Annotated in this window: 117 protein-coding genes, 1 tRNA gene and 1 pseudogene (1 of these 119 only partly in view); 62 read left to right on the top strand and 57 right to left on the bottom strand. The window is 65.3% G+C overall.

Annotated elements, in window-relative coordinates; translation table 11 throughout:
- From ettA to V6B15_RS08250, 3 genes are all read left to right on the top strand, one after another.
- Positions 1 to 1,569, top strand: partial view of an energy-dependent translational throttle protein EttA gene (gene ettA, locus V6B15_RS08240; RefSeq protein WP_253517153.1) — the 3' portion only. 111 nt of this gene lie to the left of the window's left edge; the window shows 1,569 of its 1,680 coding nt (coding positions 112-1,680); the start codon falls outside the window, past its left edge; the stop codon is at positions 1,567 to 1,569.
- Positions 1,570 to 1,620: 51 nt separating this feature from the next.
- Positions 1,621 to 3,432 (top strand): sensor domain-containing diguanylate cyclase, encoded by a 1,812-nt coding sequence (locus tag V6B15_RS08245; RefSeq protein WP_334200755.1) that lies wholly within the window; start codon positions 1,621 to 1,623, stop codon positions 3,430 to 3,432.
- 182 nt (positions 3,433 to 3,614) lie between these two features.
- A complete protein-coding gene (locus V6B15_RS08250) occupies positions 3,615 to 4,052 on the top strand; it encodes an FKBP-type peptidyl-prolyl cis-trans isomerase (protein ID WP_253517168.1) in 438 nt (145 codons plus the stop codon).
- Between the two features lie 114 nt (positions 4,053 to 4,166).
- Here V6B15_RS08250 and V6B15_RS08255 read toward each other — a convergent pair whose 3' ends face one another.
- Entirely contained in the window at positions 4,167 to 4,739 is a 573-nt protein-coding gene (locus tag V6B15_RS08255; RefSeq protein ID WP_334200756.1) for a pyridoxamine 5'-phosphate oxidase family protein, read from the bottom strand.
- A 188-nt stretch (positions 4,740 to 4,927) separates the two neighbouring features.
- On the opposite strand from V6B15_RS08255, the gene V6B15_RS08260 reads away from it, so the two are divergent.
- Entirely contained in the window at positions 4,928 to 5,887 is a 960-nt protein-coding gene (locus tag V6B15_RS08260) for an RcnB family protein (RefSeq protein WP_334200757.1), read from the top strand.
- A gap of 88 nt (positions 5,888 to 5,975) precedes the next feature.
- Here the strand turns inward: V6B15_RS08260 and V6B15_RS08265 are convergent, their stop codons facing one another.
- The gene (locus V6B15_RS08265) at positions 5,976 to 6,530 is read right to left on the bottom strand and encodes a cytochrome b (protein ID WP_334200758.1); all 555 of its coding nucleotides are present in this window, start codon (positions 6,528 to 6,530) and stop codon (positions 5,976 to 5,978) included.
- A gap of 99 nt (positions 6,531 to 6,629) precedes the next feature.
- Between V6B15_RS08265 and V6B15_RS08270 the strand changes: the two genes are divergently transcribed.
- Positions 6,630 to 7,298 (top strand): prolyl hydroxylase family protein, encoded by a 669-nt coding sequence (locus V6B15_RS08270; protein WP_334200759.1) that lies wholly within the window; start codon positions 6,630 to 6,632, stop codon positions 7,296 to 7,298.
- A 6-nt stretch (positions 7,299 to 7,304) separates the two neighbouring features.
- Here V6B15_RS08270 and V6B15_RS08275 read toward each other — a convergent pair whose 3' ends face one another.
- The 3 genes from V6B15_RS08275 to V6B15_RS08285 all read right to left on the bottom strand — a co-directional run bounded on the left by V6B15_RS08275 (position 7,305) and on the right by V6B15_RS08285 (position 11,493).
- Complete coding sequence (locus tag V6B15_RS08275) at positions 7,305 to 8,426, bottom strand: PAS domain-containing protein (RefSeq protein WP_334200760.1); 1,122 nt, start codon at positions 8,424 to 8,426, stop codon at positions 7,305 to 7,307.
- A gap of 118 nt (positions 8,427 to 8,544) precedes the next feature.
- Entirely contained in the window at positions 8,545 to 10,185 is a 1,641-nt protein-coding gene (locus tag V6B15_RS08280) for a lysine--tRNA ligase (protein ID WP_334200761.1), read from the bottom strand.
- A gap of 360 nt (positions 10,186 to 10,545) precedes the next feature.
- Complete coding sequence (locus V6B15_RS08285; RefSeq protein WP_334200762.1) at positions 10,546 to 11,493, bottom strand: hypothetical protein; 948 nt, start codon at positions 11,491 to 11,493, stop codon at positions 10,546 to 10,548.
- 184 nt (positions 11,494 to 11,677) lie between these two features.
- On the opposite strand from V6B15_RS08285, the gene V6B15_RS08290 reads away from it, so the two are divergent.
- Positions 11,678 to 14,431: an ATP-dependent DNA helicase gene (locus V6B15_RS08290; RefSeq protein WP_334200763.1), complete on the top strand. Its 2,754-nt coding sequence runs from the start codon at positions 11,678 to 11,680 to the stop codon at positions 14,429 to 14,431.
- A gap of 10 nt (positions 14,432 to 14,441) precedes the next feature.
- Positions 14,442 to 14,969, top strand: coding sequence for a SixA phosphatase family protein (locus tag V6B15_RS08295; RefSeq protein WP_334200764.1), 528 nt, complete (start codon positions 14,442 to 14,444; stop codon positions 14,967 to 14,969).
- A 55-nt stretch (positions 14,970 to 15,024) separates the two neighbouring features.
- Here V6B15_RS08295 and V6B15_RS08300 read toward each other — a convergent pair whose 3' ends face one another.
- The 3 genes from V6B15_RS08300 to soxR form a co-directional block, all read right to left on the bottom strand.
- Positions 15,025 to 15,243 carry a helix-turn-helix transcriptional regulator gene (locus V6B15_RS08300; RefSeq protein WP_334200765.1) on the bottom strand — a complete coding sequence of 73 codons (219 nt, stop codon included), beginning with the start codon at positions 15,241 to 15,243 and terminating at the stop codon, positions 15,025 to 15,027.
- A 3-nt stretch (positions 15,244 to 15,246) separates the two neighbouring features.
- Complete coding sequence (locus V6B15_RS08305; RefSeq protein ID WP_334200766.1) at positions 15,247 to 15,645, bottom strand: hypothetical protein; 399 nt, start codon at positions 15,643 to 15,645, stop codon at positions 15,247 to 15,249.
- Positions 15,646 to 15,839: 194 nt separating this feature from the next.
- Positions 15,840 to 16,277 carry a redox-sensitive transcriptional activator SoxR gene (soxR, locus tag V6B15_RS08310; RefSeq protein ID WP_253517200.1) on the bottom strand — a complete coding sequence of 146 codons (438 nt, stop codon included), beginning with the start codon at positions 16,275 to 16,277 and terminating at the stop codon, positions 15,840 to 15,842.
- A 122-nt stretch (positions 16,278 to 16,399) separates the two neighbouring features.
- Between soxR and V6B15_RS08315 the strand changes: the two genes are divergently transcribed.
- A complete protein-coding gene (locus tag V6B15_RS08315; RefSeq protein WP_334200767.1) occupies positions 16,400 to 16,771 on the top strand; it encodes a VOC family protein in 372 nt (123 codons plus the stop codon).
- Positions 16,772 to 16,788: 17 nt separating this feature from the next.
- Here the strand turns inward: V6B15_RS08315 and V6B15_RS08320 are convergent, their stop codons facing one another.
- The 3 genes from V6B15_RS08320 to ubiA all read right to left on the bottom strand — a co-directional run bounded on the left by V6B15_RS08320 (position 16,789) and on the right by ubiA (position 18,552).
- The gene (locus tag V6B15_RS08320; RefSeq protein ID WP_320180540.1) at positions 16,789 to 17,112 is read right to left on the bottom strand and encodes an ArsR/SmtB family transcription factor; all 324 of its coding nucleotides are present in this window, start codon (positions 17,110 to 17,112) and stop codon (positions 16,789 to 16,791) included.
- A 79-nt stretch (positions 17,113 to 17,191) separates the two neighbouring features.
- The gene (locus V6B15_RS08325; protein ID WP_334201344.1) at positions 17,192 to 17,644 is read right to left on the bottom strand and encodes a tRNA (cytidine(34)-2'-O)-methyltransferase; all 453 of its coding nucleotides are present in this window, start codon (positions 17,642 to 17,644) and stop codon (positions 17,192 to 17,194) included.
- Between the two features lie 5 nt (positions 17,645 to 17,649).
- Positions 17,650 to 18,552, bottom strand: coding sequence for a 4-hydroxybenzoate octaprenyltransferase (ubiA, locus tag V6B15_RS08330; protein WP_334200768.1), 903 nt, complete (start codon positions 18,550 to 18,552; stop codon positions 17,650 to 17,652).
- Between the two features lie 118 nt (positions 18,553 to 18,670).
- Here ubiA and V6B15_RS08335 point away from each other — a divergent pair, with 118 nt between their 5' ends.
- The 3 genes from V6B15_RS08335 to V6B15_RS08345 are packed head-to-tail and all read left to right on the top strand — an operon-like array spanning position 18,671 to position 21,161.
- Positions 18,671 to 19,426: a 16S rRNA (uracil(1498)-N(3))-methyltransferase gene (locus V6B15_RS08335; RefSeq protein ID WP_334201345.1), complete on the top strand. Its 756-nt coding sequence runs from the start codon at positions 18,671 to 18,673 to the stop codon at positions 19,424 to 19,426.
- Between the two features lie 42 nt (positions 19,427 to 19,468).
- On the top strand, positions 19,469 to 20,839 hold the full coding sequence (locus V6B15_RS08340) for a glutamate--cysteine ligase (protein ID WP_334200769.1): 1,371 nt from the start codon (positions 19,469 to 19,471) through the stop codon (positions 20,837 to 20,839).
- Positions 20,840 to 20,858: 19 nt separating this feature from the next.
- Positions 20,859 to 21,161, top strand: a complete 303-nt coding sequence (locus tag V6B15_RS08345) for a putative quinol monooxygenase (protein WP_334200770.1) — start codon at positions 20,859 to 20,861, stop codon at positions 21,159 to 21,161.
- Here the strand turns inward: V6B15_RS08345 and V6B15_RS08350 are convergent, their stop codons facing one another.
- The 5 genes from V6B15_RS08350 to V6B15_RS08370 form a co-directional block, all read right to left on the bottom strand.
- Positions 21,162 to 22,517: a methyltransferase family protein gene (locus V6B15_RS08350; protein ID WP_334200771.1), complete on the bottom strand. Its 1,356-nt coding sequence runs from the start codon at positions 22,515 to 22,517 to the stop codon at positions 21,162 to 21,164.
- 55 nt (positions 22,518 to 22,572) lie between these two features.
- The gene (locus tag V6B15_RS08355; protein ID WP_334200772.1) at positions 22,573 to 23,916 is read right to left on the bottom strand and encodes an outer membrane protein assembly factor BamB family protein; all 1,344 of its coding nucleotides are present in this window, start codon (positions 23,914 to 23,916) and stop codon (positions 22,573 to 22,575) included.
- A gap of 40 nt (positions 23,917 to 23,956) precedes the next feature.
- Positions 23,957 to 24,757 carry a tetratricopeptide repeat protein gene (locus tag V6B15_RS08360; protein ID WP_334200773.1) on the bottom strand — a complete coding sequence of 267 codons (801 nt, stop codon included), beginning with the start codon at positions 24,755 to 24,757 and terminating at the stop codon, positions 23,957 to 23,959.
- Positions 24,758 to 24,874: 117 nt separating this feature from the next.
- Positions 24,875 to 26,020: a glycosyltransferase family 4 protein gene (locus V6B15_RS08365; RefSeq protein WP_334200774.1), complete on the bottom strand. Its 1,146-nt coding sequence runs from the start codon at positions 26,018 to 26,020 to the stop codon at positions 24,875 to 24,877.
- The gene (locus V6B15_RS08370) at positions 26,017 to 26,883 is read right to left on the bottom strand and encodes an alpha/beta fold hydrolase (protein WP_334200775.1); all 867 of its coding nucleotides are present in this window, start codon (positions 26,881 to 26,883) and stop codon (positions 26,017 to 26,019) included. Before V6B15_RS08370 ends, V6B15_RS08365 begins: the two co-directional genes overlap by 4 nt.
- Before the next feature lie 75 nt (positions 26,884 to 26,958).
- On the opposite strand from V6B15_RS08370, the gene V6B15_RS08375 reads away from it, so the two are divergent.
- The gene (locus tag V6B15_RS08375) at positions 26,959 to 28,398 is read left to right on the top strand and encodes a protein adenylyltransferase SelO family protein (RefSeq protein ID WP_334200776.1); all 1,440 of its coding nucleotides are present in this window, start codon (positions 26,959 to 26,961) and stop codon (positions 28,396 to 28,398) included.
- A complete protein-coding gene (gene astD, locus V6B15_RS08380) occupies positions 28,399 to 29,880 on the top strand; it encodes a succinylglutamate-semialdehyde dehydrogenase (RefSeq protein ID WP_442969021.1) in 1,482 nt (493 codons plus the stop codon).
- 8 nt (positions 29,881 to 29,888) lie between these two features.
- Here astD and V6B15_RS08385 read toward each other — a convergent pair whose 3' ends face one another.
- Both V6B15_RS08385 and V6B15_RS08390 read right to left on the bottom strand, forming a co-directional pair.
- Positions 29,889 to 30,599, bottom strand: a complete 711-nt coding sequence (locus tag V6B15_RS08385; protein WP_320180548.1) for a hypothetical protein — start codon at positions 30,597 to 30,599, stop codon at positions 29,889 to 29,891.
- 218 nt (positions 30,600 to 30,817) lie between these two features.
- A complete protein-coding gene (locus V6B15_RS08390; RefSeq protein WP_334200777.1) occupies positions 30,818 to 31,285 on the bottom strand; it encodes a glycine zipper 2TM domain-containing protein in 468 nt (155 codons plus the stop codon).
- A 183-nt stretch (positions 31,286 to 31,468) separates the two neighbouring features.
- On the opposite strand from V6B15_RS08390, the gene rarD reads away from it, so the two are divergent.
- Positions 31,469 to 32,383: an EamA family transporter RarD gene (rarD, locus tag V6B15_RS08395; RefSeq protein WP_334200778.1), complete on the top strand. Its 915-nt coding sequence runs from the start codon at positions 31,469 to 31,471 to the stop codon at positions 32,381 to 32,383.
- An 11-nt stretch (positions 32,384 to 32,394) separates the two neighbouring features.
- Here the strand turns inward: rarD and pyrC are convergent, their stop codons facing one another.
- A complete protein-coding gene (pyrC, locus tag V6B15_RS08400; protein ID WP_334200779.1) occupies positions 32,395 to 33,432 on the bottom strand; it encodes a dihydroorotase in 1,038 nt (345 codons plus the stop codon).
- A 38-nt stretch (positions 33,433 to 33,470) separates the two neighbouring features.
- Here pyrC and ygfZ point away from each other — a divergent pair, with 38 nt between their 5' ends.
- A complete protein-coding gene (ygfZ, locus tag V6B15_RS08405) occupies positions 33,471 to 34,232 on the top strand; it encodes a CAF17-like 4Fe-4S cluster assembly/insertion protein YgfZ (protein WP_334200780.1) in 762 nt (253 codons plus the stop codon).
- Here ygfZ and V6B15_RS08410 read toward each other — a convergent pair.
- Complete coding sequence (locus V6B15_RS08410) at positions 34,195 to 34,794, bottom strand: TetR family transcriptional regulator (RefSeq protein WP_253517285.1); 600 nt, start codon at positions 34,792 to 34,794, stop codon at positions 34,195 to 34,197. The two genes, ygfZ and V6B15_RS08410, sit on opposite strands and share 38 nt — an antisense overlap.
- 117 nt (positions 34,795 to 34,911) lie before the next feature.
- Here V6B15_RS08410 and V6B15_RS08415 point away from each other — a divergent pair, with 117 nt between their 5' ends.
- Positions 34,912 to 35,790 carry a metal-dependent hydrolase gene (locus V6B15_RS08415; RefSeq protein ID WP_334200781.1) on the top strand — a complete coding sequence of 293 codons (879 nt, stop codon included), beginning with the start codon at positions 34,912 to 34,914 and terminating at the stop codon, positions 35,788 to 35,790.
- 57 nt (positions 35,791 to 35,847) lie between these two features.
- Here V6B15_RS08415 and V6B15_RS08420 read toward each other — a convergent pair whose 3' ends face one another.
- The 3 genes from V6B15_RS08420 to rplU all read right to left on the bottom strand — a co-directional run bounded on the left by V6B15_RS08420 (position 35,848) and on the right by rplU (position 37,338).
- Positions 35,848 to 36,390 (bottom strand): GNAT family N-acetyltransferase, encoded by a 543-nt coding sequence (locus V6B15_RS08420; protein WP_334200782.1) that lies wholly within the window; start codon positions 36,388 to 36,390, stop codon positions 35,848 to 35,850.
- Positions 36,391 to 36,597: 207 nt separating this feature from the next.
- Positions 36,598 to 36,867 carry a 50S ribosomal protein L27 gene (gene rpmA / locus V6B15_RS08425; RefSeq protein ID WP_334200783.1) on the bottom strand — a complete coding sequence of 90 codons (270 nt, stop codon included), beginning with the start codon at positions 36,865 to 36,867 and terminating at the stop codon, positions 36,598 to 36,600.
- A 12-nt stretch (positions 36,868 to 36,879) separates the two neighbouring features.
- On the bottom strand, positions 36,880 to 37,338 hold the full coding sequence (gene rplU, locus V6B15_RS08430) for a 50S ribosomal protein L21 (RefSeq protein ID WP_253517296.1): 459 nt from the start codon (positions 37,336 to 37,338) through the stop codon (positions 36,880 to 36,882).
- 176 nt (positions 37,339 to 37,514) lie between these two features.
- On the opposite strand from rplU, the gene V6B15_RS08435 reads away from it, so the two are divergent.
- Complete coding sequence (locus V6B15_RS08435) at positions 37,515 to 38,045, top strand: hypothetical protein (protein WP_334200784.1); 531 nt, start codon at positions 37,515 to 37,517, stop codon at positions 38,043 to 38,045.
- Between the two features lie 65 nt (positions 38,046 to 38,110).
- On the opposite strand, the gene V6B15_RS08440 is transcribed toward V6B15_RS08435, so the two are convergent.
- From V6B15_RS08440 to V6B15_RS08475, 8 genes are all read right to left on the bottom strand, one after another.
- Positions 38,111 to 38,533: a hypothetical protein gene (locus V6B15_RS08440; RefSeq protein WP_334200785.1), complete on the bottom strand. Its 423-nt coding sequence runs from the start codon at positions 38,531 to 38,533 to the stop codon at positions 38,111 to 38,113.
- A 74-nt stretch (positions 38,534 to 38,607) separates the two neighbouring features.
- A complete protein-coding gene (locus tag V6B15_RS08445) occupies positions 38,608 to 39,075 on the bottom strand; it encodes a molybdenum cofactor biosynthesis protein MoaE (protein WP_334200786.1) in 468 nt (155 codons plus the stop codon).
- Entirely contained in the window at positions 39,068 to 39,310 is a 243-nt protein-coding gene (locus tag V6B15_RS08450; protein ID WP_334200787.1) for a MoaD/ThiS family protein, read from the bottom strand. The genes V6B15_RS08445 and V6B15_RS08450 overlap by 8 nt, the downstream gene beginning before the upstream one ends.
- 3 nt (positions 39,311 to 39,313) lie before the next feature.
- Positions 39,314 to 39,613, bottom strand: a complete 300-nt coding sequence (locus V6B15_RS08455; protein WP_334200788.1) for a Rossmann fold domain-containing protein — start codon at positions 39,611 to 39,613, stop codon at positions 39,314 to 39,316.
- The gene (locus V6B15_RS08460) at positions 39,610 to 39,984 is read right to left on the bottom strand and encodes a dihydroneopterin aldolase (protein WP_334200789.1); all 375 of its coding nucleotides are present in this window, start codon (positions 39,982 to 39,984) and stop codon (positions 39,610 to 39,612) included. The genes V6B15_RS08455 and V6B15_RS08460 overlap by 4 nt, the downstream gene beginning before the upstream one ends.
- A gap of 10 nt (positions 39,985 to 39,994) precedes the next feature.
- Positions 39,995 to 40,885 (bottom strand): RsmD family RNA methyltransferase, encoded by an 891-nt coding sequence (locus V6B15_RS08465; protein WP_334200790.1) that lies wholly within the window; start codon positions 40,883 to 40,885, stop codon positions 39,995 to 39,997.
- Positions 40,885 to 42,276, bottom strand: a complete 1,392-nt coding sequence (thrC, locus tag V6B15_RS08470) for a threonine synthase (RefSeq protein WP_334200791.1) — start codon at positions 42,274 to 42,276, stop codon at positions 40,885 to 40,887. The genes V6B15_RS08465 and thrC overlap by 1 nt, the downstream gene beginning before the upstream one ends.
- A gap of 45 nt (positions 42,277 to 42,321) precedes the next feature.
- Positions 42,322 to 42,684 carry an ArsR/SmtB family transcription factor gene (locus V6B15_RS08475; RefSeq protein ID WP_334200792.1) on the bottom strand — a complete coding sequence of 121 codons (363 nt, stop codon included), beginning with the start codon at positions 42,682 to 42,684 and terminating at the stop codon, positions 42,322 to 42,324.
- A 47-nt stretch (positions 42,685 to 42,731) separates the two neighbouring features.
- On the opposite strand from V6B15_RS08475, the gene V6B15_RS08480 reads away from it, so the two are divergent.
- Entirely contained in the window at positions 42,732 to 43,211 is a 480-nt protein-coding gene (locus V6B15_RS08480; protein ID WP_334200793.1) for an SRPBCC family protein, read from the top strand.
- Position 43,212: 1 nt separating this feature from the next.
- Here the strand turns inward: V6B15_RS08480 and V6B15_RS08485 are convergent, their stop codons facing one another.
- The 7 genes from V6B15_RS08485 to coxB form a co-directional block, all read right to left on the bottom strand.
- A complete protein-coding gene (locus V6B15_RS08485; protein WP_334200794.1) occupies positions 43,213 to 43,785 on the bottom strand; it encodes an SURF1 family cytochrome oxidase biogenesis protein in 573 nt (190 codons plus the stop codon).
- Between the two features lie 139 nt (positions 43,786 to 43,924).
- The gene (locus tag V6B15_RS08490) at positions 43,925 to 44,746 is read right to left on the bottom strand and encodes a cytochrome c oxidase subunit 3 (protein WP_253517325.1); all 822 of its coding nucleotides are present in this window, start codon (positions 44,744 to 44,746) and stop codon (positions 43,925 to 43,927) included.
- A 66-nt stretch (positions 44,747 to 44,812) separates the two neighbouring features.
- Positions 44,813 to 45,385, bottom strand: a complete 573-nt coding sequence (locus V6B15_RS08495; RefSeq protein ID WP_334200795.1) for a cytochrome c oxidase assembly protein — start codon at positions 45,383 to 45,385, stop codon at positions 44,813 to 44,815.
- Positions 45,386 to 45,509: 124 nt separating this feature from the next.
- Positions 45,510 to 46,427, bottom strand: coding sequence for a heme o synthase (locus tag V6B15_RS08500; protein WP_334200796.1), 918 nt, complete (start codon positions 46,425 to 46,427; stop codon positions 45,510 to 45,512).
- Between the two features lie 23 nt (positions 46,428 to 46,450).
- A complete protein-coding gene (locus V6B15_RS08505) occupies positions 46,451 to 47,410 on the bottom strand; it encodes an alpha/beta fold hydrolase (RefSeq protein WP_334200797.1) in 960 nt (319 codons plus the stop codon).
- 90 nt (positions 47,411 to 47,500) lie between these two features.
- Positions 47,501 to 49,216 carry a cytochrome c oxidase subunit I gene (gene ctaD / locus V6B15_RS08510; protein WP_253517332.1) on the bottom strand — a complete coding sequence of 572 codons (1,716 nt, stop codon included), beginning with the start codon at positions 49,214 to 49,216 and terminating at the stop codon, positions 47,501 to 47,503.
- 30 nt (positions 49,217 to 49,246) lie between these two features.
- The gene (gene coxB / locus V6B15_RS08515) at positions 49,247 to 50,287 is read right to left on the bottom strand and encodes a cytochrome c oxidase subunit II (protein ID WP_334200798.1); all 1,041 of its coding nucleotides are present in this window, start codon (positions 50,285 to 50,287) and stop codon (positions 49,247 to 49,249) included.
- A 212-nt stretch (positions 50,288 to 50,499) separates the two neighbouring features.
- Here coxB and pyrE point away from each other — a divergent pair, with 212 nt between their 5' ends.
- The 9 genes from pyrE to V6B15_RS08560 are packed head-to-tail and all read left to right on the top strand — an operon-like array spanning position 50,500 to position 56,341.
- Positions 50,500 to 51,081, top strand: coding sequence for an orotate phosphoribosyltransferase (gene pyrE, locus V6B15_RS08520; protein ID WP_320180570.1), 582 nt, complete (start codon positions 50,500 to 50,502; stop codon positions 51,079 to 51,081).
- Positions 51,078 to 51,818, top strand: coding sequence for a pyridoxine 5'-phosphate synthase (locus V6B15_RS08525; RefSeq protein WP_334200799.1), 741 nt, complete (start codon positions 51,078 to 51,080; stop codon positions 51,816 to 51,818). The genes pyrE and V6B15_RS08525 overlap by 4 nt, the downstream gene beginning before the upstream one ends.
- Positions 51,819 to 52,067, top strand: a complete 249-nt coding sequence (locus tag V6B15_RS08530; RefSeq protein ID WP_334200800.1) for a hypothetical protein — start codon at positions 51,819 to 51,821, stop codon at positions 52,065 to 52,067.
- Positions 52,064 to 52,465 (top strand): holo-ACP synthase, encoded by a 402-nt coding sequence (acpS, locus tag V6B15_RS08535; protein ID WP_253517345.1) that lies wholly within the window; start codon positions 52,064 to 52,066, stop codon positions 52,463 to 52,465. Before V6B15_RS08530 ends, acpS begins: the two co-directional genes overlap by 4 nt.
- Entirely contained in the window at positions 52,462 to 53,340 is an 879-nt protein-coding gene (gene lepB, locus V6B15_RS08540; protein ID WP_334200801.1) for a signal peptidase I, read from the top strand. The genes acpS and lepB overlap by 4 nt, the downstream gene beginning before the upstream one ends.
- Before the next feature lie 23 nt (positions 53,341 to 53,363).
- The gene (locus tag V6B15_RS08545) at positions 53,364 to 54,476 is read left to right on the top strand and encodes an AI-2E family transporter (protein ID WP_334200802.1); all 1,113 of its coding nucleotides are present in this window, start codon (positions 53,364 to 53,366) and stop codon (positions 54,474 to 54,476) included.
- On the top strand, positions 54,466 to 55,704 hold the full coding sequence (locus V6B15_RS08550; protein ID WP_334200803.1) for a DUF3089 domain-containing protein: 1,239 nt from the start codon (positions 54,466 to 54,468) through the stop codon (positions 55,702 to 55,704). The genes V6B15_RS08545 and V6B15_RS08550 overlap by 11 nt, the downstream gene beginning before the upstream one ends.
- Complete coding sequence (ruvX, locus tag V6B15_RS08555; RefSeq protein ID WP_334200804.1) at positions 55,680 to 56,168, top strand: Holliday junction resolvase RuvX; 489 nt, start codon at positions 55,680 to 55,682, stop codon at positions 56,166 to 56,168. Before V6B15_RS08550 ends, ruvX begins: the two co-directional genes overlap by 25 nt.
- Positions 56,168 to 56,341: a hypothetical protein gene (locus V6B15_RS08560; protein ID WP_334200805.1), complete on the top strand. Its 174-nt coding sequence runs from the start codon at positions 56,168 to 56,170 to the stop codon at positions 56,339 to 56,341. The genes ruvX and V6B15_RS08560 overlap by 1 nt, the downstream gene beginning before the upstream one ends.
- Here V6B15_RS08560 and V6B15_RS08565 read toward each other — a convergent pair.
- The 3 genes from V6B15_RS08565 to V6B15_RS08575 are packed head-to-tail and all read right to left on the bottom strand — an operon-like array spanning position 56,332 to position 58,355.
- Entirely contained in the window at positions 56,332 to 57,228 is an 897-nt protein-coding gene (locus V6B15_RS08565; protein ID WP_334200806.1) for a transposase, read from the bottom strand. The genes V6B15_RS08560 and V6B15_RS08565 overlap by 10 nt on opposite strands.
- Complete coding sequence (locus tag V6B15_RS08570; protein ID WP_334200807.1) at positions 57,216 to 58,187, bottom strand: hypothetical protein; 972 nt, start codon at positions 58,185 to 58,187, stop codon at positions 57,216 to 57,218. The genes V6B15_RS08565 and V6B15_RS08570 overlap by 13 nt, the downstream gene beginning before the upstream one ends.
- A 15-nt stretch (positions 58,188 to 58,202) precedes the next feature.
- On the bottom strand, positions 58,203 to 58,355 hold the full coding sequence (locus V6B15_RS08575) for a hypothetical protein (protein ID WP_253517366.1): 153 nt from the start codon (positions 58,353 to 58,355) through the stop codon (positions 58,203 to 58,205).
- Positions 58,356 to 58,487: 132 nt separating this feature from the next.
- On the opposite strand from V6B15_RS08575, the gene V6B15_RS08580 reads away from it, so the two are divergent.
- Positions 58,488 to 58,934 (top strand): PaaI family thioesterase, encoded by a 447-nt coding sequence (locus V6B15_RS08580; protein ID WP_263606401.1) that lies wholly within the window; start codon positions 58,488 to 58,490, stop codon positions 58,932 to 58,934.
- A 1-nt stretch (position 58,935) separates the two neighbouring features.
- Positions 58,936 to 59,349: a PaaI family thioesterase gene (locus V6B15_RS08585; protein ID WP_334200808.1), complete on the top strand. Its 414-nt coding sequence runs from the start codon at positions 58,936 to 58,938 to the stop codon at positions 59,347 to 59,349.
- Here the strand turns inward: V6B15_RS08585 and V6B15_RS08590 are convergent.
- Together V6B15_RS08590 and cobS are read right to left on the bottom strand one after the other, a co-directional pair.
- Entirely contained in the window at positions 59,346 to 61,544 is a 2,199-nt protein-coding gene (locus V6B15_RS08590; protein ID WP_334200809.1) for a transglycosylase domain-containing protein, read from the bottom strand. The genes V6B15_RS08585 and V6B15_RS08590 overlap by 4 nt on opposite strands.
- 49 nt (positions 61,545 to 61,593) lie before the next feature.
- The gene (cobS, locus tag V6B15_RS08595) at positions 61,594 to 62,586 is read right to left on the bottom strand and encodes a cobaltochelatase subunit CobS (RefSeq protein WP_253517388.1); all 993 of its coding nucleotides are present in this window, start codon (positions 62,584 to 62,586) and stop codon (positions 61,594 to 61,596) included.
- A 107-nt stretch (positions 62,587 to 62,693) separates the two neighbouring features.
- On the opposite strand from cobS, the gene V6B15_RS08600 reads away from it, so the two are divergent.
- Positions 62,694 to 63,539: an oxygenase MpaB family protein gene (locus V6B15_RS08600; RefSeq protein ID WP_334200810.1), complete on the top strand. Its 846-nt coding sequence runs from the start codon at positions 62,694 to 62,696 to the stop codon at positions 63,537 to 63,539.
- Here V6B15_RS08600 and V6B15_RS08605 read toward each other — a convergent pair.
- Positions 63,536 to 64,150, bottom strand: coding sequence for a winged helix-turn-helix transcriptional regulator (locus tag V6B15_RS08605; protein ID WP_334200811.1), 615 nt, complete (start codon positions 64,148 to 64,150; stop codon positions 63,536 to 63,538). The genes V6B15_RS08600 and V6B15_RS08605 overlap by 4 nt on opposite strands.
- 141 nt (positions 64,151 to 64,291) lie before the next feature.
- Here V6B15_RS08605 and V6B15_RS08610 point away from each other — a divergent pair, with 141 nt between their 5' ends.
- From V6B15_RS08610 to V6B15_RS08635, 6 genes are read left to right on the top strand one after another with little or no spacing between them, the layout of a single operon-like run.
- Positions 64,292 to 64,723 (top strand): VOC family protein, encoded by a 432-nt coding sequence (locus V6B15_RS08610; protein ID WP_334200812.1) that lies wholly within the window; start codon positions 64,292 to 64,294, stop codon positions 64,721 to 64,723.
- Positions 64,724 to 64,746: 23 nt separating this feature from the next.
- Positions 64,747 to 65,118, top strand: a complete 372-nt coding sequence (locus tag V6B15_RS08615) for a DUF1428 domain-containing protein (protein WP_334200813.1) — start codon at positions 64,747 to 64,749, stop codon at positions 65,116 to 65,118.
- A 2-nt stretch (positions 65,119 to 65,120) separates the two neighbouring features.
- Positions 65,121 to 65,891: a VOC family protein gene (locus V6B15_RS08620; protein ID WP_334200814.1), complete on the top strand. Its 771-nt coding sequence runs from the start codon at positions 65,121 to 65,123 to the stop codon at positions 65,889 to 65,891.
- Between the two features lie 13 nt (positions 65,892 to 65,904).
- Complete coding sequence (locus V6B15_RS08625) at positions 65,905 to 66,549, top strand: glutathione S-transferase family protein (protein ID WP_334200815.1); 645 nt, start codon at positions 65,905 to 65,907, stop codon at positions 66,547 to 66,549.
- Entirely contained in the window at positions 66,542 to 67,030 is a 489-nt protein-coding gene (locus tag V6B15_RS08630) for a VOC family protein (protein WP_334200816.1), read from the top strand. Before V6B15_RS08625 ends, V6B15_RS08630 begins: the two co-directional genes overlap by 8 nt.
- A 1-nt stretch (position 67,031) precedes the next feature.
- Positions 67,032 to 67,706: a dihydrofolate reductase family protein gene (locus tag V6B15_RS08635; RefSeq protein ID WP_334200817.1), complete on the top strand. Its 675-nt coding sequence runs from the start codon at positions 67,032 to 67,034 to the stop codon at positions 67,704 to 67,706.
- A 5-nt stretch (positions 67,707 to 67,711) separates the two neighbouring features.
- Here V6B15_RS08635 and V6B15_RS08640 read toward each other — a convergent pair whose 3' ends face one another.
- Entirely contained in the window at positions 67,712 to 68,305 is a 594-nt protein-coding gene (locus V6B15_RS08640) for a J domain-containing protein (protein WP_334200818.1), read from the bottom strand.
- A 60-nt stretch (positions 68,306 to 68,365) separates the two neighbouring features.
- Here V6B15_RS08640 and V6B15_RS08645 point away from each other — a divergent pair, with 60 nt between their 5' ends.
- Genes V6B15_RS08645 through V6B15_RS08660 form a run of 4 tightly spaced genes read left to right on the top strand, consistent with a single transcriptional unit; the run spans position 68,366 to position 71,275 of the window.
- A complete protein-coding gene (locus tag V6B15_RS08645) occupies positions 68,366 to 68,638 on the top strand; it encodes a BolA family protein (protein ID WP_253517439.1) in 273 nt (90 codons plus the stop codon).
- A gap of 13 nt (positions 68,639 to 68,651) precedes the next feature.
- A complete protein-coding gene (locus V6B15_RS08650) occupies positions 68,652 to 69,542 on the top strand; it encodes a pirin family protein (RefSeq protein ID WP_334200819.1) in 891 nt (296 codons plus the stop codon).
- A 12-nt stretch (positions 69,543 to 69,554) separates the two neighbouring features.
- Positions 69,555 to 70,370, top strand: a complete 816-nt coding sequence (locus V6B15_RS08655) for an SDR family NAD(P)-dependent oxidoreductase (RefSeq protein WP_334201346.1) — start codon at positions 69,555 to 69,557, stop codon at positions 70,368 to 70,370.
- 2 nt (positions 70,371 to 70,372) lie between these two features.
- On the top strand, positions 70,373 to 71,275 hold the full coding sequence (locus V6B15_RS08660) for an alpha/beta fold hydrolase (RefSeq protein ID WP_334200820.1): 903 nt from the start codon (positions 70,373 to 70,375) through the stop codon (positions 71,273 to 71,275).
- Here V6B15_RS08660 and V6B15_RS08665 read toward each other — a convergent pair whose 3' ends face one another.
- A complete protein-coding gene (locus tag V6B15_RS08665) occupies positions 71,276 to 72,367 on the bottom strand; it encodes a DUF2332 domain-containing protein (RefSeq protein ID WP_334200821.1) in 1,092 nt (363 codons plus the stop codon). It abuts the gene before it with no gap.
- A gap of 36 nt (positions 72,368 to 72,403) precedes the next feature.
- Here V6B15_RS08665 and hisG point away from each other — a divergent pair, with 36 nt between their 5' ends.
- From hisG to V6B15_RS08715, 10 genes are all read left to right on the top strand, one after another.
- A complete protein-coding gene (gene hisG, locus V6B15_RS08670; RefSeq protein ID WP_334200822.1) occupies positions 72,404 to 73,060 on the top strand; it encodes an ATP phosphoribosyltransferase in 657 nt (218 codons plus the stop codon).
- Complete coding sequence (gene hisD / locus V6B15_RS08675; protein ID WP_334200823.1) at positions 73,060 to 74,349, top strand: histidinol dehydrogenase; 1,290 nt, start codon at positions 73,060 to 73,062, stop codon at positions 74,347 to 74,349. Before hisG ends, hisD begins: the two co-directional genes overlap by 1 nt.
- Entirely contained in the window at positions 74,346 to 74,798 is a 453-nt protein-coding gene (gene nusB, locus V6B15_RS08680; RefSeq protein WP_334200824.1) for a transcription antitermination factor NusB, read from the top strand. Before hisD ends, nusB begins: the two co-directional genes overlap by 4 nt.
- A gap of 32 nt (positions 74,799 to 74,830) precedes the next feature.
- Complete coding sequence (gene thiL, locus V6B15_RS08685; protein WP_334201347.1) at positions 74,831 to 75,655, top strand: thiamine-phosphate kinase; 825 nt, start codon at positions 74,831 to 74,833, stop codon at positions 75,653 to 75,655.
- A gap of 152 nt (positions 75,656 to 75,807) precedes the next feature.
- Positions 75,808 to 77,964 (top strand): sodium-translocating pyrophosphatase, encoded by a 2,157-nt coding sequence (locus V6B15_RS08690; protein ID WP_334200825.1) that lies wholly within the window; start codon positions 75,808 to 75,810, stop codon positions 77,962 to 77,964.
- A 136-nt stretch (positions 77,965 to 78,100) separates the two neighbouring features.
- Positions 78,101 to 79,276 carry a GNAT family N-acetyltransferase gene (locus V6B15_RS08695; RefSeq protein ID WP_334200826.1) on the top strand — a complete coding sequence of 392 codons (1,176 nt, stop codon included), beginning with the start codon at positions 78,101 to 78,103 and terminating at the stop codon, positions 79,274 to 79,276.
- Entirely contained in the window at positions 79,273 to 80,151 is an 879-nt protein-coding gene (locus V6B15_RS08700; RefSeq protein WP_442969012.1) for a cupin-like domain-containing protein, read from the top strand. Before V6B15_RS08695 ends, V6B15_RS08700 begins: the two co-directional genes overlap by 4 nt.
- 16 nt (positions 80,152 to 80,167) lie before the next feature.
- Positions 80,168 to 81,196, top strand: coding sequence for a GNAT family N-acetyltransferase (locus tag V6B15_RS08705; protein ID WP_334200827.1), 1,029 nt, complete (start codon positions 80,168 to 80,170; stop codon positions 81,194 to 81,196).
- A complete protein-coding gene (locus tag V6B15_RS08710) occupies positions 81,193 to 82,218 on the top strand; it encodes a hypothetical protein (protein WP_334200828.1) in 1,026 nt (341 codons plus the stop codon). Before V6B15_RS08705 ends, V6B15_RS08710 begins: the two co-directional genes overlap by 4 nt.
- A gap of 32 nt (positions 82,219 to 82,250) precedes the next feature.
- Positions 82,251 to 83,180: an acyl-CoA thioesterase gene (locus tag V6B15_RS08715; protein WP_253517475.1), complete on the top strand. Its 930-nt coding sequence runs from the start codon at positions 82,251 to 82,253 to the stop codon at positions 83,178 to 83,180.
- Between the two features lie 5 nt (positions 83,181 to 83,185).
- Here the strand turns inward: V6B15_RS08715 and V6B15_RS08720 are convergent, their stop codons facing one another.
- Together V6B15_RS08720 and V6B15_RS08725 are read right to left on the bottom strand one after the other, a co-directional pair.
- Positions 83,186 to 84,208: a phytase gene (locus V6B15_RS08720; protein ID WP_334200829.1), complete on the bottom strand. Its 1,023-nt coding sequence runs from the start codon at positions 84,206 to 84,208 to the stop codon at positions 83,186 to 83,188.
- On the bottom strand, positions 84,208 to 87,039 hold the full coding sequence (locus tag V6B15_RS08725; RefSeq protein ID WP_334200830.1) for a TonB-dependent receptor: 2,832 nt from the start codon (positions 87,037 to 87,039) through the stop codon (positions 84,208 to 84,210). The genes V6B15_RS08720 and V6B15_RS08725 overlap by 1 nt, the downstream gene beginning before the upstream one ends.
- A gap of 19 nt (positions 87,040 to 87,058) precedes the next feature.
- Between V6B15_RS08725 and V6B15_RS08730 the strand changes: the two genes are divergently transcribed.
- Both V6B15_RS08730 and V6B15_RS08735 read left to right on the top strand, forming a co-directional pair.
- Positions 87,059 to 87,190 carry a hypothetical protein gene (locus V6B15_RS08730; RefSeq protein WP_334200831.1) on the top strand — a complete coding sequence of 44 codons (132 nt, stop codon included), beginning with the start codon at positions 87,059 to 87,061 and terminating at the stop codon, positions 87,188 to 87,190.
- 176 nt (positions 87,191 to 87,366) lie between these two features.
- The gene (locus V6B15_RS08735) at positions 87,367 to 89,217 is read left to right on the top strand and encodes a DEAD/DEAH box helicase (protein WP_334200832.1); all 1,851 of its coding nucleotides are present in this window, start codon (positions 87,367 to 87,369) and stop codon (positions 89,215 to 89,217) included.
- A gap of 19 nt (positions 89,218 to 89,236) precedes the next feature.
- Here the strand turns inward: V6B15_RS08735 and V6B15_RS08740 are convergent, their stop codons facing one another.
- The 4 genes and pseudogenes from V6B15_RS08740 to uvrC form a co-directional block, all read right to left on the bottom strand.
- Positions 89,237 to 90,055, bottom strand: a complete 819-nt coding sequence (locus tag V6B15_RS08740; RefSeq protein ID WP_334200833.1) for a universal stress protein — start codon at positions 90,053 to 90,055, stop codon at positions 89,237 to 89,239.
- A 155-nt stretch (positions 90,056 to 90,210) separates the two neighbouring features.
- Positions 90,211 to 90,702: a hypothetical protein gene (locus V6B15_RS08745; protein WP_334200834.1), complete on the bottom strand. Its 492-nt coding sequence runs from the start codon at positions 90,700 to 90,702 to the stop codon at positions 90,211 to 90,213.
- Positions 90,703 to 90,900: 198 nt separating this feature from the next.
- Positions 90,901 to 91,173: pseudogene (locus tag V6B15_RS08750) on the bottom strand (GIY-YIG nuclease family protein); the annotation flags it as partial.
- Positions 91,174 to 91,562: 389 nt separating this feature from the next.
- Positions 91,563 to 93,527, bottom strand: a complete 1,965-nt coding sequence (gene uvrC, locus V6B15_RS08755) for an excinuclease ABC subunit UvrC (RefSeq protein ID WP_334200835.1) — start codon at positions 93,525 to 93,527, stop codon at positions 91,563 to 91,565.
- Positions 93,528 to 93,591: 64 nt separating this feature from the next.
- On the opposite strand from uvrC, the gene V6B15_RS08760 reads away from it, so the two are divergent.
- From V6B15_RS08760 to V6B15_RS08770, 3 genes are all read left to right on the top strand, one after another.
- Positions 93,592 to 94,875, top strand: coding sequence for an APC family permease (locus V6B15_RS08760; protein ID WP_334200836.1), 1,284 nt, complete (start codon positions 93,592 to 93,594; stop codon positions 94,873 to 94,875).
- 273 nt (positions 94,876 to 95,148) lie between these two features.
- On the top strand, positions 95,149 to 96,579 hold the full coding sequence (locus tag V6B15_RS08765) for a peroxidase family protein (RefSeq protein ID WP_334200837.1): 1,431 nt from the start codon (positions 95,149 to 95,151) through the stop codon (positions 96,577 to 96,579).
- Between the two features lie 39 nt (positions 96,580 to 96,618).
- Positions 96,619 to 97,791, top strand: coding sequence for an NAD(P)/FAD-dependent oxidoreductase (locus V6B15_RS08770; protein ID WP_334200838.1), 1,173 nt, complete (start codon positions 96,619 to 96,621; stop codon positions 97,789 to 97,791).
- Positions 97,792 to 97,812: 21 nt separating this feature from the next.
- Here the strand turns inward: V6B15_RS08770 and V6B15_RS08775 are convergent, their stop codons facing one another.
- Entirely contained in the window at positions 97,813 to 100,554 is a 2,742-nt protein-coding gene (locus tag V6B15_RS08775) for a hypothetical protein (RefSeq protein WP_334200839.1), read from the bottom strand.
- Between the two features lie 225 nt (positions 100,555 to 100,779).
- Here V6B15_RS08775 and infA point away from each other — a divergent pair, with 225 nt between their 5' ends.
- From infA to V6B15_RS08805, 6 genes are all read left to right on the top strand, one after another.
- The gene (gene infA / locus V6B15_RS08780; protein WP_047806247.1) at positions 100,780 to 101,025 is read left to right on the top strand and encodes a translation initiation factor IF-1; all 246 of its coding nucleotides are present in this window, start codon (positions 100,780 to 100,782) and stop codon (positions 101,023 to 101,025) included.
- 6 nt (positions 101,026 to 101,031) lie between these two features.
- Complete coding sequence (locus V6B15_RS08785) at positions 101,032 to 101,607, top strand: Maf family protein (RefSeq protein ID WP_334200840.1); 576 nt, start codon at positions 101,032 to 101,034, stop codon at positions 101,605 to 101,607.
- On the top strand, positions 101,600 to 102,598 hold the full coding sequence (locus V6B15_RS08790) for a ribonuclease E/G (RefSeq protein WP_334200841.1): 999 nt from the start codon (positions 101,600 to 101,602) through the stop codon (positions 102,596 to 102,598). Before V6B15_RS08785 ends, V6B15_RS08790 begins: the two co-directional genes overlap by 8 nt.
- Complete coding sequence (locus V6B15_RS08795) at positions 102,588 to 102,776, top strand: DNA gyrase inhibitor YacG (protein ID WP_334200842.1); 189 nt, start codon at positions 102,588 to 102,590, stop codon at positions 102,774 to 102,776. Before V6B15_RS08790 ends, V6B15_RS08795 begins: the two co-directional genes overlap by 11 nt.
- Before the next feature lie 90 nt (positions 102,777 to 102,866).
- Positions 102,867 to 102,941, top strand: a tRNA-Phe gene (locus V6B15_RS08800).
- 49 nt (positions 102,942 to 102,990) lie between these two features.
- Positions 102,991 to 104,313, top strand: a complete 1,323-nt coding sequence (locus tag V6B15_RS08805) for a cation:proton antiporter (RefSeq protein WP_334200843.1) — start codon at positions 102,991 to 102,993, stop codon at positions 104,311 to 104,313.
- Here V6B15_RS08805 and V6B15_RS08810 read toward each other — a convergent pair.
- Genes V6B15_RS08810 through V6B15_RS08820 form a run of 3 tightly spaced genes read right to left on the bottom strand, consistent with a single transcriptional unit; the run spans position 104,310 to position 107,325 of the window.
- Positions 104,310 to 105,566 carry an adenosylmethionine--8-amino-7-oxononanoate transaminase gene (locus V6B15_RS08810; RefSeq protein WP_334200844.1) on the bottom strand — a complete coding sequence of 419 codons (1,257 nt, stop codon included), beginning with the start codon at positions 105,564 to 105,566 and terminating at the stop codon, positions 104,310 to 104,312. The two genes, V6B15_RS08805 and V6B15_RS08810, sit on opposite strands and share 4 nt — an antisense overlap.
- Positions 105,563 to 106,183 (bottom strand): dethiobiotin synthase, encoded by a 621-nt coding sequence (gene bioD, locus V6B15_RS08815; RefSeq protein ID WP_334200845.1) that lies wholly within the window; start codon positions 106,181 to 106,183, stop codon positions 105,563 to 105,565. The genes V6B15_RS08810 and bioD overlap by 4 nt, the downstream gene beginning before the upstream one ends.
- A complete protein-coding gene (locus tag V6B15_RS08820) occupies positions 106,180 to 107,325 on the bottom strand; it encodes an 8-amino-7-oxononanoate synthase (RefSeq protein ID WP_334200846.1) in 1,146 nt (381 codons plus the stop codon). The genes bioD and V6B15_RS08820 overlap by 4 nt, the downstream gene beginning before the upstream one ends.
- A gap of 149 nt (positions 107,326 to 107,474) precedes the next feature.
- Here V6B15_RS08820 and purC point away from each other — a divergent pair, with 149 nt between their 5' ends.
- A complete protein-coding gene (gene purC, locus V6B15_RS08825) occupies positions 107,475 to 108,278 on the top strand; it encodes a phosphoribosylaminoimidazolesuccinocarboxamide synthase (protein WP_253517555.1) in 804 nt (267 codons plus the stop codon).
- 106 nt (positions 108,279 to 108,384) lie between these two features.
- Here purC and V6B15_RS08830 read toward each other — a convergent pair whose 3' ends face one another.
- The gene (locus V6B15_RS08830; RefSeq protein WP_334200847.1) at positions 108,385 to 110,616 is read right to left on the bottom strand and encodes a TonB-dependent receptor; all 2,232 of its coding nucleotides are present in this window, start codon (positions 110,614 to 110,616) and stop codon (positions 108,385 to 108,387) included.
- Positions 110,617 to 110,623: the final 7 nt, after the last annotated feature.

The raw sequence follows: 110,623 nt of genomic DNA on the forward strand, positions 1-110,623 counted from the left end.
GGCATCGTCGGCCCCAATGGGGCGGGCAAGTCCACGCTGATCAAGATCATGGCCGGGATCGACACCGACTTCACCGGTGAAGCCTGGCCGGGCGAGAACATCACCGTCGGCTATCTCGAGCAGGAGCCCGAGCTCGACGAGAGCAAGACCGTGCTCGAAAACGTCAAGGACGGTGCGCGCGAAACCGCCGGGCTGGTCGACCGCTTCAATGCGATCAGCGCGGAAATGGGCGATCCGCAGGACGACACCGATTTCGATGCGCTGATGGAAGAAATGGGCGATTTGCAGGCCAAGATCGACGCGGTCGACGGCTGGACGCTCGACAACCAGCTCGAAGTGGCGATGGAAGCGCTGCGCTGCCCGCCGGGCGACTGGTCGGTGACCGACCTCTCGGGCGGCGAAAAGCGGCGCGTCGCGCTGACGCGTCTGCTCATCCAGAAGCCCTCGATCCTGCTGCTCGACGAACCGACCAACCATCTCGACGCCGAAAGCGTCCAGTGGCTTGAAAACCACCTCAAGGAATATGCTGGCGCGGTGCTGATGATCACCCATGACCGCTACTTCCTCGACAATGTCGTTGAATGGATCCTCGAGCTCGATCGCGGCAGCTACTATCCCTACGAAGGCAATTACTCGACCTATCTCGAAAAGAAGGCCAAGCGTCTCGAACAGGAAAGCCGCGAGGAAAGCGGGCGCCAAAAGGCGCTGGGCCGCGAACTAGAATGGATCCGGCAGACCCCGGCCGCGCGCCAGACAAAGTCCAAGGCGCGTATCCGCAAGTTTGAACAGCTCCAGGATTCGCAGAAGGACCGCAAGCCGGGTAAGGCGCAGATCGTCATCCAGGTCCCCGAACGCCTCGGCGGCAAGGTGATCGAGGCCAAGAACATCACCAAGGCCTATGGCGACAAGCTGCTTTTCGAAGACCTCTCCTTCATGCTGCCCCCGGGCGGGATCGTCGGCGTGATCGGTCCCAATGGCGCGGGCAAATCGACGCTATTCAAGATCCTTACCGGCAAGGAAGAGCCCGATAGCGGGACAGTTGAAATCGGTTCCACCGTGCATCTGGGTTATGTCGACCAGAGCCGCGACCATCTCGATCCGAGCAAGAACGTGTGGGAGGAAATCTCCGACGGGCACGACTACATGAAGGTCAACGGTCACGATACCAGCACCCGTGCCTATGTCGGCGCGTTCAACTTCAAGGGCGCCGACCAGCAGAAGAATGTCGGCAAACTGTCGGGCGGTGAACGCAACCGCGTGCACATGGCCAAGATGCTCAAGGAAGGCGGCAACGTCCTCCTGCTCGACGAACCGACCAATGATCTCGACGTCGAGACGCTCGGCGCGCTCGAGGAAGCGATCGAGAACTTCGCCGGATGCGCCGTGGTCATCTCGCATGACCGTTTCTTCCTCGATCGTCTCGCCACGCATATCCTCGCCTTTGAAGGCGACAGCCATGTCGAATGGTTCGAAGGCAATTTCGAAGCATACGAGGAAGACAAGCGCCGTCGTCTCGGCGATGCGGCGGATCGTCCCACACGCCTCGCCTACAAGAAGCTGACGCGTTAAGCCTCCGGTAAGGCCCGGTCATTCACGCCCGGGCCCAAAGGGGGGACTTAATTGAATAAGCGGAAGTTCGCGGTTTCGGCAGGTTCGGAACTGACGTGGGCCATCATCTTCAGCCTCGGCTGGCTCGTGTGCGCGATGATCGCACTCGAGCTGACCCAGGGTGCGGATGGCCTTGCGGCGGTCTGGCCGTCCAGCGGCATTTTCGTCGCTGCGCTGCTGCTGCTTGGCCCACGCGGACGCAAGCTGACCAGCATCGGCGTGGCCCTCGCCAGCTTTGCGGCGAATATGTGGTCCGGCGTGGGTGTCTTGCCCTCGGTGGGATATACCATCGCCAATCTGATCGAAGGTTGGCTGGTCTTCATGCTGATGGGCGGCGGGCGGGCGGAACATGTCCTGCTGGCGCGTCCGCTCAACCTGGTGCGCTTTGCCGCCTCCGCACTGGTCGGCGGCATTGCCAGCGCAATCATGGCAGGCATTCTCTCCAGCAATTTCGATACCGTGTTCCTCACCTCGTGGATGAGCACGGTGACGCTGGGCATGCTCGTGGTGACCCCGGTCGTCATGTTCCTCCACCAGGATGAGGCACACGAGACCAGCATGCTGTCGCTGCGTGGGTTCTGGATCTTCGTATTCGTCGCGCTGACCGCGCTGGCGGCCTTCGGGCAGGCCGAGTTCCCCTTGCTGATCCTGCCGCTGGTCGCGATCTCGATCACCACCGCGGCACTGGGCCTGAGCGGCGCGATGGTCGCGCTGCTGCTCGTGACCGCGATCGGCTCGGTCCTGACGATCTTCGACCTCGGTCCGGTGGGTGCCTTCTTCCCCCCGGTCGAGCAGCAGGTGCTGGTGTTCCAGGTCTACCTGCTGGCCCTGCTGGTCTCGACGCTGCCCGTTGCGCTGTCGCTCGCCCGCAACCGGCGCGATCTCGAGGAAATCGCCACCAGCAAGCGGCTTCTCGAAGCTGCGGAGCGCGCCGCAAAGGTCGGCCATTGGCGGCATGATCCGGACACCGACGCCATCTACTGGTCCGAAGAAGCCGGCAGGATGCTGGCGCGCGCGCCCCTGCCTGCGACACTGACCGAGATGGCGGAGATGTTCCACGAGGATGACCGTCCGCGGGTGATGGGCTTGCTGGCGGGCGCACGCCACACCGGCATCCCGTTCATATTCGAAGCCCGCATCGATTCACCCGATGGCACGCCGGGCTATTTCGAATGCCGCAACGAGGTGGAAACCGACACTCGCCATGGGCCCGCGATCATCTTCGGCACCATCATGGATGTGACTGAACGCACCGAGGCCATGCGCGAACTCGAGCAGGCGAAACTGCGGGCCGAGACCGAGGCGGCCGAAGTCAGGATCCTGGCCGAGACCGACCATCTCACGGGCATTCCCAACCGCCGCAAGGTGCTGTCCCGGATCGGCGGGCAGATAGCGAAAGCCTTTTCCGGCAGGCATCGGTTCACCATCGCGATGATCGATATCGATCACTTCAAGACCATCAACGACCGGTTCGGCCACGAGATCGGCGATCTCACGCTGGTAAAGGTCAGCCAGGTGCTCGAGGCGCATTTGCGCTCTGGCGAAATGGTGGGCCGCGTCGGCGGCGAGGAATTCCTCTTCGTCTGGCCGGGCAGCGACGCGCTTGCGGCGCGCGAACGCTGCCTGGCCATCGGCCGCGCGCTGGCAGCTACCGAATGGCACAAAGCCGGCCTCGAACCGGTGACTGTCAGTATCGGCATCGCGGAGTATGACATGCGCTGGGACGAAAGCCAGCTGCTGCGGTCGGCCGACGACGCGCTATACCGCGCCAAGCACGGCGGCCGCGCGCGCTGCGTCATTTACGAAGAACCCGCCGTGATCTAGCGGACCGCGTGGACCATACCGCCGCCCGGCGCGGATGAATCGGCAGGCAGTGAGCAACCTGCGCCGACTGCATTTGACTAGCACCGGCTGAATTGCGACAATCAGGGGCAAGGCGCTCGTTTGCGAGCGCGTTCCCCGACGGCCCCCGGCGGCCGCAAATTCAAATTTCGAAAAGGACATTTATGCCCACTCCCAAAAACGGTGACACCGTATCCATCGACTACGTCCTGCGCCGGAGCGACGGCGAAGTGGTCGGCAACACTGAAGAACAAGGCCCGCAGGACATCGAACTGGGCAGCGGCCAGATCTTCCCGCAGATCGAGCAGGCGCTGACCGCGATGGAAGTCGGCGACGAAGAAACCGTCGCGATCGAATGCGACAGCGCCTTCGGTCCGCGCCGCGACGAGCTGATCATCGAAATCCCGCGCGAGAACCTGCCGCCCGAACCCGCCCCGCAGCCCGGCATGGCGCTGCAGGCGCAGCAGCAGGACGGTTCGCCGATGACCCTCTATGTCGTCGATGTGAACGATCAGTCGATCAAGGCCGACGGCAATCACCCGCTGGCCGGTGAAGACATTACTTTCGCCATCACGCTGCGCGAGATCAAGCAGGCGGCCTGACGCAATACTGGCGGGCGGTCCGGGCCCACGGCCCCGATCGGGCACGTGGGTGGCCGCCCGCCATCGTATCGATACACGCGCGAGAGACCGAAGCGGCTTGACCGATCCCCGGCTCTAAGGCGCGATCCAGCGGTCGGCGCCGTTGCGCGCCAGTACCGCCCGGCGATGGCCGTTGTGGGCCAGCGAAAACCAGTCGATCTCCTCGGCCTGCATCAGCAGCACAGCGAAATTCTCGCGCGCAGGGACAAGCTGGACATCATCGGGCTCGTCGCGCTCGAATTCGGGCGGTAGCCCCGAGGTGGGCACATCCGAGATAGCACCCGGCTCTTCCCCCAGATAGCAACGCCGCGCGAAATTGGTGCTTTCCGCCCACGCCGCATCGACTATCTCCCCGTCGCGTTCGATCCGTGCGGTGCCGCGCAGGCGCAACTGTACCTTGGCGTCGCGGTCATAGGCCAGCACCGCCATACGCGGATCGCCTTCGATCACCGCGACCTTGGGCGAACGGGTGTCGGTGTGAAAGCGCAGCGTCCAGCGATCGGCATCGAAGGTGCGCAGGACCATCACCCGCGCATCGGCATCCGTCGTCGCCACCACCGGCGTGTGCATGGGTGAATGGCGGTTTGCCGCCGCATCGGCCAGCCTGGCGGAGATATCGGCGCGGACTTCGTCGAGTGTATCGTACATGGCCGTAGCAATGCCTGCGCACCGACCCGGTGCCAACCCCCACGAAATTCATATTTTCCTATCGAAACATGAACGAAACCCCGACAGACCGGTTCAGTTTGGGGTCAGGCCGTTGTGTTACAAACTGCGACATCGACATATGCCGCAGGTGGTGGAGCGGCGCCAAGCGTAAGAAGAGGACACGCTCCATGAATCTGACCAAGCTCCTGAAAGGAAGCGCGCTGAGCGCTCTCGCTGCGGCGATGGCGATCACCGCCCTGCCCGCAGAAGCCGAAGCGCAATCGCGCGACCGGCAGGAACGCGCCCAGCGCGACCGCGGCGACCGCAGCGAAACCCGCCAGCGACGCTCCGCTCCGCGCGCCGAGCGCCAGCAGCGCAGCGAACGCCGCGCCCAGCCCCGCGAGGCACAGCGCCCGCAACGCGTCGAGGGGGTGCAGCGCACGGAATCGCGTGGCAACAATCGCGCGGACATTGCGCAGGCCCGTGGCTCAAGCACTTCGGACCGTCGCGGAGAAGCGGCTCGCGAACGCAACAGCCGGCGCGAAATCCAGCAGCGTACCCGCAGTTCCACGGGAGATCGCAACCGCGCCAATGCCGACCGCGACCGCGCCAATACTGATCGCAATCGCGGCGAGCGCCGGAGCGAACAACGGACCGATCGACGCGAAGATGCGCGCCGCGAAGCCTATCGCGACGGTCGCCGCGACCAGCGCGAGCGCAACACCCGCGAGGAGCGCCGCAGCCGTAGCGATGCCAATCGGACCAGTTCGCGCAGCGTGCGTCACGACAATCGCCGGGCGCGTTATTACGACGGACGTCAGTGGCGGGATTACGATCGCTGGGACCAGCGCCGCTGGCGCAGCAACAATCGCTACGACTGGCAGCGCTATCGCTACAACAATCGCAGCACCTACCGGCTCGGTCGCTACTACGCGCCATATCGTAACTACAATTATCGCCGCCTGAGCATTGGCCTGCGGATCGGCAGCCTGTTCTTCGGCAGCCGCTACTGGATCAACGATCCCTGGCGGTATCGCCTGCCCGAGGTCTACGGCCCCTACCGCTGGGTGCGCTATTACGACGACGTGCTATTGGTCGATATCTACAGCGGCGAAGTGGTCGACGTGATCCACAACTTCTTCTGGTAAGTCACGCCGCCGATCGGATTTCGTGAGTAGTCCGGGCGGCAATCAGGCCCCCGCCAGGTGACTGGCGGGGGCTTTTTCGTAGCCCGCCTCAGCTCGGCACCTTGCCGAAGGGCAGCATGCGGAAAATGCCGCCGTTGCGATCGAAGAAAGTATGCTTGAGCGCGCCGAGTATGTGCAGGCCGATCAGGGCAATGAAAATCGATCCGCCCAAGGCATGGGCGTCGAAAATCTGCCCTGCCAGATCGCCATTCTCGCCGACCGGGAGCGCGGGAATGGTGAACAGTCCGAAGACGTCGATTGTGCGTCCTCCCAACGAATTGGCCAGCCACCCGCCCAGCGGAAGACCGATCAGCAGAACATAGAAAATCGTATGCACCGTGCGCGCCAGTGCAGCTTCCCAACGAGTGAGGTCAGCGGGAAGCGGCGGAACGCGGTGCGTGAACCGCCATGCCAGCCGCCCCAGGGTCAGAGCGAGGATCACCATGCCCCAGGCCTTGTGATAGCCGAAGACTTCCGCCTTGAGCGGCATCTCCAGCGATCCTGCGCGTTCGGCGATCTGCCAGTTCATGATCACCAGGATCGCGATCACCCAGTGGAACAGCATGGCTCCCTTGGAATAGCGGCGTGCGTGCATCTCGCTCATCATTCACTCCCTATGGATCAGCCATCATCCTAGCGCCCGCGACCTGCCCGGCAAGCGCCTTACTTGAAGCCCCGCGCATGCTTGCTAACAAGGGCCCCGATGACAAAGACTGCTACCGTTCCCGATCAGGATGCCCTCAAACGCGTCGGCGCCATGGTGCGCAAGCGCCTAGATGCCGACCCGCAGGCGTACAAGATTCCGACCGATCGGGCGGAAATCTACGCCATTGGCGATTTCCTCTCGCCCGATGAATGCCAGCGCCTGATGGGCATGATCGATGCCGTCGCGCGCCCGAGCGAGCTGCACGAAACCGCCTATATCGCCAAGTTCCGCACCTCCTATTCGGGCAATTTCGATCCGCACGATCCGTTCATCAAGGCGATCTCGCGGCGGATCGACGATCTGCTCGGGCTGCCGGGCAAGACGGGGGAAAACATCCAGGGCCAGCGCTATCTTCCCGGGCAGGAATTCAAGCCGCACAATGACTGGTTCTATACCGACCAGGAATATTGGCAGCTGGAACGCAAGCGCGGCGGGCAACGCTGCTGGACCGCGATGGCCTTTCTCAACGAGGTCGAGGAAGGCGGGCATACGCATTTCACCGAGATCGGCGCCTCGATCGAACCGAAACCCGGCGTGCTGATGGTGTGGAACAATGCCACGCCCGAAGGGCAACCCAATGAAGACACGCTCCATGCCGGGACCCCGGTGATCGCGGGACAGAAATACGTGCTGACCAAGTGGTTCCGCACGCGCAAACACGGGTAACCCTGCTCAGTCGAGCGCGCGCGCCGCTGCCGGTACGCGGATGGTGGCCTGGAACCCTGTGGGTTCGAAGCGCATCTCGACCCCGCCGCCAAGGCCGCGAATAACGCCTTCGATCAGCCGCGTGCCCGAACCCGTACCCTTGATCTCGGGATTGGCCGCAAGCGGGATCGCCCCCTGTCCGCGCGTCTCTTCCCATTCGATCACCAGCGTGCCTTCCGCGACCTCCCAGTCGATCGTGACCTTGCCGTCCTGATGCGCCAGCGCGCCGTATTTAAGCGCATTGGTCGCCAGTTCGTGCAGCGTCAGGCCCAGCGGAGTGACATGCTTGCGCGGCAATTCGATCAGTTCGCCGCCAAGGTCGATGCGGTCGCCGCGCGCACTGCGATAGGGCCGCATGACCGCATCGACGAGATCGCGCAGATTGCTGCGGTCGTGGTTGAGCCCCTCTGCCGCCAGCGAGACCCGGTGCGCCCCCGCGAGTGCTTCGACCCGCCGCTCGATCTTGCTCGAAAGTTCGCCCACGTCCTGCGAATTGCGCGCCGACAGCCGCACGATGGCGACCAGGACGGCAAACAGATTGTCGGTCCTGTGCCGCAATTCCTCCGCCACGCGTTCGTTCTCGACAATCGTCTCGCGCGCGGCGAGCAGTTCGGTGATGTCCCATTGCGAACCGAACAAATACGCCAGATCGCCATTCTCGTCGTAGATCGGGCCGACATGGACCGCATTCCAGAAAGACGAACCGTCCTTGCGGTAGTTGAGGATATCGACGACCGTATATTCCCCGCTCCGCACCGCTTCGGCGAGCTTTGCGACAGCCGAGGGCTTGGTGCCGCGCCCTTGAAGGAAGCGGCAATTGCGGCCGATAATCTCGTCGCGGTCATAGCCGGTCAGATCGACAAAGGCCTGGTTGCAATAGACCAGCGGGCAATCGTCCTGATGCGGATCGGCGATGGACAGCGCCATGCGTGTCTGTTCGGTCGTCTGCAAGAACAGCTGCGACGAGCCGATTTTGAGATCGGCAAGACGGCCGACCATGCGCGCTTCATGCTCGGCGCGTTCGACTGCCTTTTCGACCCCGCTGGAAGGTGGAGTCCGCCCATTGTTGCCGTCCATGGCGCGACCCATGGCGCCTCCCCCCTCTCAACTACCCATCTATCCGGCGCAGAGACTGTCGCGGTTGGACAGGGATTGCAAGTCCCTGCCCCGGCGTTCCTGCGAGGCTCGGTTGAGGTTCTTGGACCGGTCAGCCGCGCGCCAGCGCCTCGGCAATGAGCTTGCGCGTATTCGCGACCCCGTAAAGCGCGATGAAACTGCCCATGCGCGGGCCCTGGTCGCTGCCGAGCAGCGTCTGGTAGAGCGCCTTGAACCAGTCGCGCAGCGAGGCGAAGCCATAGTCTTCGCTTTTGCCGATCTCATAGACCTGTGTTTGCAGGTCCTCGGCACTGGTATCTTCGGCGGCCCCCGCAAGATAGCTGTCGAGCGCACGCAGCGCATCCGTTTCGTTGGCGGTGGGCGCGCGCTTGGACAGCGTCGGGACGATGTAGTCGCGCGTATAGGTAACCGCAGTACCGATCAGCACTTCGAGTTCGGGCGTGATCCGGCCATCGCCAATATAGCTGGCGAGGTAATCGCGCAGCGCATCTTCGCTTGCCTCGGCGCCCAGCACGCTGGCGAGGTTGAGCAGCAGGCCGTAGGTCACCGGCAGGCTTTCACCTGCGCCGGGCGCCTCCGCCGCCTCGAAGCCGCCATTCGCGCGCGCCAGGTGCCACACCGGATTGCCGAGCTGCTTGTCGAGCTCCTGCTCGGCCAGCCGCTCGCGGAACTGCCAGTAATCATCCACCGCACGCGGGATGACGCCGACGTGCAGCTGCTTGGCGCTCTTGGGATTGGGGAAGATGTAGAAGCCCAGGCTCTCTTCCGAACCATAGGTCAGCCATTCGTCGATGGTCAGCCCGTTGCCCTTCGACTTGGAGATCTTCTCGCCGTTCTCGTCGAGGAACAGCTCGTAGATCAATCCCTCGGGCTTGCGCCCGCCGAGTACCTGCACGATCTTGCCCGACTGCACACCGCTGTCGGTCAGATCCTTGCCGTACATCTCGTAATCGACGCCCAGCGCATACCAGCGCATTGCCCAGTCGACCTTCCACTGCAGCTTACTCATGCCGCCCAGCGCCGACTGTTCGACGACGTCGCCATCCTCGTCGGTGAAGCGGATCGTGCCCGCCTCGGCATCGACCACCTCGACCGGCACCTGCAGCACGCGGCCGGTCTGCGGACTGACCGGCAGCACCGGCGAATAGGTCTGGCGGCGCTCCTCGCGCAGCGTCGGCAGCATGATATCGAGGATCTGCTGGTTCTTGCGCAATACCTGCCGCAGCGCCTCGTCGAAGGCACCCGAATTGTAGCGATCGCTGGCCGAGACGAATTCGTACTGGAAGCCGAAGCGGTCGAGGAATTCGCGGAGCATCGCGTTGTTGTGCGCGGCGAAGCTGGCGTGATCGGTATCGAAGGGATTGGGCACCCGGCTCAGTGGCAGGTGGAGATTATCCTGCAACAGCTGCTGGTTGGGCACGTTGTCGGGCACCTTGCGCAGCCCGTCCATATCGTCCGAAAATGCGACCAGCCGCGTCTTGCCGTCTTCGGGCTTCGCCCCGATCATGGCCTCGAACGCGCGACGCACCAACGTAGTGCGCAGCACTTCCTGGAAGGTGCCGATATGGGGCAGCCCGCTGGGGCCGTAACCGGTTTCGAACAGGACCGGCGAGGTGATGCCGTCCTTGGCGGTCTTGACCCCATCGGGATAGCGTTTGAGCAGGCGCTGTGCCTCCTGGAACGGCCAGGCCTTGGACACGCGTGCAGCGGCGATCAGATCGGTCATGCTCATGTGAAACGCCATTGCGGGTGACCGCCGCTTTCGCAAGTGCGAAGTGCTGGACGCGTGTTGGAACGCGCGAAGACGAGTCCAGTCACATGGACCGCATGGACCACGGTCCTGGAAGAGAAAAGCCGCCGGGCCCTTTGGCAGATGCGATAGAGGTAGCGTTCAAGAACAAAGGCCTGCGGCATGCGCCGGGGAGTATCCGGAAAGCGCCGTGTAGGACAGACGTTGGCTTATATCGAACAAGGCGCGACGAACGACGCTGGGGCCCGGTATGCTGCGATGGGCACAGTCGCCAATAGGGGCGCCTACTCCTGGGAGTAGACGCCCCTACCGCTGCGACACCTATCGAGGGTCAGGAGGGGTTTAGGTCGTCGCAGGTCGCCAGCCGCGCAGTTCGGGCCAGACGTTCGCGTACTGGCTGAGATCGATGCCCGGCTTGCGATCGGTGAAACGGGTACCAATCGATTGCAGGATGAGGCGGGCGCGCTTGGCACGGGCCTTGTGCGAGGCGAAGGGGTTGGCGCGATCGGGCCGCGCGTCGATCATCCGCTGGAGCAGGCGCCCGCGCTCGGCACGGCTATGCGGCAATTCGCTTGGCAACTCGACTGCTGCGCCATTGCTGGTAGCGGTGGATGGCGACTTGCTCGCCCACGTGCTGCCGGCTTCAGCGGCATGCACCGTCACAGCAGGTTCGCGCTCCACAATCGGTGACGCACCGACACTTGGCCGTTCGATTACCGGCGCGTCGCCGGTGCGGCGCCGGCGCCGCGAGCGGAACAGCAGCAGCGCTGCCAGACCGATTCCCCCTGCGCCAAGGAGCGCGAAGAGCAGGGCCGCGCTCGAGGCGTCCCCTACGGGCTCCTCGACCGGTACGATTTCGGCCGAAGGGGCAGGCTGCACCGCGCTTGCGCCAACAGGGAGAGGAGCTTCCTCCGCTGCTACTGCGGTATCCGCGGTGGCCACGGGAGCAAGTGTCGTTTCTGCAGCGGTCGTAGGTGCTACGGCGGGTTCCCGAGCTTCCGCACGAGGTTGCGTCGGGGTAGCCTGCGTGGTCCGCGTGGTCGCGACCGGTGCGGGATCGTTCACGACCGGGGGTTCGACCACCGGTTCGGCCTGTGGCAGGTCGATCGCGATCGGAGCAGGCGCGGGCGCGGAAAATACGATCGGAGCGGGCGATGCGGCCGGCGTTGGCGCCGGCAAATCGAGCACGATCGGTGGCGCTTCCTGAGCCATGGCGGCTGGTGTATGGAGCGCGGCCATCGCGGCAATCGCGATAGGGGCGCTGGCGATCATATGGCGGGTCTTGGTCATGCCAATAGAACGGGCATGATTTCGCCACAGTTCCTGTCATCTGACGTTCAGGAAACTCCAAATAACTGATATTGCAGGTGTTCTTAAAACCGTTTCGCGGCCAAGCACCGACCGCTTGCGACGAACCGAAACGCTCTTGGCATAGCCTCGCCGCCCTCTGTTTACTTTTCGTTCCCGCCCTTACATGGTCTTTTCCGTGAGCCATTTGCTGCCCCTCCCCGCTCTTCATGCCAGCCACGCCGGCACCTGGCTGCGCGATCCGAATGGGTCGACGCGTGGGTGTTCGAAGGGCGAGGCGGTGATGGCAGCCGCCGATACGCCGCAGCTGCTGATGAATGCGCCGCTGGTGGCCAGCCGGCTCGGCTATCCCGACCTGTCGGGGCTCGACCTGCTCGAACTGTTCGCCTTCATCCATCCGGCGACCTTCTGCGTGCCCACGCCCAAGGGGCTGGCGCATGCGCTGGGGCTGGACGAACCGGCGGACGATGCGGGTGTCCCCCTGCTGCTGCAACAGGCCGCAGGCGTGCTGGTGGCGACCTGCGAGAGCGAGGACTGGTCGCAGCGCGAAGGCGCGTGGTCTTCGCTGCAATCGCTGGCGCGGCTGCGCTGGCCTTGGGTAGGCGTGCTCGCGCCCCATATCAAAAGGCCCGATCGGGCGGAGAAGTGGCTGTTCAGCCGCCTGCCCGAATGGGAGGAGACGCCCGACCGTCCGCAGCCTGCACAGGTGCTGATCGACGAACCCGAGATCGAGGCACAGCTCGAACGGCTGACCGGCGAAGGCGCCGAACGGCGCGAGGGCCAGCGCGCGTTTTCGAAGGGTGCAGGCCATGTCTTCGGCCCGCGCGACAGCCAGAAGCGCCCGCATATCCTGCTCGCGCAGGCGGGTACCGGGATTGGCAAGACGCTGGGCTATCTCGCCCCCGCTTCGCTCTGGGCAGAGCGATCGGGCGGGACGGTCTGGGTCAGCACCTATACCAAGAACCTCCAGCGCCAGCTGCGCCAGGAAAGCCGCCGCGCATGGCCCGCCAGCCGCGCCGACGGCTCGCCCCCCGTGGTGGTGCGCAAGGGGCGCGAGAACTATTTGTGCCTGCTCAATCTGGAAGACGCCTTGCAGGGCGGGTTCGCGGGACGCCCCGCGATCCTCGCGCATCTGGTCGCGCGCTGGGCGGCCTATTCGCAGGACGGCGACATGATCGGCGGCGACCTGCCCGGCTGGCTCGGCACGCTGTTCCGCAAACGCGGCATCGCGGCGTTGACCGACCAGCGCGGCGAATGCGTCTATGCCGGGTGCCCGCATTACCGGAAGTGCTTTATCGAACGCAGCGCGCGCAATGCGGCGCAGGCCGATCTCGTCATTGCCAATCATGCGCTGGTGATGGTCAATGCCGCGCGCGGACGCGATTCCGCCACGCGTCCGACGCGGATCGTGTTCGACGAAGGACACCACGTGTTCGACGCCGCCGACAGCACCTTTTCCGCCGCGCTGACCGGGCAGGAGGCGATCGAGCTGCGGCGCTGGATCATCGGCCCCGAAAAGAACAGCCGCGGGCGCCGCCGGGGCCTTTCCGCGCGTCTCGCCGATGTCGCCAGCTATGACGATGCGGGCGGCGAAGCGGTCGAGGCGGCGGTCGAGGCAGCCAATGCCCTGCCAGCCGATGGCTGGCTCGGGCGGCTGGCCGAAAGCGGCCCCATCGGGCCGATCGAGGAATTGCTCGCCGCCGTGCGCGCGACCACCTTCGCGCGCGATGAAAGCGGGCTCGAGATGGGCTATGGCATCGAGACCGAGACTGCGCAGCTGCCGGGCGAACTGGTCGAGGCGGCAGGCACTGCGGCGCAGGCGCTGGCAACCATCCGCACGCCGCTGCTCAAGCTTGCGGGACGGCTCGAAGCGATTGTCGAGGACGCGCCCGACTGGCTCGATGGGCAAGGCCGTGCGCGGATCGAAGGCGCGCGCCACTCGCTCGCCTGGCGGATCGACCTGATCGCGGCATGGGAAGCGCTGCTGTCGCGGCTCGGCGGCCCGGCCGATCCCGAATTCATCGACTGGCTGCAGGTCGACCGCAACGATTCGCGCGAATTCGATGTCGGGATATATCGCCACTGGCTCGATCCGATGAAGCCATTCGCCAAGGTCGTGCTCGAACCGGCGCACGGGGTCATGCTGACCAGCGCCACGCTGACCGACCGCGACGAAACCGGGCCCGACTGGCCGCATGCCATCACTAAGAGCGGCGCGCCGCATCTGGAACTGCTACCGAAGACCGCGGAGGCGCAAAGCCCCTTCGATTACGCGGGCCGCGCCGAAGTGCTGATCGTCACCGATATCCGCAAGGGCGATATCCCCGCGCTGGCGGGGGCCTATGCGCGGCTGATCGAGGCGAGCGATGGCGGCGTGCTGGGGCTGTTTACCGCAATCCGCCGGATGCGCGCGGTCTATGGCCGGATCGCCGACCGGCTCGCGCGCGCCGGCCTGCCGCTCTATGCGCAGCATGTCGATCCGATCGATACGGGCACGCTGACCGACATCTTCCGCGACGATCCGCGCGCCAGCCTGCTGGGCACCGATGCACTGCGCGACGGGGTCGACGTGCCCGGCCGGAGCTTGCGCTGCGTGGTGATGGAAAGCGTGCCCTGGCCGCGCCCGACGATCCTGCACCGCGCGCGCCGCGCCGCCGCTGCTGAACAGGCAGGCGGCGCCAAGCGCTATGACGACCGCATCATCCGCGCGCGGCTGGCGCAGGCCTTCGGACGGCTGATCCGCACGCGCGAGGATGCGGGCCATTTCGTCGTGCTTTCGCCCGCCTTCCCCAGCCGGCTGCTGTCCGCCTTTCCCGAAGGCACCCCCGTCACGCGGCTGACACTCGAAGAGGCTTTACAGCGCGTCACCGAGGGTGTTGTTAGCCCCGACCTTTCGACAGCGGAGACCCTGCCCCAGTGATGACGCGCGCATGAAAATCCTCGGCCTGCTGCGTCATGCCAAGTCCGACTGGGGCCAGAGCGACAAGCGCGATTTCGATCGCGGCCTGAACGATCGCGGCCGCCGCGGGGCGCGGGTGATCGGCGATCATATCCGCGCGCATGGGGTGGATTGGGACCGGCTCGTCGCCAGCCCCGCCGAACGCGTCAAACAGACGCTTGCCGCCGCGTTACCCGCGCTTGCGCCGCAATGGGACGAGCGGCTGTATCTCGCCGGGACCGACACGATCATGGACGTGATCCGCGAAGCCGGGGGCGATGGCGATGCGCTGCTGCTTTCGGGCCACAATCCGGGGCTCGGCGACATGCTGTTCGAACTGGTCGCGCCCAAGAACGAGAACGCGCTCTACGACGAGGCCAAGGTCAAATTCCCCACCGCCGCCTATGCGGTATTCGAGCTCGATATCGACGACTGGACCGACCTGGGGACGGGCTGCGGCACGCTCGCCCACTTCGCCCGCCCGCGCGATCTCGATGCGGAGCTTGGGCCGGAGTATTGAGACGGCGCGTCTGCTGTGCGGCGGTTGAGGCGCTGCCCTTCAGGGAAAGTGGTGTTTAGTCACCCTCCCAACCGAATACGTCTTCCAGACCGACATTGAACACCCTCGCAATGCGAAAGCTGGTCTCGAGGCTCGGTGAATAGCGAGCTTGCTCGATTGCCATGATCGTATGGCGAGTGACCCCGACCGCGTCGCCCAAGGCCGCCTGGCTCATCTGGCCATGGGCCTCGCGGAGTTCACGGACACGGTTGGTAATTGGAGGCGGCTTGCCCACGGGCTAGATCCTTGAGCGCAGCAGGAAAATCTGTGCACCGTATTCGGCGATCTTCGTGAGAACGAGCGAAACGAGCACGATGTGGAACAGCTGCATTCCGGCTTCCTGGACCATGAATATACCAAGGCCTGCAATCACGCCGGTGGCCAGGACATAGGACGAAAAGTTTGCTGCCTTTTGCATCACCAGCCTTTCGCGTTCGTCGACGGGGTTAGAGGCTTCGCGAGGCGACATGGCCGCAAGCACTACTTGCGCCGCGATCGAGAACAGGATGACGCCAATCACGAAGGGAAAGGCAGCGGATGAGGGGGACACGCCATCGATGACGAGCTTGAGATAGAATCCGCCAGTCAGGATAAGCGTGCAGGCCATCACCCATGCAGTGCGTTCTCGGAATGACATCGACCTCTCCCATGTAGAATATCTTCTACATAGGTAGCGCCACCCGGCTCGATGTCAAATATTTTTTACATGCCCTGCCCGAGTGCCTCGCTCGCAGCACCGTCTGCTTGTGGGTCCTCGCCGGTCAGTCCGCTCCCGGCACACTTTGCCCCTGGTCGAAGGCTTCGATACCTGCCGGCGGCAAACGTCCGCAATCACCGCAAAACCCGCGGACCCGGTCCGCCCTCGGCGGCGATGTCATCGGGGTTGTAGAGCTTGCAGGTCTTCAGGCTGAGGCAACCGCAGCCGATGCAGCCATCGAGATTGTCGCGCAGTGCCTGCAGTTGCGCGATGCGCCGGTCGAGGCTTTCGCGGATGGCTTCGCTGATCTTCCACCAGTCGAAGCTGGAGGGATTGCGTCCCTTGGGCAGGCTGCGCAGGTGATCGCCGATTTCCTCGAGCGAGAGCCCCAGCTTCTGCACGATCAGGATAAAGCTGAGCCGCCGGATATCGCTGCGCAGGAAGCGCCGCTGGTTGCCCGCGGTGCGGAAGGATTCGATCAGTCCCTTGTCCTCGTAAAAGCGGATCGCCGAGGCGGAAAGGCCGGTCCGGCGCGCCAGATCGCCGATGCTGAGGTGGTCGTTCGCATTCATCGATCAGAGTGATAGGCCATTTGAAGCTTGACCTCAAGTGAAGTTGAGGTTGCATATGCCTGTGCATCGCAAAAGGGCGGTCCGGCCGAGCCATGGCCCCCGCCCCGCAAAGGAGATGCACCATGGCTACCGGACGATTGGAACACGCGAATATCTCGGTCACCGATCCCGAACGCAGCGCCGCGCTGCTGAAGGATTTGCTCGGCTGGGAGGAGGGCTGGCGCGGCCCCTCGCAGATATACGGGCGTTCGGTCCATATCGGGGCCGAACACGATTACATCGCGCTCTACACGGGCGACCATGTCCGCGGAGAGTTCGCCAAGGGCCATCCGCTCAATCACATCGCCTTCACCGTCGACGATCTCGACGCGGCCGAGAAGGCAGTGACTGCGCATGGCCTCACCCCCTTCGGGCATGACGATTACGTTCCCGGGCGGCGGTTCTACTTCTTCGACTGGGACGGGATCGAGTTCGAGGTGGTCAGCTATGAATGAGCCCATGCCTCGCGCGCCTATGTTTGCGCAACGCGCCGCTCGCCCGCAGGTCCGTGAAAACCCGACATCGCGGCCAGCGGAACCTCCTCAAACCGGCCCAGCCAGCGGCGCGCGATCTTGGCCAGCGGCACCGGGTTGAGATAATGCCGCTTGCAGCGCCCGTCGCGCTCGGAGGCGACCAGTTCGGCCGCCTCGAGCACGGCGAGGTGCTTGGCCACCGCCTGCCGCGTCATCGGCAGGTCTTCGGCTAGGTCGGACAGCGTCAGCCCGCCCGTTTCGCTCAGCCGGTCCAGCAGGAGCCGCCGCGTGGGATCGGAAAGGGCGGTGAAAGTGTCCGTCATGTGACCATGGTTAAGAAGGCGCGGCCGAGTCGCTCAAGATTCGCCGGCCCTCGCTCGCCGACTTGTCCACCGCCGGGAGCTAGCGCGGCAGGGTGCCGGTCTGGCGCAAGGCCTCAGCCAGGGCGATCGCCGCGCTGGTCGCGACGTTGAGCGACCGCACTTCGGCGCGCATCGGCAGGCGGACCATGGCGTCGCTGGCCGTAGCCACATGCTCGGGCACGCCCGCGCTTTCCTTGCCGAACAACAGCACATCGTCGGCGCGAAAGGCGAAATCATAGGCCGACCGGGCCGCCTTGGTGGTGAACAGGATCACTCGCCGCTCACCCAGCCCCGCGCTGAATGCGTCGAAACCGGAATGGCGTGTGATCTCGACCTGATCGATGTAATCCATCGCTGCACGCCGCACGCGGCGGTCGTCCCAGGTGAAGCCCAGCGGTTCGATCAGGTCGATACCCGCGCCCATGCACGCGCCAAGACGCAGCACTGCACCGACATTCCCCGCGATCTCGGGCTCGAACATCGCGATGCGCATACCCATCAGGCATTGCCTACGACAAAGCACGCCGCGGCAACCAGCGCGCCGGTCCAGCGATTGGCACGGAAGCGGTTTAGCGGATTGGCGCCATCGGTCCCGTCGAGCGTGGCAACCTGCCATGCCAGATGCGCGGCTGCGGGGAGCAGCGCGAGCAGCGCAACCCAGTCCGCGCGATAGAGCCAGAAGGCCAGCGCCCACAGCGCGACGGCGCCCGTATAGAACAGCGCCACCCCGCCCTGCACATGCCCGCCCAGCCGCAGCGCGCTCGAGCGGATACCGACCAGTGCATCGTCTTCGCGGTCCTGCATGGCGTAAATCGTGTCGTAGCCAATCACCCACAGCGCCGCACCAGCATACATCGCCGCGAGCGCATCCCAGTGGTCGGCGCGCAATTGCGTCCAGCCGACCAGCAGCCCCCAGGTAAACACCATCCCCAGCCAGGCCTGCGGCCACCAGGTGATCCGCTTCATGAACGGATAGGCGGCGACCAGTGCGACACTGGCGAGCGCCACGCCCTGCGCAAGCGGACGCAATTGCAGCAGGACCAGCAACCCGATGGCGCACAGCACGAACAGCCAGCCCCATGCGAGCTTCTTCGATATCCGTCCGCTTGCCACGGGCCGCACCGCAGTACGCGCGACCTTCCGGTCGAGATCGGCATCGACGATGTCGTTATAGACACAGCCCGCACCGCGCATCGCAATCGCCCCCAGCAGCAGCCAGGCGAGCAGCGCCGGCTGCCAGCCCGCGCCGGTCAGCCAGACGCCCCACGCACAGGGCCAGAACAACAGCCACCAGCCGATGGGGCGGTCGAACCGCGCTAGCTGCGCCAGATCGCGCGGCATTTGCGGCAGCCGCGCGACGAGGCCGCGGTGTTCGCTATCGGGGACGACGGTTTCATTCATCGGGATGGGCCCTATCAATCTCGTCATCCCAGCGGAAGCCGGGATCGCTGCCGGCCTTCTTGCCAGAAGCGACACGATCCCGGCTTTCGCCGGGATGGCGGATGTGATTAGAGGGGCCATGCCCGCCACCCCCGCCTGGCCGCCCAAGAGCGCACCCCGTCTGTTTGTCGAACAGCCGCTTTCCGCAAGCGAACCGGTGACGATCGAGGGCAACCGGGCGCATTACCTGTCCAAGGTCATGCGCGTTTCGCCCGGCGATGCGGTGATCCTGTGCGACAATCTCACGGGCGAATGGGCCGCCGAAGTGGTCGAGGCGGGCAAGCGCCAGGTCTTGCTCCAGCCGCGCGACCACCAGCGGCCGCGCGAACCGGTGCCCGATTTCTGGCTCTGCCCCGCGCTGCTCAAGAAGGACCGCTTCGACCTCGTGCTCGAGAAGGCGACCGAGCTCGGTGTGGCGCGGATCGCGCCCGTGCTCACGCGGCGCTGCGTCGCCGACAAGCTGAATGCCGAACGCGCTGCCGCAATCGTGACCGAGGCGGCCGAGCAATGCGCGCGCACCGCGCTGCCCGAAATTGCGCCCGTGGCAAAGCTCGACGCATTGCTGCGCGACTGGCCGCAAGAGCGCGACCTGTTCTTCGCCGACGAGGAAGGCGGCGAACCTGCCGCCGATGCGTTCTGCTATGCTGATCGCCCCGCAGCACTGCTGATCGGCCCCGAAGGCGGGTTCGACGAGGCCGAGCGCGCGGCGATTCGCGCGCATCCCGCCACGGTCGCGATCAGCCTCGGTCCGCGCATCCTGCGCGGCGAAACCGCGGCCATTGCGGGCATGGCGGTATGGATGGCCGAAGCGGGGGACTGGCTCGACGCAGATTAATTTCCTTTTCACGCAAGGTTCGGTTGCCTATCGCCACGCGTCATGAGCACGCGCGAAACATCGGGGACTGAAGACCCCATTATCGAAAGCCGCGACCAGCTGGTCGCCCCGATGCAGCGCGGCGAAAAGCCGAAGGCCGACTGGCGCATCGGCACCGAGCACGAAAAACTGGTCTATTGCTGCGATGAACATCGCGCGCTGTCCTATGACGAAGAGGGCGGCATCCGCGACATCTTGCTGTCGCTGCGCGAGTTCGGCTGGGAACCGGTCGAGGAAGGCGGCAAGGTCATCGCGATGCGGGGCGACGACGGCACCGTCAGCCTCGAGCCCGCAGGCCAGCTCGAACTGTCGGGCGCGCCGCTCGAAAACCTGCACGATACCTGCGCCGAGACCGGACGCCATCTGGCGCAGGTCAAGGAAATCGGCGAGCGTCGTGGTGTCGGCTTCCTCGGCATGGGCATGTGGCCCGACAAGACGCGCGAAGAACTGCCGGTCATGCCCAAGGGCCGCTACGACATCATGATGCGGCACATGCCCAAGGTCGGGAATCTGGGCCTCGACATGATGCTGCGAACCTGCACCATCCAGGTCAATCTCGACTATTCGAGCGAGCCCGACATGGCGCAGAAGTTCCGCACCGGGCTGGCGCTGCAACCGCTGGCCACTGCGCTGTTCGCCAATTCGCCCTTCACCGAAGGGAAACCCAACGGTTACCTGTCGTATCGCAGCCATATCTGGAGCGATACCGATCCGCACCGGACCGGCATGCTGCCCTTCGTCTTCGAAGACGGCTTCGGTTACGAGCGCTACGTCGACTACATGCTCGACGTGCCGATGTATTTCGTCTTCCGCGACGGCAAGTACATCGACGCCGCGGGCCTCAGCTTCCGCGATTTCCTCGAGGGCAAGCTGTCCGTCCTGCCCGGCGAGAAGCCGACCGAAAGCGATTGGTGGGACCATCTGTCCACCGCCTTCCCCGAAGTGCGGCTCAAGAGCTTCCTCGAAATGCGCGGTGCCGATGGCGGCCCGTGGAGCCGGATTTGCGCGTTGCCCGCCTTCTGGGTCGGCCTGCTTTACGACCAGTCCGCGCTCGATGCGTCCTGGGATCTGGTCAAGCACTGGTCGATGGAAGAGCGTGAGACCCTGCGCAATGCAGTGCCCAAGCTGGCGCTCGACGCGCCGCTGCCAGGCGGCGGCAAGCTGCATGATCTGGCCAAGGAAGTACTCGCCATCGCGCGCTCGGGCCTCGCTGCCCGCGGCCGTCTCAACACCTCGGGCGACAATGAAACCGGCTTCCTCGAAACGCTCGACGAGATCGTCGCCACCGGCAAGGTCCCGGCGCAGGTCATGCTCGACCGCTACAATGGCGAATGGGGCGGCGATATCGACCGCATCTACAAATACAGCTTCTGAGAAGCGTGGGAGACAAGCGATGATCCAGATCAACGGCACCATCAAGCTGGGGCGTTCGATCGACGCCGCGACGCGCAAGGCGATGGTCGAGATGGTCCGCGCCAGCCGCGCCGAGGACGGCTGCCTCGATTACGCTTTCGCCGGCGACCTCGCCGATCCGGACACGCTGATCCTGTTCGAACGCTGGCGCGATCGCGCCGCGCTCGACGCGCATGGCAAGTCCGAACACATGGCCGAGTTCCAGACCTTCATGGCCGCCAATCCGCCCAAGGCGCGCGAGTTGCGCGTCTATGAAACCGACGAGGGCCAGCCGCTCGGCTGATTACTCGGCGGGTTCCGCCGTCATCGACGGGCGCGGCTTGATCCGGTTCCACAACCGCGTCAGCGGCGCGGTCAGCAGGCCGTGCTGCGCCATCCAGGCGTGGTAGGCGCGATATTTCGGGTCTTCGGCGAGCAGATGCGCTTCCTCGGTCTTGGCGCGCCAGAAATAGATGCCGTTCACCACCGCGAGGAAGAAGCAATTGCGGATCGCTTCGACCGGCGAGCCACTGGTCACGAGGAACGGCAGGATCGCCGCCCACCAGAACAGGTTTTTCGAGACATAGGCCGGGTGCCGGGTGAAACGGTACGGGCCATTGGTCAGCACACCGCGATAGGTGAGGTTGGAAAAGCGCAGGCCGAAAGCGAAAGTCGCCCAGGCATAGATCCCGGTCAGCACCACCAGCAGCGCGCCCCACAGCGCGATCAGCGTGTCATTGCCCGCCATCCAGTGCAGCCAGCCCGCGGTATCGTATTCGTAGTTGATTGCCCGGCCGCCGCCGAGGATGCCCCACACGATCGGCGGGTAACAGATCAGCGCCGCGACCCAGCCGCCCAGCAGCGGGTTGCCCGAGCGGATATGTGCATCGAGCGGGCGCATGGTGACGATATAGCCGACGGTGCCGATCATCACGTCGATCATGAACATCGCCTCGATGATCGTCAGCGCGATCCGTTCGGGCCGGGCAAACACCTCGGCGAAGTTCGCGGTCACGATATGGTTGAAGGCGAAGGGGGTGATCGAGAGCATGAAGGCGGTGAAGAAGGCCTTGATGATCCACGTTTTCCAGTGCTTGGCGATCTGGCCCATGTCCCAGCCCGGGCGCATCAGCAACAGCGCGCCGAAATGCCACGCGGCATCGCGCCGGTTCACCAGCGCGCGGTCGATCCACAAGACATAGGGCACCGAGAGCACCACCAGGGGCAGCGAGGCATAGGCGAGCACCTGTATCGCGAAGACATATTGCCCCTCCCAGTACCAGCGACACAGGCAGTAAAGCCCTGCGATGATCGCCCAGGTCGCCCACAATCCGACCAGCTTGACCAGCGTGACACCGTGATCGGGTTCGCGGCTGCGCACCAGCGACCAGTCGAGCCCGGTCGTTGCGCGCAGATGCACCTTGTCGACCAGGATCGACCATGCCGCCATCGGGATCGCGGCGGCGAGCAGGCCCACCAGCGCGGAATTGCGCCCGCCCAGCGTATCGAGCGGGACCGCCCAGTCGAAGGTTTCGGCAAGGGCTGGAAAGGCGCGCGCGAACGCCACCCAGGCAAAGAGCCCGGCCAGACCCACCAGCCCCACGGCCGCGGAGACATCGCTCTCTGGCCGCGCGAGGGGTGCTTGTTCCGCCGCGTTCATAACCGCACCTCGTTAGCCCGATTTGGTTAACACGGCGGTCACGCTACCACGGAAATCACCGGAAAGCGGTAATCCTGCCGCTGTCGTCGAGGATGTAGAGCGTGTTGTTGGCCACTACCGGTGCCAGCGACACCGGCTGGTCGAGATCGGTGAACAGGCTGGCCGAACCCTCGCCCGAACTGATGCGGTAGACTTCGCCTTCCGAATTCACCGCCCACAAATTGCCTCCGGCGAGCACCGGTCCCGACCAGAAGATCGGACCCTTCTTGTCCTCTTCATCGCGCCAGCGCGGCAGCTGCGTCAGCCAGCGCACCTTGCCCGTTGCGCGCGCGATGGCGAGCAGGCGGGCATCGTCGGTCAGCGTGAAGATCCATTCGCCCGCAATGGCCGGGGTCGAAATCCCCGCGAGGTTGAGTTCCCAGATCCGCTGGCCGGTGACGAGTTCGTAAGCGGCCATGCGGCCACCCTGCCCCAGCGCATAGACGCGGCCGTTGTCGATGATCGGGTCGGCATCGATATCGGTAAGCGAGCCGACCTGCGTCGAGATCGAGGTCCGCGCCAGCGCGTCGGCCCACAATGTCCGCCCGTTTTCATAGCGATGCGCGATCAGTTCGCCCGAGCTGTAGCCGGCGATGACCGTGCCCTGCGCGGCTGCCGGAGCCGCGACCCCGAACACGCCCGCCTGCGTCGACGAACCCGATTCCTGCCACCGCACCGAACCGTCGGCGGCATCGAGCGCGAAGATCTGGTTGTCCTGCGTCATGACGAAGACCGAACCGAAAGCAATCGTCGGGGCGCCGCGCAGCGGGCCCGAGGGCTTGACCTTCCACAGTACCGATCCGCTGGCGGCGGTCAGCGCGACGACGTCGCCCGCGCCATCGGTCATATAGACCATGCCATCGTCATAGCTGGCGCCGCCGCCGAAGGCCGAGGATTTGAGATCGCTCGCGAGATCCGGATTGTAGCTCCACCGCTGCGCGCCCGACTGGGCATCGAACGCCGTCAGGATGCCGTCGCTGCCGACCGCGAAGAGCATGCCCTGGCCGATGACCGGCGAGGCACCGAAGCGGCGGCGCTGGCTGGCGCCTTCGATCGAGACGGTAAAGGCCTTGGTGGGCGAACCCGACAGCGCCAGATGGCCATAGGATTTGCCTGCATTGCCCCCCGCCTGCGCCCAGGCATCGTTGACCTGCGCCGGGGGCAGGACCACCGACACGCCGGCCAGCGCCGGATCGACCTGCGCGCCGGTTTCGATACGCGAGAGGATCGGCTGGCGATCGCCGAGCGTCGGGGTGACCTTCTTGTCTCCGCCGCCGCCGAAGAGACCGCCGCTGCAGCCGCCCAGCCCGATGGCCAGTGCCGCAACGAATGCCGTACGCGATAGGTTCTTGCGCTTCATCTGTATCCTCGTTCCGTATCTCTTGGCGGGCCGCAGGGGCCTATTCGGTTGCGGCTGCGGCGGTTTCGCTCGCGGCTTCGTCACGCTGGACCCCTTGCTCCTCGAGCACCGCATCGACATCCTCGATTGCATCGACACCGAGCACACCCGCCATCTGGCGCGCACGCGAGCGGACCGATTCCGGGCTATGCTCATCCTTGGCGATCTGGGCGAACATGGCCCCGGCCTCGGCGCGCTTGCCCTGGTCGAGATAGGCATGCGCCACGAACTCGCCCGCGCTGGCGAAATAGGGTTTTCCCGGTACCGCCAGAGGCTTGAGCGTGGCGATGATATCGGCGCTCTCCATGCTGTCGTAATTGAGCGCCACATCGCGCAGGCGGGCAAGATCGCGCATCGCGGGCGCCGCGCTGTCATTCTCCGCAACGCGTTTGAAGATCGTCGAGGCTTCTTCACTATCGCCGCGCTGTTCGGCAATTCCGGCGCGCATCATTGCCGCAGCGACCGCCGCGCCGCCGCCTTCGCGGCCCGCAAGCTCTTCGAGCCGGTCGTACCCGCTGTCGATATTGCCCGACTGGATCTGGTCGAGCGCGCCCACAAGCGCTTCGGAATCGCGTTCCATCGCGGCTTCCTGGCGGCTGTCCCAATAGAGATACCCGCCGAAGGCCACGAGCCCCGCTATCAGCAGGCCGAACAGCGGCTTGCCCCAGCGATCGAGAAACTGCTCGGCATCGCTCTGCCGCACGGCTTCATCGACTTCGCGCAGCAGCGCTTCCTGCTGGGCATTTTCCTGCTTGGCGCGCTTTTCTTCGCGGGACAGTTCGTTCTTCGGTGTCAGGGCCACAGGGGCGGGCTCCATCTGGATAGATATCGGTTTGGGCGGCTCTTTAAGGCCCGGTGCGGACAAGGGCAATGGTCGCGACCGCCTGTCCCCGCTCGCGTGAACGCTGGCTGAAACGGCTTAGAGGTCAATTTTCATCGCACTCGAATAAAGGCGGCGATAGGTCGCGATCATCTTCGCCGCGTCGAATTCGGCAACCGCCTTCGCGCGGTTGGCCTCGCCCACCTCCTTGCGCAGTTCCTTCGACACGGCGAGCTGGACCAGCGCCATTCGCAGTTCTTCCTCGTCACCCGGGGGGGCGATGAACTCCGCATTGGGCTGCGACACCATCCCCGCGATATCGCCAACCGCCGGGGCGACGACCGGCAGGCCCGCGGCCATCGCTTCCACCACCGACAGCGGGAATTGTTCGGAATCGCTCGACAGCGCGAAGATGTCGAACAGGCCGACGACCCGTTCCGGTGCGGCGACCGCGCCGGGCAGATGGACCCGGTGGTTGATCTGGAGGCGGTCGGCCTCGGCAAGGATGGCATCGCGCGCCTCGCCTTCGCCCAGGATCACCAATTGCCAATTTTCGGGCAGGTCAGTGAATGCCCGGACCAGCCGCGGCAGGTTCTTGATCGTGCGGAGCCCCGCCAATGTGCCGACCCAATATTCGCCCGGCCGCTTGATCAGCCGCAGCGCGTCCTTCTTGGGGCGCATGGCGAAGGCCTTGGTATCGATCCCGTTGGGAATGCGGCGCACCCGGCCCAGCGGCTGCTGCCAATCGACCAGCGCGATCTCCTCGAGCCGTTCGGACGGCACGACCAGCCCGGCGCTCTTGCCCAGTGCAATGCGGCGATACCAGGTGCGGCTGGTCTTGAGCTTCTTCAGCTCGCTTTCGTCGAAGCCATCCTCGTGATGGATCAGCGGCGGCAGATTGTGCAGGTCCTTGAACAGCGTATGCGCCATCACCGCATCCATCGCGCCCCAATTGTAGGTGCAGACGAGATCGAAGCCGCGCATCGCCTTGGCCAGCTTCTGCAATCGCCCCGGCGTGGGCCGCCCCTTCAGGCTGGGGAAATCGGGCTGCAGGCGGACGTCGATAGTCCGGGCAATCCGTTCGGCCGCGCCCAAGCGCTCGGGTTCTGCCGAGACGATCGTATGCCGCGCCTTCTTGCCGAAGGCGTTGATCAGCTGGACCGTGCGCAATTCCTTGCCCCCGGGGGCGAAGGTCGAATGCAGGTGGAGGATATGCGGGACCGCCCCGCCGCGCGGCGTGTTCATGCGACACGCGCCAGCAAGGCGTCGATCGCGGCGCGGGCCTCGGGCTCATCGAGCGTCGGCGCATGCCCGACATGGGGGATCACCGCGCTGTCCGCCCCTGTGGCAACCTTTTGCATATCGGCAAAGCTGCGCGCGGACAGCAGCGTGGACAGTTCACCGCGCAGCAACAGCAGCGGCTTGCCCTTGAGCGCGTGGAATGCGGGCCACAGATCGACCGGCGCCGCCGCCTCGGGCGTGGCGAGGATCGGTTCGGCCAGCTTCATGTCGTAATCGAACACGATGCGTCCGCTGCTCGACAGCGTCATCGTGCGCTTGGCCATGGCGATCCACGCGTGGAGATCGAAAGCGGGGAAGGAGGTGCCATGCACTTCCTCGAGCGCGCGTGCCGCGTGCATCCAGGTAGGAAAGCTGCGGCCCTGCCCGACATAGGTCTTGATCGTATCGAGACCCGCGGTTTCGAGCACCGGCCCGACATCGTTGAGCACTGCCGCGGCGATCCGTTCGGGCTGTGCCTGCGCCAGCAGCATCGTCATCAGCCCGCCCATCGACGTCCCGATCGACACGAAGCGCGTGATGCCTTCCTGCTCCAGCAGCACCAGCAGGTCCGCGACATAGGTCGGCAGCGCATAGCTATCCGAAACCTCGGCATAATCGCTGTCGCCGCGCCCGCGCATCGACGGGACCAGCACCCGCCAGCCCTGCGCGGCGATATGCGGGGCAAGCGCTTCGAAATCGCGCGCATTACGCGTCAGGCCGTGCAGGCAAATCACCGGTGGGCGATCGCTGGCCGTGCCGTATTCGCGGCAATGCAGGGTGAGACCGTCGGCGCTCTGCCAGTGACGGTCGGTGAAGCTGGTATCCATGTCTGGCGGCGAAAACCTTAGTCGCTTGGCAATCCTGCCCTTGTATCGGGCTGTTTCGCCGCCCACTATCGCCGTATGCGCGCCGAACCGCAACCTGTCCCGAGCAAAGTCGCAGCGGACGCGAGCTATCGCGCCGATACGCCGATCGAAACCATGGCCGAATGGATCGGCGATGAGGTCGCACCGGCGGCCTTTCCCGAAACCATCCTGCGCTTCCGCAACGATCGCCATGCGGCCGGTATCGGTCTGGCGCAATTGTCGGACGCGGACTGGGTCAAGCATTTCGGGCGGTTCGAACCGCTGCCCGGCAATCTGCCCCGCCCGCTCGCGCTGCGTTATCACGGGCACCAGTTCCGCGTTTACAATCCCGAAATCGGCGATGGCCGCGGCTTCCTGTTCGCGCAGCTGCGCGACGGCGCGGATCGCCTGCTCGACCTCGGCACCAAGGGATCGGGCCCCACGCCGTGGAGCCGGAGAGGCGACGGACGGCTGACGCTCAAGGGTGCGGTGCGCGAAATCCTTGCGACCGAAATGCTCGAAGCGCTGGGGGTCTATACGTCGAAGACCTTCAGCGTGATCGAGACGGGCGAGGAACTGACCCGCGGCGACGAACCTTCGCCGACCCGCTCGGCGGTCATGACCCGGCTGAGCCATGGCCATATCCGGATCGGCACGTTCCAGCGGCTGCTGGCGCTCGAAGAGCGCGCGCATATGGCGCAATTGGTCGATTACTGCCTCGAACAGTTTCCCGGCCCGCCCCCGCCCGAGGATGCGCCGGGGCGCGACGAGCCGGCGGTGCGGCTGATGCATCTGGTGGTCGAGCGGATGGCGGATCTGGCAGCCAGCTGGATGGTCGCGGGCTTCGTCCACGGCGTGCTCAACACCGACAATATGAACATCTCGGGCGAAAGCTTCGACTACGGTCCGTGGCGTTTCCTGCCGCAATGGGATCCGGGCTTCACCGCCGCCTATTTCGACCACCAGGGGCTCTATGCCTTCGGCCGCCAGCCCGAAGCGCTGCACTGGAATTGCGGCCAGTTCGCGATTGCGCTGCGGCTGCTGACCGATGCGCCGCCGCTGATTGCCGCAATGGAACGCTTCGGCCCGCTCTACATGGAAGCGATCGGCCGGCGCTGGTGCTGGCGGTTGGGCGTTGCCAGCCGCGGGTCCGAGGCCGATGCCGCAGTGGTGGCGGCGAGCGAGAAGGCGTTGAGCGAAACCGGCGTGGCGCCCGACCGATTCTTTTTCACCCACCGCGCCGGGCGCGCCGCCGAAGGCGATCTGGCGGATGCGCTTGCAGGTTACGAACCGCTCGCCAGCGAACATTCCTATTGGGACGGACCGGGCCCGCAGTCCATGCTGATCGACGAGGTCGAGGCGATCTGGGCAGCCATTGCCGACGCCGACGATTGGCAGCCGCTGAGCGACAAGGTTGCCGCCCTGCGCGAGATGGGCGCGGCGCATGGCGCACCCCCGCTGCCCGCCGGCCATGTGTGGGACACAGCCACGACTTGAATTGACGTTGCGCGCCGGACCCCCCACTTAAGACGCACTTCGAGGCGCAAACAGGAATATCATACCGTAATGGCAACCGATCTGGTCTCAACCGAACCGGCGACCGGCAAGGAAATCTGGCGTGGCAAGTCGGGCAATGTCGATGCTACAATCGAGCGCGCGCGCAAGGCGATGCGCGACTGGGCGCGCGAGCCGCTGGCCCGCCGGATCGAATTCATGCGCCGCTTCGCCAATGAAGTGCGCAAGCATGCCGAACCCTTCGCCGAACTGATCGCGCGCGAAACCGGCAAGCCGCTGTGGGAAGCGCGGACCGAAGTCGAAGTCGTGATCGGCAAGGTCGAAATCTCGGTCACCGCCTATGCCGAACGGACCGGCCAGAAGAAGCTCAACAGCGCGCTGCAGGGCACTGCCGCGCTGCGCCACAAGCCGCATGGTGTGATGGCGGTGCTGGGGCCCTACAACTTCCCCGCGCATCTGCCGAACGGCCACATCATCCCCGCGCTGATCGCGGGCAATGTCGTGATCTTCAAGCCAAGCGAGAAGACCCCCGCAGTGGGCGAATTCCTCACCCGCTGTTTCCACGAGGCCAAGCTCCCCGAGGGCGTGATCCAGTGCATCCACGGCGGGGTCGAGGTCGGCCAGGCGCTGGTCGAACACTGGATGGTCGACGGCGTCCTGTTCACCGGTTCGGCGCGCGCAGGCATCGCAATCAACCGCAAGCTCGCCTCCGACCCGGGCAAGATCGTCGCGCTGGAAATGGGCGGCAACAACCCCATCGTCATGCTCGACACGCCCAAGATCGAGGATGCTGCGGCAACGATCGTCCAGTCGGCCTTCACTACCGCGGGCCAGCGCTGCACCGCCGCGCGGCGGCTGATCGTGGTCGATTCGGTGTTCGATCAGATCGTCCCCGCGGTGAAGGCGCTGACCGAAAAGCTGATCGTCGACGAACCCTTCGCCGATCCGCAACCCTTCATGGGCTGCGTGATCGACAACAGCACCGCCGACCTGCTGTCCGAAAGCTTCGTCGCGCTAATGAGCCGCGGCGGGTCGCCGATCATGCATATGAAGCGGCGCGACGAGAACCTGCCGTTCCTGTCACCCGCGATCCTCGACGCGACCGATATCCATGAACGGCCCGACATCGAGCTGTTCGGTCCGCTGCTGCAGGTCATCCGCGTGGCCGATTTCGACGCGGCGATCTACGAGGCGAACGCCACGCGTTATGGCCTTTCGGCCTCGCTCATCGGCGGCAAGCCGCAGGATTTCGAGATGTTCTGGAACGAGATCCGCGCCGGTATCGTCAACTGGAACCGCCCGACCAATGGCGCGTCCTCATCCGCCCCCTTCGGCGGTGTGGGCCTGTCGGGCAACCATCGTCCGGCGGCCTTCTATGCCGCGGACTATTGCGCTTATCCGGTTGCCAGCAATGAGATGGAACAGCCGCGCGCCAGTATCGGCGTGGGCATCAAGGGCAGCTAAACCGCTCCTCAGTCGGTGGTGACGAGGTCGATTTCGGTCACGCCCTGCGGCAGCCGACGACCGTAGACGACATAGGCCGACTTGCCCTTGGTCCCGCTCAGGACATTATCGCCCGCGCTGACGACATGCTCGGCGCTGTAGCCCGACGCCTTGGCGCGGGTGTGATAGAACGACAGCACGTCCTCAAGCGCAACCGGCGTGAGGAAGGTGACCACCCGTAGCGCGCAATCGCCTTCGTCGGTCCCGGCTGCTTCCTGCGTATTGCCACGCGGATAGACGGGGAAAGCGGCGGGCAGTTTCGCCGCCCAGGCCGAGGTGTATTCGACCTTCTCGCCGCAATTCTCGCCCCCGGGGGCAACCGCGGCGCGGGCTGCAGCGACCATCGCCTGGCTCGGTTTTGCGTCTTCAGCCAGTGCCCGTGCAGCGGGAACCGCGATCAGCGCGCTGCGCCCGCCGACCAGTTCGGCCGCGCGGCTGCGCGCAGCCTCGATGGCGCGCGGCGATTTGTCGATATTGGGGATCGCGGCATTGCCCGTGCCCGACAGCGCGGCATTTGCCTCGTTGCGGCCGGCAAGATCCGGATCGGTCATCAACTCGTCATTGAGAGCCTGTTCGCTGGCCGGGTCCATGGCGTCGCCTGCCGCCTCGTCCTCGGTCTTGTCGCCGCAGCTTGCGAGCAGGACGACGGGAACAAGGGAGGCGAGCAGGCGACGTTTCATCGGTAGACCTTCAGCTTGGGAACACGAACGGCATAAGACCGGACCGCCAAACTGTGCCAGCCCGGCGAACACCGTTGCACCATAGCGGGACATGCGCGCATGCAAAGGTTAAAGGGCGCCGCCCGCCTCCTCTGTGGGAGATCGGACGACGCCCTCACGGCTCGGTGGAACCGTGGTATCCGGCCGTGGGTGGGCACGGCCGGAACTGGTAAGGCTGATTAGCCGCAGCGGGTGCTTGAGCGGTCGATCGAACGGCCGAGCAAGGCCCCGGCTGCGCCGCCGAGGATGGCGCCGAGCGTGCGGTCGCCGCCGCTGCCCGCCACTTCATGGCCGAGCAGCGCGCCGACCCCGGCTCCGACCAGCAGCCCGGTCGTGCCATTGTCGCGCTTGCAGTAGTAGCGCCCGTCATTTCCACGCCAGACGCGGGTATTGGCGCGGACCGGCTGACCGTATTGGCGGTCGTAGCCCATGTAATAGGGGCGGGACTGCGCGCCGCGATAATCGTTGTTGCGGTTGCGATCATGGCCGTGCGAGCGCTGTCGTTTGTGCTCGAAACTCATGTCCCCGATGACCGCGGCGTGCGCGCCGGGGGCCATGTGCGTGGCAGGGGCAGCGTTGGCCGGCACGGCGAATGCCAGACCCGCTGCGGCGATCGCCATCGAGGCGTTCCGAAACGATTTGAGCATGATAGGTCCTTTCCTGAGCGGGATCCGAGAGGGGCACCCCTGCGATGCCGTTAAGCTTTAAGCACCCAAACCTGAACCGTTTGCAACGCCGCCGTCAGCTTTCGGGAAATTCGACGAAGCGAGGTTTGGGCGCCGACGAATTGCCGCTTGCGGGCGCCGGTACACCCGCCTAGCGCGCGGGGAATGGATGCGAGCGCCCCACCCCAGCATGACCGGACGGGCCTCGCCGCGGCCTTTGGCGCCTATGTCATCTGGGGCTTCCTGCCGCTCTATCTGATTCTCGTCCGCAGTGTTCCGGCCTTCGAATTCGTCGGCTGGCGAATCATCTGGACGCTGCCGCTGTGCCTGCTGATCGTGCTGGCCCGCAAGCAATGGCCCGATTTGCGCACCGCGCTTCGAAACCGGCGCACGGTCGCCTGGCTCGCCGCGAGCGCAACGCTGATCGCGATCAACTGGGTGGTCTATGTCTGGGCGATCCAGAACGGGCAGGTCTATGCCGCCAGCCTGGGCTATTACATCAACCCGCTGGTCAATGTGCTGCTCGGCACGTTGCTGCTGGGCGAGAAACTGACCCGCGCGCAATGGGTGGCGGTCGGCCTCGCCGCGATTGGCGTGTCGCTGCTCGCGGCGGGCGCGCTGACGACCTTGTGGATCAGCCTGACGCTGGCGCTGAGCTTCGGCACATACGGCCTTATCCGCAAGCAGCTGGATGTGGGCGCAGTGCCCGGCCTGACCATCGAATCGACGCTGTTGCTGCTGCCTTCGCTTGGTGTGGCATGGTATTTCGCGCAGACGCAGGGCTCGTCCTTCGCCGTGTCGTCCGAGCTGAGCCTGTCGATCATGGCGGGCGGCCTGCTGACCGCCTTCCCGCTGCTGCTGTTCGCCATCGCCGCGCGCAAGCTGCCCTATTCGACGCTCGGCTTCATCCAGTTCCTCGCGCCCAGCATCGTCTTCATTCTCGGTCTGACCGTGTTCGGCGAGGAGCTGAAGCCCGCGCAGGCCGCGTGTTTCGCCTGCATCTGGGCAGCCGCGGTGATCTTCATGTGGGACATGGTCAAACGGTCACGCAGCCAGAACAGGATCAAGGCCGCCGGCTAGGTCCGCGCCGATCAGGCTTGCAAGCGCCAGTCGAGTGTCTCACCCGCGTGGAACGGCACGATCCGGGCCTCGCCGCCATCGACTTCCGCCGGCACCTCGACCGGCACCTTTTCCAGCGTGATCCGCTCTTCGTTCGGCGCGAGGCCGTAGAAAGCGGGGCCGTTGAGGCTGGCGAAGGCTTCGAAATGGTCGAGCGCGCCCTCGTCCTCGAACACCTGGGCATAGCTTTCGAGCGCGAAGGGCGCGTTGAAGATACCCGCGCAGCCGCAGGCGGTTTCCTTGGTATGCCGGTGGTGCGGCGCGCTGTCGGTGCCGAGGAAATACTTGGCCGACCCGCTGGTCGCCGCGCCGCGCAGCGCCAGCCGGTGCTGTTCGCGCTTGGCCACCGGGAGGCAGTAGAGATGCGGGCGAATACCGCCGACGAGGATATCGTTGCGATTGATCTGCAGGTGCTGCGGGGTGATCGTCGCCGCGACATTGGGACCGGCGCTTTCCACGAAGCTCACCGCCTGCATGGTGGTGATATGTTCGAAGATAACGCGCAGCGTGGGCAGCCGATCGACCAGCGGCTGCAGCACGCGATCGATGAACACCGCCTCGCGGTCGAAGATGTCGATATCGGGCGTGGTCACTTCACCGTGGACGCACAGCGGCATGCCGATATCGGCCATGCGTTCGAGCACGCCCATGATGTTGGCGACGTCGGTAACGCCATGCGCAGAATTGGTGGTGGCGCCGGCGGGATAGAGCTTGGCGGCGGTAAGGACGCCGTCGGCATGCCCTGCAGTGAGATCGTCCGCGTCGCTCTCATCGGTCAGATAGGCGGTCATTAGCGGAGTGAAATCCACGCCCGCGGGCACCGCGGCAAGGATCCGGTCGCGATAGGCCGCGGCGAGCGCGGTGGTGGTCACCGGAGGCGCCAGATTGGGCATCACGATCGCGCGGGCGAATTGCCGCGCGGTCTGCGGGACCACCGCGCGCATCGTGTCACCATCGCGGAAATGCAGATGCCAGTCGTCGGGGCGGCGGATTGTCAACGATTCGACCATGTGGTTGCCTATGGCGTCGGGCGGCCTATCTGTCACCCATGACTGCTACCCGCCTGTTCGACCGCGCCGTAATCCGCCTGAGGACCGAGGCCCCGGAGGAAGACGTTGCCGGCTTCCTTCAGGGGCTCGTCACCAATGACGTTGCTGGCACGCTCCCCGCCTATGCGGGGCTGCTGACGCCGCAGGGCAAGATGCTGTTCGATTTCATCGTCTGGCCGGGTGCCCAGGGCGAGTTGCTGCTCGATTGCGAGGCCGATGCGGCGGAGGATCTCGCCAAGCGGCTGTCGCTCTATCGTTTGCGCCGGAAGATCGAGATCGCGGTCGATCCCGAAGTAGCGGTGCACTGGCAGCGCGAGATGGGCGATGGCGGCGCGGCCGACCCGCGGCTGGGCGCGCTGGGCCAGCGCTGGCTCGCTCCCGCCAGCGTAAGCGACGAAGGGGCAGACACGGCGTGGCAGGCGCACCGCCTTGCGCTTGGCGTTCCCGAAGGCCGCGCGGAGCTGGGCGATATCCTTTGGCTCGAAACCAATGCGGTCGAGCTCCACGGGGTCAGCTTTGGCAAGGGGTGCTATGTCGGGCAGGAAAACACCGCGCGGATGAACTGGCGCAGCAAGGTCAACCGGCGGCTGGTCGTGGTGCCGCTCGACCAGTCGGAGGAGAAACGCCGCAAGGCGGAATATCCCGACCTTGGCCTGGCAGTGGACCACCTGCGGGTGGCCGACATTAATCCTGAAACCGCACCCGACTGGATGCGCGATGCGCTTAGCCCTGCGGAACCGTCGGATCAATCGAACGGGTAAGCATACGCTCGGCGCGGTCGCGCGCAGCGGTCTCCGGCAGGCCCAGCGACCGCGACAGCGCCGTCCCGATCAAGGCATCGCCCATCGCCATAAGAACCAGCGCGAGCGTTTCCTCGTGCACTTGCAGCGGGCCAGCGCCATGCCCCGCCTCTTCGGGGGCGATTTCGTCGACCAGTTGATGGATGGTCTCCACGATCGGCGTCAGCGCGTCCTCATTGCCGGTGAGGATCATCCAGCTGGCCAGCGCGCCCGCGCCTTCCTTGTCGAAGGCATCGAAAGCGAGGTCCACCACTTCGCGCGGGCTGCCCAGCCCGGCGCGGCTGGCGCGGACCGCGTCGATGATCGTGTTGCAGACCGTCCCCGCCAGATGCCCGGCAAGCGCCTTCTGCAGCCCCGCGGCCGAACCGAAATGATGCAGCAGATTGGCATGCGTACGCCCGATCCGCGCCCCGACCGCCTTTAGCGTGACCGATTGCGGGCCGGTTTCGATCAACAGCAGGCGGGCTGCCTCGAGCGCGGCGAGGCGCGATTCCTCGGGGCTAAGTCTTTTGCGTGTCGCCATATACCGCCAGCGTTAACCCATCGATCGGGGCCTGGGAAGCAGTTAGACCCCGTTATTGACAGTCCTGTAAGTAAGCGTTACTTACATCGATGTCAGTTAAATCTCGCGGAGCTACCCATGAACGCGCCCGTTTCGATCGATTCAGACTACCGTACAGCCGCGCCGACCCCGGCCGATCTCACCATCACCGTGCGCGACGAGCGCTTCAACCGTGGCACCAATCCGCGGCGCTGGTGGGCGGGCGAGCCGTTCGGCACTGCCTGGCACAATGCGCTGTCGGCCACTTTCCCGCGCGGCGAGGCGTTCTTCATCGAAGCGGTCAAGGCCCATCGCGAAGGCGCCCAGCCCAAGCTCGACGCCGAGATCCGCGCTTTCGTGAAGCAGGAAATCAACCACACGCGCGAACATATCGCCTTCAACCGGCTCGCCGAAGATGCCGGCTATGACATCAAGGCGATCGACGCCCGCGTGGCCGAACTGCTGGCGCTGACCAAGGATCGCCCGGCCATCGCCAATCTCGCAGTGACCATGGCGCTCGAGCATTACACCGCGATGATGGCGGCCGAATTCCTCGCGAATCCGGCGCACTTCAAGGATGCCGACCCCGAGGTCCGCGACATGTGGCGCTGGCATTCGGCGGAGGAAATCGAGCACAAGGGCGTTGCCTTCGACACCTGGAACCACGCGACCAGGGACTGGAAACCAAGCAAGCGCTGGCAGGTCCGCAGCCTGGTGATGCTCACTGTCACGGCGCGCTTCTTCAAGAACCGCTGGACCGATTCGCTCGCGCTGCTTGAACAGGACGGCATCACCGGCTGGAAGGCGAAGTGGGGCCTGTTCAAATACCTCACCGTCACCCCCGGCATCGTGCGCCGCATCTTCCCCGCATGGCTCGCCTATTTCAAGCCGGGCTTCCACCCGTGGGACCATGACGACCGCGCGCTGATCAAGCTGTACGAAGGCGACTTCGAAGACGCCCTGATACCCGCCGAATAAGACCTCATCTTCCAGCCGAAGAGGGCCCCGCGAGCGATCGCGGGGCCCTTTTGGTGTTCAGGCCGCCTGCGACGGCATGCGGGCGGGTACGGACAGGTCGAGCCGGTAAAGCGCACAAGGCGATTCCTCGCCGCGCCCGCAGCTGTGACGCGGAACGACCTTGCCGGTCGGCGCGAAGCCGATCTTGCGTAGAACACGCCCCGAGGCCGGATTGTCAATGAAATGGCCCGCCTCGATCCGTTCGTGCCCGAGCAACTGCGCGACTTCGAGCACGCCGCGTGCGGCCTCGCTTGCATAGCCGCGGTTCCAATGCGCCCGCCCGACCCAATAGCCGAGTTCGGTTTCGCTCGATTCATTGGGCTGGAGCCCGATGCACCCGACCACTTCGGATCCCGCCGGTGACGGCCGGGTGATCAGAAAGCCCGGATAACGCGGGTCCTGTTTCCGCATAACGAATTCACGCGCATGTTCGGGAAGATAGGGCCACGGCGCGCGCGCAAGATTGCGGACGATCGCTTCGTCGGCGATCCCGCCAAACAGCGCATCGGCATCTTCGGGCCAGGCAGGCCGCAACAGCAGCCTCTCGGTTACATGGAACATCGGTTATCTCCCCTGTGGTCCACGCTCCGGGCTCCTAGGCCGGACGCGTGACAATTGCGTGATGGCGAAAGAAAGTTTCGCCGCGAAATTGAAGAGGGAGAAACGACAAGAGGGAGACGGGTCGGCCCCATCTCCCTCTTCGGTTGCCGGATCATGGACCCGGCTGGGACCGTCCTGTCTGGACGATCCCGTTATCGGAGCGTCCTGTTATTCGGCGGCTTCGGCCATCATTTCGACCGAGACGAATTTGCGGTCGAGTTTGCCCTTGTGGAATCGCACAATACCGTCGGCAAGCGCGAACAGGGTGTGGTCCTTGCCCATGCCGACATTGGCGCCCGGATAGACGCGCGTGCCGCGCTGGCGCACGATGATGTTGCCGGCGACGACGTTCTCGCTGCCGAACTTCTTCACACCGAGGCGACGACCGGCCGAATCGCGACCGTTACGCGACGAACCGCCTGCTTTCTTATGTGCCATCGTCCGTGCTCCTTACTTCTTGTCTGCGGTCTTTTTGGCGGCGGCCTTCGCAGGCGCTGCCTTCTTGGCCGGAGCCTTCTTCTCGGCGGCTTCCTTTTTCGGAGCAGCCTGCTGGTCTGCAGCGTCGTCCTGCTTGGCCGCTTCCTTCTTCGGAGCTGCCTTCTTGGCCGAGCCGGTGCCGACATCGGTGATGCGCAGCAGGGTCATCTGCTGGCGATGACCGTTCTTGCGGCGATAGTTGTGACGGCGACGCTTCTTGAAGACGATCACCTTCTCGCTCTTGGCCTGCGCAATGATCTCCGCCGAAACGGTAACCTTGCCGGCATCCGAAAGCGTATCGCCTTCGCCTGCAAGCAGGATGTCGCCCAGCGTGATGGTGTCGCCGGCTTCGCCAGCCAGCTTCTCAACCGCGATCTTGTCTCCGGCGGCAACCCGGTATTGTTTGCCGCCCGTGCGCACTACTGCGAACATGGTGGTTATCTCTCGTTCAAATTGCTGTGCCGTGATCTTGCGATTGCACGGCGCACCCGTCAGGCTGTCAGAGCCAGCCCCGGAAAGAAGCGTGCCGTTAAGCGATGGGTGGCCGCAAGTCAACGCCCGGTGCGAGGAAATTTGCATCCTCGCTGGCGCGCTGCGGCCCGCGTGATATGGAGAAGGCGATGATCGACCGCAAGCATCTCGTCCTTCCGCTCACCGTATTCCTGCTGGCGGGCTGTGCAGCCGGCTCGGGTGATGGTTATCCCTCGCTCGCCGTTCGCGATGTCGAACGGGCAGAAGGCACCTTCGAACCTGTCCCCAGCCCGCGCCTCGATGTACCGCGGGTCCCGGTCGAACTGGCCGGCGGGCTCGATGCCCGGCTGTCCGCCCTGGTCGAACAGGCGCGGCAGGCGCACGCCGACTTTACCGGCGCCGTTCCCTCCGCCGAACGCCGGGTTCAGGCGGCATCGGGGAGCGCTATCGGCAGCGACAGTTGGGCAGCGGCGCAGGTCGCGCTGGCGGATCTCGATTCGGCACGCAGCATCGCCGCGATTGCGCTGGGCGACCTGGATATCCTCTACACCGCCGCCACGGTGCAGGCCGAGGATGCCACACCGATCACCGCGGCACGCATGACGGTGATCGCGCTGGTGGCCGAAGAGGATGATGTTCTGGCGAGGCTGCGCGCGCAGGTCCGCTAGTCCCCGCACACAAGCAACGCGGAGCCGGTTACCCGGCCCCGCGCCTCTCCCCGGTATTCGATCGCTCAGACGAGCGCAGCGATCGTTACCGTGACTATGCCCCAGCAGAAAATCAGCGCCGGGAGGATCAGCACCTGAGCCATCGCGTCACGCGCCGTTACCCGACCCGTATGCGTGGCGATGCCCTGGCTGGACAATTGGGCCCAGCTCATATTTCGGCCACTGTGCTCCGGCCCGATCCGCGTCCACAGCGCCGGGAGTCCGAAGCCTGCAACGATGAACAGCGTGAAGATCGCCATCGGGATGATCAATCCCGGCGACGCGAAGCCGACCGCAGTAATCGCCAGAAAGCCGAGATAGAGCGCGACGGTCCCGACATAGAACCCCTTGGGCAGTTCGAAACTGCGGTCGGCCTCGTGCGGAACCTTGGGCGCGTCGTGGATGATGGCCTGTTCGGCAACGAGTTCACGGATCAGATGCTTGGACATGACGTGCTCCTTTGTTGGAGCCGTGATGCCGTCAGGCGAGGGTGCGGTCTTTGATCTGGATCAAGAACCGGCGATTAATTCCACCGCGCAAGGTCCGCGTGATCGCGCTCGCGCGGAGTGATCCAGTGCCAGCCGTCATCGCGCTTCTCGCGTTTCCAGAACCAGGCGGCGGATTTGAGATGGTCCATCAGGTAATCGGCCCCCTCAAAGGCATCCCGCCGGTGCCGCGCTGCAGCGGCGACCAGCACGATCGCCTCCCCCGGCCGCATCACCCCGACCCGGTGCCAGGCGAGCACGCCGTCGAGACCGAAGCGCACCTGTGCCGATTGCGCCAGCGCCGCCATGCCCGAATGCGTCAGCGGTTCGTAATGCGTCAGTTCGAGCGCCTTCACACCGCCATCGGGCCGGACCTTGCCGAGAAAGGAAACGATCCCGCCCGCCTGCTCATGCGCGGCATTGAACGCCGCGAGCGCTTCGCCGACCGACAGCCCCTTGTCGAGCAGCCGGACGTCGAGCGGGGTTGCGAGCGTAAGCCTAGCCACCGCTCACCGGGGGAAGCAGCGCGACTTCATCGCCATCGCGCGCGTCGAGCGCGGTCTTGTCGGCCAGCACCTTGCCCCCGCATGCCACATGCACGCGCGCGTCATCCAATTGCGCGGCGATCTCGGGACCGGCTGCGGCAAGCAATCCCGCCCAATCGAGCGGACCGGCCACCTCGCGCTCCTGCGTACCAGCGAGGTCGGACAACGGGCCCAGGAAGAGAATGCGTACGCTCATGGCTCAGGTCTCGAGATACTGCCCGGTAATCCCCGGTGCTCCGGCAAGATAGGCTGCGGTCGCGTCCACGGCGGGACCCTCGCCTGCAACGATGTTGATCCGGCGCGGGGTATGCTTACGGGCGAGCCCGGCTGCAATCGCCAGCCGCCATTCGCGATGGGTGTGATCGGCGGCGGGCAGCGCCAGAAGCACATCTTCGCCCGCTCGCAGGATTTGCTCGACATGCGCCAGCCAATGCTGGTGGAACACCCCCGCCGCAGCCAGCGGGTCGTCGGGCAGCCCGTCGACCGTGATGCGCTTCATTCACGCCGCTCGCGGTGAAGCGTGATGCCGATCTTCTCGCCCGCCTCGGCAATCGCCAGCTTGACGATCTTGACTGTCACCGCGGTGATGCGCGCATCCTGCAGGAACAGCGTTTCGCAGACGTGGTCGGCGACAGCCTCGATCAGCTTGAAATGCACGCCTTCGGGCAAGGCAGCGGAAGCGGCGAACTTCAGATCCATGTAGTTCTTCGAATGCTCGAGCGAGGTATCGGGCTCGTAGCGATGCAGCGGCTTCATCCGCGCCTGGATCGTGAACCGCAACGGCTGCGGCCGGCCGGTTTCTTCGGAATAGATTCCGGTGAGCACATCGTGCTCGAAATCGGCTACTTCGAGGATCAGCGAATCGTCCATGGCCAGCGTCCTAGCGCGGATTCGACCAGCGCGCGAAGATCGCGGTTGGGAGGAGCCGGCCATCGTCCTGTTCCTGCACAGCGAGGTCGCCATGTTCGACCGTGCCGGGCAGGTCGGCGAACAGTTCCTGCAGCAAGCCGGCCAAGGCAAGGCTGCTCATGCGTACGGCGTAGACGGTGAGAAACAGGAACCGGCTGTCGGCATCGAGCAGTTGGCGGCAATCGGAGACCAGCTCCGGGAGGCCGTCCTCAAGCCGCCACACCTCGCCATCGGGACCGCGCCCGAACTTCGGCGGATCGAGGATGATCCCGTCATAGCGCCGTTCGCGCCGCACTTCGCGCGCGGCATACTTCATCGCGTCCTCGACCAGCCAGCGAATCGGGCGATCCTCCAGACCCGCCATGGCGGCATTCTCGCGCGCCTGGGCAACCGCCTTCTTGCTCGCATCGACATGCGTGACGCGCCCATAACGGCTCAGCGCCTGCGTGCCCACGCCGGTGTAGCCGAACAGGTTCATCGTCTCGGCTTCGCGCGCATCGCCGAGTTGCCGGCCCATCCACTCCCACACCGGGGCCATGTCAGGGAAGAAACCGAGATGGCGGAACGGCGTGCATTGGGCCGTGAAGCGCGCTTCGTCGTTCCAGCCCAGGGTCCAGCCATCCTGCGGGACGTCCTGTGCGAACTGCCAGCGCCCGCCGCCATCTTCATCGCTTCCGGGGACGAATTCGCCATGCGCGTCCCATTCGGACAGGCGCGGAGACCACATTGCCTGCGGTTCGGGGCGGATGAAGCGATAGGCGCCGTATTGCTCGAATTTGCGCCCATGGCCGCTGTCGAGCAGGCGATAGGCATCCCACCCCTCGCCCACCATCAGCACCGGATCGCGAACCAGTTCGGCCATCAGGCCGCGTGCTCGACGATATGATCGCGGACCGCCTCATAGGTGCCGGGCAATTCGATATAGGCTTCTTCGCGCGCGAACAGGTCGCCGACCCGCGCCGGCAGCGCGGGGCGGTTGCCGGTGGCGCGTTCGACCGCGTCGGGAAACTTCGCCGGATGCGCGGTGGCGAGCGTAACCACGGGAGTGTCGCCAGCCAGCTCGGCGTGGCGCGCAGCATGGAGACCGATCGCGGTATGCGGGTCGACGATCTCGGTGCATTCCTCGCTCGCCCAGCGCATCGCGCGCGCCATGTCATCCTCGTCCGCGCGCATGCTGGTGAACAGCGCGGCGGCGCCTTCGCGTTGCGCATTGGTCAGACGCATCGCGCGTGCTTTCTCGAACGCGAGCATTTGGTCCGCCATGGCGGCCCCGTCACGCCCACCGACGTCGAACAGCAGGCGTTCGAAATTGGAGCTGACCTGGATGTCCATGCTCGGCGCGGCGGTCGGGGTCACAGTGCCGGTCGAATAGTCGCCCGCACTCAGCGCGCGGTGGAGGATGTCGTTGACGTTGGTGGCGACCAGCAGTCTCTCGATCGGCAGTCCCATCCGCGCTGCGACATGGCCCGCGAAGACATCGCCGAAATTCCCGGTCGGAACGCTGAAGGCGGGTTTGCGCTCGGGTCCGCCCAATTGCAGCGAAGCGGCGAAGTAATACACCACCTGCGCCATCAGCCGCGCCCAGTTGATCGAATTGACCGCACCGATCCGGTGCTTGTCGGTGACATCCTTGTCGGCAAAGATGCGCTTCACCATCGCCTGCGCATCGTCGAAGCTACCGTCGATCGCGATATTATGGACGTTGGGCGCGCGCACGGTGGTCATCTGGCGGCGCTGGACGTCGCTGACGCGCCCCTTGGGGTGGAGCATGAATATCTCGACCCGGTCGAGCCCGGCCACCGCATCGATCGCCGCGCTGCCCGTATCGCCGCTGGTCGCGCCGACGATGGTCAATGTGCCGCCGTCCCGCGCAAGGAATTCCTCGAACAAGAGGCCGAGCAACTGCAGCGCCACGTCCTTGAAGGCGAGCGTGGGGCCGTGAAACAGTTCAAGCAGCCACTGTCGCTCGTCGAGCTGGGTCAGCGGCGTGACCGCGGCATGTGCGAAGCGGCCATAGGCCTTGGCGGTCAGTTCGCGCAGCCGTTCGGGCGTCAGACAATCGCCGACGAAGGGCTGCATCACCCGCGCGGCGAGTTCGGCATAGGGCAGGCCGCGCATCGCCGCGATTTCTTCCTGCGTGAACTGCGGCCATTCGGCGGGGACATAGAGCCCGCCGTCGCTGGCCAGGCCGGCGAGTGTGACGCCGGCGAAATCGAGCGACGGAGCGCTGCCGCGGGTGGAAACGTATTTCATCGGTTGGGCGGTTAGCGGGGCATGCGAAGGCGGGCAAGCAAGCGGTCATTCGCCAGTCGTGATTTCCGCTTTGTCTTCGAGCGCCGACTTCAGCTGCAGCAGGCCTTCCGCCGCGCGCTCGGCATGTGGACCGATCCAGCGGGCATGCAGCGCCTGGATGGGTATGGCATCGAGATGATTGAAGCGCTCGCGCCCCTTGCGCACGGGCACCACCAGCCCCGCCTCCTCCAGCACCCGCAAATGCATCATCACGGTGGTGCGATCGAGTTCGGAGAAGCAGCTGGCGAGCTGGCCGGTGGTGAGCGGACGCACCTTCAACTCATCGCAGATCGCACGGCGAATGCGATTGGCAAGCGCCTTGAACACACGGTCGAGATCGTCGTCGGGAGTTCTGTTCTCGTTTGACATGTTAGTTTTTTATAACATAATGGATCGCGACTCAAGGGAGAAGCTCGATGGAAATCAATTTTCGTGTCTCCGGCCGCATCGCCATGCCGGTCGAGGAAGTGTTCGAAGCGGTCGCGGATCCGGCGCAGCTATCGCAATATTTTACCACCGGCGGCGCCAAGGGACGCCTCGAAACCGGCGCCACGGTGATGTGGGATTTCCACGATTTCCCCGGCGCCTTCCCGGTCGAGGTGATCGAGGTCGTTCCCAATGAAAAGATCGTGCTCGAATGGCCCGGGCACGAAGCCGAGAGCGGCGAGATCGGCGCCAAGGGCCGAGATGGCGACTATCGCACCACCGTCACCATGCTGTTCAAGCCGACGGACGATGGCCGCACGCTGGTCGAGATCGTCGAGGAAGGCTGGCGCAAGACCGCCGAAGCGCTGCGCGGGTCCTATATGAATTGCGAGGGTTGGACCGGTGTGATCCTCGCGCTCAAGGCGTGGGTAGAGCATGGCATCAACCTGCGCCAAGGGCTCTACAAATAGGTCAGCCCTGCTTGCGCAAGCGTGCCCTGAGGGCGAGCACGTAAATCACCAGCGCGGTGAGCGCGAAAAAGAACCATTGCCCGGCATAGGCAAGGTGGTTGTTGGGCAGATTGGCAGGATCGGGGCGGGCGAGCGGTTCGAGACCGCCCTGCCCTTCGTCCGCGACCAGCTTCACCGTGTCGCCTTGGGGAGCGATCAATCCGCCGACGACGCCGCCATCCCACGAGGGTGGCTGCGGCTCGCGCGACCAGCCAATCGCGATATCGACTGTGCCCTCGCCCTCGTTCGCGCAGCGGGCGATGTGTGCCCATCCCGGCGCATTCGAGCGCGAGCGACCCGCGACGCTATCTATCGCGCGAACGTCGCTGCACTCGACCGTGGTGTGCCGGAACAGGCTGGCTTCGTACTCGCCTGGCGATGGCCAATCGACATCGGCCGAATTTCGCAACGCCGTTTCGTAGCGCGTGATCAGCGCTTCCTTCTCGTTCATCCGGCCAAGCTGCCAGACGCCCAACGCGACCATCGTGGCGATGGCGGCGGCAACGACAACCGTCGGAACGATCGGAAAACGCATTATAGATTCCAACTCTTTGTCTCGCGCGCATCGCTTGTAGGCGCCATCGTCCCGGCACAGCCACCCGGGCATAAACCGAGAAGGGCAGCCTCGGCGGTACCGGGCTGCCCTTCGCGTTGTTCGAGACTGTCGGCAGCCATCAGTGGACGGCGGCGCCCCAGCCACCCCAGACGTAGACGGTGATGAACAGGAACAGCCACACCACGTCGACGAAGTGCCAGTACCACGCTGCCGCTTCGAAGCCGAAGTGCTGGCGCGGGGTGAAGTGGCCGAGATAGGTGCGGCGCAGGCAAACGATCAGGAAGATCGTGCCGACGAGCACGTGGAAGCCGTGGAAGCCAGTCGCCATGTAGAACGCCGAGCTATAGGTGTTCCCGCCGAAGGCGAACGGCGCATGCGCATATTCATACGCCTGGATCGCGGTGAAGATCGCACCGAGGATGATGGTCAGCCACAGGCCTTTCTTGAGTCCGTCGCGGTCGCCATGGATCAGCGAGTGGTGCGCCCAGGTCACCGTCGTACCCGAACACAGCAGGATCAGCGTGTTGAGCAGCGGCAGGCTGAACGGGTCGATGACCGCTTCGATCGCCGCGGGCGGGAAGACCCCGCCGACGACATCGGACAGTTCGCTCGGGAACAGCGCGAAGTCGAACCAGCTCCAGAACCACCCGACGAAGAACATTACTTCGGACGCGATGAACAGGATCATCCCGTAGCGCATGTGCAGCTGGACGATCGGCGTGTGGTCGCCGCGCTCGGCTTCCTTCACGATGTTCGAGAACCACGCGTAGAACGTCGCGATCAGGCCAGCGATGCCGAGACCCAGCACGAGGTGCGCGCTTCCCATTTCGTGCATGTACAGGACCATGCCGCTGGTGAAGGTCAGCGCCGAAAGCGAGCCGATCAGCGGCCAGATATCGGGTTCGAGGATATGATATTCGTGATTGACGTTACCGGCCATTGTACTCGCGTCCTGGGTTTCGCTTTGCGGGTGCCCTTAATGCGCCATCGCGCGCGGGTCTAGGGGCTACTCGGCAGAATCCAGCGCCCGGTGGAAAGTATAGGAGAGCGTGATCTGCTCCACCCCGTCCATATTGGGATCGTCGAGCGCCTTGGGATCGATAAAATAGAGCACCGGCATGCGCACTTCCTGCCCCGGCTGGAGGACCTGCTCGGTAAAGCAGAAGCACTGGATCTTGTTGAAATAGGCGCCGGCCTGCTCGGGCTCGACATTAAAGGTCGCGGTGCCGGTGATGGTCTCGCTCGAATTGTTCTTGGCGAGATAGATTGCCATGTCGCGCTGGCCGACGGTGACGGTATCGGTCACCTGCTCGGGGCGGAAACTCCACGGGACGTCGCCCGCAGTGGTGCCGTCGAACCGTACCGAAATCGTCTTTCCGCCGGCACTCGCGCCAAGCCGCTGGGCGATATCCGCCTCGCTCTCGGTGGCGCGCTGGGTCGTACCGCCGAAACCGGTCACTTGGCAGAACAGCTGGTACAGGGGCACTGCGGCATAACCCAGACCGAGCATCGCCAGAGCGCCGCCTAGAGCCAGCAGAGCGGTGCGGTTCTTGCGGGTTTCGAGAGTTGCAGCAGTCATGGCGTGGCTCACATCCGGGCGATGGTAATCACATAGAACAGCACGGCGAAGAACAGCAGGATGCCGCCGAGCACGAGGTTGCGGCTCTTCTGCCGCCGTTTGAATTCGATTTCTTCTTCGGGGGTCATGCGATCCATCCCTGATAAGCCAGCACCCGGTCCGCCACCAGCGCGGCGAACAGGGCGAAAAGGTAGATGATGCTGAAAGCGAACAGGCGCTTTTCGGGCTTCATCGTGTCGTCTGAACCAGTCTGCCGGAAAGCGACCGGGACCGAAAGCGCAAGGAAAGCAAGCGATAGCGCAAGCGAAGCAACACCGTAGACGAAGCTCGTCCCGCCGATGAACCACGGTGCGGCGGCGATCGGCACCAGCAACGCGGCATAAATGAGAATCTGGCGGCGGGTCGAGGTTTCGCCCTTGACCACCGGCATCATCGGGATGCCGACATTGGCGTAATCGGTCTTCACGAACAGCGCGAGCGCCCAGAAATGCGGCGGGGTCCACATGAAGATGATCGCGAACAGCAGCACCGGCATCAGCGTGATCTCGCCGGTCACCGCGACCCAGCCGATCAGCGGCGGAAAGGCCCCCGCCCCGCCGCCGATGACGATATTCTGCGGCGTGCGCGGCTTGAGCCAGATGGTATAGATGACCGCGTAATAGAAGATCGACAGCGCCAGGATCGCGGCCGCGAGCCAGTTCACCGCAAGCCCCATGATCATCACCGAAGCGGCGGAGATCAGCACGCCGAAATCGCGCGCATCGGTGCGGTTCATGCGCCCTGCGGGAAGCGGGCGTGCAGCAGTGCGCTTCATGCCCGCATCGATATCGGCTTCCCACCACTGGTTGAGCGCCGCCGCCCCGCCCGCACCCAGCGCGATGCACAGGATGGCGCTGAAGCCGAGGACGGGATTGATATGGCCCGGCGCGGCAAGCAGGCCGCACAGGCCGGTGAAGATCACCAGGCTCATCACGCGCGGCTTGGTCAGCGCAAAGAAATCGCGCCATTCCGCGGGGAGGTGTGTGGGAACTGTCTGGGTCATGGAATCGGGCGGCATATAGGGCGTCAAAGGCGCTTTAGCCAGTCAATCAGGATCGAATTGACCGCATCGGGCCGCTCCTGCTGGGTCCAGTGACCGACGCCGTCGAGAATATGCCCTTCGGCGCGCGGCGCAAACATCTTCGCCAGCGCCACCGGGTCCTCGATCGCGCCGAACAGGAAGGTCGCGGGATCGCGCGTGCCGCCAATGAACAATGCGGGCTGTTCGATGCGCTTGCCCGCCCAGCCCTGCAGCCATGCGTAATCGGCCTCATGGTTGCGATAGCGGTTGAGCGGACCGCGGAAGCCCGAGGCGGTGAACTCCGCCTCGTAGAAATCGAGATCGTCTTCGGTAAGCCAGGCGACCGGTGCAGGATCGGGCAGGCCTTCGAGGAAAGTCGCGCCCAGCGGCTTGTCCCAATAGTCGCCGGGCGGGACATCGCCGCTGATCGAATACATCATCCGCTGGACGAAATCGCGCGGGTCCTTCTCCGCCTCCGCTTCGGCGATACCGGGCTCCTGGAAATACTCCTGGTGAAAGAAGCGGCCCTGGCTGGTGAAGTGTTCGCGGAAGACCTCGGTAAAGGGACGGCTCGGTACCCCGGCGAAGGGCACCGACAGACCGGCAACGGCGCGGAAATGCTCGGGGTGCGTCAGCGCGGAATTCCACACGATCGGCGCCCCCCAGTCATGACCGATGAGCACGGCGGGCGCATCGGGCGACAGCGCCTGCCGCAGTCCGACGAGGTCACCGACGATATGCTCCATCGCATAGGCATCGACCGGCTGCGGTTTGTCCGAACCGCCATAGCCGCGGACATCGATTGCGCAGGCGGTAAAGCCCGCTTGCGCGATCGGACCGAGCTGGTGGCGCCAGCTGTACCAGCTTTCGGGAAAGCCATGGACCATGATCGCCAGCGGGCCCTCGCCCTCGACGGCACAGCGCAGGCTAACCTCTCCCGTATCGATGGTACGCATTTCGAGCATGGCACTCCCCCGTGCAGATATCCGGCAGACAAAAGAAAACGGCCGGTCCACCATGGGACCGACCGTTTGCTTGTGTCCAGTGCTTCGCGCCTAGCTCGCGGCGGGCGCAGCCTTGCTCATGTGATCGTGAGCGGTGTGATGGTCCTCGATCACCGGCAGCGTCTCGAACTGGTGGAACGGCGGCGGGCTCGACAGCGTCCATTCGAGCGTCGTCGCGCCTTCGCCCCACGGATTGTCCGCTGCCTTCTTGCCCGCCACGAAGGCGTAGACGATGTTGACGAAGAAGAAGATCATCGAGCCGGCCATGATCACATAACCGATCGAGCTGATCTCGTTCCAATAGGCATAGGCGTCGGCATAGTCGGGATAGCGACGCGGCATGCCCTGCAGACCGAGGAAGTGTTGCGGGAAGAAGATCACGTTCACGCCGATGAAGAAGCCCCAGAAGTGCAGGTGGCTCAGGAGCTCGGAGTGCATCCGGCCGCTCATCTTGGGGAACCAGTAATAGAACCCGGCGAAGAGCGAGAACACCGCACCCATCGACAGCACGTAGTGGAAGTGCGCGACCACGAAATAGGTATCGTGGACAACGTCGTCGATGCCGCCATTGGCGAGATAGACGCCGGTGACGCCGCCGACCGTGAACAGGAAGATCATGCCGATCGCCCATACCATCGGGGATTTGAACTCGATCGAGCCGCCCCACATGGTCGCAATCCAGCTGAAGATCTTCACCCCGGTGGGGACCGCGATGACCATGGTCGCTGCGGTGAAATACATCTTCGTGTTCACGTCGAGACCGACGGTGTACATGTGGTGCGCCCACACGACGAAGCCGACCACGCCGATCGCGACCATGGCATAGGCCATGCCGAGATAGCCGAACACCGGCTTGCGGCTGAAGGTCGAGACGATCTGCGAGATCATGCCGAAGCCCGGCAGGATCATGATGTAGACTTCAGGGTGACCGAAGAACCAGAACAGGTGCTGGTAGAGGATCGGATCGCCGCCGCCGGCGGGGTCGAAGAAGGTCGTCCCGAAGTTACGGTCGGTGATCAGCATGGTGATTGCGGCGGCCAGAACCGGCAGCGCGAGCAGCAGCAGGAAAGCAGTGACCAGCACCGACCACACGAACAGCGGCATCTTGTGCAGGGTCATGCCCGGCGCACGCATGTTGAAGATGGTGGTGATGAAATTGGTCGCGCCGAGGATCGAACCGGCACCGGCAAGGTGCAGCGAGAAGATCGCGAAATCGACTGCCGGACCCTGGCTGCCCGTGGTCGACAGCGGCGCATAGACGGTCCAGCCCACGCCTGCACCCGGACCCGTACCGCCGGGCACGAAGAGCGAGAACAGCAGCGACATGAAGCCCGCCACGGTCAGCCAGAAGCTGACGTTGTTCATGCGCGGGAACGCCATGTCGGGCGCGCCGATCATCAGCGGGACGAACCAGTTGCCGAAGCCGCCGATCATTGCCGGCATGACCATGAAGAAGACCATGATCAGGCCGTGGGCCGTGATGAACACGTTCCACATATGCAGCGAGGTGTCGAAATCGGCGTTGCCGCCCATGAACTGCGCCCACCACTGCAGGTACTGGATGCCGGGTTCGGCCAGTTCCAGACGCATGATGCCCGAAATCGCGCCACCGACGATGCCCGCGATGATCGCGAAGATCAGGTAGAGCGTACCGATGTCCTTGTGGTTGGTGGACATGAACCACCGCGCGAAGAAACCGGGCGTATGATGATCATCATGCGCGTGGTCTTCGGTGTGGGCTTGGAAGCTGTCGGCGGTGGTAGCCATCGTGCTATACTCTCGAGCTAATCGTAAATCTTAAGCGGTCGGGGCGGCGCCGGCACCGGGTGCACCGGGGACCGAGCTTTCGGGTTCCTGCAGCGGCGCGACCGAAGCCGCGGCGTCTGCGGCACCGGCGACGGTGCCGCCCTGCGCCAGAACCCAGGCATTGTACTGCGCCATCGGCAGTGCTTCGATCGCGATCGGCATATAGCCGTGCCGCGCGCCGCACAGTTCCGAACACTGGCCGTAATAGACACCCGGTTCCTCGATCAGCAGCAGCTTCTCGTTGAGACGGCCCGGAACGGCGTCGAGCTTGAACCACAGGCTCGGCACCGCGAAGGAATGGATCACGTCGGCGGCCGTGGTCTGCAAACGGATCGGCACGCCGGCGGGGACGACCATGCGGTTGTCGACTGCCAGCTGGTGCGGTTCACCGCTCGCTTCGGCCTCTTCCTCGGTCAGCATGTTCGAAACGACTTCGAAATCGCCATTGTCGGGATAGGCATAGCCCCAGTACCACTGGTATCCGATCGCCTTGATGGTGATCGCATCCTTGGGGGGCGTCTTGTACTGCGCGCTCAGCAGGCCGATCGACGGCACGGCGATGCCGAGCAGGATCAGCGCCGGAACGACGGTCCAGATCACTTCGATCAGCGTGTTGTGGCTGGTCTTCGAAGGCACCGGATTGGCGCGCTTGTTGAAGCGCACGATGACATAGAGGAACAGCAGCAGGACGAAGATGCTGATGATCGCCATGATCCACACCAGGGCAATGTGCAGTCCGTTGGCCTGCTTGCCGATCGGCGAGAACTGCGATTGTACGTCGATCGCGCCCGCGACCGGCATGCCTTTGCCTTCTGTCGGCTTCATCGGCGTGTAGGCGCTTGCACCGGCAGCCACATCTTCGCTCGATGCGTCGGCGGCAACCGCCGGGTCGAGCGTTTCAAGCTGTTCGGTCGCCGCGGATTCGGCAGCGTCCTGCGCCGCCGCGCCCTGCGCGCCGAAAGCCAGCATCGCCGCCATCGCCAGGCTGGCGACAATCCGGTGGAACCCGTGGAGGGAGCCGAAGTTCTTCATCGTCGTGGCACTCTTTCGTGTCGTGTCTCGTTCGGGGCCTGTGGCTGGGACAAATCCCGCGCTGCGTGGCGGGACGCGCCCCATGCAAGGGCCCGATTGCGCCCGCCCTATAGGCAGGGTTTGCGTATGCCTCAAGCGGCTGGCCGATAAAAATGTGCAAGCGCCTTTGCCTCTTGCGCAATCGCGCGCGAGACGCTTTGGACCACAGCATCATGACCGATGAAGAAATCCTCCACGAGTTCCGGGCCAGCGAAGCGCTGCTCGAGGGCCATTTCAAGCTGTCCAGCGGGCGCCACAGCGGACACTACCTGCAATGCGCGCGCGTGCTGATGAACCCCGACCGCGCCGGACGGCTGGCCTTTGCGCTCGCGCAGAAGATCCCGCGCGATATTCGCAGCCGGATCGATGTGGTGGTCAGCCCCGCTATGGGCGGGATCATCATCGGGCAGGAAATGGGCCGCGCGCTGGGCAAGGACGCGATGTTCCTCGAACGGCCCGAGGGCGAGTTCCACCTGCGCCGCGGCTTCCGGCTCGAGCCCGGCGCCAAGGTGCTGATGGTCGAGGACGTGGTCACCACCGGGCTCTCCAGCCGTGAAGCGATCGCTGCGGTTGCGCGTGAGGGCGGCGAAGTGATCGCCGAGGTCGCGCTGGTCGATCGCAGCAATGGCGCCGCCGATCTCGGCGTGCCCTTCTTCCCGCTCGTCGATATCAATTTCCCGACCTATGCCGAGGGCGAAGTGCCCGCCGAACTGGCGGCGATCGGAGTGACCAAGCCGGGCAGCCGCGCGGCGTGAGTGCTCCCTTGCGCCTCGGGGTCAATATCGACCACGTCGCCACCATCCGCAATGCGCGGGGCGGCGATCATCCGGACCCGGTGCGCGCGGCGGAAATCGTCGCGGCGGTGGGCGGCGACGGGATCACCGCGCATCTGCGCGAGGACCGGCGGCATATCCGCGATGACGATCTCGAACGGATACAGAAGGCGACCGACCTGCCGCTCAACCTCGAAATGGCAGGCACGGAAGAGATGCTGGCGATCGCACTGGCGCACAAGCCGCATGCCGCCTGCATCGTCCCCGAGAAACGCGAAGAGCGCACCACCGAAGGCGGACTCGATGCTGCCGGGCTGCATAACCAGCTCGCCCCGATCGTGGGAACGCTGGCCGACAATGGCATTCGCGTTTCGCTGTTTATCGAGGCGAGTGAGCGCCAGCTTGAAGCGGCGCAGCGCTTGCGCGCACCCGTGGTCGAGTTTCACACCGGCGAATATGCGCATGCGGGCCTCGACGGCGATCACGACCGCGAGGCACGCGAGCTTGAGCGTATCGCAGCAATGTCCCGGCTGGCGCGCGATATGGGTATCGAGCCACACGCCGGGCACGGCCTGACCTATGAGAACGTGAAGCCCGTTGCCGCCATCCGCGAACTCGCCGAACTCAACATCGGGCATTATCTGGTGGGCGAAGCGGTCTTTGTCGGGCTGGAAACCGCAGTGCGCCGGATGCGCGACCTGATGGATGAGGCGCGCTAGGTGTCGCCCGACAATGCCTTGAACATCTGGCGGTCGATCCGGACCACCTTCATCCTCTTCCTGGTCGTGGTTCCGCTCGTCATCCTCGCGAATCTGCACGGCGATGATAGCGCGGGATCCAGCTGGAACGAACTCGCGCTGCCGGCAGTGGGATTGGTCCTGGTCGCAGGGCTTTTCGCTGAAATCGGCCGGCGCCTGATCAACCACTTCGCCGGCACACCGATCTGTACATGGACACCCCGGGCATGATTATCGGCCTTGGCTCCGACCTGTGCAATATCGAGCGCATCCAGAATTCGCTCGACCGGTTCGGCGAACGCTTCGAGCAGCGCGTCTTCACCGAGATCGAGCGTGCCAAGGCGCGCCGCCGCCCCTTCACCATCGCGGGCACTTACGCCAAGCGCTTCGCCGCCAAGGAGGCGTTCTCCAAGGCGGTCGGTACAGGGTTTCGCCGCGGCGTGTTCATGAAGGATATCGGGGTGGTCAATGCGCAGTCGGGCGCACCCACGCTGGCGCTGACCGGGGGCGCGGCGATCGTGCTTGCGGAAATGGTGCCGCACGGCCATGAGACGCGCATTCATCTCACCCTCACCGACGACCATCCATGGGCACAGGCCTACGTCATCATCGAGGCCCTACCCAAGTGACCACCGGTGCTACGGCAGTGAACAAGACATCCGACAAGAAATCCGACGACAAGGTCGACTGGATCGCGGAAATTCGCGGGCTTGCGCTGATGCTGCTGGCGGTGTTCGCCTTTCACAGCTTCATCGCCAAGCCGTTCTATATTCCGTCGGAATCGATGATGCCCAATCTGCTGGTGGGCGACCGGCTGGTGGTGAGCAAATATCCCTATGGCTGGAACTGGAGCTCGATCAGCTTCCACCTCGCCCCGCGGGGCGACTGGCGAGTGATGGAATCGACGCCCGAATATGGCGACATCGTCATCCCGGTGCATCCCGAGCGCGACGAGGATTACATCAAGCGGGTGGTTGCGCTGCCCGGTGACCGGATTGCGGTGCAGAACGGACGCATTATCCTCAATGGCGCGCCGGTCGAACAGAAGGTCGAGCCTGCCATCGCGCTGCCGCTCGATGCCAATTCGCGCTGTGATGGCTTCGGCTTCGACGATTTCCGCGCGGAGAACGCCGCGGGTACGCCCGTCTGCCGCGTACCGGTGATGCGCGAAACGCTCCCCAATGGGGCGACCTATCTGGTGATCGACCACCAGACCCAGGAACTCGACAATTTCGCCGAAATCACGGTGCCGGACGATCACGTTTTCGTGATGGGTGACAATCGCGACCATTCGGCCGATAGCCGCGAGCTCAACGATCCGCGCGGCCTGCTCGGCCCGATCCCGCTCGAAAACATCGGCGGGCGCGCCGAATTCATCACCTTCTCGCTCGACGGCACCACCTCGCTCAATCCGGTGAGCTGGTGGACAAGCCTGCGCGAAGGCCGCGCCTGGTCGACCCTGCGTCCCGCCATTGCGGAACGAAAAGCCGCTTCCGAGCGCTAGGGTCCTGAAACGAAGGGGCGCGCATGGCCGACGAGACGCAGGACATTCACGACCAGGACCTCGGCACCAGCCCTTCGCGGATCAACGATCCACGTATCCGTCACGAGGTTGCCCGTGCCATCGTATGGGTCGGCGTGGTCGGCGCAGTGGCGCTCGCGATCTGGATCGCCCGCCCTTTGCTGGTGATCTTCGGCGCCATGGTCTTCGCCTCGATGATCGATGGCGGCGCACGCCTGCTTGGCCGGGCGCTCAACATCGCGCGGGTCTGGCGCGTCTCGATCGTTCTGTTCGTCACTGCCGCCTTCCTGCTGTGGCTTGCCTATTTCGCCGGGTCGACGATCTCGCAGGAAGCGGCGCAGTTTCCCGCGATCATCGAACGGCAGATTACCGAGCTGATCGACTGGGCGGGCCGGCAGGGCTTCCAGGTCGACCAATCACAGCTGCAGAACTATCTCGGCAATATCGGCAGCGGCATCAGCACCGTCACCAAGGCGCTGGGCGGCATTCTCGGCGGCGCGGCGACCATCGTCCTGATCCTCGTGATCGGCGTCTATGTCGCGATCGACCCGCAGCTCTACGAACGCGGGGTCGCCTGGATGCTCCCACGCGAGCAGCGCGACCGCTTTTACATCACCGCAGCGCGGATGGGCCAGACCATGCGCCGCCTGATGGCCGGGCGCCTGCTCGGCATGGTGGTCGAGGCAGTGTTCACCTATGTGATGCTCGCCTGGGTCGCCCCGCTGGTGGGGATCGGCGCGGTGCCGATGGCGGCGCTGCTCGCGATCCTGACCGGCCTTCTGGCCTTCGTCCCTAATCTGGGCGCGCTGATCTCGGGCGCGCTGATGGTGCTGGTCGGCTTCTCGGGCGGGGCGGAAATGGGCATCTACACCATTGCGGTCTATTTCTTCGTGCAGAATTTCGACGGCTATGTCGTCATCCCGATGATCGCCAAGAAGACGGTCGACCTGGCGCCGGCGCTGGTGCTCGCGTTCCAGTTGATCATGGGCATATTGTTCGGGATACTCGGCCTGTTTCTGGCCGATCCGCTATTGGCGATGATCAAGGTCGCGCTCGAACGCCGGGCCGAACAGGCGAACGAGAACCAAACCAGAGAGGGTGCGAAAGATGGCGCGTAAGTTCCTGTACTTCATTGCGGTCTGCATCGTGCTGGTCATCATCGGCGGGATCGCGCTGACGATCTGGTCGCGCGAAGCAACCGAGATCGCTTTCGTCCCGCGTGGCGACTTCGTCGAGCAGGCGCCGCTCGACGCCAATGCCTACCAGGACCCGGAGATGTGGTATTCGCGCCCCGGCCTCGGCACCAGCGATCCGGCGCGCTATCAGCCGGCGGTCGCCGACGCCCAACCCGACCCGGCTGGACGCGAACCCTCGCCCGACGCACCCGCTGCCGAACAGAGCCTCGACCGCGGCGACCCGCTTGCGACCACCACCTCGACCACGGGCGAAGCGGCAGACCCGCAGGCGCTGCCCGAGTTCGCGGTCTTCTTCGTTCCGCCGACCAGCTATATCCAGGCGGGCGGCGACTGGAACGCGACGCTCGAAGATGCGACCACCAACAATCGCGCGCGCGTCTTCCTCAAGGGACTTGCCAGCCCGTTCAATCGCGCGGACGAATTGTGGGCGCCCAAATACCGTCAGGCGGCGGCAGGGGCCTTCCTGACCAACCGGCCCGAAGCGCAGCAGGCGATCGACGCCGCCTATGCCGATGTCGCGCAGGCGTTCGACTATTTCCTCGACAGCGTGGACGAAGACAAGCCGATCGTGCTCGCCGGGCATAGCCAGGGCGCCGCGCATATCCTGCGCCTGCTGCAGGACAGGGTTGCAGGGACGCCGCTCGAAGCGCGGATTGCCGCAGTTTACGCGCCCGGCTGGCCGGTATCGGTCGAGCATGATCTGCCTTCGCTGCCCTTCCCCGCCTGCGCTTCGGCGGACCAGGCGCAATGCCTGCTCGCCTGGTCGGCCTTTTCCGACGATGGCGATGCCGACATGATCATGCGCCGCTACGAGGCCACCGTAGGCTATGACGGCGAGCCGCGTGGCACCGGGCCGATATTGTGCGTCAATCCGCTGACCGGCAGCGCAAATGGCGACGCCCCCGCCAGCGCCAATCTGGGCACGCTGGTCCCCGACGAAACCCTTTCGAAAGGCGAACTGGTCGCGGGCGCAATCCCGGCGCGCTGCGGCGCGAATGGCCTGCTCTATATCGGAGATCCGCCCGAGCTGGGCGAAGGCGTGCTGCCGGGCGGCAATTACCACGTTTACGATATCCCGCTGTTTTGGAAGAACTTGCAGGAAGACGTCATTGCACGGGTGAAGGCATGGACGGCAGCGCGGGCCTCGTAACCGACAACGCGCTGACCTATGGCGACGTGCTGGCGGAAGGCGGCGCATTGCTCGGGCTCGATCTGGGCACCAAGACCATCGGCGTCGCCACATGCGATGCCGGCTGGCGTTATGCCACCGCGGGCAAGACGATCACGCGCAGCAAGTTCACCAAGGATTGCGGCGCGCTGCGCACGATCGTCACCGAGCGGAAGATCGCCGGCGTGGTGATCGGCCTGCCGCGCAATATGGACGGAACCGAGGGCCCGCGCGCACAGGCCAGCCGCGCTTATGCGCGCAACCTTGCGCAGACGCTGCACTTGCCCGTGCTGCTGTGGGACGAGCGCTGGTCGACTTCGAGCGCCGAGGCAGCAATGATCGGGCAGGACATGAGCCGCGCCAAACGCGCCACCAAGATCGACAGCCATGCCGCCGCGATCATCCTACAGGGCGCGATAGACGCACTGGCCGGCGGCGGGTTATAGTGCTGGCCGCAATGCGGCTGATCGACGCCCTCAGGCACCTCGTGACCGGCGAAGGCGCGGATCCCGACACCGGGTTGGGCCACCGCGAACGCGCCTTGTCGCGGGCGCTGGCGATCATCGCTGCGATCTTCCTGATCCTCGGCTTCGCGCTGTTCGCGATGCTCTATGGCTGAAGCCGGGCGCGGCGCGCCTGCGCCTCGCGTGCCAGCATCACATTTCCCGCCAGTTCGGCCTCGCGCCACAGGGCGTCGCGTTCCGCCGCGCTGCTGGCCAAGCTGACGCGCGCTTCGAAACAGGCCAGCCGCATTCGTCCGCTGGGATGGTGGCGTCCGAAGTCTTCGGCCAAGTCGAGAGCGTCGGCATCGCCCAGCGCGACTGCGCAGCGCAGGAAGGTCTCGCTGGCCGACGGGTTCAGCACCGCGCTCACTTCCGACCTCTCGAGATCGAAGCCATATTGGTCGAACCAGTCCTGCCCCGCCCCGACGCGCATGATATTGAGCGAAACCGACGTCGCCTCGGGCGGGAGCTGCGCATGAACATCGACATGCGCGCGGTAGTGCATCAGCCGCCCCTCGTGCAGCGCGCTGCGTTCGATAAAGCGCAAAGCCACGCGCTCGCCCGTAAATCCGGCGATCGAGGGATAGTCGATTTCGTAATAGTCGCTGCGATAGCCGGGCCCGAAATAACCCGCAGTGAGGAAATCGAAATTGTGGTCGTGCGGCACGCTGTAGACAAAGCTGCCCGCGCCGCTGCTGCGGAAACAGCTTTCATCCTCGCTCGGCCAGATATTGGCGCGCAGGAAGCAGCCGCCGACCAATGGGGACAGCACGATGACTTGCGGGCCATAGGCGCTGTCCTCGAATGTATCGCGATGCCGTTCGCGCAAATGGTCGATCAGCAGGTCGCCGAGAAAGGTCCGGTTGTTGGCCAGCCGCGCGAGCGCGGCTGCCGCTTCCATGGTGCTGCTGTCGTCCTGCGGATCGAACCCGTCGGCAATCGCTTCCACGGTTTCAGAGAGGCTCGCCGACCGGGTTTCGTAGTTCGCGATTATGCGGGGCATGGAGCGGGCTCCCATCGAGCGAGCTGCGGATGGGCTTCCACCAGCCGGGCGCGCAATGCGCCCGCCTCGGGGGCCAGATCATCGGTAGGATCGGTTGCAATCCTGTCGAGCGCGGCAAATCCCGCCGCGCTGTCGAGCGCCAGGCACTCGCGCAAGGCCTGCCAGCGCAAATGATCGCTGCCCGAACGGGTCAACGCCGCCAGGACGGGCGCGGCATCCTTGCGGCGCATCCGGCCAAGCAAGGCCATCATCATTTCGTCGCGGCTTTCGTGCCGGTCCCCGCTCGCCCGGTGCACCAGCCTGCCCGTGGCGAGGTCGTACTGGCGGGTCGGCCGGGGCCGTGGGGCGATCCGCGTGAGGCGCAGAGTGAGAAGACGTCCGTGAACCCGGCGGACCATCCGTGATTTGGCCGCGCCGGCAAAGCTGAGCCGGTCGCCTGCCCCGATGGTGCGGCAGCGGCTGTCGATGACTGCATGATCGCGACGCTCTCCGCGGATTTCGAGAAGCCCAATATCGGCCGCGCCCGCCAGCACGATTTCGTCCCATTCGCTATCGGGGAATGTCGCCACCGTGCTGGCATCCTGCACCGCTTGATCGTCGTGGAGCGCCAGACCCAGCGCGGCGCGCCCCTTTGCCGCCAGCTGGAGAAAGTGGAACCCCGGGCGCGACTGGTGGCGAAATGCCAGCTGTGCGAGCGGACACGCGCGGTGCACTTCCGCCAGCCTCCCGACGAGCGGCGCAATGACGCGCATCGCCGCGCCGCCATTGGCAAAGAGGCCCGTGAGCGCCGGACAATCATCCAATCTTGCCCCCGAACCGTAGGCCTCGAGATCCCGAAGGACAGGCGCCAAGCCCGCGTCCTTGCGGCACTCTGCAACAATTTGGACAACCGCCTCGCTCATGGCGCGCTGCGCGGCAGTGTCGCCACGCAGCGCGCCGATTTGCGGATCGATATGCATCTCGCCGTCAACCGGTCAGAGCAGCATTTCGACCAGCATGTGGTCGTAAACATAGACCATGATCGCCACGATCGTGTCGTCCGGTCCAGCGGACGAGAAGCTGCCGAACAGCCCGGTCGCTGCATCCAGATCGGGCAGACTGCCCAGCTCGATCTCGGGAAATTTCATGTGGTTCTCCTACATTCGGGCGAACCCCGACCCCGTGTCCCCGTCCGCCACTGGCGAGACTGGCGAAGCACGCGGCCCGCTTGAAATTAAAACATTGTAAGCGCGTGAACTGCGCGGCTATCGCGGCAGGCGATGAGCGAGCAGCCGCGAAAATTCGATCCGTCCAAGGCGACGTCCTTCTTCACGGGACGCGGCCATCCGGGCTGGCTGGGGCTGAAATATTCGGACCATGGCGACGACTGGGTCGAGCTCGAACTACCGTGGCGCGAAGACCTGCTTGGTGAAGAAGGCCAGCGCGTGCTCGCCTCGGGACCGATCCTCAGCCTGATGGACATGGCCAGCGGCATGGCGATCTGGCGCGCGATGGACGAATTTTCCGCCATCGCCACGCTTGACCTGCGCGTCGATTACGTCCGCCCCGCGCGCGAGGGCGCAAGCGTATTCGGGCGGTCACAATGCTATCGCCTCACGCGCAGCGCGGCGTTCGTCCGCGGCCTCGCGCATGATGGCGATGCCGGTGATCCGGTGGCGCATATCCAGGCGGTCTTCATGAAGATCGCGTCGACGGCGAGGCTCTGACATGGCGGATATCCCCGAAATCGAGGCGCTGACGCCCTACGCCCGTTCGCTCGGCATTACGCTCGATAGCTGGGAGGACGGGACGCCAATCCTGTCGGTGCCGTTCGACGAAATAGTCGAGGGACGCCCCGATCATTACCATGGCGGTGCGACCGGCGGCCTGCTCGAAACCGCGGGCTATGCCGTCTTGCGCGCCGAGCTGGCACGGCAGGACCGTGCCGCCATGCTCAAGCCGATCAACATCACCGTGCAATATCTCGCGGCGGGCAAGAGCCGCACCAGCTATGCCATGGGGCGGATTACCAAACTCGGGCGGCGCAGCGCGAACATCACCGTCGAAGCGTGGCAGGACGAGCGCAGCCGCCCGATCGCGACTGCCGTAATGAATGTCCTGATGGCCGAACCGACCGGCTAGTTCCCCGCGTCCTCGGTCTCGCGCAGCCGTTCGTCACGGCGGTTGCGGATCGCCTCGAAACGGCGCTCGTCCGCGCGGCGGCGGGCTTCCTCGATCGCTTGCTCGTCCACGGCGAGACCATCCTCACCGATAGTAATGTCGACCGGAATGCCGTCGATCTCGGTCGAGAATACCGCCTCGCCATCGCGGATGCGCAGGCGCGAATTGCCATCGCCCAGCGGAATGTCATCGAGGCCGGGGACGTCGAGCGGCTCGATCGGCGTGCCGGGATCGTTTTGTTCGCGCGGCGCGGGCTGGCTCGGCGCAGCCTTCACATTCATCGCCCCGTTCATGAAGTCGCGCCAGATCTTCGCGGGCAGCCCCCCGCCGCTGATCCCGCCTGCGAGCGGCGAATTGTCGTCGTTCCCGATCCATACGCCGACCACCAGATCGCCCGCATAGCCGACGAACAGCGCATCGCGATTGTCCTGGCTGGTCCCGGTCTTGCCGAAGTTCGGCCCGCGTAGCATCGCCGCGCGCCCGGTGCCGTCGTTGATGGCGGCGCGCAGCATGCCCTGGATATCGTCATGCGTCCGGCCGGATAGCGAACCCGGCCCGTCCCACAGCGTCTCCCACCAGCCCTTCTCTTCGCGCGCGAAGGCATGCGGTTCGACCGGGAAGGCGTTGGCGGCAATCCCCGCATAGGCGGCGGTCAGTTCGATCAGGGTCATGCTGGTGGACCCCAGCGCAATGCTCGGATCGCCTTCGACGAAAGAGGCGCGGATGCCGAAATCGCGCGCGGTCTGGATTACCTTCTCCGAGCCTACTTCGTTGAACAGCCGCAGCGTCGCGACATTGCTCGACCGGGCAAGTGCATCGCGCAGCGTGATCGTCTCCGAATACCGCTCATTGGCATTGCGTGGGCGGTAGCTGCCCTCGGAGATTTCGGTATTCGCGATCTCGTCGTCGGGCGACCAGCCATCGCGCAGCGCCGCCAGATAGACGAAAGTCTTGATGGTCGATCCCGGCTGGCGCTTGGCCTGCGTCGCGCGGTTGAAGGGCGATTTCGCATAGTCCTTGCCGCCGATCATCGCCACGACCTCGCCATTGCGGCGCATGGCGACAAGCGCGACCTGCGCCCCGCCCAGCGGCGCGCGCTGCGTCACCTGACGGGCGATATTCTGCAGGCGGCTGTCGAGCGTGGTGGTCAGCGTCTGGCGTTCATAGCCCTGCTCGGTCAGTTCGCGCGCCCCGGGCAGCGCCCAGTCGGCGAAATAGGTCCCCGTGGGCAGATCGTTGCGCGTGCGCACGTCGAGCGCGGGCGGCTTCATCGCGCGCGCTTCGGCCTCGGTAATATAGCCCGCATCGACCATCGATTGCACCACGATCCGCATGCGCCGTTCCGCGCGGTCGTAATGTCGCGTCGGGGCATAGGCGCTTGGCGCCTGCAACAACCCCGCGAGCATCGCCGCCTGGTTGGGCTTGAGGTTCTCCGGCTTGCGGTAGAAATAGTGCAGGCTCGCCGCGCGCAGCCCGTAAACATTGTCACCGAAATAGGCGTTGGAGAGATAGCGGCTGAGGATGTCGTCCTTGGTCAGCCAGCTTTCGAGCCAGAAGGCGATCAGCGCCTCGCGCGCCTTACGCGTCAGCGTGCGTTCGGGCGTCAGGAAGGTGAACTTCGCCAGCTGCTGGGTGATCGTGCTGCCCCCGCCGGTGCCGGTGAAGGCCGCCCGGGCAATCCCGCGCGGGTCGATCCCCCAATGCGAATAGAACCGGCGATCCTCGGTTGCGAGGAACGCCGCGATCACATGCGGTGGCAGGTCCGCGACCGCGACCGGTTCGTCGGTTATGGCCCCATTGCGTGCGATCGGCGTGCCATCGGCGGCAAGCAGCGTGATCTGCGGGGCGGCTATCGGTTCGAGCGATTTCGACAGCGGCGCGGTTATCGCCAGCCATGCGACCAGCACGATGAACAGGGCGATTATCGCCGCGAGTATGCGCCCCAGCCACCAGCGCTTGCGGCGGCTGCGCCAGTAATCGCGTTGCCACCAGCGCAGGCGTTTTTTCTCTTCCGCTTCGAGCGCGCTGTCGAGGCGGTCGAGCCGGCTGTCCCAATCGTCGTAATCGAGCGTATCGTGGGTGGCGTAATAGCCGCTATGCGACGGAAGTTCCGCGTGCGGCTGCGGCCTGCGCCGGAAGAGGTTGAATACGCCCATCGCCTACTGTGTTAACCGAACAATACAGGCAGGGATAGGGGGTCTCGCCTTAACTCTTGCCAACCACGCTCTCGGGCAGGTCGTCGCCAAACACGCGCTGGTAGTATTCGGCCACCAGCATGCGTTCTTCCTCGTCGCATTTGTTGAGGAAGGACAGGCGGAAGGAGAAGCCGACATCCTTGAAGATGGCGTAGTTCTGCGCCCAGGTGATGACCGTCCGCGGGCTCATCACGGTGGAGATATCGCCATTGATGAAGCCCTGCCGCGACAAATCGGCGACCTTGATCATGTCGGCGAGGATCTTGGGATCGATATCGGGGTTCTTCGCCTCGACGATTCTTTGCTCGGTTTCGGCGGGCAGGTAGTTGAGGCCGACGACGATGTTCCAGCGATCCATCTGGCCCTGGTTGATCTGCTGCGTGCCGTGATAGAGGCCCGAGGTGTCGCCCAGCCCGACCGTGTTGGCGGTGGCGAACAGGCGGAAGCCCGGATCGGGGCGGATGACGCGGTTCTGGTCGAGCAGCGTCAGCTTGCCCTGCTGTTCGAGCACGCGCTGGATCACGAACATCACATCGGGGCGGCCCGCGTCATATTCGTCGAACACCAGCGCCACCGGGTGCTGCAGCGCCCACGGCAGCAGGCCTTCGCGGAATTCGGTGACCTGCAACCCATCGCGCAGCACGATGGCGTCGCGCCCGACAAGGTCGATCCGGCTGATATGCGCATCGAGGTTGATGCGGATACACGGCCAGTTGAGCCGCGCGGCGACTTGTTCGATATGCGTCGATTTGCCCGTGCCGTGATAGCCCTGCACCATCACGCGGCGGTCGTGCGCAAAGCCCGCGAGAATCGCAAGCGTGGTGTCCGGGTCGAACACGTAGGATTCGTCGAGGTCGGGCGTGCGCTCGTCCGGCTTGGAGAAGGCGGGCACCTGCCAGTCGATATCGATCCCGAAGGTTTCGCGCACGTCGACGGTGGTGTCGGGCGCGGGGAGGACGGTCTTGGCGGAAGCGTCGAAGCTCTTGTCGGTCATATCGTTCATCGCGTGTGGCGGGGTAGCGGGATGGATAGGTAGCTGCAAGCAACGAAATTGCACCCCGGCCCAAGCACCACTCGACTCCCCTTGCAAGCGGTCGCATAGTCACGTCGATGCCGCCGATACCCTTGTCCGAACGCCTGCGCCTCAAGCTCGTCGAGCAGGTGCGCGGCGTGTTCAACGACGTCGAGAGCGGGCAGCAACCGGTCCCGCCTTCGGACGAGGCACTGTTCGCCAGGGACACGCCGATCCGGATGGTCCACGCCGATATCGTGGCGATGATGGTCGGCGGGGTCCGCAGTCTGCTGCTGCAGATGCTGCATCCGCATGCGCTGCAGGGCGTCCTCGACCATTCGAACTTCCGCAGCGACATGCACGGGCGGCTGCGGCGGACCGCGCGGTTCATCGCGGTGACAACCTTCGGCCACCGGGACGATGCGCAGGCGGCTATCGACCGCGTCAACCGCATCCACGCCGCCGTCGGCGGGACATTGCCCGATGGATCGCCCTATGCGGCCAGCGACCCGCGCGTGCTGGCGTGGGTGCATGTCGCCGAAGCGACCAGTTTCCTTGCCGCCTATCTGCGCCATGTTCGGCCCGATATGCCGGGCGCCGAGCAGGACGAATACTATCGCCAGTTCGCGGTTGTCGCGCTGGCGCTGGGCGCCGATCCGGTGCCGACGAACCGCGCCGAGGCCGAGGTGATCTTTCGCGAATTGCGCAGCGACCTAGCCGCATCGCCCGCGGCGCGCGAGGTCGCCGATCTCGTGCTCAGCCAGCGCCCCAAGGGCGCCCCGCCCGCGGTCCAGACGCTGCTCGGTGCCGAAGCGGTGGCGCTGCTGCCACCCTTTGCGCGCTCGATGCTCGGTCTCGAACGCCCCGGGCTGGCGGCGATCCCCGCGCGCGCGGCGACCTGGGGCATGGGCAAGACGCTGCGCTGGGCGTTCCGCCAGACCTAGGCGATCGGCGCGGGCAATTCGAAGATATCGGCATAGACGAGCGCCAGATCGCGGTCCCCCTCGATCACCAGTCCGGCATCACGCTCCAGCTCGTCGGCTCCAACCCCTCCATAGAGTAAGCCCGCCAGAACCGGGGCGCCGGGGGCACGGAACACCGCCTCGGCAATACCCGGATCGGCGCGCTCGATCGGCAATGCGCCATTCGCCAACCGCGCGACGAATGTTTCGCCGACGATGTCGAAGCCGATCGTCGCCTGCATGCCCGCGGCCTTGGCGGGATCGAACATGGTGCGCATCGACAGCATCAGCGACACAGGCGAAAGCGGCAGCGTGGGATCGTGCCGCGACGACATCGCCGCCCAGCGCCCGAGTTCCTGCACCAGCGGTTCGGCGCGATAACCCCATTCGGTCAGTTCATAGACCTGCGCCGACACCGGCGGCGGCAGCTTGCGCCGGTTCAGCACACCTGCTTCCTCCAGCCCTGCCAGCCGTTCGGTCAGGACCTTCGCGGAAATACCCGGCAGCCTGACGCGCAGGTCGGAAAACCGCCGGGCACCGAACATGAGTTCCCTGACGACGAGCAGCGCCCAGCGTTCACCCACCAGCTCCATTGCAAACGCCGTTCCGCAAGCGTCGTCGTACCATTTTCCGTGACCCATAGTTTCTTTTTGTAACTTCATAGTTGCTTTTAGTAACTCATCGACGCATCACACTCAAGGTCCGAGTCGGTCGGGCCCTTTAGGGAGAGCATCATGAGCAAGTTGATATTCGTAAACCTGCCGGTCACGGACCTGGCACGATCCACGGCGTTTTACGAGGCGGTCGGTTTCAACAAGAACCCCAAGTTCAGCAATGAGCAGGCCTCGTGCATGGTGTGGTCGGACACAATTCACTTCATGCTGCTCAGGCATGATTTCTGGAAGACCTTCACCGACAAGGAGATTGTCGATGCGCCCAAAGCGGCGCAGGTCCTGCTGTGCCTGACCCGCGACAGCAGGGACGAGGTCGATGCCATGGTCGCGCAGGCCGGGGCCGCCGGCGGCGCACTCGACCCGACACCGGTGCAGGACATGGACTTCATGTACGGGCGCAGCTTCGAGGATCCCGACGGTCATATCTTCGAGATCAGCTGGATGGACCCGCAGATGACCGCCGAAGGTCCGCCCGCCGAAGCAATGGCGTGACGCCAGACTGGAGGAACGAACAGATGTATATCGACGGATTTGTGATGGCGGTCCCCACCGCCAACAAGGAAAAGTTCACTGCGCATGCCGAAATGGCGGACAGTGTTTTCATCGACTTAGGTGCGACGCGTGTGATCGAATGCTGGGGCGATGACGTGCCTGACGGCGAAACCACCGACTTCCGCAAGGCGGTGAAGGCCAAGGATGACGAGGCCGTGGTGTTCTCCTGGATCGAATGGCCGGACAAGAAGACCCGCGATGCCGCAATGGCGAAGATGATGTCCGAGGACTTCTCCGACGAGCGGATGGATCAGGAGAAGAACCCCATGCCGTTCGACGGCAAGCGGCTGATCTTCGGCGGGTTCGCCCCCGTCGCCGAACTCAAGGGAGCATGACCATGGCCAACGCCCAGGGCGATTTCGTGTGGTACGAGCTGATGACCACGGACGCGGATGCCGCGCAGGCTTTCTACGAACCGCTGATCGGCTGGACCTTTGCCGATAGCGGCACGCCGGATGTCGATTACCGGATCGGCAGCATGGCAGGCACCGAAGTGGTCGGCATGATGCAATTGAGCGAAGAGATGCAGCAGGGCGGCGCGCGCCCGGCGTGGATCGGCTATATCGCGGTTGACGATATCGGCGGCTCGATTGCCGCGCTGAAGGACAAGGGAGGCCACCTGTTCATGGGACCCAACCACCTCGACGGCGTGGGCCATATGGCAATGGTCGCCGATCCGCAGGGCGCGCCTTTCTACCTGATGCAGCCCGAAGGCGAGGGCAGCGAATCCTTCGCCAAGCACGAACCGCGCGACGGGCATTGCGCCTGGAACGAGCTGGTCACCGACGCCCCAGACGCAGCGGGCGAATTCTATTCCGCACTGTTCGGCTGGCAGAAGGGCGAGGCGATGGATATGGGTGAGCTGGGCCTCTACCAGATGTACGTCCACGCCGATTACGGCCTCGGCGCGATGATGAAGCGGCCCGAACAGATGCCGGTTTCGCTGTGGTGCCATTATTTCCGCGTCCCGCAAATCGACGCGGCGAAGGCCCATATCGAGAAGAATGGCGGGCAAATCGTCAACGGGCCGATGGAAGTCCCGGGCGGCGAATTCGCGCTGCAGGCGGTCGATCCGCAGGGCGCGATGGTCTCGCTGATCGGCAAGTAGGGAGGCTGGGAAAATGGCGGACTATACATTCTACACCAATCCGATGAGCCGCGGGCAGATCGTCCGTTGGGCGCTGCACGAGGCGGGTGCGGATTACGAACAGCAGATCGTCGAATACGGCCCGACAGAGGGCAAGCCTGCGGCGTTCATTGCGGCCAACCCGATGGGCAAGGTTCCCACTCTGGTCCACCATCACGGCGATCACGATCATGTCGTGACCGAGGCTGCCGCGATTTGCCACTACCTTGCAGAAATGCACCCCGATACCGGGCTACTTCCCAAAGCACATGAAAAAGCGCGATATTTCCGCTATCTGTTCTTTGCCGCCGGGCCGGTAGAGCAGGCCATCATCGCCAATTCGATGGGCTGGTCGGTCGATCCGCAAAAGGAAGGCTCGCTGGGCTTTGGCAGCTACGAACGCATGGTCGAGGCCTTCGAAGCCATGCTGACCGGGCGCGATTACGTGTGCGGCGATCGTTTCACGATGGCCGACGTCTATGTCGGCAGCCAGGTCGACTGGGGCCTTGCGTTTGGCACCCTGCCCCAGCGCGATGCCTTCGCCGCCTATGCCGAACGGTTGCGCACGCGCGAGGCGTATATTGCCGCCAAGGCAATCGACAACGACCTGATCGCACAGCGGGAGGCTACCGATGCCTGAGGTACGCAAGGCGAGTGTATTTCTATGGTTCGACAGCGAGGCGGAGGACGCGGCGCGGTTTTATGCCGAAACATTCCCCGATAGCCGGATCGACAATCTCGTGCGCCCCGTAAACGACGTTCCCGGCACCAAGGCCGGCGAGGTCCAGATCGTCGAGATGACCCTGCTCGGGATACCGTACGCGCTGCTCAATGCGGGGCCGCACACCGTCCCCAACGATGCCTACTCGCTGCAGGTCTATACCGAAGACCAGGCAGAGACCGACCGCTACTGGGATGCGATTGTCGGCAATGACGGCGAGGAAATCATGTGCGGCTGGTGCAAGGACAAATGGGGCTATCGCTGGCGAATCACGCCCCGCGCCTTGATGGCGTCGCTGACCGATCCCGATCCCGCGGCGTCGAAGCGCGCGCAGGAAGCGATGCTGACGATGAAGAAGATCGACATCGCCGCGATCGAAGCCGCCAAATGCGGAGACTGATATGGCACGCAAGATTACCGGTTCGCTATTCGTTTCCCTCGATGGAGTGATTCAGGCACCCGGCGGGCCGACCGAAGACCCCACCAACGGATTCGACGAGGGTGGTTGGCTGTTCAAGCTTCCGGACGACGGCGTAAACCAGACCTTAGGCGACCTGTTCGGCGGCGCATACGATCTGCTGCTTGGCCGCCGGACCTACGATATCTTTGCCGCCTATTGGCCGTATGTCGAAGGCCCCGAGGCAGCGCTGGGCAAGGCATTTTCCCACGCCAATAAATATGTGCTCACCGGTAGCAACGCCCCGCTGCCATGGGAGAACAGCCACCGCCTGACGGATTGGGAGGAGGTGGCCAAGCTAAAGGAGAGCGAGGGCCCGGACCTGATCGTGCAAGGTTCGGGATCGATCTACCCCGGCCTGCTGGGCACCGGTTTGCTCGATCGATTGATCCTCATAACCTATCCGGTAATCCTGGGCCGCGGCAAACGCTGGTTCGGGGCGGAAACGCCGGCTCGCAAGCTGGACATGACCGACCACTACGTCACCGATAAAGGGACGATCATTGCCAGCTATGCCCCGGGTGGCGATTTGCCGGCATACCCTGCCGACGCGCTCACACCGAGCACCAGCGACCGCGAAGCGGAACGGCAAGCGCGGATTGCCAATGGCACCTGGTAGGCTGGTCAGGCGATCGCGCGGGATTTGCGCAGCATCTGATAGGCTTCGACCACGCGGTTGAGACGCGTTTCGTGCTGGCGGTCGCCGCCGTTGCGGTCCGGGTGGTACCGGCGCACGAGTTCGGAATAGCGGCGGCGCAGGCCGCGCCGGTCGACGTCGAGCCCCAGCCCCATGGTTTCGAGCGCCTCGGCTTCCTCGCGGCTGAAGCGGCCGTCCATCGCCATTTCGGCTTCGCGGCGCGCGCGGCTCTTGATCCCGCTGGCGCGCGCGGAGATCGCGTCGAGTGGATCGGTGAAGTCGGACCAGCGCGGCATGCCGTCCACCCCGGCGGTGGGGCGAAAGCTCGGGCTTTCGGTGCGCCAGCCCGCACCCGGCGCCTGCGCGGCGAAGATTTCCTCGGCGCTCATGCCCTCGAACCAGTCATAGCCGGCATTGAATTCGCGCACATGGTCGAGACATAGCCAGCGCCATTCGGCGGGCCCGTCGAAACCGTGGCCCTGCCCGCTGGGCGCGCGAAATTCGCCCGGCTCGTCGCAGGTGGGATGGGCGCAGACCCGGCCCGAGCCTGCATGTTGTCCGTGAAACTTTGTCTGGCGCATTCGTTCTAGGATGGGGAGCGAAGTGCGCTAAGGAAACCCCCAAAGAGGAGATTCGAACCCGTGTCAGGACCCGTCCAGCAGGAAATGGAACGCCTTTTGAGCCAGGCATTCAGCCCGACCCGGCTCGAAGTGATCAATGACAGCGCCAAGCACGCCGGCCATTCGGGCGACGACGGCAGCGGCGAATCGCATTTCACCGTGGTGATCGAAGCCGCCGCCTTTGCCGACCAGAGCCGCCTCGAACGCCAGCGCATGGTGAACCGCGCGCTGGGCGACATCCCGGGCGAGCGCGTCCATGCGCTGGCCATCCAGGCCTCGGCCCCGACCAGCTAGGAGGTTCGCGAAGATGAGCCAGATCGACCAAGTCCTTGTCCCGACTACGCACGATCTCGGCCAGTTTACGGTCCGCCGCGTGCTGCCCGCGCGCCAGCGCAGCATGGTCGGGCCATTCATCTTCGTCGACCAGTTCGGCCCCGCGCAGCTCGATCTTGGCGCGGGCATGGATGTCCGCCCGCACCCGCACATCAATCTCGCCACGGTGACCTGGCTGTTCGAAGGCGCGATCGACCACCGCGACAGCCTCGGTACGTATTCGACCATCCGGCCCGGACAGGTCAATCTGATGACCGCCGGGCGCGGCATCGTCCATTCGGAACGCTCGCCCGATGCGGAACGCAGGGGCGGACCCAAGCTGTACGGTATGCAGACCTGGCTGGCGCTGCCCGACGGGCGCGAGGAAATCGATCCTGCCTTCGAAGCGATTACCGAACTGCCGGTGATCGAAGACGGGCGCGCCACGGCGATCGTCATCATGGGAGAACTGTGGGGCGAACGCGCGCCGACGACGACACACGCAGCGACGATCTATGCCGAGATCGTGCTGGGCGCGGGCGGCGCGATCCCGCTGGAAGACGATGCCGACGAACGCGCGGTCATGCTGGTCGGCGGCGACGCGAGCGTCGATGGCCATGCGCTGAAGGAATTCGAGCTCGCCGTGCTCCAGCCGGGGCGCGACATGACGCTGGCGAGCACAGGCGGTGCACGAGTGATGCTGATGGGCGGCGAGGCGTTCACCACTCCCCGCCATGCGTGGTGGAATTTTGTCAGTTCGAGCCGCGAGCGTATCGAGCAGGCGAAGCAGGATTGGCGCCAGGACCGCTTTCCAAAAGTCCCGGGTGACGAGGATGAGCGCATCCCGCTGCCCGAGGGCGCGCCGAAGACCGTAACCTATCCTTGAGGGGGGAGAATGATGAGCTTCGTAGGCAAGACCGCCTGGATCACGGGCGCGAGCAGCGGCATTGGCGCGGCGCTCGCGCGTGAATGGGCGGCACGCGGCGCGCGGATCATCCTGTCGGGCCGCGACGCGGCACGGCTGGCTCAAGTGGCAGACGATATCGACGGCGAAACGCTGATCCTGCCCTTCGACGTGCGCGACGAGGCCGCGATGACAGCCGCAACGCAGCAGGCGATCGAATGGCACGGCGGCGTGGACGTCTTCGTCGCCAATGCGGGTATTTCGCAGCGCAGTGCGGCGGTGGATACCGACATGGCGGTATACCGCGAGATCATCGACATCGACCTCACCGCGCAGATCGCCGCGACGCAGGCGCTGCTGCCCCATCTGGTCGCGCGGCAGAGCGGCACGCTCTTGTTCATAAGCTCGATCGCCGGAAAGGTCGGCGTGCCGATGCGCACCGCCTATTGCGCGGCCAAATTCGGGCTCATCGGTTATGCCGACGCGCTACGGGCCGAACTGTCGCAGCAAGGCGTTTCGGTGCATGTCGTGTGCCCGGGATCGGTCGCCACCGATGTCAGCCGCAACGCGCTGACCGCCGATGGCAGCAAGCGCGGGCGCAGCGACAAGGTGATCGACAACGGCATCGCCCCGGACGACGCCGCCAAACGTATCGTCGACGCGGTGGAGGCCAACCAGCGCGAGATCATCGTGGCCGAAGGCGTGGAAGAGGCGATGGGCGAGCTGCGAAGGACACCCGATCAACTGCTCGACCAGGTCGCGGGCATGGTCGCGGCTGGATATATGGACAAGATGAAGGCGGACGATTGAGCATGCCGCTGCAGCAGAAGCGCGTGGTGCTGGCGAACGGTATCGAACTCGATGTGGTGGACGAAGGCCCGCGCGATGCACCCGTGCTGATCTTCCTGCACGGTTTTCCCGAAAGCCACCGCACCTGGCGCAACCAGATCCCGCATTTCTCCGATCGCTTTCGCTGCATCGCGCCCGACCAGCGCGGCTATCGCGGGTCGTCCAAGCCGCAGGAGGTCGAGGCCTATACGCCCGACAAGCTGGTGGGCGATGTGTTCCTGCTCGCCGATGCGCTGGGCGTGGACCGGTTCACCATCGTCGGTCACGACTGGGGCGGCGCGATCGCCTGGGGCGTGGCCTATGGCGGCATGGCGAACGGCCGCGTCACGCGCGCGATCATTGCCAATGCACCGCATCCGGTGCTGTTTCCCAAGCTGCTCTACACCAATCGCCAGCAGCGCGAGGCGAGCCAGTATTTTACCGAATTCCGCGATCCCGCGAATGATGCGCTGGTGCGCGAACATGGCCTTGCGCCGCTGCTGATGAAAGCCTTCGAAGGCCAAGTCATGAGCAGGATCCAGGAAGATGAAGCGGCAGCGATGCTGAAGGACTGGTCCGATCCCGATGCCGCGTTCGGAATGCTCAACTATTACCGCGCCAGCCCGATGGAGGTGTTGCCGCTCGATGCGCCCTACGAGCTTCCGGAAAACTACCAGCCCTACGCGCTGCCGAAACTGACGCTGCCGACTCTGGTGATCTGGGCGATGGCTGACGAGGCCTTGCCGCCGGCAAATCTCGAGGGGCTGGACGAAGTCATTGCGGACCCGGAAGTCGTGCAAGTCCCCGACTGCGGACATTTCGTTCAGTGGGAAGCACCCACCGCCTTCAACGCGGCGGTCGACGCGTTTCTCGACCGCACCGGCTGATCAGCCAGCCCATTCGATCCAAGCGCCGTGCGGATGCGCGGTGGCAAGCTGCTGCCAGCTGTCCCCGCCCGGCCAGTAGCGCACAGTCAATTCGTGCCGGTGGGTGTCGCGATTGGCCTCGAGACTAACCCAGGCAAGCGGCGTGGTTTCGCCCGCGCGCTTGCCGGCCGCTTCCATCAGGGCGACGATCCGCTCGCGCTCGTCGGCGGGGATATACTGCCAGACCACCGAATGCATCAGCACCCGCGTAGTCCCTTCGGGCTGCGGCTCTCCAAGCCGCTCCTCGAGGAAGTCGGCCGCATTCATCCGCGCGATCTCGGGCGGGAAGGTGTTCGCGGCTTCGACCGCGGCATCCATGCGCGCGAAACGCTCGGTAAACTCGGGCCAGATGTAGGCCTTCAGGCGCAAGGCTTGCGCCGGATCGGTGAGGTCGACAGGGGCGACATCGCACCCTCGCGCGCCGACGATATCGAAGCAGCGCGCAGGCGGCGCCTCCCCGCGCCATTCGGGCACCAGCTTCATGCGCGAGGTCTTCGGCCCCACCGCCGCCCCGCCCAATTCGTAGCGATAGCGCCGCATCATCAGGTTGATCCCTGCGCTCGATCCAATCTCGAGCAGGTCGAGATCCGCAGGCAGGCCGCGATCCACCAGCCACAGGAAAGCCGCGGCGAAATTGGCCGACCGCCCGGCCTCATTGGTCTGCGGCGGACCGTCGAGCCACGGCATGAGATAGGGTTCGTGCCGCTCGATCGCATCGGCGATCAGTTCGGCGGCATGGGTGGGGCCCAGCCCTTCGTAGATCGGGGCCAGCGCGGGTTCCTCGCCCCCAAGGTGCAGCGCATGCAGCCCGCCCGCGATACGCAGGGGCAAGGCATCGGCCAGCGCCGGTCCGGCCCAGCGCCGCACCCGGCGCATCACCGCGCCGCCGCGTTCGGTGTCGAGCAATTGGTACAGCGCCTCGCAGACCAGAGCGGTAATCGGCGCCCCGCTGTCGCGGCAATAGGCAACCTGGTTTTCGAACGCCCGCGCCACTGCCTCGGGGCCGATGGCCCCCGGTTCGGTTACGCGATACTGAGCCTTGTCGATCGCCATTGCCCTTTACACCCCCGCTGCCTATCTGCGCTTCCCATGAATGATCGCCTGACTTTCGCCGTTCCCAAGGGCCGCATCCTCGATGAGGCGCTGCCGGTCATGGCACGTGCCGGCGTCGTGCCGGAAGACGGCTTCCACGACAAGGCCAACCGCTCGCTGACATTTGCCACCACGCGCGAGGACATGCACCTCATCCGCGTGCGCGCTTTCGACGTTGCGACCTTCGTGGCGCATGGTGCGGCGCAGCTGGGCATCGTCGGATCGGACGTGATCGAGGAATTCGATTATGCCGATCTCTACGCCCCCGTCGATCTCGACATCGGCCATTGCCACCTATCGGTGGCCGAACCCAAGGAAGGCGGCGCCAGTGTCGATGGCGCGAGCCACCTGCGCGTCGCGACCAAATACCCCAACCTCACCCGCCGCCATTTCGAGCGGCAGGGCATCCAGGCCGAATGCGTCAAATTGAACGGCGCGATGGAAATCGCCCCCGCGCTTGGCCTCGCCGGACGGATCGTCGATCTCGTTTCGACGGGCACCACCCTGCGTGAGAACGGCCTGGTCGAAACCAGCCGCATCCTCGACATTTCCGCGCGCCTGATCGTCAACCGGGCGGCGCTGAAAACCGATCCGCGGGTTGCCGCGCTGGTCGAGGGCTTTCGCGCCGATGCAGCGAAGCGCGAGGCCGCCTGATGCAATGGCTACGAACTTCGGCTGAAGGCTTCGAGAACGCCTTCGCGCGCATCGTGCGCAACCGGCGCGAAAGCGATACCCAGGTCGGGCGCGATGTCGCGAATATGATCAATGAAGTGCGCGAGCGCGGCGACGATGCGCTGGTGGATTACACCGCGCGCTTCGACCATCACCGGCTGAGTGAAGACAGCGACTGGCGGATCGACGCTGCCGATTGCCACGCCGCCTATGACGCGCTCGACCCCGAGCTGCGCGATGCGCTCGAACTCGCGGCCAGCCGCATTCGCGCGTATCACGAAGGGCAATTGCCCGAAGATCGCGACTATACCGACGATATCGGCATGCGGCTGGGTGCGCGCTGGAACGCGGTCGATGCTGCCGGGCTCTATGTTCCGGGCGGACGCGCGGCCTATCCCTCCTCGCTGCTGATGAATGCGATTCCCGCCAAGGTCGCGGGCGTCGAACGGCTGGTGGTCACCACTCCGACCCCCAAGGGCGAGGTCAATCAACTGGTGCTCGCCGCCGCGCATATCGCGGGGGTGGACGAGATCTGGCGGGTCGGCGGTGCACAAGCCGTGGCCGCGCTCGCCTATGGCACCGAGCGGATCGGCAAGGTCGATGTCATCGCCGGGCCAGGCAATGCCTGGGTCGCGGAGGCCAAGCGCCAGCTGTATGGCGTGGTCGGGATCGACATGGTCGCCGGGCCCAGCGAAATCCTCGTGATCGCCGATGGCAACAACAATCCCGATTGGATCGCCGCCGACCTGCTCAGCCAGGCCGAGCACGACCCGACCAGCCAGTCGATCCTGATCACCGACAGCGAGCCGCTGGCGCGTCAGGTCGAAGATGCGATCGATGTCGCGCTGATGAAGCTGTCGACCGCCAAGACCGCCAAGACCAGCTGGGATGGTCACGGGCTGATCGTGATCGTCGACAGCCTCGATGAAGCCCCCGCCCTGTCGGACCGGCTAGCGGCGGAGCATGTTGAGCTGATGGTCGACGAGCCGCAGGCGCTGTTCGACCGGTTACGCCATGCCGGCAGCGTCTTCCTCGGCCGGCACACGCCCGAAGCGGTCGGCGATTATATCGCCGGTCCCAATCACGTCCTTCCCACTGGTCGCCGCGCCCGTTTTGCGAGCGGACTGTCGGTGCTCGATTTCATGAAGCGCACCAGCTTTATCGATGCTTCCCACGCCGCGCTTGCCGCCATCGGCCCCGCAGCAGTGAAGCTGGCCGAAGCCGAAGGCCTTCCCGCGCATGCCCTATCGATTTCCACGAGACTGAAATGAGCCAGAACCCCAAATCCCAGGCGCGCAGCGCCGCCCGCCTCGGCGCCGTCCAGGCGCTTTACCAGCAGCATATGGAGGGCACCAAGCTTGCCCGCCTGCTCGACGAATTCCACCAGCATCGCCTCGGCCGCGTGATCGAGGACGAGGAATATGCCGATGCCGACACCGACTTCTTCGACGATATCGTCGGCGGGGTGGATGCGCGGCGCGAAGAAATCGACGAGCGTCTGACCGCGCGTCTGGCGCAGGGCTGGACGCTGACGCGCCTCGACAAGACCATGCTGCAGATCCTGCGCGCAGGCACCTATGAATTGATCGCCCGGCCCGACGTGCCCAAGGCGAGTTCGATCAGTGAATATGTCGATGTCGCCAAGGCGTTCTTCGACGATCGCGAGGCGAAATTCGTCAACGGCATCCTCGACGCGGTGGCCAAAGAGGCGGGGCGCTGAACGAAAGCGCGTTCGTCGCCGCGCTCAAGGCGCTGGCCGACACACCCGCCGCGCGCGGCCTCGACGATGATGCCGCGATTATCGAGATCGGCGGCGAACAGCTCGTCCTGACACATGATACGCTGGTCCATGGCGTCCATGTCCGCGAGGACGAGGACCCGGCCGATATCGCGTGGAAGCTGGTGGCGGTGAACCTGTCCGATCTCGCCGCCAAGGGCGCCGCCCCCGTCGGGGTGCTGGTATCGCACATGCTGGGCGACGCCGACGAACGCTTCGTCGCGGGTCTGCGCGAGGTGCTCGAGACCTATGCCACCCCGCTGTTGGGCGGCGACACGGTGCGCGCCGATGGACGCCGCGTGTGGGGCTGCACCGCTATCGGCCGGGCCAAGCACACCCCCGTCCCCGACCGACGCAGCGCGCGTGCAGGCGACGCGATCTTCGTCACCGGCTCGCTTGGCCGGGCAATGCTGGGAATGGCCGATCGCGGGTCGGGCAGCGCCGACGACCTCGCTTATCGGCGCCCCCGTCCGCTGCTGGCCGAAGGGCGCGCCCTGGCACCGCATGTCGGCGCGATGATGGATATCTCGGATGGCCTGCTGCTCGACAGCTGGCGCATGGCGAAAGCGAGCGATGTCGGGTTCGACCTCGATCGCGGCGCGATCCCCGTCGCCGACCCCGAACGCGCGGACGAATGCCTGCGCTGGGGCGACGATTACCAGTTGCTGTTTACCGCGTCGCCCGGCACCGATTTGCCCGTCCCCGCAACGCGTATCGGGATGGTTGCCGAGGGTCCGGCCCGGCTCGCGCTGGACGGGGACACCCTCACGCCCGAAGACGGTCTCGGCTACCGCCACTGATCGGTTGCGCCGCACGCGGCCGGCAGGTTCCGATTGCTGCGCATTTCGGCCTTGTCACGCAACACGCGCCGCTTATACCTCTCGAGACGTGCTCCGGCGGTTCCCACGCCGGGGCGCATAAATATAAAAATCAAACGGGAGGGGGAATTTTCGTGGACCTAGTTCTCATAGCAATTCTGCTGGGACTTGTGGCCGTCGTGTACGGCTTCGTCACCAGCCGCCAGGTGCTTGGCGCAGGCGCCGGCAACGAGCGAATGCAGGAAATCGCCGGCGCAATCCAGGAAGGCGCGCAGGCCTATCTCAAACGGCAGTACACCACCATCGAGCTCGTCGGCGTGGTCGTGGCGGTGCTGGTATTCGTGTTCCTCGGCACCGTGCCGACGATCGGCTTTGTCATCGGGGCGATCCTGTCGGGCCTCGCGGGCTTCATCGGGATGAACATCTCGGTGCGGGCCAACGTCCGCACGGCCGCCGCCGCGCAAAGCGGCTTGCAGCAGGGCCTGACCCTCGCCTTTCGCGCAGGTGCAATCACCGGCATGCTGGTGGCCGGCCTCGCGCTGCTCGCGATCGCGGTGTTCTTCTGGTATCTCACCGGACCGGGCGGGCATGCGCCCAACAGCCGTGAAGTCATCGACGGCCTCATCGGGCTCGCCTTCGGGGCCTCGCTGATCTCGATCTTCGCACGTCTTGGCGGCGGGATTTTCACCAAGGCCGCCGATGTGGGTGCCGACCTCGTCGGCAAGGTCGAGGCGGGCATTCCCGAAGACGATCCGCGCAACCCTGCGGTCATCGCCGACAATGTCGGTGACAATGTCGGCGACTGTGCCGGCATGGCTGCCGATCTGTTCGAAACCTATGTCGTCACCGTGGGTGCCACGATGGTCCTCACCGCGCTGCTTTTCGGCGACGCGCTGGGCGACCTGCTCATGCCGATGATGGCCCTGCCGCTGCTGATCGGCGGTGCATGTATCGTCACCAGCATCATCGGGACCTATTTCGTGAAGCTCGGCAAGGGCAGCACGAACGTGATGGGCGCGATGTACAAGGGCTTCATCATCACCGCCGTGCTGGCGGTACCGCTGATCTGGCTGGTCATGGACTTGGCACTAGGCGGGATGAATACCGAAATCGGCGGCGCACCCGCCGGGATCGACCCGGGCGCCCCGCTGGCGGAAGAAGGCATGGCCGAACAGGTCCGCACCTTCACCGGCTGGGACCTGTTCTGGAGTTCGGTCGTCGGTCTGGCCATCACCGGCCTGATCATCTGGATCACCGAATACTACACCGGCACCAATTTCCGCCCGGTGAAGTCGATCGCCAAGGCCTCGGAGACGGGTCACGGCACCAATGTGATCCAGGGCCTGGCAATCAGCCTTGAATCGACCGCGCTGCCGACGCTGGTGATCGTCGCCGGCATCATCGCCTCCTTCCAGCTCGCCGGGCTGATGGGGATCGCCTATGCGGCCACCGCCATGCTGGCGCTGGCGGGCATGGTCGTGGCGCTCGATGCCTATGGTCCGGTGACCGACAATGCCGGCGGAATCGCCGAAATGGCCGGTCTCGACGATAGCGTGCGCGAAAAGACCGATCTGCTCGACGCGGTGGGCAATACCACCAAGGCAGTGACCAAGGGCTATGCCATTGGTTCGGCAGGTCTCGGCGCACTGGTGCTGTTCGCGGCCTATACGACCGACCTCGCGGAGTTCTTCCCCGATGCGGACGTCGATTTCAGCCTCGAGAACCCTTACGTGATCGTCGGCCTGCTGCTCGGCGCGCTGCTCCCGTACCTGTTCGGTGCGATGGGCATGACCGCCGTCGGCCGCGCCGCCGGCGACGTGGTCAAGGATGTGCGCGACCAGTTTGCGGGCGACCCGGGGATCATGGCGGGCACCAGCAAACCCGACTACGCCCGCACGGTGGACCTCGTGACCAAGGCCGCGATCAAGGAAATGATCGTGCCCTCGCTGCTGCCGGTGCTGGCGCCGATCGTGGTTTATTACGCGATCTACTTCCTCGCCGGGCAGGAGAACGCCTTCGCCGCGGTCGGGGCCCTGCTCCTCGGCGTGATTATCGGCGGGATCTTCGTGGCCTTGTCGATGACCGCCGGTGGCGGCGCATGGGACAATGCGAAGAAATACATCGAGGACGGCCATCACGGCGGCAAGGGCAGCGAAGCCCACAAGGCCGCAGTGACCGGCGATACCGTGGGCGATCCCTACAAGGACACCGCGGGTCCGGCGGTGAACCCGATGATCAAGATCACCAATATCGTCGCCTTGCTGCTGCTGGCAGCACTTGCGGCGGGCTGATCCCCGACCGAACCAAGTCGAGGGGCGGCGGCATCATCAGGTGCCGCCGCCCTTCCCTTTTAGCGCCATCCTTTTCAGCGCGTTAACCGGGTTTAAGCGCCTTGCCCCCTAAGCTGTAGCCCCAAAGGAGGGCCGAGTGACGCATATTGACGATCTTGCGACCGATGCATGGTCCGATCGCGCTCGGGAGCTTCCCGCAGATGCAGCCCTCACCGAAGGATTCTCGGTCCTGCCGTGGACGGGGGTTGTCGGCAGCAGCTTTGCCGAACATTGGCGCCGTCTTGCGCAACATTGCGCCACGCCGAACCCCTTTGCCGAAGAATGGTTTCTTGCCCATTCGCTCCGCCACCTCGATCCAGCCGGCAGCATCTTGCTGGCCTGCTACGTATCTGAGGGTGAACTGGTCGGGTTGATGCCGCTGATGCGCGACAGGGACTATCACGGGCAGCCTGTGCCCCACCTTGCCAATTGGGTACATGCCAATGCGTTCTGCGGCGAACCGCTCGTCAAGGAGGGCTATTCGCGGCCATTCTGGGAAAATTTGCTCGACTGGTGCGATAGCCATGCGGGCATCAGCGTTTTCCTGCATCTGACCCACATCCCGGCCGACGGCACCGCTTACGCTGCATTACAGGACATTTCGACCACCACTGGCCGCAAGCTGAGCGTCGTCCATAGCCTGCAACGTGCCGTGTTGCGATCCGGACTGGCGCCCCAGGAACATCTCAGGTCTGCGCTCGACAGAAAAAGGCGCAAGGAACTGCAGCGCAAGCGCCGCCGCCTCGAAGAATCGGGGCATTTCGTCTTCTCGCGCCAGACTGACGAAACCGGTGTCGATCGCTGGATCGACGAGTTTCTCGCGCTCGAACGTGCCGGCTGGAAGGGAGAACAGGGCTCCGCCTTGGCCAGCTCGCCCGCGACCGAAGCGCTGTTTCGCGCGAGCCTGACCGAAGCGGCCAAGCTGGGCAAACTGGAACGGCTAGCCTTCCATCTCGACGGGCGCCCGGTGGCCATGCTGACCAGCTTCGTCACCCCCCCTCACGCGTTCGGCTTCAAGACGGCGTATGACGAGAGCCTCTCGAAACTTTCACCCGGAATGCTGTTGCAGGTCGAAAACCTCGCCATTCTGGAATGCAAGAGTGTTACGCTGTCAGACAGTTGCGCAGCACCGGACCACCCGATGATAGGACAGATTTGGCCTGACCGCCGCGAAATCGCGATGCTCACCATCCCCATCGGCGGGCGTCTCCGCCGCGGGATCGGGGCCGCGCTGACGGCCATCGAGCTCTACCGCACGGGGAAAAGGCAGTGACCAAACACGATCCCGCCCTCTCCGCAGCAGCGATCCGCGTCTTCCCGCAACAGTCCGTCGCCGCCTTTGCCCGCGGCTATCCCGAGACGCCGCATGTCCTGCGCCACCGGCTGGATGCCGATGCGCGCCTGTCGCTGGACCGGCTTGCGCAATTGGGCGAGGAGCTGCCCGCCGCATCGGTCGAGTACAATCGCGGCGATCTGCCGATCGGGATCGACGGCAAGCCCGGTACCAACGGCATGACCATCGGCGAAACGATCCGGCATATCGCCACCAGCAACAGCTGGGCAGTGCTCAAGAATATCGAGCAAGTCCCGGCCTACGAAGCCTTGCTGATGGCGCTGCTCGAAGAACTGCGACCGTCGATCGAAGCCGGCACCGGCAAAATGCTGACGCCGCAGGGGTTCATTTTCATTTCCAGCCCGAACGCGGTGACGCCCTATCATTTCGATCCCGAGCACAACATCCTGCTGCAGGTGAAGGGCACGAAGGTGATGACGCAGTTCCCCGCAGGCGACACGCGTTACGCACCCGATACGGTGCATGAAAGCTATCATCTCGGCGGACCGCGCGAATTGCCCTGGGACGAGAGTTTGCGGTCCGGCGGCCTGGCCATCGCCCTCGAGCCGGGCGAAGCCGTCTATGTCCCGGTCATGGCCCCGCATTTCGTCCGCAACGGTTCGGAACCCTCGCTTTCGCTTTCGATCACCTGGCGCAGCGAATGGAGCTATGCCGAGGCTGGCGCGCGGTGCTTCAACGGCCTTGTTCGCAAGCTCGGCATCACCCCCGCCCCGCCCCGGCGCTGGCCGGCCCGGAACACTGCCAAATCCCTTGCCTTCCGCGCGTGGCGCAAAGCCTTCGGGACCCCGGGATAGACTGTCGATGGAGCGGATGGGGTCCGGCGATCGGCGCACTCACGACAGCGCGCTATTCGACGCTCTGGCCGAGCAGGGCCCGGCGCGCCGCAGTTTCCTGCGCGCTGCATGGTTCGGCGCTGCCACGCCCGCGCCCGATCGCTTCGTCCTTGCCGACAAGCACGGTGCGCCGCTTGCCGGACTGGCACTGGCCGAACGCCGTAAGGGACCTCTCACCCTGCGCGAAGTGGCTGGCGGGTACTGGCCGTTCCGCGGCGTGCCCCTGGCCCGCGATGTACAGGTGGCGCCGCTCGCACAAGCGCTGGGCGATCATCGCGAGCGGCTGGGCCGGATCTGGCGGCTGGGGCCCGTGGAGGCCGGCGGCCCGTCACTCGAAATGCTGAGCGCCGCCGCCCGGATGGCCGGTTGGCACATGCTGTCGCGTCCGCTCGGGCGGGTCTTCGAACTGGATCTCGCGGCGCTTGGTGCGCAGGGCGATTGGCCATCGGCAAAAACCCGGCGCAAGAACCGGTGGCGCAAGCGCAGGCTCGAGGAAGAAAGCGGACCGCTGCGCGTGGAGTTCTTCACCGGGACCGACTGGACCCCCGCGCAGCGCGACGCAATGGCGCAGGTCGAGGCGGCAAGCTGGCTCGGCCAGCTCGACCATGGCGGCGATACCAAGTTCCGCGACCCCGCGATGCGCGGCTATTGGAAGGCGCTCTGCGCGGACCCGCAGCTGGCCGCCATGCTGTTCGGCAGCCTGATATGGCTCGGCAATACTCCCGCAGCCTTCACCTTCGGGGTTCAGGCGGGCGATGTCCGTTATTACATCGCCAACAATTACGACCAGCGCTTCACCCAGTTCGGGCCCGGTCGCGTCCTGTTATATGACGACTTCGCCCGCGCGGCCGAACACGGCGTCACGCGCATCAGCTGGGGCCTGGGCGACGCTGGATACAAGAGCGAAATGGGCGCGCAGCCGGGTCCCGAAATGGTCGATCTGCTGTTCGTGCGCGGCGCGCTGCTGTCCCGGCTGCTGTCCCCGTGGTGGGAGAGTGCCGCTTGACCCGCTCGCAATGGTTCATCCTTACCAGCGCAATCCTCTGGCTCGGCTTCATGGTCGGCATGGCCGCTTATGAGCAAAGCGTATTCAACTGGCATTTCGCCCGCGAGGAAGCGCCGGTGCACGATGGCTGGCACTGGGCGCGCAGGCTGGTAACCGCAGGCTTGAGCTTCCTGCTCGTCGCGGCGCTGGCCAGGGCGCGCATACACAGCGAGCGGATAGGCGGCGGCGCATTGGTGCTGGCCTGGTCGGTTACGCTGCTTTCGGTCGCTGGCGCGGCCCTGCTCGGGATAAGCCCTCCCGCCTTCGCCCGCGTCGGCGCAGAGGACAGCGCGATCGAATGGCTGTCCGCCCTGCTGCTGTTCGGCGCCGCTGGATTGATGGCGCTGCGAGTGCGCACAGTGTTTCGCCTTACCCCGGCGCATGGTCCCCGCTGGATCCCGGTAGTGATCGCTGCGGGCTTCACCGCGCTGTTCGCACTGATGGCGCTGGAAGAGGTCAGCTGGTTCCAGCGCCAGATCGGCTTCGACACGCCCGAAGCGGTGGCCGCGCGCAACTGGCAGGGCGAATTCAACCTGCACAATTTCCACACCGACATCACCGAACTGGCGCTGTATTCGGGCACCGGCATCTTCCTCATGCTGCTCCCCCTGCTGCGCGAAAGCGAAGTGGCGCGCTGGCCCCTGGTGCGCGTGCTGGCGCCCTTCCTGCCCGACCGCACGGTGGCCGCGGTCTCCGCGCCGATGCTGGTGTTCACTTACAGTCACTGGACGCTCCTGCCGGTGCAGGCGGCGTTCTGGATCGGTCTTGGCGTCTGCATCGCGTTTGCGCGCAGCAGCGTCACGCGGCATGGCACGGTGCTATGGAGCACCCTGGCGGTGTGGGTCGCAGCGGGCCAGCTGTTCATGCTCGCCTTCGGGCATACCATGGTGATGATCTTCGACAGCTCCGAATATCGCGAGCTTTTCATCAGCATCGGGCTGGCGGTTTACGCTTTCCGACAATCGCGCGTCCGTGACGCTTGACGCAAACGTAAAGCACCCGCAAACCGCTGGGCGTGAGCATTGAAAAGACACCAGAAGAGCTCGTCGCAGCCTTTATCCGCCTGCTGACCGTTTCCCGCGATGCCGAGGACGCCTTTAGCGGCCTGAAACAGCCCGATGGCGTGGGCCGCGTATTTGGCGGGCAGGTCATCGCGCAGGCGCTGCAGGCGGCGCAGGCGACCGCGCCGGAAGGCCTCGAGGCACATTCGCTCCACGCCTATTTCCTGCGCGGCGGCAAGGAAGGCGTCGATATCGCCTACAATACCGCGCGCGACTTCGACGGGCGCAGCTTCGCCAACCGCCGGGTGGTCGCCAGCCAGCCGGACGATAGCGGTGCGCCGCGCCCGATTCTCAACCTTACCGCCAGCTTCCAACGGCCCGAGGACGGGCTGGCGCATGACGATGTGACCATGCCCGATGTCGCTCCGCCCGAAGAGCTGAAGAGCGATATGGAGATGCGCCACAAGATGGTCGAGCGCGCGGGCGACCGCATGACCGAGCAGCAACGCAATCTCGTCCTGCGCCCCCGCCCGATCGACATGCGCACGGTTGACCGGCTGCACTGGATGAACAGCGAACCGCGCGAACCGCGCGCGCACAGCTGGTTCCGCACCGTCGCCCCGCTGCCCCCGATCGAGCAGAACGCGGCGCTGCACCGCGCGGTGATCGCCTATGCCAGCGATTACACGCTGCTGGGCACCAGCGCGCTTCCGCACGGCCTGTCGTGGATGCGCGGCGAACTGGTCGGCGCCAGCCTCGACCATGCGATCTGGTTCCATCGCCCTGCACGCGCGGATGAATGGCTACTCTATGCCACCGACGCCCCGTGGAGCGGTGGCGGCCGCGGGTTCAACCGCGGCCGCATTTTCAACCGCCAGGGCGAACTGGTCGCCAGCGTCGCGCAGGAAGGCATGATGCGCAAACGGGTGCAGAAGGACGCCTAGGTGCCCTACTCCGCTGCCAGCGCCTCCTCGATTGCGCCCAGCGGGACCAGCTTGAAGTTCTGCGCCTTGCCGTCGTTGATCCCGTCCTGCGCGATGAACAGGCCGCCGGGAAAGCTCGGACCGAAATCGCCGCGCATGGCTTCGATCCCGTCGGTTTCCTCGGTGCTGCCGAAGCGGCCCTCGGCGATCCGGAACCGCCCTGCCGGGGCCATGTCGGGCAGCGCGTAGCGCATGTACGTGTTGTCGCCCTGGCTCGAAGCATAGAGCCAGCCGCCAGTGCTGCCCTCGGGCACCAAAGCGAGCCCCTCGAGATCGGCGACGAGCTTGCGCCCATCGACTGCGGCGACCAGCTCGCCCGTGACCGTGCCGGGGGCGAACCGCCAGACGCCGCCCGCTTCCTCTCCGATATAGAGCATGCCGCTACGATGATCGACCGCGCAGCCTTCGGGCTGCGAGGGGACCTGCATGGTGCGCAGTTCGCGCGCGCGGGGAGTATCGCCCAGGGCGATTTCCCATTCGCCGATCCGCCCGCTCTTGGGCGCGGTGTAGACGACCAGCTTGTCACCGCGGCGCGTGCCGCAGATGCCGTAGGCTTCCCCCGGACCCGTGGCCAGGCGGGCCAGTTCGGTGAGCGCGCCCTTCGCCGTGTCGAGACGGTAAAGCACGATCCTGGCGCTGGCGAGATCGCTGCGATCGCTAGCGAAGACGATCACGCCCGCCTCGCCCATGTCGACGAGGTCGACATTGTTGAGCGCGGGATGCTCGCTGAAGCTCTTCACCTTGCCGTCGAGGCCATAGACATACAGCCCCGCCTTCTTGTCGGTCGCGACGATCAGGCTGTCGGCGGGCGATGCCGCATTGCGCCAGATCGCCGGATCGTCGGCGGCGTCCTCGTTGGTGGTGACCACCGGCACGGTCTCCGCCACTGCGAAGACCGGCACGGCGGGGTCGCCGGCAGCCGGGACCGTCGCGCAAGCGGCGGCGATGCCGAGGCTGGCGAGTGCGAAAATCTGGAATTCACCGCGCATCAGAACGTCACCCTCAAGCCACCCTTCATGGTCCAGTTGTATTCCTCGTATTGGTAGAGGTTACGCTGGCTGCCGAAGGTGTTGTAAGCGAAATATTTCGCGTTGTTGATGTTCACCCATTCGTAGAACACCTGCACATTGTCGGTGACCCGCAGCTTGGCCGACAGGTCGAGCTGGAAGTGGTCGTCGACATAGCGGTCGAGATCGGCCGTATCGGCGAGCTCGTCGAGATATTTGTCGCGATAGGTGCCCGACAGGCGGATATCGATCGGCCCCTTGTCGTAACCGACCGAGAAGTTGGCGGTATGCTTGGCAGTGGCTGGCAGCGCAATCGAGCGCGGCCCTTCGCTGGCCAGTGTGGTGACCGTACCCTCGGCATCGGTGTAGGTGTAGTTCGCCTGCACCACGATGCCATCGAGCGCGCCGGTGAACGCCTGCGCAAAGCCCAGCTCGATACCGAAGATGTCGGCATCGTCGCCATTGCGGGCGATGGTCGCTTCATCGAATGCGAGACCGCGGAAACTGCCCGCGACATCGGTGTTCACATCGACAATGAAGTTGTCGAGGCTCTTGTAGAAGACCGAGGCGAACAGCGCGCCGTTCGAGCTCATGTAATATTCGACCGCCGCATCGAAGTTCCATGCCTCGGTCGGCAGCAGCGCGGGATTGCCGAACTCGCCTTCGCGCTCGCCGTCATCGGCTTCCTCGACTGCGAAGTGCGGCGCCTGCTGGAACGGCGTGGGACGCACGATCGAGCGGAAAAAGCCCGCGCGCAGGACGAGGTCGGTCTGCGCTTCGTACCGCACATTGAGGCTCGGGAGCCAGTGGTCGTAGCTCTTGTCGATCGAAATGGGCGAAACGAGTACGGTATCGTCACCCGCGATCGAGCCATCGGGCAGCGTTCCATCTTCCTCGACCAGCAGGACATTGTTGCCAGCCAGCGTGTTGTCGGTGTGCTCGTACCGCAGGCCATAGATCACGCGCAGGTCCGCGCTTTCCCAGCGGCCGAGCAGATAGCCGGCCATGATGTCTTCATCGACCGCAAAATCCTCGACCGCGCTGTCATAGGCGCTGTCGGCTTCCTGCAATTCGAAATCGCCGAAGTTCGCGCGGAAGAAGTCCGACCCCGCGGTAAAGCCGGCGACCGGCGAGATATCGGCCAAGCGATAGGTCTGGCCCTCACCCAGCGCGTCGGTCAGCGTCATCGCGTCGTTTTCGTAGAATTCGACATCCGCGTCATAGGTCTTGTCGCGCCAGCGGCCCTTGAACCCGACCTGCACGGTGAATTCGCCATTGTCGGCGGCAAAGCGGCGGCCGATATCGAATTTTGCCGACCATTCCTCGTCCTGCGAATCGGAGAGCGTGACGAACTCGATATCGTTGAGCTCGTATGCTCCGGGATCGCGGAAGTCGCCGCTCGGGTCGGTGGCGGTATAGAGCGGGATGCGCGGATCGCTGAAGTCCAGCCCCACGCCAAAGCCCTCTTCCTCATATTCGCGCTCGAACGAGATCGGATCGAGGCTGCCATTTTCGAGCTCGCTCGATTTTGCCCAGCTGGCTGAGTAATTGGCGAACCATGCACCCCAGTCGCTTTCGCCGCCGAAGACGAGCGAGCGGATCTTCTGGCTTTCGAAGCGGTCCTTGATGTCGCGTTCGACGGTGATCGCGGCTTCCTCGTCCGGATCGGGATCGGTATCGCTGTAGTTGACCGTGCTGCCCGAACCCGAGACGATCGCATCGCCGAGATCGAAGATCAGGCGGCGGCGGCTCTCCTGGTCGTCGAACTGGCTGTACACGCCGCGAACATACAGCTCGGTGCTGTCGCCCGCGCGGACATCGAAGCCCAGCGTCGCGCTGATACGCTCGCGCTCGACGTCGTAGTCGCGATATTCGAGGTCCTCGGCATAGATGACGCCATCGTCCTCTTCCCAGCCATCGGCCTCGATATTGTCGGTTTCGAAGGTGCGCTTGTAATAGCTGACGCCGCCCGAAATACCGAAATTGTTGCCCACGCGGGTGGCGAAGTCGAGGCTCCCCTTCGGACTGACCTGGTCGGCATAATCGTTGTAGCTGCCCTCGATCTTGGCGGTCAGCAGGCGCTTCTTGCGGTCGAAGGCGCTGGTCGTCTCGATCTCGACCGAGGCGCCGATCGTGTCGGCATCCATATCGGGAGTGAGCGACTTCTTCACTTCGATCGATTCGATGATGTCGGAGGAGATCACATCGAGCGCGACCGAGCGCACATCGGCTTCGGGCGACGGCAGGCGCACGCCGTTGAGCGAGGAGGACACGAGGTCGGGTGCAAGCCCGCGCACCGAAACGAAGCGGCCTTCGCCCTGGTCGTTGAGGACATTGACGCCGGGCAGGCGGCGCAGGCTTTCGGCGACGTTCTGATCGGGGAACTGGCCGATCGCATCGCGCGTCAGCACATCGGAAACGCCATCGGCTTCCTTCTTGCGCGACAGCGAGCTCGACAGGTTCGCCGCCTGGCCGATGACGAGGATCTCGTTATCGCCGAAGCCGGACATCGCGATATCCGCGCGCACCGCGCCGGTGGCGGGAACGCTGACCATCCGGGTAACGGTTTCGGCACCGACATAGCTGATTTCCAGCGTGTATTCACCCGCCGGGACATCGGCGAAGAGGAAGGAGCCGTCGCGTTCGGACGTCGCCACGCGGTCGAGCTCTACGATGCGGATCTGCGCGCTGCGCAAAGCGATGGTATCGCTGGCATCGGACACGGTGCCGGCGACTTCGCCGGCATGCGCAACTGCGGGAAGCGACAGCGCCGCAATCGCGGCTCCGGCGAACAGCGTGGTTCTGATTTTCATGAATTGCCCTCCAGGTAAGATGAAGGCGCAATATGAGCGCTGGTTGACCGGATCATTGCCGGACGAAGAAATCTGCAAGACAATCGAGCCGTTTGTGACCCGCAACTGTAACATCCGGACGAGCCGCCGGATCGGCGTTTGCGAGCGCTGATTTCGCACCTGCAAAATATCGCAAGCCAAACCGGCTCCAATACGCTATAGGCGGTCCCGAGCGTGCAGGTGCAAAACCCGCCGACGCACCCCTTATCCGCGCCAGCCGGGCGCATTGCTACACCTCCCCCTCCTCCTCGCGTCGCATTCCGCGATGCCTCCGTTCTATCGAGTCCTATGTCTTTCGAAACTCTCCCGCCGGTTCTCGGCGAAGCGCTGGCCGCCCGCGGCTATGAAGCCCCCACCCCGGTTCAGGCCGCCGTCATCGCTCCCGATGCGGCCGGCCGCGACCTGATCGTCTCCGCGCAGACCGGCAGCGGCAAGACCGTTGCCTTCGGTCTCGCGCTGGCACCCGAACTGCTGGGCGAAACCGGCAGCATGCCGCCGTCCGAAAAGCCGCTGGTGCTGGCCATCGCGCCCACCCGCGAGCTCGCGCTGCAGGTCAGCCGCGAGCTTGGCTGGCTTTATGCCGGTGCGGGCCTGCGCATTGCCACCTGCGTTGGCGGGATGGATGCGAGCAAGGAACGCCGCGCGCTGCGCGGTGGGCCCGCGATCGTCGTCGGTACGCCCGGACGCCTGCGCGACCACCTCGAACGCGGCGCGCTCGACCTCTCGGGACTGGTCGGCGTGGTGCTCGACGAGGCCGACGAGATGCTCGACATGGGCTTCCGCGAAGATCTCGAGGAAATCCTCGACGCGACTCCCGATACGCGCCGCACGCTGCTGTTCTCCGCCACCATGCCGCGCCCGATCGAACGGCTGGCCGAACGCTACCAGCGTAATGCGCTGCGCCTGTCGCTTGCCGGCGAGACGCGCGGGCATGGCGACATCACCTATCAGGGGATCACCGTCGGCCCGTCCGAAATCGAGAACGCGGTGGTCAACATGCTGCGCTTCCACGAAGCGGAAACCGCGATCTGTTTCTGCGCCACGCGCGAAAGCGTGCGGCGCCTCCACTCCACGCTGCAGAACCGCGGCTTCGGCGTTGTCGCGCTGTCGGGCGAGCATTCGCAGTCCGAGCGCAACCAGGCGCTGCAGGCGCTGCGCGACCGGCGTGCCCGCGTCTGCGTGGCGACCGACGTCGCCGCGCGCGGGATCGACCTGCCCACGCTCAGCCTGGTGATCCACGTCGAGATCCCGCGCGATGCCGAAACGCTCCAGCACCGCTCGGGCCGCACCGGACGCGCGGGCAAGAAGGGCACTGCCGCGATCATCGTGCCCTACAATCGCCGCCGCCGGGTCGAAGGCATGCTCCGCGGGGCCCGCATCGAGGCGCAATGGATGGACGCCCCCACCCCCGAGGCGATCCGCAAGAAGGATCACACGCGCCTCATCGAGAAGCTCACCGAACCGCGCGAGATCGACGAGTCCGATCGCGAGACGGCTGCCGAGCTGATGGCGCGCATGTCGCCCGAGGACATCGCCGCCGCGCTGGTCCAGGCGCACCGCGCGAAGATGCCCGCGCCCGAGGAACTGATCGCCAATACCCCCGAAGCGCATGAGAAGGCCAAGGCCGAGCGCCACCGTCCCGGCTTCGAGGACGTGACCTGGTTCCGCATCGACATCGGCCGGCGCCAGAACGCCGAGCCGCGCTGGATCCTGCCGCTGATCTGCCGCCGCGGCCACATCACCCGCAACGAGATCGGCGCGATCCGCATCGGCCAGACCGAAAGCTGGTTCCAGGTGCCGCGCGCGGTGGCAGGCAAGTTCGCCGATGCCGTGCAGCGCACCGCCTCGCCCGAGGACGAACAGGATGCGATCGCGATCGAGGAAGCCCCCGAGGGCCCGCGTATCGAAGCGCGCGAGAACCGCCGCAAGCACGGCGGCGGTGGCGGCGCGGGCAAGATCCACGCGCGTCCCGCGGGCAAGGGTCCCGGCGGTCCGGGTGGTACCGGCAAGGGCCCCGGTGGCAAACCGCCGTTCAAGCGCGGCAAGCCCGGCGGCGGCAAACCCGGTGGCGGCAAGCCGTTCGCGGGCAAGCCCAAGTTCAAGCCGAAGGGCAAGCCGGGCGGTCCGAGCAAGGACTGATCCGGCCCCCGGCCCAGCGTCAATGCGTCAGCAAGAGCGGGATGCGCACTCCGGTGAGCATCCTGCGCGTCACGCCGCCGAACACGCGTTCGGTCAGGCGCGTATGGCCATAGGCGCCCATGACGAGCAGCCCCGCCTTGCGCGTGGCGGCCTCGGCCTGCAACGCGGCGGCAACGCCCTCGTCATGCGGCGCGACCTCGATCATCTCGCACGAGATGCCGTGGCGCGAGAGGTAGTCCGCCCCCGCAACCGGCGGCAGATCGGGCTCCTTCGCCGGTTTCGCGGATTCCTTGACCGTTGCGAGATAGACCGCACTCGACAGCTTGAGCAACGGCACCGCCGCCTTGAGCGCGTGCGAGGCTTCGGCCGATCCGTCCCACGCGACCAGCGCGGGCGCTTCGGGGTCGATCCGCGTGCAGGTCTCGGGCAGCACCAGCACCGGGCAGGACGCCGATAGCGCCAGTTCGCCCGCGGTGAAGGACGGCGTATCCGGGCCTGCTGACTGATCGCGCGCGCTCACCACCACCAAATCGTTCAGCGCGGATTCGCGCAGCAGCGCCAGCGCCGCCGGTCCGCCCGCATCGACCCAGTTCCACGACACGCCCTCATTGGCGAGATCGGCCAGCGTCGTCTCGCGCAGCCGCGCCGCCTCCTCGCGCCAGATCGGTACCATCGCGGCAAAGGCGGCGCCCTGGAAATCGAGCACGCCCACCGCTTCATAGGGGATTGCGTGCAGCAGCGTGAGATGCGCATCGAACCGCCGCGCCAGACCAAGCACGGCGTCGAGCCGTCCGGGAAAGGCGTCATCCCCGGCGGCGTTGAACAGGATCGTCTTCATGGCTCGTCTCCCAGTTTGCAGGATGGCCAACGGGCCGATTCCCGCGTGATGCGGCAGTATAGCAGCTATCCGGCGCGGCTCCTTGATCGAGATCAAACCGCGCGCTGGCATGGACCGCGAACCGCGCGCCCCAAAAGCGTGACCTTCATCGCGCATCATGCCCGCCCCGCGGCCGTGCGCGTGCGCGAGAGCAGCGCGAGAAGCGCGGTTTCGTCGGGCTTGCGAACCACGCCGACATAGCGCCCGCCGCGCAGCATGACCTGCCACAGCCCGGTCGCCACCCGCCATTCGAGCTCGGGGATCGTGACCTTCCGGTGTGCCTCTCGCGCCGCGCGCGCAGCCTCCAGCGCCGCCTCGAGCCGCGCCCTCCCGGCCTCCGAACGCGGCCGCGCGAGCGCCACGTCCCACGCCGCCGCAAAGCCTTGCGCCCCAGCCCGCGCGCGCAGGCGATAGGCAGTCTCGCGCGCCATCGAAACGCCGCGCGCTGCCGCCGCGACCGAGCGCGTCGCGGCGAGATGCCCGATGAACTCCGCCTGCCGCACGGGCGTCCATCCATCGGCGCGATGACGCAGCGGGACGGCGTGGAACGGCGGGATAGTAATGGAGGGCCTGCGCGGACGCGCGGAGCGCGGTGGGTAGTGCTTCATCCGAGAGGATAAGGCACGGGACAGGGTGTGTAGGAAAGCCCTGCCACCACGGCGTCAGCCCAGCCCACTTCGTCATCCCAGCGAAAGCTGGGATCGCCCTCGGCCCAGCCCCACCAAGGCAGCCAGCCCCGCCACGTCAACTCTGCCCCGCCATGTCATCCCAGCGAAAGCTGGGATCGCCCGCAATCGAAGAACCATGTCGAACAAATCGTCCCACTCTGGGTTCACACCCTCGATCAATTCGATCTTCCACGCGCGCTTCCACGCCTTCATCGCTTTCTCGCGCGCGATCGCATCCTCGATGCTGTCATGCTCTTCGGCATAGACAAGCCGCGCCAGCCCGTACCGCCGGCAGAAGGCCGAGCCCTTCCCCTCCCGATGCTGGACGATCCGCCGAGAGAGGTCGGCGGTCACGCCGATATAGAGCACGCCATCCTTGCGGTTGCTCATGATGTAGACCCACGCGCTCATGCGCCCCGACAGCTAGCCGCGCGCGGCGAGCGATCCCAGCTTTCGCTGGGATGACTGAGTTTGGGGTGGAAAGCAGTCACCTTGACTGCCGCATCTTTCGGACCGCCCAAACAGCAGGGTCGGAAAAAAGGAAGATGTAGGTGATGACTCTCGCGCTCCAATCATCGGCTACAAGATAGGCGATTGCCCCGCACGCGAGTGCGAACAAGAACCAAGACATCCAAGGCTTCATGGAGCAAACTTAGACTGCTTTCTCCAATGGCTGCAACGGGGTCGTTTCCTGCCTGTCAGCTTTTCGTCCCAATGCCGCGATAGCAGCCTGTCGGCTTTCGGGATTTGCCGAGGCGCTCGCGAAAGGCTCAATCGAGTCGCTTGCGGCCACCCCGCCCTCACCCACCCGCGTGGTAGAAATCATACACCTGCTGCGCCACGCCCGCGCTGATGCCGGGGGCGCGTTTGAGGTCGTCCAGCGCGGCGGCCCTGACCTTCCCCGCGGTGCCGAAATGCAGCAGCAGCGCGCGTTTGCGCGAGGGGCCGATACCGGGGATCTCGTCGAGCGGTGAGGCGGTGATCGCGCGGCTGCGTTTGGCGCGGTGGGCGCCGATGGCGTAGCGGTGGACCTCGTCGCGCAGCGTCTGGAGGTAGAACAATAGCGGCGAATTGACCGGCAGCGTCTTTTCGCGCCCGTCGGGGAAATGGAACACCTCGCGCCCCTCGCGCCCGTGATGCGGGCCCTTGGCGATGGCGATTAGCGGGACGTCCTCGATCCCCATTTCCTCCAGCGTGTCGCGCACGCTCGACATCTGCCCCTTGCCGCCATCGATCAGCACCAGATCGGGCCAGATCGCCTCGTGCCCCTTGCCCTCGGTGCGCGCGTCGAGATCGCGCCCGGTTTCGGCCAGCTTGCGGAAGCGGCGTTCCATCACCTCGCGCATCATGGCGAAATCGTCATTGGTCTTCGCGGTTTTGATGTTGAACTTGCGGTACTGGCCCTTCTCGAAGCCTTCGGGGCTGGCGACGACCATCGCGCCCAGCGCCTTGTCGCCCTGGATATGGCTGTTGTCGTAAACCTCGATCCGCTGCGGGACCTCTTCCAGTTCGAGGAATTCGGTGAGGTCGCGCAGGACCTTCGCCTTGGTCCCGGTTTCGGCCAGCCGCCGCTCTAGCGCCTCGACTGCATTGCGGCTCGCCTGCTGCATCAGCTTGCGCCGCGTGCCGCGCTGCGGGATCGAGATCGCGACGCCGTGCCCCGCCTTCTCGCACAGCGCCTCGGCGACAAGGTCCTGTTCGGGCAGCGCGCGGTCGACGAGGATGGTGCGCGGCGGCGGCACTTCCTCGTAGAATTGCAGCAATACGTCGGAGAGCACCTCCTCCTTCTCGAGCTCGCCCGTATTGCGCGGATAGAAGGTGCGGTGGCCCCAGTTCTGCCCGCCGCGGATGAAGAAGGCCTGCACCCCGACCTGCCCGCCCTTGGCGGCGAGCGCGAAGACATCGGCATCGCCCACGCCCTGCGCGTTGATCGCCTGGCTGCCCTGGATGAAGGTCGCCGCGCGCAGCCGGTCGCGCAGGATCGCCGCGGTCTCGAAATCGAGCTCCTCCGCCGCCTTCGCCATCTGCTTTTCCAGATCCTGCTGCACTGCACTCGACTTGCCGCCGAGGAAGTCCTTCGCCTCGCGCACCAGTTTCTCATACCCCGGCTCGTCGATCCGGCCGACGCAGGGCGCGCTGCAGCGCTTGATCTGGTACAGCAGGCAGGGCCGGTCGCGATTGTTGAAGAAACTGTCGGTGCAGCTGCGCAGCAGGAACAGTTTCTGCAGCGCGTTGAGCGTCTTGTTGACGCTGCCCGCGCTGGCGAAGGGGCCGTAGTAATTGCCCTTGGCCTTGCGCGCGCCGCGATGCTTGGTGATCCGCGGGAAGGCGTGGTGGGCGCGCAGCAGGATGAAGGGAAAGCTCTTGTCGTCGCGCAGCAGCACGTTGAACGGCGGGCGATAGCGCTTGATCAGCTGCGCTTCGAGCAGCAGCGCTTCAGCCTCCGAATTGGTGACCACGATTTCCATCGCGCGGCACTGGCTGATCATCCGCTGGATGCGGTTGGTGAGGCCCTTGATCTGCGTGTAATTGGCGACCCGCGCCTTGAGGCTGCGCGCCTTGCCAACATAGAGCACGTCGCCGCGGGCATCGAGCATGCGGTAGACGCCCGGGCGCGGCTTGAGCGTCTTCACCGTCTCGCGGATCGCGGTGATGCCCGCTTCGAGATCGGGCTGCGCACCGGCCACGGTCTTGCTGGCGCGGTCCTCGTGGAACCGCTCCTTGCCTCTCGGATCATGCGGGGAACCGGCTTTCGTGCGCGACATGCATGGGGAGATAGTGCGCCGCATCGGCTTGTGCAAAGCCGGTTTTGCCGCCATCCCCCGGGCGATGGACCCAACCAAAATTGCACCGCCGCGCACGGTCGGCTTCTGGGGGACGTCGCTGTTCCCGCTCAACGGGATGATCGGCGCGGGGATTTTCGCGCTACCCGCAGTGCTGGTGGCGGCAGTGGGCAACTTCGCCCCGTGGATGATGCTGGTCGGCGGGATCCTCTTCCTGCCGCTTGCGCTGTGCTATGCCTGGATGGCCACGCGGTTCGAGCATAGCGGCGGATCGGTGCTTTATGGCGAGGCCGCCTTCGGGCGTTTCGTCGGTTTCCAGGCCGGCTGGGCGCGCTATGCCAGCGCGATCGTGACCGCGGCGGCCAACATGCATGTGATGGTTGCCTATCTCGCCGCGCTCTTCCCCGAACTGGCGGGGCCGGTCGCCTCGCCCGTCGCGGTGGCGATGGGGCTGGCGCTGATCACCGCGATCAATCTTTACGGGATGCGCGCATCGGTCGGCGCGCTGGGCGTGATGACCGCGATCAAGCTGGTCCCGCTGGGTGCGCTGATCCTGTCGGCCTTCTTCGCGGGGGGCGAGATGGGGGCGGTGACGCTGCCGCAGTTCAGCCAGGTCGAGACGGTCATCCTCCTGACCTTCTACGCCTTCATCGGCTTCGAGGGCGTGGTCGAGGCGGCGGGCGAGTTCAAGCATCCCAAGCGCGACGTCCCGCTGTCGATCGTGACCATGGTGAGCGGGGTGACGCTGCTCTACATGGCGATCATCTGGGCCTTCATCGCGATCGGCCCCCAGTTCGCGGGCGAGGACAATGCGCTGGCGGGCGTGGCGGGTGCCTCGATGGGGCAGATCGGGTCACTCGCGATCGTCGTCGCGGCCAGCTTCAGCATCGGCGCGAACAATTTCGCCAGCGGCGTGGCGCAGCCGCGGCTGATGTACGGCATGGCCGAGCGCGGCATGCTCCCGCGCTGGTTCGAATATGTCCACCCGCGCTTCCTCACGCCGTTCAACGCGATCCTGTTCTATGGCGTGGTGGCGATGCTGTTCGGCCTGTGGGAAGGCTTTGAGGTGCTGGCGATCGCGGGGACGCTGGTGCGGCTGGTGACCTATATCGTGACCAGCTGCGCGCTGCCCGTGCTCGAACACCGCGAGGGGCGGATCGTCCCGTTCCATCTGTTCTGCGTGATCTTCGCGGTGGGCAGTTCGCTGTTTATCGCTGCCCAGGCGCAGGCGCAGGCGTGGCTGGTGCTCGGCGGGTTTATCGCCGCGGGCACGCTGCTGTATGTTATCGCGGCGCGGCAGAAGCCGGAGTACCCGATCGACGAGGCTTAGTGGGCAGGCGGCGACGGGCCGGGCGCCCCTATAATACAATCTATCTATTACAGTGATCGCCCGATCCTGCCTGGAAGACGAAAAAAGCGCTGATTAGATATACTTGGCGATAAATGCGCCACTACCCCCTGTAGTGGGCGGCGCAATTCTACAATTCTTCCGATCTTTTCAAAGACATTGTCCGCTCACTCGAGTCGGAATGAGTCAGTGAGAACCGTCGATTACGACGACGTACGGTCGCGTCTGCAAAACATAGCAAACAGGAGACCGCCAATGTCCGGCCATGAACATCACGGAATGAAGCCCCTCGAAGGGATGAGCGCCTATTGCCGGCGCGGGCACCAGCCCGGCCACCAGCGCGACGACCGTTTCGGGCGGTTGTTCCCCAAGCTCAGTCCCGCCTACATCCCTATCCACACGCTCGAGGCGATCGGCCGCAAGGGCGGGCCGATGGATGGCAAATCGAAGAACGACCGGACCGATACCGTCCCCGTCGGCATGGTTTTCTTCGGCCAGTTCGTCGATCACGACATCACGCTCGACGCGAGCACCACCTTCGACAGCGTGGTCGACGATCCGGGCGAGATCGCCAATGTCCGCACGCCCACGCTCGATCTCGACTGCGTCTATGGCGTCGGGCCCGAAGCGCAGCCCTATCTCTACGAACAGGCGGGCGCGTTCGCGGGGGCCAAGCTGCTGACTGGGAGCGACAATCCCGGCCAGGCGGGCGAGCGCGACCACGATCTCCTGCGCAGCCCCAATGGCCGCGCGATGATCGGCGATCCGCGCAATGACGAGAACCGCATCATCAGCCAGCTGCAACTGGCGATCATCCGCTTCCACAACCACGTCTGCGACACTCTGCATGCGGAAGACGGCTTCGAGGGCGAGGAATTGTACGAACACGCCCGCGAGGAAACCACCTGGCATTACCAGTGGGCGGTGGTGAACGATTTCCTCGCCGCCATGTGCGGCCGCCCGGTGGTCGAGCGTATCCTCGGTTGTGGACGCGCGCATTATTGCGGCGATACGCCCTTCATCCCGATCGAATTTTCGGTGGCTGCCTATCGCTTCGGCCATTCGATGATCCCGATGGAAATCCAGGTGCAGAAGGGCAAGTCGCCGCTCGAACTGTTCGGCGCGATACTGGGTGGCGGTTTCGATGCGCTGGGCACACCCGATGGCGTGGTCGACTGGCACGAATTGCTGTTCACCCCGGCCAACCGCCAGGTCGAACGCGCGCAGAAGCTCGACCTGCTGCTGGCGGGCGACCTGCTGCAATTGCCGTTTATCACCAACGCCGAAAACTCGCTCGCGACGCGCAACCTGCTGCGCGGCAATGCCTTCCTGCTGCCCGGCGGCGAAAAGGTGGCCGAAGCGATCGGCTGCGATCCGAAGTGGACCGCCAAGGTGAAGAAACGGATCGCCAATCTATCCGACGCGGTCGATGGCGCGCTGTCCGAACACGGTGTCCCGCTGTGGCTGTGGATCCTTGCCGAAGCCGAGGTGATCGGACGCGAGGAAAGCGACGGCAGCACCAAGGAAGGCGAAGCGCTCGGCCCGGTCGGCGCAACCATCGTCGCCGAGACGATCATCGGCCTGCTCGAGAATGACGACCACTCCTATCTCGGCAGCAACCGCAACTGGTCGCCGCGGCCCGAGTGGGACACGCTGGGCAAGCTGGTGACCGTGGCGCAGCCCTAAAGGCTTGCACACCGCCCCCGCGCGGCTAGGGCGCTTCGCATGGAACATGGCTTCGATGCGATCGTCCTGGGCGCCGGGGCCGCGGGCCTGATGTGCGCGGCGCGTGCGGGGCAGCGCGGGCGCCGCGTGCTGGTGCTCGAACGCGCAAGCGCGCCGGGGAAGAAGATCCTCATCTCGGGCGGCGGGCGCTGCAATTTTACCAATATCGGCGCGGGTCCGGCCAATTACCTGTCCGCCAACCCCCATTTCGCCAAATCGGCGCTCGCACGCTACACCGCGCAGGATTTCCTCGAACTCGTCGAAAGCTACGGCATCGCCTGGCACGAAAAGACGCTCGGCCAATTGTTCTGCGACGGGTCGGCCAAGCAGATCGTCGCGCTCTTACTCGAGGAATGCGCCAAGGGCGGCGTCGAGATCCGCTGCGGCGAAGAGATCGTCCGCGTCGAACAAGGCGACGGTTTCACCGTTACCACGCAGACCGGCAGCTATCGCGCCCCGGCGCTGGTAATCGCGACCGGCGGCCCCTCGATCCCCAAGATGGGCGCCACCGGCTTCGCCTATGATCTTGCGCGGCAATTCGGTCTCAAACTGGTCGAGCCGCGGCCGGCGCTGGTCCCGCTGACGCTGGGCGGCGAGGAAGTGCTGTTCCGCGACATTTCGGGCGTGTCTGCGCCGGTCGTCGTCTCGGCCAATAAGGCCAGCTTTGCCGAAGCCGCGTTGTTTACGCATCGCGGCCTGTCCGGCCCGGCGATCCTGCAGGCCAGTTCCTACTGGCGGTCGGGCGAACCCCTGTTCGTGGACTTCCTGCCGCAGCGCGGCGCCGGATGGCTGCTCGACGCCAAGCGCGCCAACCCGCGCGCGGGCCTGCGTGCGCAATTACGCGACGCCTTCCCCGCGCGGCTGGCGGATATATTGACCGACAAGCTCGCGCTCGAAGGCGAGCTGGGCAACCTGCCCGACAAGGCGCTGCGCGCCGCGGGCGAACGGCTCAAGCGGTGGGAATTCCGCCCCAATGGCACCGAGGGCTTTGCCAAGGCCGAGGTTACCGTCGGCGGCATCTCGACCGCCGAACTGTCATCGAAGACGATGGCCGCCAAGCGTATCCCCGGCCTCTATGCCATTGGCGAGGCGGTCGATGTGACCGGCTGGCTGGGCGGCTACAATTTCCAATGGGCCTGGGCGAGCGGGGTCGCGGCGGGCGACGCGCTGTAGCTTCGCGCGCCGCCCCTGCCGCTAGAACATCTTGCGCAGATCCACGCCGATATAGCGCCCGACCGGGTCGATCCGGCGCGGGTCGTAGGCTTCGGGGACGACCCCGCTGGCATCGACCACGCGGCGCTGCCCATCGAACACATTGTCGAGCACGAAGGCGACACGGAAGCCCTTGAGGAAGCCCTCGTCGCGTTCGAGGATTTCCCCGAGATCGGCGAACAGCCGCAGGTCGAAGGTCACCAGGTCGCCGAAGAACAGATCGCTCGATCCGGGCAGGCCGCTACCGCGCAGCTCGGCTTCGCCGAGGTAATTGCCCGACAGGCGCACGCCATACCCATCGATGAACATCCCGGCTTCGAGCCGCGACGTGTGTTCGGGGATCGCGCCGCTACCCAGCACAAAGCCGTCGAGCTGGTCGAAAACCGGTCCGCCAGCCGCCAGCGTCACTTCGTTTTCGAGCGCGATGGTGTGGTTGAGGTTGACGAAATAGCGCCCGCCCGAGCCGCCACGCCGGGCGAAGGGGTTCATCCCGCCGCCGCGCTGCTGGCTTTCACCCTGCGGCGGACCACCCGCGCCATCGGCGGCACATGTGCGCTCGCGGAAGGCCTTGAGCCGCTCGGGATCGATCTCGCCATCTTCGCCGCGCAGCCGTTCGAGCATCTGCGGCGGCAATTGGTCGAGCTGCGGCGGTTCGGCGCACAGCGCGGTGCGCAGCTCGGCGAAGCGGCCGATATCGGCCTCGCCCTCGGCGCTGCACAGCCGCTGGCGGAGCATCTCGACGCGCGCCGGATCGGGCTCGCCATTCTCGTCGAGCAGGCGGGCCCGCATCCCCTCGGGCAGCTGCGACAGGTCGGGTGTGCCGGTAGTGGGTGCGGCGCATAGTTTCTCGCGCATCGCAGCAAAGGCCGCAGGATCGAAGCGCGAACCGCCAGCGCTGCCACCGGGGCGCCCGGCACTGCGGCCAGCCGCCGGCGGACCGCCCCGGCTGCTTTCGCCGCTATCCGAACCGCCGAAGCTGCCGCGGGTCGATAGACCGAAGCTGAGCGTGCGGCTGCGCGTTTCGTACAGCGTCACCGGGCTGCGGTCGATCGCCAGCAATTCACCCGCCCCATTGCGCGTCACGCGATCGGGAAAGGCCTGTTCGAAAGCCGAGGTGAACGCGGGCGAGGACAGCGTGACATCGCGCGAGCGGTTGATCGCATAATCGGCCTGCAACCGCGTGCCTTCCCAGAAGGGCAGTTCCCAGTTCGCGCCGAATTTCCAGTCGGACTGCGTTTCGGCGCGCAGGTCGGGATTGCCGCCGGTGATCACCGTCGCCAGCACATCCTGCCCGGTGGCGAAATCGAACACCGAGACATTGGCCTCGTCGATCCGCGGCGAGCCCAGCGCGCTCAGCCCGGGGGCGACTTCGCGCCAGATCCGCGTCGCCTGCAGGTTGAGGTTTTCGAATGGCGACCAGTTCACGCCCAGGCTCCAGTCCTGCAGCGTCCCGAAGTCCGACAGATGGTTGATCCCCGCCTGCCCGGAAACCGAGATGTCGCCAACGGCATCGAGGAAGCCGGTCCGGCGGCTGGTAAGCGGGACGACGATATTGACGCCGCCCGACAGATCGCCGCGCGTCAGCTGCGTATCGAAAGCGGTACGCGTGTCGTCGCTCTCGATCCGCTGCCAGTCGTAACCCACATCGAAGGTGGTCGCGATCTCGCCTGCGGGGATTTCGACCGCGATGCCGCGCAGCGTCACCAGATTGGTCGCATTCCACGTGGTCGAGCGCGAAATATCGTAGCCCGCAGCGGCGCTGCGATCGACTTCACTGCGCGTCTTGGTGCGGCCGCCGTCGAAGGTGGCGGTCAGCTGGAAGTCGCCGACCGGCTGGGTGTAGCTGGCCGCAGTGGACAGCGTATCGGTGCGGTTGCGCCGTTCGATCGGTTCGAGCACGCCATCGACCTGGCGCAGGCCCGACAGGCCGAGGCTTTCCTCGCGCGAGCCAGTCAGGTTGAGGCTGATCGAGGAACCGTTGTCGATGAAGGCCTTGGCATAGTTCGCGGTCGCCTCGACGCCGTAGCTGTCCGAGACGAGGCTGCGGAACGGGGCTTCATCGGCGACACCGGGGATCGACGAAGTGGTCACCAGATCGCGCTCGTCCTCGGTCAGGAGGCTGACGTCTTCGACCTCGAGATTGAGGTTGATCCGCGCGCCGTCATTGATCGAGAGGTAGCCGATCTCCTGCTCGTTGCGCCAATAGCCGCCGCGCGCGGGCGCCTCGGCCTCGACTTCCGCGGTGATCGAGGAATAGCTTTCCTGCAGCACGATATTGACCACGCGCTGGTCGGGCGAATAGCCGAAGCGCTGCGCCACTTCCTCGGCGAAAACCTCGATCTTGGCGATGCTTTCGGGCGGATAGGAACGGAATTCGCGGAAGCTGGACACGCGGATGCCGTTGATTAGGAACACCGGCCGGCCGCTGCCGCGCCCACCGCGCGCGCTGCCTGTCGCGGGTTCGATCGCCGCGATGATATCGGCGATCGAGCTGCCGCCGAACGCCGCGATATCCTCGCTGTCATATTCGGCCACGGGTGGCTGGTCGACGATCAACTGCCCGCGGATGCGCGCACCGGTGACGACGATCGTCCCGGGTGCGGACAGCACGTCTTCATTGACCTCGGGCGCGGGCTCAGCCGCCTGGCCGGTATCCTGGGCGTGGACCGCCGTGGCCCAGCCGAGTGCGAGGAGCGAAGTTGCGACAAATGATAGGGATTTCAAGCGCAGGGCCTTCCGTCTTAAATTATCCAAACCGCCCCCGTGTGGCAGGCTATTGCGACGATGAATGCCGACAGGCAAGCGGGGTTTCCGTATCGGTTTGTCGCTGAACGAATAGGATATACGTTCCGTCGATGGCACTTGGATGCAGCGAGGCTTCCCTTTTCCCCCCGTCACCGCTAAAGGCCGCCGCTCATATTGCACAATCGAACGGATACGAAGACCTACATGGCGAAAGAAGAACTTCTCGAAATGCGCGGCAAGGTGGTTGAACTGCTGCCCAATGCGATGTTCCGCGTCGAGCTCGAGAACGGCCATGAAGTGCTTGGTCACACCGCTGGCAAGATGCGCAAGAACCGCATCCGCGTGCTGGTGGGCGACGAAGTCCTGTGCGAACTCACGCCCTACGATCTGACCAAGGCGCGGATCACCTACCGCTTTATGCCCGGTCGCGGCGGCCCCGGCCCGCAATAAGCGCCGGTGGGCCAGCCCACACTCATCCTCGCATCGGCCAGCCCCCGCAGGCGCGAATTGATCGCGCGCCTCGGGCTGGAGCCGGCTGCGATCAATCCCGCCGATATCGACGAAACGCCCGCTGCCGGCGAACGCCCGCGCGACTATGCCATCCGCATGGCGCGCGAGAAGGCGCAGGCCGCCGCAACGGACGACGGCTTCGTGCTGGCCGGCGATACGGTGGTCGCCGCCGGGCGCCGCATCCTGCCCAAGGCGGAGGATGTCGCGACCGCGCGGAAATGCCTCGAACTGCTTTCGGGCCGCCGTCACCGTGTGCTGTCGGCGATCGCGCTGCGTGCACCCGACGGCACTCTGCGCGAGCGGCTGTGCGAGACCGTGGTCCTGTTCAAACGCCTCTCCGCCGAGGAGATCGACGCCTATCTCGCCAGCGGGGAATGGGAGGGCAAGGCCGGGGGCTATGCCATCCAGGGCCTCGCCGAAGGGCTGATCTCGCGCATCCAGGGCAGCCATTCGGGGGTTGTGGGACTGCCGCTCTATGAAACGCGTGCGCTGCTCAAATCCGCAGGGTTCCAGATTGTCTGACAGCGGGGGGCCTGGCAGCGACGGGCCCGAATGGCTGGTCGAACACGGGATCGGCGAAAGCCGCGCATTGCTGGTCCACGGCGAAGAGGTGGTCGCCGCGAAATTGCACTGGCCGGGCGATCTCCCGGTCGACAGCACCGCGCTGGCGCAACTGGTGTCGAAGCCCGCCGGGGGTGCACGCGGGCTCGCGCGGATGGCGAATGGAACTGAAATCCTCGTCGACCGCATTCCGCCCCGCGCGACCGAGGGCAGCGCGCTGACCCTGCGCATCACCCGCGCCGCGATTGCCGAGCGCGGACGGTTCAAGCGCGCGCAGGGCCGCGTGATCGAGAGCGAGGCCGGCGCACCGCCGCCGCGCGACGATATCTTCGTGCTGGGCAATGCCGTCCGCCGCCTGCCCGCGGGCGAGTGGAACGAGATCTGGCATGCCGCGTCATCGGGCGAGGTCGCCTTCACCGGCGGCGCGCTGCTGTTCAGCGTGACGCCCGCAATGACGCTGATCGATATCGATGGCGATCTGGCGCCGCGCGAACTCGCGCTCGCCGCGGTCCCCGCGATTGCGCGCTGGCTGCGCCTGTTCGACCTCGGCGGTTCGATCGGGATCGACTTTCCCACGCTGACGACCAAGGCGGATCGCAAGGCGGTGGACGAGGCGCTCGACGCCGCGCTGGAGGGCTGGCCGCATGAACGCACCGCGATGAACGGCTTCGGCTTCGTCCACATCGTCGCACGGCTGACCGGCCCTTCGCTGCTCCACCGCTTCGCCACCGCCCGCGTGGGCGCTGCGGCGCGCATGGCGCTGCGCCGCGCGGAACTGGTCGACGGGCCGGGGATGACGCTGCTGGCGATCCATCCCGCGGTGCGGGCCAAGCTCAAGCCCGAATGGATCGCCGAACTCGAACGCCGCACCGCGCGGCCCCTGCGGATAGAGACCGATCCCGGGCTTGCGATCGAGGCCGCCACCGCCCAGATCGTGCCGCATGACGAGTAAGCCCCGCCCCTGCCCGATCTGCCGCAAGCCGCGCAGCGAGGAGCACACGCCGTTCTGTTCGCCCCGCTGCCGCGACCGCGACCTCGCACAATGGTTCGGCGATGGCTATGCCGTGCCGGCGCGCCCCGCCCTGCCCGAGGAAATCGCGGCGGAAGTCACCAAGGGGCAGGACGACTAATTACCCCCTTGCCAAGGCGAGCCAGCTTCGCCATAGGCGCGCTCTCATTGCTCGCGGGGCTGTTTTGAAGCCCCTTCGCCGAAGCAGTGTGCCCGGGTAGCTCAGGGGTAGAGCAGACGACTGAAAATCGTCGTGTCGGTGGTTCGAATCCGCCCCTGGGCACCACTTCGCTGCAATGCTTTCCCTCTCACGCCGCCCACGCTAGGCAGCGGGGATGCATGAAACCGCCAGCACTGCGCTCTCCGCTTTCGACATCGCCGCGATCCTCGTGGTCGCCTCGGCATTGCTGGGCTGGTTCAACCACCACTTCCTCAAGCTGCCGCATGTCATCGGGCTGACCGTGATGGGCGCGCTGGGGGCGATCGGGCTCACGGTGGCCGATGCCTTCATTCCCGGGGTGACGCTCGACGACTGGGTCGCCGACACGCTGCAGCAGATGAATTTCACCGAGACGCTGCTGCAGGGCATGCTCAGCTTCCTGCTGTTCGCCGGCGCGCTGCATGTCGATCTCGACCGCCTCAAGGTCGCGTGGCTGCCGGTGCTACTGCTCTCCACCGTCGGCGTGATGATTTCGACCGTGCTCGTCGGGCTCGCCATGTGGGGCGTGGGCATGCTGCTGGCGCTGGGGATCGCGCCGATCTGGTATTTCGTCTTCGGCGCGCTGATCGCCCCGACCGACCCGGTTTCGGTGCTCGGCGTGCTGCGCGAGGAAAAGGTCCCGCAATCGCTGCAGAGCGCAGTGGCGGGCGAGAGCCTGTTCAATGACGGCGTCGGCATCGTGGTGTTCATCATCCTGCTCGGCGCGGCGGTGAGCGGGAACGACTTTTCCTTCGCCGAGGGCGCACGGCTGTTCGCGATCGAGGCGGGCGGCGGCATCCTGATCGGGCTGGTCGCGGGCTATATCGGCTACCGCGCGCTGGCGGGGATGGACGAATACACGCTCGAGGTGCTGGTCACGCTGGCGGTGGTGATGGGCGGGTATGCGCTGTGCAACTACCTCACGCTTTCGGGCCCGCTGGCGATGGCGGTGGCCGGCCTGTTGATCGGCAACCACGGCGTTACCTATGCGATGAGCGACGTGACGCGCGATTACCTCGTCAAGTTCTGGGAGCTGGTCGACGAATTGCTCAATTCGGTGCTGTTCCTGCTGATCGGGCTGGAAATGATCGTGCTGGTCGCGGGCTTTGACGAACTGGTGCTGGCGCTGGCGGCGATTCCGCTGACGCTGGCTGCACGCGGGGTCGGCATTGTCGTTTCGACCAAGGCGATCCCCGCCGCACGGCTGCAGGACAAGGGCGCAGGCCGCGTGCTGTGGTGGGGCGGGCTGCGCGGGGGGATTTCGATCGCGCTGGCGCTGTCGCTGCCCGCGGGCGAGACGCGCGACCTGATCCTCGCCGCAACCTTCGCCGCGGTGCTGTTCAGCGTCCTCGTCCAGCGCGCCACGCTGGGGCGGCTGATCGAGAAGCTGAAACGCGACCACGCGCCCGCGGTCGAAGACGATACCGCGGCGGCAGCAGGCGCGCCGCCTCCGCCCTAGGACGCGGTCACATCGTCCGCCGCGGCGCCGATCTCGGCCCAGATGCGCGCCAGATCGGCATCCTCGATGCAATAGGGCGGCATGACATAGACGGTGTTGCCGAGCGGCCGCAGCAGCAGGTCCGCCTCGCGGAACCGGCGCAGCAGCTTCGGCCCGAGGTCGGACAGATAGCTGCCGCCCGGATTGCCCAGCTCCAGCGCGGCAATCGTCCCGCAGCGCCGCGCATTGCGCACCATCGGATGTTCGCCGAGCGTATCGAGATGCGCCTGCTGCTTCGCTGCCAGCGCCGCGATCCGCTCGAGGACCGGCTCCTCGCGCCAGATCGCCAGATTGGCGTTGGCCGCCGCGCAGGCCAGCGGATTCGCGGTATAGCTCGACGAATGGTAGAACGTGCGCGTGCGGTCGGTCGAATAATGCGCGTCCCAGATCGGCTCGCTCGCCATGGTCACCGCCAGCGGCATCGCCCCGCCGGTCAGCCCCTTGGACAGGCACATGATATCGGGCACCACATCGGCCTGTTCGCAGGCGGTCAGCGTGCCGGTGCGGCCCCAGGCGGTCATCACCTCGTCGGCGATGAACAGCGTGCCGTGGCGGGCGCAGATCGCGCGCATCTCGGCCAGCACCGCAGGCGAATACATCAGCATGCCGCCCGCCCCCAGCACCAGCGGTTCGACGATGAACGCCGCCGCCCCGCCCGCGCATTCGGCTTCGAGCGCGTCGAGGGTGGGCTGCGGATCATTGCCGGGAAAGGGCACGCGCCCGACATCGAACAGCATCGGCGCATAGGCGGCGTTGAACACCCCGCGCGCACCCACCGACATCGCGCCGATCGTATCGCCGTGATAGGAATGCTCCATCACCACGATCCGGCTGCGGTTCTCCCCGCGATGCGTCCAGAAGCCGAGCGCCATCTTCAGCGCGACCTCGACCGCGGTCGAACCACTGTCGGAAAAGAACACGCGGGTCAGTTCGTCGGGCAGGATCCGGCACAGTTCGCGCGCAAGATCCTCTGCCGGTTGGTGCGTCCAGCCAGCGAAGATCATCTGGTCGAGCCGCTGCGCCTGGTCGGCGATCGCCGCCATGATGCGCGGGTGGCAGTGGCCATGCGTGGTCACCCACCAGCTCGAAATGGCGTCCACCACGCGGCGGCCGTCCTCGGTGTGCAGCACCGCGCCTTCGGCATGCGTGACCAGCGGCACCGGATCGCCCAGCCCGTGCTGCGTGAAGGGATGCCATACTGGCGATTGCGTCACAGGAAATCTCCCAGGTCGAAATTCTCGGTAAAGGCCCGGGCGAGCGTCGCCGCGTCGAGCGTGGCGAGCAGCGGCAGCCGGCCGAGCCGCTTTACCTCGCCGAGCCGGCAGATCGTCGCCTCGCTGTCCTCCACCGCGTCGCCGACGAAGGCCACGCCGTGGATTGCCACCCCGCGCGCGCGCAGCGCTTCGATAGTCAGCAGCGAATGGTTGATCGTGCCCAGTGCGGTGCGCGCCACCACGATCGCAGGCAGGCCCCAGCGCGCGAACATGTCGGCATAGAGCAAGTCCCCGCCGAGCGGCACGAGCGCGCCGCCCGCCCCCTCGACCACCAGCGGACGCGGCGCGGGAAGTGCCAGCCGGTCGGGATCGATGGCGACCCCGTCGATCTCGGCTGCGCGGTGCGGCGAACAGGGCGTCGCCAGGCGATAGGCCTCGGGCAGCACGCGGGTTTCGGGCAATCCCGCAAGCTTCGCCACCTGCGCCCGGTCGCCGCCTTCCTCCAGCCCCGCCTGCACCGGCTTCCAGTAATGCGCATCGAGCGCGCCGGTCAGCGCGGCGGCGAAAACGGTCTTGCCGACGTCGGTATCGGTCCCCGTGACGGTGAATGCACTCATGCGAGTATCTCCGAAAGCGTGTCGGCCAGCGCGTCGATCTGCGCCCGGCCGATATTGAGAGTGAGCGAGATGCGCAGGCGGCTGCTGCCCGCAGGAACGGTGGGCGGGCGGATACCGCGGATATCGAAGCCCGCGCTGCGCAGCGCCCCGGCAATCTGCATGGTGCGTGCTTCGTCACCCAGCACCAGCGGCATGATCTGCGATCCGCTGGCGCTGACGCCGAAGGGCGCGAGTTTGCGGCCGGCATAGCCGATCAGATCGTGCAGCGCTTCGCGCCGTCCGGGTTCCTCCTCCACGATCCTCAGCGCTTCGCGCACGCAGGCGGCCATCAGCGGCGATGGCGCGGTGGAGAAGATGAAGCCCCGCCCGCGATTGATCACATGGTCGCGCATTACGCGCGGCCCGCACAGCAGCGCGCCTTCGCTGCCCAGGGCCTTGCCGCAGGTTCGCAGCACGATCGCGTTATCGCGTCCGTCGATATCCGCAGCCAGCCCCCGGCCGCCATCGCCGAACACGCCGGTGGCATGCGCATCGTCTGCCAACAGCACCGCGCCATGGCGATCCGCCAGATCGGCAAGTTCGGCAATCGGTGCACGGTTGCCGTCCATGCTGTAGAGCGTTTCGACCGCGATCCAGGCCTGGCCCGCGGCATTGCCGGCCCGCCAATGCGCGAGCGCTTCGGCAAAGGCGCCGACATCATTGTGCGGCACCGCAATGCATTCCGCCCGCGACAGACGCATCCCTTCGTGCGCGCTGGCATGAACCAGCGCGTCGTGGAAGATCGCATCCCCGCGCTGGGGCAGTGCCGACAGCAGCACGCTGTTCGCGCCGTAGCCATTGGCGAGGAACAGCGCGCTTTCGCAGCCGAAGAAGCGCGCGGCCTCCGCCTCCAGCGCCTCGTGTTCGGGATGGTTACCGCGCAGCAGCCGCGAACCGCCCGAACCGACGGGAACCCCGCGCTCGAGTGCGTCCATCACGGCGTTCTTGAGCCGCGCGCTGCCCGCCAGCGCGAGGTAATCGTTCGAGGAGAAATCGGCGCCGCCGGGAAGCGACAGGCTGCGCAGCCGCGCCGCGTGCGCCAGCCCCGCCAGATCGTCGACCTGCGCGGCAAGCGGAGTGTTGGTGGTGCGCCCCGTATCCATGCCGCGCGCGCTAACCACCGCGCCGCGCGCCTGCAATTGCTTTCGTCAATCGGCTTCTGTATGGCTCGCTACACGCCCCGGCAGTCGCAATCGCCAGTCGATTCCGTCGCCGGGGCGCAGGCTTTTCTAGCGTGAAGGAATGCATATTCATGGCTCGTCGGCGCCAGATCTACGAAGGCAAGGCCAAGATCCTGTACGAAGGTCCCGAACCGGGCACGATCATCCAGTATTTCAAGGATGATGCGACCGCGTTCAACGCCGAGAAGAAGGGCACGATCAACGGCAAGGGCGTGATCAACAATCGCATCAGCGAATATGTGTTCACGCGGCTGTCGCACATCGGCATCCCCACGCACTTCATCCGCCGCCTCAACATGCGCGAACAGCTGGTGCGCCAGGTGGAAATCATCCCGCTCGAAGTGGTGGTGCGCAATGTCGCTGCCGGTACGCTGAGCAAGCGTCTCGGGATCGAGGAAGGCGAGCTGCTGCCGCATACGCTGATCGAATATTGCCTCAAGGACGATGCGCTGGGCGATCCCAAGGTCTCCGAAGAGGAAATCGCCTGCTTCAACTGGTGCAGCCATGAAGAGCTGCAGGACATGTCGAGCATGGCGATCCGTATCAACGATTTCCTCTCGGGCATGTTCAGCGCGATCGATATCCGCCTGATCGACTTCAAGCTGGAATTCGGCCGCATCTGGGATGGCGATTTCAGCCGGGTGATCCTGGCCGACGAGATCAGCCCCGACGGCTGCCGCCTGTGGGACATCAACACCGGCGAAAAGCTCGACAAGGACCGCTTCCGCCGCGACCTCGGCGGCGAAAGCGAAGCCTATCAGGAAGTCGCGCGGCGTCTCGGCCTGCTGCAGAACGAAGACAGCGGCCCGGGCGAAGTGCTCGACATGAACGCGCATCGCGGGCGGCTGCGGACCCCGTCCAAGCCTAAGAAGTAACGCGGCCAGCCGCACCCGGCGCGAGCCGCGCGGCGCAGCGTTGGTATAGAAAAAGGGCCGGAGGGATCGCTCCCCCGGCCCTTTTCTTGGTCGGTCGTCCGCGCGCTTAGTAGCTGACGCGGGCCGAGATACCGAACACGCGCGGATCGTTGACGAAGGCGGTGTTGTTGTTGAAGTCGATGCCGCCCTTCACATTGTCGGCATCGAGGATGTTGCGGACGAAAGCGGCGACTTCGAACGTGCCGTCCCGCTTGGCATAGCCGACGCGCAGCCCGCCCTCGATCTGGTTGTTGGTGTTGAACTCGGCGCTTTCGTAGATGAACAGGTTGGTCTTGCCCTGGTAGGCCCAATCGGTGAAGGCGAAGAGCTCACCCGCATGGCCCACCGGAACGCCGTAGCGCGCGGTCACGTCGGCGATCCATTCGGGCGCATTGGGGAACGGGTTGCCGTCCACCAACGCGCGCGTGTTGCCCGACAGGACCACGGTCGGATCGGTCACGGTGCACTGTGCACAGATGCCCACGGCCAGCGTGTCGTCCTGGATCTCGGTCTTGTTCCAGCTGACGCCTGCAGTGACGAGGAAGTCGGGCGTGATCTGGAAGGCGCTGTCGAGTTCGAACCCGTAGCCGCGACCTTCCTCGGCATTGACCAGTTGCACGAGGTTGCCCGCGCCGCCCACCGCAGTGAACTGCGGATCGTCGATCGTGTAGTAATAGACCGCGCCGTTCAGACGCACGCTACGGCCCGCGAATTCGGACTTGAAGCCGGCTTCGTAGCTCATGATCTTTTCCGAGGTCGCGATCGACGGGGCCGAACCGAAGGCGACGTCGCGGCCCTGGATGGTCGGCGCGCGGAAACCGCTCGCCACGCGGGCATAGACGCTGGCGTCGGCGCCGACATCGTAGAATGCGGCGAGGTCCCAGCTGATCCGCTCGTCCTTGACGCTGCGCTCCTGCGCATCCGGCCCCGAGATGAACGAGGTCTGCGTCACTGCAAACTGCTTCTCGTCCTCGGTATAGCGTAGGCCGCCGGTCAGCTTGAGCGCGGGGGTGATTTCACCCGTGACCTGGCCGAACACCGCCCAGCTCTCGTTGGTGTGGTTGACGGTCACGGGCGGCGGGAAATCGAAGCCGATCGTGGTGACGTCGAAGTCGCTGTCGAAGTAGAAGCCGCCGACCTGCCATTGCAGCGGGCCGTTCGCAGCCGAAGCAATGCGGACTTCCTGCGTGAACTGTTCGAGATCGATCGAGTCCTGCGTATCGCTGGGGAACGGGATGAAGCCCGGACCGGTGACGAGGTTACCCCCGTCGATATCGCCGCGGCTGCGGCCTTCGCTGTTCGCCCAGCTGGTGATGCTGGTGAAGGTCGCGAAATCGGCTTCGTAATCGACCTTGGCGGTCGCGATCTCGGCCTTGTAGGCGGCTTCGTTACGCCCGCCGGCGTCGTAAAACACCGTGTCGCGATCGTAATTGTCGTTCAGCTCGTTGTCGCCGGGGCCAAGGATATTGGCGCGGAACAGCGTCGACTGGCCGTCGAGGTCGCGGATCGAGTAGCTGCCGAGGATCGACAGGCGATCGCCGGGGGTGATCAGCAGCTGCGCGCGGCCCGCCACTTCGCTGTAGGCGCCGTAGACGTCCTCTTCACCGGTGAAACCGTTGTCGACCCAGTTGTCGCGCTGCTGCCACAGGCCCGAAAGGCGCAGCGACACCACCCCGGGTGCGAGCGGCAGCGTCACGCCGCCATCGGCCGAGATGCTGTTGAAGCTGCCGTAGCTGACCGAACCGTCAACCGCGAATTCGTCGCCCGGCTTGACCGTGTCGATCTTGACGATGCCGGCAGGCGTGTTGCGGCCGAACAGCGTGCCCTGCGGCCCGCGCAGCACTTCGATGCGCTCGACGTCGAAGATGGGGAACGACTTGAGCGTCACGTTTTCCATCACGACATCGTCCATCACCACCGAGACCGGCTGCGAGGCGGCGAGATCGAAATCGGTATTGCCGAGCCCGCGGATGTAGAAACGCGGTGCGGCGCGGCCGTTCGAGCTTTCGACGAACAGGCCCGGCACGCGCGCGGCCAGCGCGGTGATTTCAGCGCCCGCATCGAAGATCGTGCGCACGGTGCTGGCATCGAGAGTCGCAGCCGAAACCGCGACATCCTGCAGGTTTTCCTCGCGCCGGTTGGCGGTGACGATAATCGTATTGAGCTGGCCCGCGCCGGCTTCTGCGGTGCCGGAGCTGTCGGCGTCGACATCCTGCGCGAGGGCGGGTTGCGCAGCGAACGCCGCGAAGGCGAGCGTGCTGGCGCCGAGAAAACGGGCAGCGGTGGATCGAATGGTCATGTAGGGA

Source organism: Qipengyuania sp. Mu-71, from assembly GCF_036867055.1.
GTDB classification, from domain to species: Bacteria; Pseudomonadota; Alphaproteobacteria; order Sphingomonadales; family Sphingomonadaceae; genus Qipengyuania; species Qipengyuania profunda.

Coding starts and splice junctions, on each gene's coding strand:
- V6B15_RS08250 (WP_253517168.1), top strand. CDS start 3,615: ATGCCCACTCCCAAAAACGGTGACACCGTATCCATCGACTACGTCCTG.
- V6B15_RS08255 (WP_334200756.1), bottom strand. CDS start 4,739: ATGTACGATACACTCGACGAAGTCCGCGCCGATATCTCCGCCAGGCTG.
- V6B15_RS08260 (WP_334200757.1), top strand. CDS start 4,928: ATGAATCTGACCAAGCTCCTGAAAGGAAGCGCGCTGAGCGCTCTCGCT.
- V6B15_RS08265 (WP_334200758.1), bottom strand. CDS start 6,530: ATGAGCGAGATGCACGCACGCCGCTATTCCAAGGGAGCCATGCTGTTC.
- V6B15_RS08270 (WP_334200759.1), top strand. CDS start 6,630: ATGACAAAGACTGCTACCGTTCCCGATCAGGATGCCCTCAAACGCGTC.
- V6B15_RS08275 (WP_334200760.1), bottom strand. CDS start 8,426: ATGGGTCGCGCCATGGACGGCAACAATGGGCGGACTCCACCTTCCAGC.
- V6B15_RS08280 (WP_334200761.1), bottom strand. CDS start 10,185: ATGAGCATGACCGATCTGATCGCCGCTGCACGCGTGTCCAAGGCCTGG.
- V6B15_RS08285 (WP_334200762.1), bottom strand. CDS start 11,493: ATGACCAAGACCCGCCATATGATCGCCAGCGCCCCTATCGCGATTGCC.
- V6B15_RS08290 (WP_334200763.1), top strand. CDS start 11,678: ATGGTCTTTTCCGTGAGCCATTTGCTGCCCCTCCCCGCTCTTCATGCC.
- V6B15_RS08295 (WP_334200764.1), top strand. CDS start 14,442: ATGAAAATCCTCGGCCTGCTGCGTCATGCCAAGTCCGACTGGGGCCAG.
- V6B15_RS08305 (WP_334200766.1), bottom strand. CDS start 15,645: ATGTCATTCCGAGAACGCACTGCATGGGTGATGGCCTGCACGCTTATC.
- soxR (WP_253517200.1), bottom strand. CDS start 16,277: ATGAATGCGAACGACCACCTCAGCATCGGCGATCTGGCGCGCCGGACC.
- V6B15_RS08315 (WP_334200767.1), top strand. CDS start 16,400: ATGGCTACCGGACGATTGGAACACGCGAATATCTCGGTCACCGATCCC.
- V6B15_RS08320 (WP_320180540.1), bottom strand. CDS start 17,112: ATGACGGACACTTTCACCGCCCTTTCCGATCCCACGCGGCGGCTCCTG.
- V6B15_RS08325 (WP_334201344.1), bottom strand. CDS start 17,644: ATGCGCATCGCGATGTTCGAGCCCGAGATCGCGGGGAATGTCGGTGCA.
- ubiA (WP_334200768.1), bottom strand. CDS start 18,552: ATGAATGAAACCGTCGTCCCCGATAGCGAACACCGCGGCCTCGTCGCG.
- V6B15_RS08335 (WP_334201345.1), top strand. CDS start 18,671: ATGCCCGCCACCCCCGCCTGGCCGCCCAAGAGCGCACCCCGTCTGTTT.
- V6B15_RS08340 (WP_334200769.1), top strand. CDS start 19,469: ATGAGCACGCGCGAAACATCGGGGACTGAAGACCCCATTATCGAAAGC.
- V6B15_RS08345 (WP_334200770.1), top strand. CDS start 20,859: ATGATCCAGATCAACGGCACCATCAAGCTGGGGCGTTCGATCGACGCC.
- V6B15_RS08350 (WP_334200771.1), bottom strand. CDS start 22,517: ATGAACGCGGCGGAACAAGCACCCCTCGCGCGGCCAGAGAGCGATGTC.
- V6B15_RS08355 (WP_334200772.1), bottom strand. CDS start 23,916: ATGAAGCGCAAGAACCTATCGCGTACGGCATTCGTTGCGGCACTGGCC.
- V6B15_RS08365 (WP_334200774.1), bottom strand. CDS start 26,020: ATGAACACGCCGCGCGGCGGGGCGGTCCCGCATATCCTCCACCTGCAT.
- V6B15_RS08370 (WP_334200775.1), bottom strand. CDS start 26,883: ATGGATACCAGCTTCACCGACCGTCACTGGCAGAGCGCCGACGGTCTC.
- V6B15_RS08375 (WP_334200776.1), top strand. CDS start 26,959: ATGCGCGCCGAACCGCAACCTGTCCCGAGCAAAGTCGCAGCGGACGCG.
- V6B15_RS08385 (WP_320180548.1), bottom strand. CDS start 30,599: ATGAAACGTCGCCTGCTCGCCTCCCTTGTTCCCGTCGTCCTGCTCGCA.
- V6B15_RS08390 (WP_334200777.1), bottom strand. CDS start 31,285: ATGCTCAAATCGTTTCGGAACGCCTCGATGGCGATCGCCGCAGCGGGT.
- rarD (WP_334200778.1), top strand. CDS start 31,469: ATGGATGCGAGCGCCCCACCCCAGCATGACCGGACGGGCCTCGCCGCG.
- pyrC (WP_334200779.1), bottom strand. CDS start 33,432: ATGGTCGAATCGTTGACAATCCGCCGCCCCGACGACTGGCATCTGCAT.
- ygfZ (WP_334200780.1), top strand. CDS start 33,471: ATGACTGCTACCCGCCTGTTCGACCGCGCCGTAATCCGCCTGAGGACC.
- V6B15_RS08410 (WP_253517285.1), bottom strand. CDS start 34,794: ATGGCGACACGCAAAAGACTTAGCCCCGAGGAATCGCGCCTCGCCGCG.
- V6B15_RS08415 (WP_334200781.1), top strand. CDS start 34,912: ATGAACGCGCCCGTTTCGATCGATTCAGACTACCGTACAGCCGCGCCG.
- V6B15_RS08420 (WP_334200782.1), bottom strand. CDS start 36,390: ATGTTCCATGTAACCGAGAGGCTGCTGTTGCGGCCTGCCTGGCCCGAA.
- rpmA (WP_334200783.1), bottom strand. CDS start 36,867: ATGGCACATAAGAAAGCAGGCGGTTCGTCGCGTAACGGTCGCGATTCG.
- rplU (WP_253517296.1), bottom strand. CDS start 37,338: ATGTTCGCAGTAGTGCGCACGGGCGGCAAACAATACCGGGTTGCCGCC.
- V6B15_RS08435 (WP_334200784.1), top strand. CDS start 37,515: ATGGAGAAGGCGATGATCGACCGCAAGCATCTCGTCCTTCCGCTCACC.
- V6B15_RS08440 (WP_334200785.1), bottom strand. CDS start 38,533: ATGTCCAAGCATCTGATCCGTGAACTCGTTGCCGAACAGGCCATCATC.
- V6B15_RS08450 (WP_334200787.1), bottom strand. CDS start 39,310: ATGAGCGTACGCATTCTCTTCCTGGGCCCGTTGTCCGACCTCGCTGGT.
- V6B15_RS08455 (WP_334200788.1), bottom strand. CDS start 39,613: ATGAAGCGCATCACGGTCGACGGGCTGCCCGACGACCCGCTGGCTGCG.
- V6B15_RS08460 (WP_334200789.1), bottom strand. CDS start 39,984: ATGGACGATTCGCTGATCCTCGAAGTAGCCGATTTCGAGCACGATGTG.
- V6B15_RS08465 (WP_334200790.1), bottom strand. CDS start 40,885: ATGGCCGAACTGGTTCGCGATCCGGTGCTGATGGTGGGCGAGGGGTGG.
- thrC (WP_334200791.1), bottom strand. CDS start 42,276: ATGAAATACGTTTCCACCCGCGGCAGCGCTCCGTCGCTCGATTTCGCC.
- V6B15_RS08475 (WP_334200792.1), bottom strand. CDS start 42,684: ATGTCAAACGAGAACAGAACTCCCGACGACGATCTCGACCGTGTGTTC.
- V6B15_RS08480 (WP_334200793.1), top strand. CDS start 42,732: ATGGAAATCAATTTTCGTGTCTCCGGCCGCATCGCCATGCCGGTCGAG.
- V6B15_RS08485 (WP_334200794.1), bottom strand. CDS start 43,785: ATGCGTTTTCCGATCGTTCCGACGGTTGTCGTTGCCGCCGCCATCGCC.
- V6B15_RS08490 (WP_253517325.1), bottom strand. CDS start 44,746: ATGGCCGGTAACGTCAATCACGAATATCATATCCTCGAACCCGATATC.
- V6B15_RS08495 (WP_334200795.1), bottom strand. CDS start 45,385: ATGACTGCTGCAACTCTCGAAACCCGCAAGAACCGCACCGCTCTGCTG.
- V6B15_RS08500 (WP_334200796.1), bottom strand. CDS start 46,427: ATGACCCAGACAGTTCCCACACACCTCCCCGCGGAATGGCGCGATTTC.
- V6B15_RS08505 (WP_334200797.1), bottom strand. CDS start 47,410: ATGCTCGAAATGCGTACCATCGATACGGGAGAGGTTAGCCTGCGCTGT.
- ctaD (WP_253517332.1), bottom strand. CDS start 49,216: ATGGCTACCACCGCCGACAGCTTCCAAGCCCACACCGAAGACCACGCG.
- coxB (WP_334200798.1), bottom strand. CDS start 50,287: ATGAAGAACTTCGGCTCCCTCCACGGGTTCCACCGGATTGTCGCCAGC.
- pyrE (WP_320180570.1), top strand. CDS start 50,500: ATGACCGATGAAGAAATCCTCCACGAGTTCCGGGCCAGCGAAGCGCTG.
- acpS (WP_253517345.1), top strand. CDS start 52,064: ATGATTATCGGCCTTGGCTCCGACCTGTGCAATATCGAGCGCATCCAG.
- V6B15_RS08545 (WP_334200802.1), top strand. CDS start 53,364: ATGGCCGACGAGACGCAGGACATTCACGACCAGGACCTCGGCACCAGC.
- V6B15_RS08550 (WP_334200803.1), top strand. CDS start 54,466: ATGGCGCGTAAGTTCCTGTACTTCATTGCGGTCTGCATCGTGCTGGTC.
- ruvX (WP_334200804.1), top strand. CDS start 55,680: ATGGACGGCAGCGCGGGCCTCGTAACCGACAACGCGCTGACCTATGGC.
- V6B15_RS08565 (WP_334200806.1), bottom strand. CDS start 57,228: ATGCCCCGCATAATCGCGAACTACGAAACCCGGTCGGCGAGCCTCTCT.
- V6B15_RS08570 (WP_334200807.1), bottom strand. CDS start 58,187: ATGCATATCGATCCGCAAATCGGCGCGCTGCGTGGCGACACTGCCGCG.
- V6B15_RS08575 (WP_253517366.1), bottom strand. CDS start 58,355: ATGAAATTTCCCGAGATCGAGCTGGGCAGTCTGCCCGATCTGGATGCA.
- V6B15_RS08580 (WP_263606401.1), top strand. CDS start 58,488: ATGAGCGAGCAGCCGCGAAAATTCGATCCGTCCAAGGCGACGTCCTTC.
- V6B15_RS08585 (WP_334200808.1), top strand. CDS start 58,936: ATGGCGGATATCCCCGAAATCGAGGCGCTGACGCCCTACGCCCGTTCG.
- V6B15_RS08590 (WP_334200809.1), bottom strand. CDS start 61,544: ATGGGCGTATTCAACCTCTTCCGGCGCAGGCCGCAGCCGCACGCGGAA.
- cobS (WP_253517388.1), bottom strand. CDS start 62,586: ATGAACGATATGACCGACAAGAGCTTCGACGCTTCCGCCAAGACCGTC.
- V6B15_RS08600 (WP_334200810.1), top strand. CDS start 62,694: ATGCCGCCGATACCCTTGTCCGAACGCCTGCGCCTCAAGCTCGTCGAG.
- V6B15_RS08605 (WP_334200811.1), bottom strand. CDS start 64,150: ATGGAGCTGGTGGGTGAACGCTGGGCGCTGCTCGTCGTCAGGGAACTC.
- V6B15_RS08610 (WP_334200812.1), top strand. CDS start 64,292: ATGAGCAAGTTGATATTCGTAAACCTGCCGGTCACGGACCTGGCACGA.
- V6B15_RS08615 (WP_334200813.1), top strand. CDS start 64,747: ATGTATATCGACGGATTTGTGATGGCGGTCCCCACCGCCAACAAGGAA.
- V6B15_RS08620 (WP_334200814.1), top strand. CDS start 65,121: ATGGCCAACGCCCAGGGCGATTTCGTGTGGTACGAGCTGATGACCACG.
- V6B15_RS08625 (WP_334200815.1), top strand. CDS start 65,905: ATGGCGGACTATACATTCTACACCAATCCGATGAGCCGCGGGCAGATC.
- V6B15_RS08630 (WP_334200816.1), top strand. CDS start 66,542: ATGCCTGAGGTACGCAAGGCGAGTGTATTTCTATGGTTCGACAGCGAG.
- V6B15_RS08635 (WP_334200817.1), top strand. CDS start 67,032: ATGGCACGCAAGATTACCGGTTCGCTATTCGTTTCCCTCGATGGAGTG.
- V6B15_RS08640 (WP_334200818.1), bottom strand. CDS start 68,305: ATGCGCCAGACAAAGTTTCACGGACAACATGCAGGCTCGGGCCGGGTC.
- V6B15_RS08650 (WP_334200819.1), top strand. CDS start 68,652: ATGAGCCAGATCGACCAAGTCCTTGTCCCGACTACGCACGATCTCGGC.
- V6B15_RS08655 (WP_334201346.1), top strand. CDS start 69,555: ATGAGCTTCGTAGGCAAGACCGCCTGGATCACGGGCGCGAGCAGCGGC.
- V6B15_RS08660 (WP_334200820.1), top strand. CDS start 70,373: ATGCCGCTGCAGCAGAAGCGCGTGGTGCTGGCGAACGGTATCGAACTC.
- V6B15_RS08665 (WP_334200821.1), bottom strand. CDS start 72,367: ATGGCGATCGACAAGGCTCAGTATCGCGTAACCGAACCGGGGGCCATC.
- hisG (WP_334200822.1), top strand. CDS start 72,404: ATGAATGATCGCCTGACTTTCGCCGTTCCCAAGGGCCGCATCCTCGAT.
- hisD (WP_334200823.1), top strand. CDS start 73,060: ATGCAATGGCTACGAACTTCGGCTGAAGGCTTCGAGAACGCCTTCGCG.
- nusB (WP_334200824.1), top strand. CDS start 74,346: ATGAGCCAGAACCCCAAATCCCAGGCGCGCAGCGCCGCCCGCCTCGGC.
- V6B15_RS08705 (WP_334200827.1), top strand. CDS start 80,168: ATGGGGTCCGGCGATCGGCGCACTCACGACAGCGCGCTATTCGACGCT.
- V6B15_RS08720 (WP_334200829.1), bottom strand. CDS start 84,208: ATGCGCGGTGAATTCCAGATTTTCGCACTCGCCAGCCTCGGCATCGCC.
- V6B15_RS08725 (WP_334200830.1), bottom strand. CDS start 87,039: ATGAAAATCAGAACCACGCTGTTCGCCGGAGCCGCGATTGCGGCGCTG.
- V6B15_RS08730 (WP_334200831.1), top strand. CDS start 87,059: ATGAAGGCGCAATATGAGCGCTGGTTGACCGGATCATTGCCGGACGAA.
- V6B15_RS08735 (WP_334200832.1), top strand. CDS start 87,367: ATGTCTTTCGAAACTCTCCCGCCGGTTCTCGGCGAAGCGCTGGCCGCC.
- V6B15_RS08740 (WP_334200833.1), bottom strand. CDS start 90,055: ATGAAGACGATCCTGTTCAACGCCGCCGGGGATGACGCCTTTCCCGGA.
- V6B15_RS08745 (WP_334200834.1), bottom strand. CDS start 90,702: ATGAAGCACTACCCACCGCGCTCCGCGCGTCCGCGCAGGCCCTCCATT.
- uvrC (WP_334200835.1), bottom strand. CDS start 93,527: ATGTCGCGCACGAAAGCCGGTTCCCCGCATGATCCGAGAGGCAAGGAG.
- V6B15_RS08760 (WP_334200836.1), top strand. CDS start 93,592: ATGGACCCAACCAAAATTGCACCGCCGCGCACGGTCGGCTTCTGGGGG.
- V6B15_RS08765 (WP_334200837.1), top strand. CDS start 95,149: ATGTCCGGCCATGAACATCACGGAATGAAGCCCCTCGAAGGGATGAGC.
- V6B15_RS08770 (WP_334200838.1), top strand. CDS start 96,619: ATGGAACATGGCTTCGATGCGATCGTCCTGGGCGCCGGGGCCGCGGGC.
- infA (WP_047806247.1), top strand. CDS start 100,780: ATGGCGAAAGAAGAACTTCTCGAAATGCGCGGCAAGGTGGTTGAACTG.
- V6B15_RS08795 (WP_334200842.1), top strand. CDS start 102,588: ATGACGAGTAAGCCCCGCCCCTGCCCGATCTGCCGCAAGCCGCGCAGC.
- V6B15_RS08805 (WP_334200843.1), top strand. CDS start 102,991: ATGCATGAAACCGCCAGCACTGCGCTCTCCGCTTTCGACATCGCCGCG.
- bioD (WP_334200845.1), bottom strand. CDS start 106,183: ATGAGTGCATTCACCGTCACGGGGACCGATACCGACGTCGGCAAGACC.
- V6B15_RS08820 (WP_334200846.1), bottom strand. CDS start 107,325: ATGGATACGGGGCGCACCACCAACACTCCGCTTGCCGCGCAGGTCGAC.
- purC (WP_253517555.1), top strand. CDS start 107,475: ATGGCTCGTCGGCGCCAGATCTACGAAGGCAAGGCCAAGATCCTGTAC.
- V6B15_RS08830 (WP_334200847.1), bottom strand. CDS start 110,616: ATGACCATTCGATCCACCGCTGCCCGTTTTCTCGGCGCCAGCACGCTC.